The organism is Methylomonas sp. DH-1 (genome assembly GCF_046097555.1).
Taxonomy (GTDB): Bacteria; Pseudomonadota; Gammaproteobacteria; order Methylococcales; family Methylomonadaceae; genus Methylomonas; species Methylomonas koyamae.
Window position 1 is genome coordinate 115,344 of record NZ_CP143090.1, and the last position, 115,343, is coordinate 230,686.

General features: G+C 50.7%; 91 protein-coding genes and 4 pseudogenes (2 of these 95 cut by a window edge). 41 read left to right on the forward strand and 54 right to left on the reverse strand.

Annotation, left to right across the window (positions count from 1 at the left end; genetic code table 11):
* On the forward strand, positions 1-85 hold the 3' portion of the coding sequence (locus tag VXJ35_RS23115) for an SEC-C metal-binding domain-containing protein (protein ID WP_064023722.1). Its footprint begins 1,286 nt before the window's first position; the window shows 85 of its 1,371 coding nt (coding positions 1,287-1,371); the start codon falls outside the window, past its left edge; the stop codon is at positions 83-85.
* Between the two features lie 35 nt (positions 86-120).
* Here the strand turns inward: VXJ35_RS23115 and VXJ35_RS23120 are convergent, their stop codons facing one another.
* From VXJ35_RS23120 to VXJ35_RS23140, 5 genes are all read right to left on the reverse strand, one after another.
* Positions 121-432 carry an integration host factor subunit beta gene (locus VXJ35_RS23120; protein ID WP_064023723.1) on the reverse strand — a complete coding sequence of 104 codons (312 nt, stop codon included), beginning with the start codon at positions 430-432 and terminating at the stop codon, positions 121-123.
* Between the two features lie 99 nt (positions 433-531).
* Positions 532-807, reverse strand: coding sequence for an HU family DNA-binding protein (locus tag VXJ35_RS23125; RefSeq protein ID WP_064023724.1), 276 nt, complete (start codon positions 805-807; stop codon positions 532-534).
* Between the two features lie 326 nt (positions 808-1,133).
* Positions 1,134-1,607: a hypothetical protein gene (locus VXJ35_RS23130; protein WP_082881130.1), complete on the reverse strand. Its 474-nt coding sequence runs from the start codon at positions 1,605-1,607 to the stop codon at positions 1,134-1,136.
* 130 nt (positions 1,608-1,737) lie between these two features.
* The gene (locus VXJ35_RS23135) at positions 1,738-2,493 is read right to left on the reverse strand and encodes a DUF3944 domain-containing protein (RefSeq protein ID WP_064023725.1); all 756 of its coding nucleotides are present in this window, start codon (positions 2,491-2,493) and stop codon (positions 1,738-1,740) included.
* Between the two features lie 100 nt (positions 2,494-2,593).
* Entirely contained in the window at positions 2,594-3,418 is an 825-nt protein-coding gene (locus VXJ35_RS23140; RefSeq protein WP_064023726.1) for a hypothetical protein, read from the reverse strand.
* A 327-nt stretch (positions 3,419-3,745) separates the two neighbouring features.
* Between VXJ35_RS23140 and VXJ35_RS23145 the strand changes: the two genes are divergently transcribed.
* The 7 genes and pseudogenes from VXJ35_RS23145 (at position 3,746) to VXJ35_RS23175 (ending at position 13,156) form a co-directional block, all read left to right on the forward strand.
* Complete coding sequence (locus tag VXJ35_RS23145; RefSeq protein WP_064023727.1) at positions 3,746-4,306, forward strand: recombinase family protein; 561 nt, start codon at positions 3,746-3,748, stop codon at positions 4,304-4,306.
* Between the two features lie 2 nt (positions 4,307-4,308).
* On the forward strand, positions 4,309-7,275 hold the full coding sequence (locus tag VXJ35_RS23150; RefSeq protein WP_064023728.1) for a Tn3 family transposase: 2,967 nt from the start codon (positions 4,309-4,311) through the stop codon (positions 7,273-7,275).
* 129 nt (positions 7,276-7,404) lie between these two features.
* Positions 7,405-7,679 (forward strand): annotated as a pseudogene (locus VXJ35_RS23155) (transposase); the annotation flags it as partial.
* Positions 7,674-7,847: a hypothetical protein gene (locus VXJ35_RS23160; protein WP_157199368.1), complete on the forward strand. Its 174-nt coding sequence runs from the start codon at positions 7,674-7,676 to the stop codon at positions 7,845-7,847. The pseudogene VXJ35_RS23155 and the gene VXJ35_RS23160, both read left to right, overlap by 6 nt.
* A gap of 203 nt (positions 7,848-8,050) precedes the next feature.
* Entirely contained in the window at positions 8,051-10,276 is a 2,226-nt protein-coding gene (locus VXJ35_RS23165) for a type I secretion system permease/ATPase (protein ID WP_064023729.1), read from the forward strand.
* A complete protein-coding gene (locus VXJ35_RS23170; protein WP_064023664.1) occupies positions 10,273-11,616 on the forward strand; it encodes an HlyD family type I secretion periplasmic adaptor subunit in 1,344 nt (447 codons plus the stop codon). Before VXJ35_RS23165 ends, VXJ35_RS23170 begins: the two co-directional genes overlap by 4 nt.
* A complete protein-coding gene (locus VXJ35_RS23175) occupies positions 11,606-13,156 on the forward strand; it encodes a TolC family protein (RefSeq protein ID WP_231914932.1) in 1,551 nt (516 codons plus the stop codon). Before VXJ35_RS23170 ends, VXJ35_RS23175 begins: the two co-directional genes overlap by 11 nt.
* 153 nt (positions 13,157-13,309) lie before the next feature.
* Here the strand turns inward: VXJ35_RS23175 and VXJ35_RS23180 are convergent, their stop codons facing one another.
* The 6 genes from VXJ35_RS23180 to VXJ35_RS23205 form a co-directional block, all read right to left on the reverse strand.
* Complete coding sequence (locus tag VXJ35_RS23180; RefSeq protein ID WP_197496110.1) at positions 13,310-21,301, reverse strand: calcium-binding protein; 7,992 nt, start codon at positions 21,299-21,301, stop codon at positions 13,310-13,312.
* Positions 21,302-21,975: 674 nt separating this feature from the next.
* Positions 21,976-22,479 carry a hypothetical protein gene (locus VXJ35_RS23185; RefSeq protein ID WP_064024116.1) on the reverse strand — a complete coding sequence of 168 codons (504 nt, stop codon included), beginning with the start codon at positions 22,477-22,479 and terminating at the stop codon, positions 21,976-21,978.
* A 171-nt stretch (positions 22,480-22,650) separates the two neighbouring features.
* Complete coding sequence (locus VXJ35_RS23190) at positions 22,651-23,262, reverse strand: hypothetical protein (protein ID WP_157198344.1); 612 nt, start codon at positions 23,260-23,262, stop codon at positions 22,651-22,653.
* A gap of 178 nt (positions 23,263-23,440) precedes the next feature.
* On the reverse strand, positions 23,441-24,004 hold the full coding sequence (locus tag VXJ35_RS23195) for a hypothetical protein (protein WP_064023733.1): 564 nt from the start codon (positions 24,002-24,004) through the stop codon (positions 23,441-23,443).
* A 22-nt stretch (positions 24,005-24,026) separates the two neighbouring features.
* Positions 24,027-24,626: a hypothetical protein gene (locus tag VXJ35_RS23200; protein WP_064023734.1), complete on the reverse strand. Its 600-nt coding sequence runs from the start codon at positions 24,624-24,626 to the stop codon at positions 24,027-24,029.
* A gap of 30 nt (positions 24,627-24,656) precedes the next feature.
* Positions 24,657-25,241, reverse strand: coding sequence for a helix-turn-helix domain-containing protein (locus VXJ35_RS23205; protein ID WP_197484824.1), 585 nt, complete (start codon positions 25,239-25,241; stop codon positions 24,657-24,659).
* Between the two features lie 109 nt (positions 25,242-25,350).
* On the opposite strand from VXJ35_RS23205, the gene VXJ35_RS23210 reads away from it, so the two are divergent.
* From VXJ35_RS23210 to istB, 3 genes are all read left to right on the forward strand, one after another.
* The gene (locus tag VXJ35_RS23210; RefSeq protein WP_082881131.1) at positions 25,351-25,677 is read left to right on the forward strand and encodes a helix-turn-helix domain-containing protein; all 327 of its coding nucleotides are present in this window, start codon (positions 25,351-25,353) and stop codon (positions 25,675-25,677) included.
* Positions 25,678-25,949: 272 nt separating this feature from the next.
* Entirely contained in the window at positions 25,950-27,467 is a 1,518-nt protein-coding gene (gene istA, locus VXJ35_RS23215; protein ID WP_064023737.1) for an IS21 family transposase, read from the forward strand.
* Positions 27,468-27,479: 12 nt separating this feature from the next.
* Complete coding sequence (gene istB / locus VXJ35_RS23220) at positions 27,480-28,235, forward strand: IS21-like element helper ATPase IstB (RefSeq protein WP_064023738.1); 756 nt, start codon at positions 27,480-27,482, stop codon at positions 28,233-28,235.
* A gap of 18 nt (positions 28,236-28,253) precedes the next feature.
* Here the strand turns inward: istB and ltrA are convergent, their stop codons facing one another.
* Positions 28,254-29,555 (reverse strand): group II intron reverse transcriptase/maturase, encoded by a 1,302-nt coding sequence (ltrA, locus tag VXJ35_RS23225; protein WP_231879339.1) that lies wholly within the window; start codon positions 29,553-29,555, stop codon positions 28,254-28,256.
* A 584-nt stretch (positions 29,556-30,139) separates the two neighbouring features.
* A complete protein-coding gene (gene mobI, locus VXJ35_RS23230; protein ID WP_064023739.1) occupies positions 30,140-31,111 on the reverse strand; it encodes a conjugative transfer protein MobI(A/C) in 972 nt (323 codons plus the stop codon).
* Positions 31,112-31,296: 185 nt separating this feature from the next.
* On the opposite strand from mobI, the gene VXJ35_RS23235 reads away from it, so the two are divergent.
* The 4 genes from VXJ35_RS23235 to VXJ35_RS23250 all read left to right on the forward strand — a co-directional run bounded on the left by VXJ35_RS23235 (position 31,297) and on the right by VXJ35_RS23250 (position 33,902).
* Complete coding sequence (locus VXJ35_RS23235; protein WP_064023740.1) at positions 31,297-32,265, forward strand: ParM/StbA family protein; 969 nt, start codon at positions 31,297-31,299, stop codon at positions 32,263-32,265.
* A 294-nt stretch (positions 32,266-32,559) separates the two neighbouring features.
* Complete coding sequence (locus tag VXJ35_RS23240) at positions 32,560-33,111, forward strand: transglycosylase SLT domain-containing protein (RefSeq protein ID WP_082881132.1); 552 nt, start codon at positions 32,560-32,562, stop codon at positions 33,109-33,111.
* 2 nt (positions 33,112-33,113) lie between these two features.
* Positions 33,114-33,392: a flagellar transcriptional regulator FlhD gene (locus tag VXJ35_RS23245; RefSeq protein WP_064023741.1), complete on the forward strand. Its 279-nt coding sequence runs from the start codon at positions 33,114-33,116 to the stop codon at positions 33,390-33,392.
* A 6-nt stretch (positions 33,393-33,398) separates the two neighbouring features.
* Positions 33,399-33,902, forward strand: a complete 504-nt coding sequence (locus VXJ35_RS23250) for a FlhC family transcriptional regulator (protein ID WP_082881133.1) — start codon at positions 33,399-33,401, stop codon at positions 33,900-33,902.
* 271 nt (positions 33,903-34,173) lie between these two features.
* Here the strand turns inward: VXJ35_RS23250 and VXJ35_RS23255 are convergent, their stop codons facing one another.
* From VXJ35_RS23255 to traF, 3 genes are read right to left on the reverse strand one after another with little or no spacing between them, the layout of a single operon-like run.
* Entirely contained in the window at positions 34,174-37,848 is a 3,675-nt protein-coding gene (locus VXJ35_RS23255; protein ID WP_064023742.1) for a conjugal transfer protein TraG N-terminal domain-containing protein, read from the reverse strand.
* Positions 37,845-39,293, reverse strand: a complete 1,449-nt coding sequence (locus tag VXJ35_RS23260; RefSeq protein WP_064023743.1) for a conjugal transfer protein TraH — start codon at positions 39,291-39,293, stop codon at positions 37,845-37,847. The genes VXJ35_RS23255 and VXJ35_RS23260 overlap by 4 nt, the downstream gene beginning before the upstream one ends.
* A gap of 33 nt (positions 39,294-39,326) precedes the next feature.
* Positions 39,327-40,274 carry a conjugal transfer protein TraF gene (gene traF / locus VXJ35_RS23265; RefSeq protein WP_064023744.1) on the reverse strand — a complete coding sequence of 316 codons (948 nt, stop codon included), beginning with the start codon at positions 40,272-40,274 and terminating at the stop codon, positions 39,327-39,329.
* Positions 40,275-40,382: 108 nt separating this feature from the next.
* On the opposite strand from traF, the gene VXJ35_RS23270 reads away from it, so the two are divergent.
* Positions 40,383-40,910, forward strand: a complete 528-nt coding sequence (locus tag VXJ35_RS23270) for a hypothetical protein (protein WP_064023745.1) — start codon at positions 40,383-40,385, stop codon at positions 40,908-40,910.
* A 133-nt stretch (positions 40,911-41,043) separates the two neighbouring features.
* Here the strand turns inward: VXJ35_RS23270 and VXJ35_RS23275 are convergent, their stop codons facing one another.
* The 16 genes from VXJ35_RS23275 to traL form a co-directional block, all read right to left on the reverse strand.
* Positions 41,044-41,994, reverse strand: coding sequence for a S49 family peptidase (locus VXJ35_RS23275; RefSeq protein WP_064023746.1), 951 nt, complete (start codon positions 41,992-41,994; stop codon positions 41,044-41,046).
* A 5-nt stretch (positions 41,995-41,999) separates the two neighbouring features.
* Positions 42,000-43,019: a hypothetical protein gene (locus VXJ35_RS23280; RefSeq protein ID WP_157198345.1), complete on the reverse strand. Its 1,020-nt coding sequence runs from the start codon at positions 43,017-43,019 to the stop codon at positions 42,000-42,002.
* Positions 43,020-43,030: 11 nt separating this feature from the next.
* Positions 43,031-45,829 (reverse strand): conjugal transfer mating pair stabilization protein TraN, encoded by a 2,799-nt coding sequence (gene traN / locus VXJ35_RS23285; RefSeq protein WP_064023748.1) that lies wholly within the window; start codon positions 45,827-45,829, stop codon positions 43,031-43,033.
* Position 45,830: 1 nt separating this feature from the next.
* A complete protein-coding gene (locus tag VXJ35_RS23290; protein WP_064023749.1) occupies positions 45,831-46,895 on the reverse strand; it encodes a TraU family protein in 1,065 nt (354 codons plus the stop codon).
* Complete coding sequence (locus VXJ35_RS23295) at positions 46,888-48,054, reverse strand: TrbC family F-type conjugative pilus assembly protein (protein WP_064023750.1); 1,167 nt, start codon at positions 48,052-48,054, stop codon at positions 46,888-46,890. The genes VXJ35_RS23290 and VXJ35_RS23295 overlap by 8 nt, the downstream gene beginning before the upstream one ends.
* Positions 48,038-48,565, reverse strand: coding sequence for a S26 family signal peptidase (locus VXJ35_RS23300; protein WP_082881134.1), 528 nt, complete (start codon positions 48,563-48,565; stop codon positions 48,038-48,040). Before VXJ35_RS23300 ends, VXJ35_RS23295 begins: the two co-directional genes overlap by 17 nt.
* Positions 48,552-48,857, reverse strand: coding sequence for a hypothetical protein (locus VXJ35_RS23305; RefSeq protein ID WP_064023752.1), 306 nt, complete (start codon positions 48,855-48,857; stop codon positions 48,552-48,554). Before VXJ35_RS23305 ends, VXJ35_RS23300 begins: the two co-directional genes overlap by 14 nt.
* Positions 48,847-51,246, reverse strand: a complete 2,400-nt coding sequence (traC, locus tag VXJ35_RS23310; RefSeq protein WP_064023753.1) for a type IV secretion system protein TraC — start codon at positions 51,244-51,246, stop codon at positions 48,847-48,849. Before traC ends, VXJ35_RS23305 begins: the two co-directional genes overlap by 11 nt.
* Complete coding sequence (locus tag VXJ35_RS23315) at positions 51,239-51,427, reverse strand: RRXRR domain-containing protein (protein WP_064023754.1); 189 nt, start codon at positions 51,425-51,427, stop codon at positions 51,239-51,241. The genes traC and VXJ35_RS23315 overlap by 8 nt, the downstream gene beginning before the upstream one ends.
* Positions 51,428-51,553: 126 nt before the next feature.
* The gene (traA, locus tag VXJ35_RS23320) at positions 51,554-51,865 is read right to left on the reverse strand and encodes a TraA family conjugative transfer protein (RefSeq protein WP_231879341.1); all 312 of its coding nucleotides are present in this window, start codon (positions 51,863-51,865) and stop codon (positions 51,554-51,556) included.
* A gap of 113 nt (positions 51,866-51,978) precedes the next feature.
* On the reverse strand, positions 51,979-52,533 hold the full coding sequence (locus VXJ35_RS23325) for a TraV family lipoprotein (protein ID WP_082881147.1): 555 nt from the start codon (positions 52,531-52,533) through the stop codon (positions 51,979-51,981).
* Between the two features lie 10 nt (positions 52,534-52,543).
* The gene (locus tag VXJ35_RS23330) at positions 52,544-53,323 is read right to left on the reverse strand and encodes a DsbC family protein (protein WP_082409676.1); all 780 of its coding nucleotides are present in this window, start codon (positions 53,321-53,323) and stop codon (positions 52,544-52,546) included.
* 3 nt (positions 53,324-53,326) lie between these two features.
* Positions 53,327-54,655 (reverse strand): TraB/VirB10 family protein, encoded by a 1,329-nt coding sequence (locus tag VXJ35_RS23335; protein ID WP_064023757.1) that lies wholly within the window; start codon positions 54,653-54,655, stop codon positions 53,327-53,329.
* Positions 54,656-54,664: 9 nt separating this feature from the next.
* The gene (locus tag VXJ35_RS23340; RefSeq protein WP_082881135.1) at positions 54,665-55,543 is read right to left on the reverse strand and encodes a type-F conjugative transfer system secretin TraK; all 879 of its coding nucleotides are present in this window, start codon (positions 55,541-55,543) and stop codon (positions 54,665-54,667) included.
* Positions 55,530-56,147: a TraE/TraK family type IV conjugative transfer system protein gene (locus VXJ35_RS23345; protein ID WP_054759565.1), complete on the reverse strand. Its 618-nt coding sequence runs from the start codon at positions 56,145-56,147 to the stop codon at positions 55,530-55,532. Before VXJ35_RS23345 ends, VXJ35_RS23340 begins: the two co-directional genes overlap by 14 nt.
* On the reverse strand, positions 56,144-56,425 hold the full coding sequence (traL, locus tag VXJ35_RS23350; RefSeq protein ID WP_054759564.1) for a type IV conjugative transfer system protein TraL: 282 nt from the start codon (positions 56,423-56,425) through the stop codon (positions 56,144-56,146). The genes VXJ35_RS23345 and traL overlap by 4 nt, the downstream gene beginning before the upstream one ends.
* Before the next feature lie 256 nt (positions 56,426-56,681).
* Between traL and VXJ35_RS23355 the strand changes: the two genes are divergently transcribed.
* A complete protein-coding gene (locus tag VXJ35_RS23355) occupies positions 56,682-57,305 on the forward strand; it encodes a hypothetical protein (protein ID WP_064023758.1) in 624 nt (207 codons plus the stop codon).
* Between the two features lie 221 nt (positions 57,306-57,526).
* Here VXJ35_RS23355 and VXJ35_RS23360 read toward each other — a convergent pair whose 3' ends face one another.
* The 6 genes from VXJ35_RS23360 to VXJ35_RS23385 all read right to left on the reverse strand — a co-directional run bounded on the left by VXJ35_RS23360 (position 57,527) and on the right by VXJ35_RS23385 (position 67,054).
* Positions 57,527-58,138, reverse strand: coding sequence for a hypothetical protein (locus tag VXJ35_RS23360; protein WP_064023759.1), 612 nt, complete (start codon positions 58,136-58,138; stop codon positions 57,527-57,529).
* Positions 58,125-58,631: an exosortase family protein XrtM gene (gene xrtM / locus VXJ35_RS23365; protein WP_064023760.1), complete on the reverse strand. Its 507-nt coding sequence runs from the start codon at positions 58,629-58,631 to the stop codon at positions 58,125-58,127. The genes VXJ35_RS23360 and xrtM overlap by 14 nt, the downstream gene beginning before the upstream one ends.
* A gap of 44 nt (positions 58,632-58,675) precedes the next feature.
* The gene (locus VXJ35_RS23370) at positions 58,676-60,232 is read right to left on the reverse strand and encodes an RHS repeat protein (protein ID WP_064023761.1); all 1,557 of its coding nucleotides are present in this window, start codon (positions 60,230-60,232) and stop codon (positions 58,676-58,678) included.
* 149 nt (positions 60,233-60,381) lie between these two features.
* Positions 60,382-60,864, reverse strand: coding sequence for a hypothetical protein (locus VXJ35_RS23375; protein ID WP_157198346.1), 483 nt, complete (start codon positions 60,862-60,864; stop codon positions 60,382-60,384).
* 9 nt (positions 60,865-60,873) lie between these two features.
* Complete coding sequence (locus tag VXJ35_RS23380) at positions 60,874-66,594, reverse strand: RHS repeat-associated core domain-containing protein (protein WP_082881136.1); 5,721 nt, start codon at positions 66,592-66,594, stop codon at positions 60,874-60,876.
* Between the two features lie 4 nt (positions 66,595-66,598).
* Positions 66,599-67,054 (reverse strand): hypothetical protein, encoded by a 456-nt coding sequence (locus VXJ35_RS23385; RefSeq protein WP_197484822.1) that lies wholly within the window; start codon positions 67,052-67,054, stop codon positions 66,599-66,601.
* Between the two features lie 677 nt (positions 67,055-67,731).
* On the opposite strand from VXJ35_RS23385, the pseudogene VXJ35_RS23390 reads away from it, so the two are divergent.
* A pseudogene (locus VXJ35_RS23390) lies at positions 67,732-68,321 on the forward strand (tyrosine-type recombinase/integrase).
* A 251-nt stretch (positions 68,322-68,572) separates the two neighbouring features.
* On the opposite strand, the gene VXJ35_RS23395 reads toward VXJ35_RS23390, so the two are convergent.
* The gene (locus VXJ35_RS23395; protein ID WP_064023765.1) at positions 68,573-69,082 is read right to left on the reverse strand and encodes a DUF1993 family protein; all 510 of its coding nucleotides are present in this window, start codon (positions 69,080-69,082) and stop codon (positions 68,573-68,575) included.
* A gap of 136 nt (positions 69,083-69,218) precedes the next feature.
* Between VXJ35_RS23395 and VXJ35_RS23400 the strand changes: the two genes are divergently transcribed.
* Positions 69,219-69,845: a plasmid pRiA4b ORF-3 family protein gene (locus VXJ35_RS23400; protein ID WP_064023766.1), complete on the forward strand. Its 627-nt coding sequence runs from the start codon at positions 69,219-69,221 to the stop codon at positions 69,843-69,845.
* A complete protein-coding gene (locus VXJ35_RS23405) occupies positions 69,845-70,369 on the forward strand; it encodes a DUF6933 domain-containing protein (protein WP_064023767.1) in 525 nt (174 codons plus the stop codon). The genes VXJ35_RS23400 and VXJ35_RS23405 overlap by 1 nt, the downstream gene beginning before the upstream one ends.
* Positions 70,370-70,489: 120 nt before the next feature.
* Here VXJ35_RS23405 and VXJ35_RS23410 read toward each other — a convergent pair whose 3' ends face one another.
* From VXJ35_RS23410 to VXJ35_RS23425, 4 genes are all read right to left on the reverse strand, one after another.
* On the reverse strand, positions 70,490-71,524 hold the full coding sequence (locus tag VXJ35_RS23410; RefSeq protein ID WP_331709687.1) for a Y-family DNA polymerase: 1,035 nt from the start codon (positions 71,522-71,524) through the stop codon (positions 70,490-70,492).
* 373 nt (positions 71,525-71,897) lie between these two features.
* A complete protein-coding gene (locus tag VXJ35_RS23415; protein WP_064023769.1) occupies positions 71,898-72,647 on the reverse strand; it encodes an IS5 family transposase in 750 nt (249 codons plus the stop codon).
* Positions 72,648-72,767: 120 nt separating this feature from the next.
* On the reverse strand, positions 72,768-74,624 hold the full coding sequence (locus tag VXJ35_RS23420; protein WP_157198348.1) for a diguanylate cyclase: 1,857 nt from the start codon (positions 74,622-74,624) through the stop codon (positions 72,768-72,770).
* Positions 74,625-74,626: 2 nt separating this feature from the next.
* A complete protein-coding gene (locus VXJ35_RS23425; RefSeq protein WP_064023771.1) occupies positions 74,627-78,145 on the reverse strand; it encodes a response regulator in 3,519 nt (1,172 codons plus the stop codon).
* Positions 78,146-78,319: 174 nt separating this feature from the next.
* On the opposite strand from VXJ35_RS23425, the gene VXJ35_RS23430 reads away from it, so the two are divergent.
* Positions 78,320-79,417, forward strand: coding sequence for a PP2C family protein-serine/threonine phosphatase (locus VXJ35_RS23430; protein WP_269454936.1), 1,098 nt, complete (start codon positions 78,320-78,322; stop codon positions 79,415-79,417).
* Between the two features lie 137 nt (positions 79,418-79,554).
* Here VXJ35_RS23430 and VXJ35_RS23435 read toward each other — a convergent pair whose 3' ends face one another.
* On the reverse strand, positions 79,555-80,865 hold the full coding sequence (locus tag VXJ35_RS23435) for a Y-family DNA polymerase (protein ID WP_064023773.1): 1,311 nt from the start codon (positions 80,863-80,865) through the stop codon (positions 79,555-79,557).
* A 61-nt stretch (positions 80,866-80,926) separates the two neighbouring features.
* Positions 80,927-82,495: a tyrosine-type recombinase/integrase gene (locus VXJ35_RS23440; RefSeq protein ID WP_331711095.1), complete on the reverse strand. Its 1,569-nt coding sequence runs from the start codon at positions 82,493-82,495 to the stop codon at positions 80,927-80,929.
* Between the two features lies 1 nt (position 82,496).
* Between VXJ35_RS23440 and VXJ35_RS23445 the strand changes: the two genes are divergently transcribed.
* Positions 82,497-83,744: an IS256 family transposase gene (locus VXJ35_RS23445; protein WP_064023669.1), complete on the forward strand. Its 1,248-nt coding sequence runs from the start codon at positions 82,497-82,499 to the stop codon at positions 83,742-83,744.
* Between the two features lies 1 nt (position 83,745).
* On the opposite strand, the gene VXJ35_RS23450 is transcribed toward VXJ35_RS23445, so the two are convergent.
* The 4 genes and pseudogenes from VXJ35_RS23450 to VXJ35_RS23465 all read right to left on the reverse strand — a co-directional run bounded on the left by VXJ35_RS23450 (position 83,746) and on the right by VXJ35_RS23465 (position 86,279).
* Positions 83,746-84,498, reverse strand: a complete 753-nt coding sequence (locus VXJ35_RS23450; protein ID WP_157198351.1) for a hypothetical protein — start codon at positions 84,496-84,498, stop codon at positions 83,746-83,748.
* 6 nt (positions 84,499-84,504) lie between these two features.
* Positions 84,505-85,533 (reverse strand): site-specific integrase, encoded by a 1,029-nt coding sequence (locus VXJ35_RS23455; protein ID WP_064023776.1) that lies wholly within the window; start codon positions 85,531-85,533, stop codon positions 84,505-84,507.
* Between the two features lie 78 nt (positions 85,534-85,611).
* Positions 85,612-85,839: pseudogene (locus VXJ35_RS23460) on the reverse strand (DNA polymerase V subunit UmuC); the annotation flags it as partial.
* Between the two features lie 26 nt (positions 85,840-85,865).
* Positions 85,866-86,279, reverse strand: coding sequence for a LexA family transcriptional regulator (locus VXJ35_RS23465; RefSeq protein ID WP_064023845.1), 414 nt, complete (start codon positions 86,277-86,279; stop codon positions 85,866-85,868).
* Positions 86,280-86,438: 159 nt separating this feature from the next.
* Between VXJ35_RS23465 and VXJ35_RS23470 the strand changes: the two genes are divergently transcribed.
* The 4 genes and pseudogenes from VXJ35_RS23470 to VXJ35_RS23485 all read left to right on the forward strand — a co-directional run bounded on the left by VXJ35_RS23470 (position 86,439) and on the right by VXJ35_RS23485 (position 88,132).
* Complete coding sequence (locus VXJ35_RS23470; protein ID WP_064023778.1) at positions 86,439-87,095, forward strand: SOS response-associated peptidase; 657 nt, start codon at positions 86,439-86,441, stop codon at positions 87,093-87,095.
* 75 nt (positions 87,096-87,170) lie between these two features.
* The gene (locus tag VXJ35_RS23475; RefSeq protein ID WP_064023779.1) at positions 87,171-87,494 is read left to right on the forward strand and encodes a hypothetical protein; all 324 of its coding nucleotides are present in this window, start codon (positions 87,171-87,173) and stop codon (positions 87,492-87,494) included.
* 113 nt (positions 87,495-87,607) lie between these two features.
* Positions 87,608-87,762 (forward strand): annotated as a pseudogene (locus VXJ35_RS23480) (IS5/IS1182 family transposase); the annotation flags it as partial.
* A gap of 220 nt (positions 87,763-87,982) precedes the next feature.
* The gene (locus tag VXJ35_RS23485; protein WP_157198352.1) at positions 87,983-88,132 is read left to right on the forward strand and encodes a hypothetical protein; all 150 of its coding nucleotides are present in this window, start codon (positions 87,983-87,985) and stop codon (positions 88,130-88,132) included.
* Positions 88,133-91,351: 3,219 nt separating this feature from the next.
* Here the strand turns inward: VXJ35_RS23485 and VXJ35_RS23490 are convergent.
* Entirely contained in the window at positions 91,352-92,446 is a 1,095-nt protein-coding gene (locus tag VXJ35_RS23490) for a hypothetical protein (RefSeq protein WP_140911891.1), read from the reverse strand.
* A gap of 183 nt (positions 92,447-92,629) precedes the next feature.
* Here VXJ35_RS23490 and VXJ35_RS23495 point away from each other — a divergent pair, with 183 nt between their 5' ends.
* The 9 genes from VXJ35_RS23495 to VXJ35_RS23535 all read left to right on the forward strand — a co-directional run bounded on the left by VXJ35_RS23495 (position 92,630) and on the right by VXJ35_RS23535 (position 108,307).
* Positions 92,630-93,538, forward strand: coding sequence for a ParA family protein (locus tag VXJ35_RS23495; RefSeq protein ID WP_064023781.1), 909 nt, complete (start codon positions 92,630-92,632; stop codon positions 93,536-93,538).
* Entirely contained in the window at positions 93,535-94,590 is a 1,056-nt protein-coding gene (locus tag VXJ35_RS23500) for a ParB N-terminal domain-containing protein (RefSeq protein ID WP_064023782.1), read from the forward strand. The genes VXJ35_RS23495 and VXJ35_RS23500 overlap by 4 nt, the downstream gene beginning before the upstream one ends.
* Complete coding sequence (locus VXJ35_RS23505) at positions 94,583-94,966, forward strand: hypothetical protein (RefSeq protein WP_064023783.1); 384 nt, start codon at positions 94,583-94,585, stop codon at positions 94,964-94,966. Before VXJ35_RS23500 ends, VXJ35_RS23505 begins: the two co-directional genes overlap by 8 nt.
* Positions 94,967-95,464: 498 nt before the next feature.
* Entirely contained in the window at positions 95,465-96,037 is a 573-nt protein-coding gene (locus VXJ35_RS23510) for a transposase (RefSeq protein ID WP_082881137.1), read from the forward strand.
* 1,502 nt (positions 96,038-97,539) lie between these two features.
* Entirely contained in the window at positions 97,540-97,737 is a 198-nt protein-coding gene (locus tag VXJ35_RS23515) for a CopG family transcriptional regulator (RefSeq protein WP_064023784.1), read from the forward strand.
* A gap of 17 nt (positions 97,738-97,754) precedes the next feature.
* Complete coding sequence (locus VXJ35_RS23520; protein ID WP_064023785.1) at positions 97,755-101,276, forward strand: helicase-related protein; 3,522 nt, start codon at positions 97,755-97,757, stop codon at positions 101,274-101,276.
* Between the two features lie 15 nt (positions 101,277-101,291).
* Complete coding sequence (locus tag VXJ35_RS23525; protein WP_064023786.1) at positions 101,292-104,153, forward strand: DUF1156 domain-containing protein; 2,862 nt, start codon at positions 101,292-101,294, stop codon at positions 104,151-104,153.
* A gap of 18 nt (positions 104,154-104,171) precedes the next feature.
* Positions 104,172-106,982 (forward strand): ATP-binding protein, encoded by a 2,811-nt coding sequence (locus tag VXJ35_RS23530; protein WP_064023787.1) that lies wholly within the window; start codon positions 104,172-104,174, stop codon positions 106,980-106,982.
* A 374-nt stretch (positions 106,983-107,356) separates the two neighbouring features.
* Positions 107,357-108,307, forward strand: a complete 951-nt coding sequence (locus tag VXJ35_RS23535) for a hypothetical protein (protein ID WP_082881138.1) — start codon at positions 107,357-107,359, stop codon at positions 108,305-108,307.
* Positions 108,308-108,554: 247 nt separating this feature from the next.
* Here VXJ35_RS23535 and VXJ35_RS23540 read toward each other — a convergent pair whose 3' ends face one another.
* Positions 108,555-109,523 carry a tyrosine-type recombinase/integrase gene (locus tag VXJ35_RS23540; protein ID WP_064023788.1) on the reverse strand — a complete coding sequence of 323 codons (969 nt, stop codon included), beginning with the start codon at positions 109,521-109,523 and terminating at the stop codon, positions 108,555-108,557.
* Between the two features lie 337 nt (positions 109,524-109,860).
* On the opposite strand from VXJ35_RS23540, the gene VXJ35_RS23545 reads away from it, so the two are divergent.
* Genes VXJ35_RS23545 through VXJ35_RS23555 form a run of 3 tightly spaced genes read left to right on the forward strand, consistent with a single transcriptional unit; the run spans position 109,861 to position 110,856 of the window.
* A complete protein-coding gene (locus VXJ35_RS23545; RefSeq protein ID WP_064023847.1) occupies positions 109,861-110,112 on the forward strand; it encodes a DUF1778 domain-containing protein in 252 nt (83 codons plus the stop codon).
* A gap of 4 nt (positions 110,113-110,116) precedes the next feature.
* On the forward strand, positions 110,117-110,425 hold the full coding sequence (locus VXJ35_RS23550; RefSeq protein WP_064023789.1) for a type II toxin-antitoxin system RelE/ParE family toxin: 309 nt from the start codon (positions 110,117-110,119) through the stop codon (positions 110,423-110,425).
* A 17-nt stretch (positions 110,426-110,442) separates the two neighbouring features.
* Positions 110,443-110,856: a hypothetical protein gene (locus VXJ35_RS23555; protein WP_082881139.1), complete on the forward strand. Its 414-nt coding sequence runs from the start codon at positions 110,443-110,445 to the stop codon at positions 110,854-110,856.
* 53 nt (positions 110,857-110,909) lie between these two features.
* On the opposite strand, the gene VXJ35_RS23560 is transcribed toward VXJ35_RS23555, so the two are convergent.
* Both VXJ35_RS23560 and VXJ35_RS23565 read right to left on the reverse strand, forming a co-directional pair.
* A complete protein-coding gene (locus VXJ35_RS23560; protein WP_064023791.1) occupies positions 110,910-111,413 on the reverse strand; it encodes a hypothetical protein in 504 nt (167 codons plus the stop codon).
* A gap of 89 nt (positions 111,414-111,502) precedes the next feature.
* Positions 111,503-112,750, reverse strand: a complete 1,248-nt coding sequence (locus VXJ35_RS23565; protein WP_064023792.1) for an XRE family transcriptional regulator — start codon at positions 112,748-112,750, stop codon at positions 111,503-111,505.
* Positions 112,751-112,960: 210 nt separating this feature from the next.
* On the opposite strand from VXJ35_RS23565, the gene VXJ35_RS23570 reads away from it, so the two are divergent.
* The 3 genes from VXJ35_RS23570 to VXJ35_RS23580 all read left to right on the forward strand — a co-directional run bounded on the left by VXJ35_RS23570 (position 112,961) and on the right by VXJ35_RS23580 (position 114,818).
* Positions 112,961-113,131: a DUF1508 domain-containing protein gene (locus tag VXJ35_RS23570; protein ID WP_064490064.1), complete on the forward strand. Its 171-nt coding sequence runs from the start codon at positions 112,961-112,963 to the stop codon at positions 113,129-113,131.
* A gap of 252 nt (positions 113,132-113,383) precedes the next feature.
* A complete protein-coding gene (locus VXJ35_RS23575; protein ID WP_157198353.1) occupies positions 113,384-113,653 on the forward strand; it encodes a multiubiquitin domain-containing protein in 270 nt (89 codons plus the stop codon).
* Positions 113,628-114,818 (forward strand): ThiF family adenylyltransferase, encoded by a 1,191-nt coding sequence (locus VXJ35_RS23580; protein ID WP_064023794.1) that lies wholly within the window; start codon positions 113,628-113,630, stop codon positions 114,816-114,818. The genes VXJ35_RS23575 and VXJ35_RS23580 overlap by 26 nt, the downstream gene beginning before the upstream one ends.
* A gap of 176 nt (positions 114,819-114,994) precedes the next feature.
* On the opposite strand, the gene VXJ35_RS23585 is transcribed toward VXJ35_RS23580, so the two are convergent.
* Positions 114,995-115,343, reverse strand: the 3' portion of a protein-coding gene (locus VXJ35_RS23585) for an IS256 family transposase (RefSeq protein ID WP_064023669.1). The gene runs 899 nt beyond the window's last position; the window shows 349 of its 1,248 coding nt (coding positions 900-1,248); the start codon falls outside the window, past its right edge; the stop codon is at positions 114,995-114,997.

Genomic DNA, 115,343 nt, shown 5'->3' on the forward strand with positions numbered 1-115,343 from the left:
TGGCGAAGCCCAGCAAGCCAAAGCGCAACACCGCCCTCCGGTTTCCTATGAATTTCTTTGGCAGTCAGTAGGGATCGCGTCGTAAGTACCGGGGATAGTTAATCTGATCCCAGGACAGGGTTAAAGGTCTTTAATGGTGGGGAACGCCAGTTTCGAAGCATTGACCCGGTTGCGCAAATCAAGACCCGGTTTAAAATGAACGGTGTGCCGACTCGGTAGACTGACAGACTCCCCGGTCTTGGGATTCCTACCCATACGGGCTTTGCGGGGAATCGTTGAAAAACCACCAAATCCACGAATTTCAATTCGTTCGCCAGTGGCGACAGCGGTAGTCAAAACATCAATGATAGTGTTGACAGCGAGCTCTACGTCTTTTTGCAGCAGGTGCGCTTGCTTGGCGGCCAGCGCACCCATCAGTTCCGATTTTGTCATCTGAAATGTCGAAGGTTCGACGGTGAGTTAATCGTCGAATCATAGCGCAGTTTCAAGAGGACTTCGAGCCACTCAACGCCCTCTATTTCTCAAGAGAATTTAACCGTTAACGGCGTCTTTTAAAGCCTTTCCGGCTTTAAAGCCTGGTAGTTTTGCCGCAGCAATGGTCAGTCCAGCGCCGGTTTGCGGATTGCGGCCTTGACGCTCGGCACGTTCCTTGACTTCGAAAGTGCCAAACCCCACTAACGATACCGAATCGCCGTTTTTCAAGGTATTTTGAATGGCACTGAGGATGCCATCCAAGCCCCGCCCGGCATCGGCTTTACTGAGATTCGCATGGCTGGCAATGGCGTCAATGAGTTCGGATTTATGCATGGTTTCCTCAAAAGGTGGGATGTAAAAACTAGGCGTTGATGATCGCAGTTTCAACATGTTCCTTCAAGCAAATCAGTCTGGAAGGCGTGTAAACCGGAACCGCAAAATTTATGTACCAGTAGCGAATGTCGGCTTATAAAATTCGCAAATTGTCGCAACCGACCCGTTGCTGTCTATCACTTAATCTGATTCAATGGGGGGTAACCACAGAATTCGGAAAAAATCGTACGCTAAGCCACCATTCCTCTTTCTTTAGCTTTGTAAGCTTCAGCGGCGTGTCTACATGGATAGAAGCCTTTTAGGAAAGGCTTCTGACAACTGGTGAATTAACTTTTACTAGTAGAAGCGGCAATGCCTCCAGAGACAACGGCGCCAGTAGTAGCGCCCGTAGCAGCTACTACCATTGTTCCACCTGCCATACCTGCTCCTCCGGCAGCCAATGAACCACCACCCAAGGCTGCCAATGAAGCATTTGTAAGGGCGGCCCCAGACAAGGTACTGATTGCTGTTCCGGTACTAGCTGAACCAAGAAGTCCCGCGCCACCTGCGGTAGCGGCAAGGGGGCCAGCGTATGCAAGTGCCGCTCCTCCGGTAGCTACAGTTGCCGCGACAACAGCTACCGTTTTGCCAGGGTTCTCTGAAACAATATCTATTACTTTATCAAGTCCTCCGCCTATCCCTTCAATTACTACGGTAGTGACCACAGAATCAATGCAACGTCCAGTTCCCTCTACTGCATCAACAATAATGTTTCCCACGGGTTCAAAAACATATTCACATAAGGCATCAAAAATACTCATAACAGACTCCTAAAATTGGAAAAACTTTTACAATAATTTTTTGTATCACCGATGAATATAACGAATTCTTTATAAGAATTTTGTTAGCTTTTTAACAAAATTTTGCTATAAAAAATAGTTATAGATTTGTTCAACCAAACGATATTTCTCCTACCTGTTTCGAATACAAATGCTTTTGCCTAAGTGCTGCAATCTGTATCACGGCAGGAATTGTTACCCTATATGCAGGACTGGCTATGTCTATAGCCGTCCATACGCCAGTAATTGCCCAACCTATGGGACCGGTTAAAATGGCCATTGTTCGTGTTAATGCGGCATTTCCGGCAAAAGAAAGCCCACGTCCAATCAATGCTTTCAAAACGGCATTCACGATTATTAATGTTAGCTGATAGGACTTGAATCCCCCAGCACGAAATACAGCCTGAAATAGAGCAACAAACGCTTCAGCATTCATTGCGCTTACATTTTCAATGCCAACAGCCTCGGCGAGTTTCTTCAGTTCTTCAGGGCTCATACTCTCCAATGCATCAGTTAATATTTTCAATAAAAGATTATTTTCAATTTTTTCCGTGGTTGATTCTTTGTTGTAATTGACTTTCATTTTGTCGCAAACATCCATAAGAACTTCTCTATATACAACTCCTTTTCCACCTCGAAAAATAGTAGCTAGTGTATTTGCACCGAAGCACTGAATTTCTGCCGCGATTAACTCCCAGTATTTTTGATGATCTGGGCAGTGCTTTTTATATAGATCGTACCCAGTAAGTTCCTCTGTAATTCTTGAGCTGCCATCCTTGTTGTGAGTAAGGCAATATACCAAGTCATTCAAATCCTCTGAGCTGATAGTGGAAAGAAATTCAAGATCGTTGTCATATCTATATGCCATTGTTAATCCTAATGTGATGTGGGAAGGTTGTGGTAAATTGAAAAATCATAAGAAGGAAAGTAATTTTTACCTAATTTATATATTTGATTTAATTAAATAATCATTCCTTTGTTAGGAATGTTGGTCCGTTTGGATTTGTTAAGGCGTCATCTACCCACGCAGTGGCTGTTCCTCGGCTGTATAATTCTAGCCAGTTAATAAAATCATCGAATACTTCAGTAAGTATTGACTCAATTGGTAATTCATCCTTCATGGTTTTAAATAAATATACCAATTTGGTTATTTCATGATCATGCATTTTTGGACAAAATTCATAAATAAGTGCCGCTACCTCGGTTTGAACTGGCCAAAGATGCGATTGATCCATCCTTTTTATAGGTTGCCCATTCTCTGACAATGTAGGTAATTTGTTCTTTCCAGCAGTAAATTGATAAGGCGACGGCTTTAATAGACGTGTTGATCTAAAAAGAGCATTCTTAATATTACGGACACACCATGAATTCAATGAAGTATTCTCCACGCTAGCAACATATCCGATATTTCTCTTTAGATCGTCATCCATTCGCAGCGTTAATGTTTCGCTTGAATTCTCTATTCCGGACGTACCTTTTAATGCATCAATTTTTCCAAAATCATTCGTATGCCTCTCCAGCCAACGAATGGCTTGATTAATTTCAACCGGTGCTATGGTGTCACGGTAATTTGTCTCGCCCGTTGCGAGATTTTGGTACTTCTCATTACGAAACACGAAGAAGAGTTTCCCAAGTCGATTTCGATAGAGTTGCTGAACAAAAGGATAGTGAGCAGCTAAGGGATTAATTGGCTCAAGATCACTTTCGGTGATGTATTCATGAATCAACGTCGATGTTTCCGTGTTGTAGGCTTTGCCTTGAATGACTCGTTTTAACGGTTTGAATTTGTACATGTGTATTCATAAGAAAATAACTTGAACACAAGTGTACCTAAGAAAAATTTATAATCAAGTTAATTTTACTTGAACACAAATAAGTTTGTTAAAGGGGGCACCTCATGAAACGGAAATGATCGTACGTTAAATCAATGTAATGACGCCAAGAGCCGTATTGCTCTTGGGTTATGTCACCAGGTGTCCAGTTGGCGTATACCCTAACCTGATGTCAGGTTGTGCACTGTTTTGACGTCAGTATAGAGTATGTTTTTGCAAATATTGACACATGCTGCTAAAGACTATAGATTTTATCCTGACACTTTTGGTTTTTTGAGGGCTGTTCATTTGCAAGGGCATCGGATTGGTTACATTAGAGTCAGCTCGTTCGACCAAAATCCAGAACGGCAACTGGAACAGGTCGAGGTCAGTAAAGTTTTTACCGATAAGGCGTCTGGCAAAGATACCGAACGCCCCGCCTTGGACGAGCTACTTGCGTTTGTTCGAGAAGGCGATACGGTCGTCGTGCATAGCATGGACCGCTTGGCGAGAAATCTGGATGACTTACGGCGCTTGGTTCAGCAATTAACCAAACGCGGCGTGCGCATCGAGTTCGTCAAGGAATGCTTGACTTTCACTGGCGAAGATTCGCCGATGGCCAATTTATTGCTTTCTGTCATGGGAGCGTTTGCCGAGTTCGAACGGGCGCTGATCCGCGAACGGCAGCGCGAAGGCATCGCGCTGGCCAAACAGCGCGGCGCTTACCGGGGGCGCAAGAAAGCACTATCGACTGAGCAGGTAGCAGAGTTACAAAGCCGGGCCAGTGCCGGCGAGCAGAAAGCCAAGTTGGCCCGCGAGTATGGCATTAGCCGCGAAACTCTATACCAATATTTGAAGACCACTGAGTAATAATGTCCAGGCGCTTGGTTTTGTCCGCTACGGAACGGGGCGGTTTGCTGGCCTTGCCTGATACTCAAGACGACCTGATTCGCCATTACACTTTCAATGAATCCGACTGGGCTCTGATTCGACAGCGCCGGGGCGATGCCAATCGCCTTGGTTTCGCGGTGCAGCTTTGTCTATTGCGCTACCCTGGTTACGCTTTAGCTGCGAATGCAACTGTAGCGGAATCGGTAATCCACTGGATCGCCGGCCAAATCAAGACCGATCCCGGCGCTTGGCGAAAATACGGCGAGCGCGATGAAACGCGGCGCGAACATTTCCAGGAACTGCGCGGCTATCTTGGAGTATCGGCCTTCGGATTATCCGATTTCCGGTTTCTGGTGAAAACACTGGCCGATCTCGCCATGCAAACCGATAAAGGTGTAGTGTTAGCGGCTCATGCTTTGGAAGCACTGCGCCAACGCAAAGTGATTCTACCGACGCTTACCGTGATTGAGCGAGCCTGTGCCGAAGCTATCACCCGTGCGAATCGCAGCATCTACCGGGCGTTGGCCCAGCCGCTCACGGCGTTGCATCGACAACGGCTCGACGATCTGCTGAAAATCAAGCCTGATTCCAACACGACTTGGCTGGTTTGGCTACGCCAGTCACCTTTGAAGCCTAATTCCCGCTACATGCTGGAGCATATTGAGCGGCTGAAAACCTTTCAGGCAATTGCTTTGCCGGACGGAATTGGTCGGCATATTCATCAGAACAGACTATTAAAAATCGCACGCGAAGGCGGGCAAATGACGCCGCAGGACCTCGGCAAGTTTGAAAGCGAACGCCGATATGCCACGCTCGTGGCTGTAACCTTGGAAAGCACGGCTACCATTATCGACGAAATTATCGATCTACATGACCGCATCCTGCTGAAATTATTCAGCGCAGCCAAGCACAAGCATCAACATCAGTTCCAACAACAGGGCAAGGCGATAAACGACAAGGTACGATTATTCTCAAAAATCGGCCACGCATTATTGGATGCCAAGCATTCGGATAGCGATCCTTACGCCGCAATCGAATCTGTTATTTCCTGGGACGACTTCCAGCAAAGCATCATCGAAGCGGATCAACTGGCCAAACCCGCAGCATTCGATCACTTACACTTGATTGCCGAGCAGTTCAGCACTCTCCGCCGCTATACGCCGGATTTTCTGGACGTGCTGACGTTACGAGCGGCACCGGCGGCGCAGAACCTGCTGGATGCCATTAAGGTGATTCGCACGATGAACGGTGCCGGCAATCGCAAAGTGCCGACTGATGCGCCGACAGCTTTTATCAAGCCGCGTTGGAAGTCGCTGGTACATACCGACCAAGGGCTTGACCGTCGCTTCTATGAAATCTGTGCACTCACCGAACTGAAAAACGCGCTCCGTTCCGGCGACATCTGGGTACAGGGTTCCCGGCAATTTCGCGACTTCGACGAATACCTGTTGCCTTCCGGGAAATTCCAAGAACTCAAACAGGCAAAAGCATTGCCGGTCGCCGTCAATCCGGATTGCGAACAATATCTGCATGATCGGTTGCAGTTGCTCGAACAGCAACTGAGCACGGCCAATCGTCTGGCAGTGGCTAATGAACTTCCCGATGCCATCATCACCGATTCCGGGCTGAAAATCACTCCTTTGGAGGCCGTCGTTCCCGAAGCCGCGCAACAATTGATCAACCAGGCGGGCATGTTACTGCCCCGCATCAAGATCACCGAATTATTGATGGATGTGGATGACTGGACCGGCTTCAGCCGATATTTTGTGCATTTAAAGGATGGAGAACCGGCTAAGGACCGCACTTTATTGCTATCGGCAATCTTGGCCGACGCCATTAATCTGGGACTCACCAAAATGGCCGAGTCTTGCCCCGGCACAACTTACGCCAAACTGTCATGGCTTCAAGCTTGGCATATCCGGGACGAAACCTATTCCGCCGGATTAGCCGAGTTAGTGAATGCCCAGTTCAATCATGCGTTTGCCGAAAACTGGGGCGATGGCTCGACGTCGTCTTCCGACGGCCAGCGTTTTCGGGCTGGCGGCAAGGGCGAAAGTTCGGGTCATGTCAATCCGAAGTATGGCAGCGAACCGGGCCGATTGTTCTATACCCACATTTCCGACCAGTACGCCCCATATCACATCAAAGTCGTGAATGTCGGTATCCGCGATTCGACCTATGTGCTCGATGGTTTGCTGTATCACGAATCGGATTTGCGTATCGAAGAGCATTACACCGATACCGCTGGCTTTACCGATCATGTCTTCGCGCTCATGCATTTACTGGGCTTTCGCTTTGCACCTCGCATTCGCGATTTGAAGGATACCAAGCTGTATATACCAAAAAGCGGCCAAGATTACCCAGCGTTGCAGAGTATGATCGGCGGCAACTTGAATATCAAAAGCATCCAAACGCATTGGGACGAGATACTACGGCTTGCGACATCGATCAAACAAGGCACTGTCACCGCGTCGTTGATGTTGCGAAAACTGGGTAGTTACCCACGGCAGAATGGACTGGCTGTGGCCTTGCGCGAACTGGGCCGTATCGAGCGAACCTTGTTCATTCTGGATTGGTTGCAAAACGTAGAACTGCGCCGACGTGTCCATGCGGGACTGAATAAGGGCGAGGCCCGCAATGCCTTAGCCAGAGCGGTGTTTTTTAATCGCTTGGGTGAAATTCGCGACCGCAGCTTCGAGCAACAGCGCTATCGGGCCAGCGGCCTCAATTTGGTCACGGCAGCTATCGTCTTATGGAATACGGTCTATCTGGAAAGGGCCATCGAAAAACTACGGGAATTGGACAAGCCTGTTGACGATGCGTTACTACAATACCTATCGCCGTTGGGTTGGGAGCACATCAATCTGACTGGTGATTACATTTGGCGGCAGAGCCGAAAGATTGAAGAAGGGCAATTCAGGCCGCTACGAACCACTGAAAAGTCTTAGCGTACTATTTTTTCCGAATTCTGTGGCTACCCCTTTTATGCCCAACAAATAATCATGGGCAGTATCGGTGTGCACCCAGTAATATGAGCGAAAGCCATACCTTCGTGTTTTTTCGAGCGACTATAGCCGTTCGCATACAAGAACCACGTCAACGTTGATAATGCCCACAAGCTGGTGCGCAAATACGCCGCCACCGATGCCAGCGTCCACGACTCCCAAGCCCTGAACGGCTTGCTCGATAGCGGCAACACCAGCCGCGACGTCTGGGCCGACAGCGCCTATCGATCCGAAGCGACCGAAGCCGGATTCACCGCAAAGGGGTTCGCGACAAACCGCTGACCGACCGGGAAAAACAAGGCAACAGCACCCGATCCAAAACCAGTTGTCGGGTCGAGCACGTGTTTGCCTGGATGGTGCATATTCCGATCAAACCCGCCACCGATTCCGACTTCAAAGCCGCCACGCATTCCGATACCAAAACAGCCGTTGGCGCCGATGGTCTATTTCACGGCGCAAATGTTGACGATGTTTCAATCTTAGCGTTCGCGCGCATTGCCGACCGGTTCCCCTAGACAAATGCGGCATCGCAAGCTAGATTTGCCCGGTCTTTTCGCCGATCGGGTTTGCCGTTAGCGGCGAGGTTTGAAGTTATTTAACGCTATTCCATTCGTCTTTTGCCAAGGATGCCAGTGCTCGATTCGCGACTACTCCGCTTGATCAGTGAGTTCAGGTGGGGTTCACTCACAGACCTTTCAGCCTCGACCAGCCGTTGTAAATGAACTCTACCACCCCAATCCCCGCCGACCTGGATACCGGTCTGGCCGCGTTGTTGATGATGGCCGCCTTCCACGGCGTCGCCGCCGACGAAGCCGCCTTGCGCCACGAGTTCGGGCCGGCGTTGGTGCCGGATCGCGAAGGGCGCTGTCGCTTCGATAACCGAGCACTGCAACTGGCCGCGCAACGCTTGGGCTTGACCGCCAAGCCGCGCCGGCAGGATCCGAAACGTTTGGCGCTAGCGCCGTTGCCGGCGATCGCGTTGGGCAAGGACGGCCGTTATTTCATCCTAGCCAAATACGATGCCGGGCCGCCCGCGCCTGCCGGCCCTGACCAAGGCGGGCCTGCGCCCACCCATGGCGGCTCACCCAACGCCGGCGGCAAAGCCTTGATCCAGCGCCCCGGCGAGCCGCCGGCGGTGATGACCCTGGCCGAATTGCTGGCGAGTTGGACCGGCGAGCTGTTGTTTTTTACCTCCAAGGCCAGCTATGCCGGCGAGGCGGCCCAGTTCGATTTCACCTGGTTCATTCCGGCCTTGATCAAGTACCGCAAACTGTTCGGCGAAGTGTTGTTGATTTCGCTGGTGTTGCAGCTGATCGGCCTGGTCACGCCGTTGTTTTTCCAGGTGGTGATGGACAAGGTGCTGGTCAACCACGCGATGAAAACCTTGAACGTGATCGCGATCGGCCTGATCGGAGCGATGCTGTTCGAAGCCGCCTTGTCCGGTATCCGCACTTGGGTGTTCGCTCATACCAGCAGCAAGATCGATGTGGAGTTGGGCGCCCGCTTGTTCAAGCATTTGTTGGCCTTGCCCACCGCCTATTTTCAAGCCCGCCGGGTCGGCGATTCGGTCGCCCGAGTCCGCGAGTTGGAGAATATCCGTTCGTTTCTGACCGGTAATGCCATCACCTTGTTGCTGGATTTGCTGTTCTCGGTGATCTTCATCGGCGTGATGCTGTATTACAGCGCCTGGCTGACCCTGATCGTCGTAGTATCGATACCGCTGTATATCCTGTTGTCGGTCGTGTTCACCCCGGTGATTCGGGCTCGATTGGACGAGAAATTTAACCGTAGCGCCGAAAGCCAGGCTTTTTTGGTGGAGACCATCAGCGGCATCGACACGGTCAAGGCCATGGCGGTCGAACCGCGTTGGACCCAACACTGGGAGAAGCAACTGGCCGCTTACGTTAGCGCCGGCCTGTCGGTCACCCAAGCCGCCACCTTGGCCGGCGGCGGCGTCAATCTGATCAGCAAACTGGTGACCGCCGCGATCATGTGGCTGGGCGCCACGCTGGTAGTCGACGGTCAGTTGACCGTCGGCGAGCTGGTGGCCTTCAACATGTTGTCCGGCCAAGTCTCGGCCCCGATTTTGCGGCTGGCGCAGCTGTGGAACGACTTTCAGCAAGTCGGCATCTCGATGCGCCGCTTGGGCGACATTCTCAATACCCGCAGCGAAGTCATGGGCCAAAAGACCCGGCTACCGCGGATTGCCGGCGCGATCGAGTTCGACCAGGTGTCGTTCCGTTACCGGCCGGATGCGCCGGACGTGATTCGCGGGGTCGACTTACGCATCGCGCCGGGCGAAGTGATCGGCATCGTCGGTCGCTCCGGCTCCGGCAAAAGCACCTTGACCAAGCTGGTGCAGCGCTTGTTCGTACCGGACCGCGGCCGGGTGTTGATCGACGGCCACGACATCGGCATCATCGACACCGCTTCGCTACGCCAACAAATCGGCGTGGTGTTGCAGGAAAATACTCTGTTCAACCGTTCGATTCGCGACAATATCGCCTTGGTCAACCCGGCCTTGCCGTTCGAAGCCGTGATCGAAGCCGCCAAACTGGCCGGCGCCCACGAGTTCATCTGCGAATTGCCGGAAGGTTACGACACGCTGGTCGGCGAACACGGCACCGGTTTATCCGGCGGCCAGCGCCAACGCATCGCCATCGCCCGGGCGTTGATCAGCAACCCGCGCATCCTGATCTTCGACGAAGCCACTAGCGCCTTGGACTACGAGTCTGAAAAAGTCATTCAGGACAATATGCGCCGCATCTGCCAAGGCCGCACCGTATTGATCATCGCCCACCGCTTGTCGGCGGTGCGCGATGCCAACCGTATCGTGGTCATGGAGCGCGGCCAGATTGCCGAGGCCGGCCGGCATCAGGAATTATTGCAAGTGCCGAACGGCATCTACGCCCACCTTTACCAATTGCAGCAGGCCGGCGCATGAGTCTGCGCTACCGCTGGCAAGCCTACGCCGAACTGTGGGGCCGTTACCGCGACACCTTCCGTTACTTTTGGCGGCAACGGCGGGAACTGGATAGTCCGCCACGTTCGAACGACGAAGCCGAATTTCTGCCGGCCGCCCTGGCCTTGCAGGCCCAACCGGTTTCGCCACTGGGCCGCGGCGTGGCCTGGTTGTTGATGGCACTGGTCGCCGCGACGCTGGCCTGGGCCTGGTTCGGCGAAGTGGACATCATCGTCAACGCCGCCGGCAAGATCATCCCCAGCGCCCGCACCAAAACCATCGCCTCGGTCGATACCGCCAGCGTCGCGGCGATTTACGTCCGCGAAGGCCAATTCGTCCGCCAAAGCGAGCCGCTATTGGATCTGGACAGCAGCGCCTTCGATGCCGAACGCGACAAGGCCAGAGCCAATGTCGTCGAAGCCCGCTTGCAACAGGCCAGGGCCCAAGCGCTGATCGACGCCATCGACCGCGGCAGGCCGCCGGTTTTGATTCGGCCCGAACAAGTAGCCGAGGCCAAATACCAAGCCGCGTTGGCGCATCTGGAGGGCCAGTACCGCGACTTCACCGCCAAGCGGCAACGCCTGGACGGCGATATCGCCCGCTACGCGTCGGCGCTGCCGCTGGTCGCGCAACAAGCCCGCGACTTCCAGGCCCTGGCCGAGGCCCACGACGTCGCCCCGCACGCCTATCTGGAAAAAGAACAGGCCCGCATCGAACTGCAAGGCCAACTCGACAGCGCCAAAAACCAACGCGCGGCGCTGATCGCCGAAACCCGCAAACTGGCCTTCGACGAACACACCCAAGCCGGCAAACTGGCCAGCGACGCCGAACAGGACGCCGCCCGCGCCGACGCCCATGGCCGTTTGCTCAAACTGAGCGCGCCGGTGTCCGGCACCGTACTGCAACTCGCGGCCCACACCGTTGGCGGCGTGGTCGCGGCGGCTCAACCCTTGTTGCAGATCGTGCCGCAAGACAGCACGGTCGAAGTGGACGCCAGCCTGGAAAACAAGGACATCGGCTTCGTCCAGGAAGGCCAGAGCGCCGAAGTAAAGATCGACGCCTTCCCCTATACCAAATACGGCACCGTCACCGGCCGGGTGGCCCATGTCTCGCGCGATGCGATTCAAGACGAGAAAAAAGGCTTGATCTACAGCGTGCGCATTGCCCTCGACCAGGTGACGCTGGCGGTCGACGGCCACGATGCGGCGCTGTCGCCCGGCTTGTCGATCCAGGCCGACATCAAAACCGGCCGGCGCAGGGTCATCGAATACGTACTGACGCCACTGTTGCAGCACGGCCGGGAAAGCTTGCGTGAGCGTTAAGTCCGGAACGGCGCGAACCGCGTGCCACCCCCGCCGTTCGAGCAAAGTCATCACGCTGGGTTTGGCGCTGAGTCTGCTACCGGTGCCGGCGCTGAGTTTTGATTGGGCCGCCGTACCTAATATCCCCGATGTGCTCGACGATCCGCTCGATACCCGGCCGCCGGTGCTGGAACAGGGCGCGGTGTTGCCGGGCGACCGGCACGGCATCGTCTGTCCGGTCGAAAAGGACTTTGCCGCGCCGTTGCTGCTGGACGAGGCGGTGGATCTGGCCTTGTGCCACCATCCGCAAGCCCAAGCCGCCTGGGCCGAGCTCAAGATCCAGGCCGCCAATCTCGGTGTGGCCAAGGCCGGCTATTGGCCGACCGTGAACGCGGCGGTCAACCATCTGAACAGCTATTACCAATATCCGGACTCGCCCCTCCCTTCGAGCGAAACCGACGGCTTTACCTTGTACGGCAATCTGAGTTGGCGCTTGTTCGACTTCGGCGGCCGTGCCGCCAATCTGGCCGCCGCCAACTGGCTGTTGACCCAGGCCTTGGCCAACCAGGACGCGGTGTTTCAACGCCTGCTGGACGGCGTGATTCAAGCCTATTTCGACGCCCAAACCGCCCATGCCCAACGGCAGGCCAAGACCGAAAGCGAAGCGTTGGCCGGCCAAACCCTGGCCAGCGCCCGCCGCCGCGAGGCCAGCGGGGCCAGCAGCCGTAGCGATACTCTGCAAGCCGAAACCGCCCTGGCCAAGACGGCATTGGGGCGCAGCCGGGCCGACGGTGATTACCGCAAAGCCTTGGCGGTACTGCGCCAGGCCATGGGGATCGCCCCGGAAACGGTATTGACCCTGCCGGAGAATGCCGAGCCTGAGCAAACGGGGGAAACGCTGGCCCAAGACGGCCGCGACCTGCAAATCTGGCTGGCCGAGGCCAAACGTCGCCATCCAGCCATCGTCGCGGCCGAGGCCCAATGGGAAGCCGCCAAGCAGCGCATCGTGCAAGCCCGGTCCGAAGGCCTGCCGACGCTGGACTTCAGCCTGAACGCCTACCAAAACGGCTACCCCAATCAAGCCCTGTCGCAAAACCAAACCCGGGTGGAAACCATCGGCATCAACCTGACCATCCCGCTGTTCGAAGGCTTTGCCCGTACCTACAAAATCCGCGGCGCTCAAGCCCAAGCCGAACAACGCGCGGCCGAACTGGCCGACACCGAGCGGCAGACCCTGCTGAACGTGGTCAAGGCCCACGCCGAAGCCGAAGCGGCACTGCGGAATCTGAGCTATTCGGCGACTTGGCTGGATAGCGCGCAAACTGCCGTCGCCAGCTCGCAGCGGCGTTACGACAAAGGCGCCGCCGACATTCTGGAACTACTGAATACCCAGACCGCACTAGCCGACGCCCGCCAGGAGCGCCTGCGCACCCTGGCCGACTGGCGAGCGGCCCGCTTGCGCTTGTTCACCAGCACCGGCCTGCTGGGCCGGGACATGATCGAACAGGCCGAAGGGCGAGCCAGAAACGGGAAGCCGGTCATCACCACCCCAGAAAGATGAACTCAAAGGATCGGCGTTCGCGTATTCGACGGCTAAAGCTTGTCGAATAAGCCAAACAAAGACGAAATCTGATAATTGGCAACAATATCGATACCCGAAACCTAATCGTCCCCAAGGCAAAACGCCTCGGGGACAGGCTCGCGATACCGTCTATTAGCGCCAATTGGCCGCAATCACCGGCGCTAGCGCGGCTTGGTAATCGGTCGGCAGGGTGATCTGGCCCGCAGCCGGCGGTGCGAACGCCGCCATCGCCGACACCAGATTCTCGACTTGACTGTCCAGCAACGTCAAATTGCCGTCCATGGTTTTGAACTGCTCGACGTGGTTGGCGCTGCCGTTGTACCAGTCTTGAACGACTAACTTATCCGAGGTGCCAATAATGCTGACTTCCAGATTGTTGCCTGCATGGACAAACCACAACTGGTCTGCTGTGATCCCAGACAGGAATTGCGCGATGTCAGTGTTGCCCGCCGTGGCATCGTTCTCGACGACGGTATCCGTAGCGTAGCCGCGGCCCAGGACATAGGTGTCGTTGCCGGAACCGCCGGTCAGCGTATCGGCACCGCCTAGACCCTCAAGGGTATCGTTGCCGGCCAAGCCGGAGAGGCTGTTGGCGGCACCGTTGCCGGTGAGTCGATTGTCCAAGGCATTGCCTGTCCCAATGGTAGCGGTAGAGCCGATCAACGTTAGGTTCTCTACGTTGGCAACATTATTTAAGTTGTAATCAACGCTACTAATGACTGTATCTGTCCCGGCCCCTACACCTTCGGTAACAATATCTCCAGCATTGTCGACCACATAGGTATCGTTACCCAGACCTCCTATCAAAGTATCTATGCCAAGCCCACCATCCAAATAGTCATCACCGCCCCCGGCATTAACGGTGTCGTTGCCCAGCCCGGCATTGATCCGGTCGATCTCGGCACCGCTCAAAATGTTGTCGTTGCCGTCGGTGCCGGCCATGTCGACGCCTTTGGTGTTCAACAGCGCCGTCGCGCTCATCACCGAGCCGTCGGCAAATTGAAAGCTCTCGACCTGGTACGGTAATACACCAGTGCCGTAGTTAACCCAGACATACCAGTTTTTGAAAGTCAGCCGGTCGCCGGCACCCAAGTCCATCACCAAGTCGTTGCCGACTTGAGTAAAACTCATATCCGCCGCAGTGATGCCGGCACCGAACACCAGTTTGTCGTTATTGCCTCCATAGAGGTAACTGTCCGCAGGATCGCCGCTTTCGATAATGGTATCCGCACCGTCGCCGCGGTTGAAGTAGTAGGTGTCGGCATGGTTGCCGCCGTACAAGGTGTCGTTGCCCAAACCGCCGGTCAGGCTGTCGTAGCCGTTGCCGCCACTCAAGACGTCGTCGCCGACCCCGCCCAACAGGGTGTCTTCGTAGTCGCCGCCATTTAAAGTATCGTTGCCGTCACCGCCTTCCAATCGATCGTTGCCGACATCGCCGTTCAGCACATCGGCACCTTGACCGCCCAACAGCAGGTCGTTACCGTTGCCGCCGCTGAGCGTGTCGTCGCCGGTACCGCCGTCCACGCTGTCGTTGCCGTCCTGGCCGTTCAACACGTCGTTGCCGTCGCCGCCATTGACGATGTCATCACCGCCCCCGGCATTAACGGTGTCGTTGCCCAGCCCGGCATTGATCCGGTCGATCTCGGCACCGCTCAAAATGTTGTCGTTGCCGTCGGTGCCGGCCATGTCGACGCCTTTGGTGTTCAACAGCGCCGTCGCGCTCATCACCGAGCCGTCGGCAAATTGAAAGCTCTCGACCTGGTACGGTAATACACCAGTGCCGTAGTTAACCCAGACATACCAGTTTTTGAAAGTCAGCCGGTCGCCGGCACCCAAGTCCATCACCAAGTCGTTGCCGACTTGAGTAAAACTCATATCCGCCGCAGTGATGCCGGCACCGAACACCAGTTTGTCGTTATTGCCTCCATAGAGGTAACTGTCCGCAGGATCGCCGCTTTCGATAATGGTATCCGCACCGTCGCCGCGGTTGAAGTAGTAGGTGTCGGCATGGTTGCCGCCGTACAAGGTGTCGTTGCCCAAACCGCCGGTCAGGCTGTCGTAGCCGTTGCCGCCACTCAAGACGTCGTCGCCGACCCCGCCCAACAGGGTGTCTTCGTAGTCGCCGCCATTTAAAGTATCGTTGCCGTCACCGCCTTCCAATCGATCGTTGCCGACATCGCCGTTCAGCACATCGGCACCTTGACCGCCCAACAGCAGGTCGTTACCGTTGCCGCCGCTGAGCGTGTCGTCGCCGGTACCGCCGTCCACGCTGTCGTTGCCGTCCTGGCCGTTCAACACGTCGTTGCCGTCGCCGCCATTGACGATGTCATCACCGCCCCCGGCATTAACGGTGTCGTTGCCCAGCCCGGCATTGATCCGGTCGATCTCGGCACCGCTCAAAATGTTGTCGTTGCCGTCGGTGCCGGCCATGTCGACGCCTTTGGTGTTCAACAGCGCCGTCGCGCTCATCACCGAGCCGTCGGCAAATTGAAAGCTCTCGACCTGGTACGGTAATACACCAGTGCCGTAGTTAACCCAGACATACCAGTTTTTGAAAGTCAGCCGATCGCCCGCCCCCAAATCCATCACCAAGTCGTTGCCAACCTGGGTGAAACTCAGGTCGGCCGCCGTGATGCCGGCACCGAACACCAGTTTGTCGTTATTGCCTCCATAGAGGTAACTGTCCGCAGGATCGCCGCTTTCGATAATGGTATCCGCACCGTCGCCGCGGTTGAAGTAGTAGGTGTCGGCATGGTTGCCGCCGTACAAGGTGTCGTTGCCCAAACCGCCGGTCAGGCTGTCGTAGCCGTTGCCGCCACTCAAGACGTCGTCGCCGACCCCGCCCAACAGGGTGTCTTCGTAGTCGCCGCCATTTAAAGTATCGTTGCCGTCACCGCCTTCCAATCGATCGTTGCCGACATCGCCGTTCAGCACATCGGCACCTTGACCGCCCAACAGCAGGTCGTTACCGTTGCCGCCGCTGAGCGTGTCGTCGCCGGTACCGCCGTCCACGCTGTCGTTGCCGTCCTGGCCGTTCAACACGTCGTTGCCGTCGCCGCCATTGACGATGTCATCACCGCCCCCGGCATTAACGGTGTCGTTGCCCAGCCCGGCATTGATCCGGTCGATCTCGGCACCGCTCAAAATGTTGTCGTTGCCGTCGGTGCCGGCCATGTCGACGCCTTTGGTGTTCAACAGCGCCGTCGCGCTCATCACCGAGCCGTCGGCAAATTGAAAGCTCTCGACCTGGTACGGTAATACACCAGTGCCGTAGTTAACCCAGACATACCAGTTTTTGAAAGTCAGCCGGTCGCCGGCACCCAAGTCCATCACCAAGTCGTTGCCGACTTGAGTAAAACTCATATCCGCCGCAGTGATGCCGGCACCGAACACCAGTTTGTCGTTATTGCCTCCATAGAGGTAACTGTCCGCAGGATCGCCGCTTTCGATAATGGTATCCGCACCGTCGCCGCGGTTGAAGTAGTAGGTGTCGGCGTTGTTACCGCCGTACAAGGTGTCGTTGCCCAAACCGCCGGTCAGGCTGTCGTAGCCGTTGCCGCCACTCAAGACGTCGTCGCCGACCCCGCCCAACAGGGTGTCTTCGTAGTCGCCGCCATTTAAAGTATCGTTGCCGTCACCGCCTTCCAATCGATCGTTGCCGACATCGCCGTTCAGCACATCGGCACCTTGACCGCCCAACAGCAGGTCGTTACCGTTGCCGCCGCTGAGCGTGTCGTCGCCGGTACCGCCGTCCACGCTGTCGTTGCCGTCCTGGCCGTTCAACACGTCGTTGCCGTCGCCGCCATTGACGATGTCATCACCGCCCCCGGCATTAACGGTGTCGTTGCCCAGCCCGGCATTGATCCGGTCGATCTCGGCACCGCTCAAAATGTTGTCGTTGCCGTCGGTGCCGGCCATGTCGACGCCTTTGGTGTTCAACAGCGCCGTCGCGCTCATCACCGAGCCGTCGGCAAATTGAAAGCTCTCGACCTGGTACGGTAATACACCAGTGCCGTAGTTAACCCAGACATACCAGTTTTTGAAAGTCAGCCGGTCGCCGGCACCCAAGTCCATCACCAAGTCGTTGCCGACTTGAGTAAAACTCATATCCGCCGCAGTGATGCCGGCACCGAACACCAGTTTGTCGTTATTGCCTCCATAGAGGTAACTGTCCGCAGGATCGCCGCTTTCGATAATGGTATCCGCACCGTCGCCGCGGTTGAAGTAGTAGGTGTCGGCATGGTTGCCGCCGTACAAGGTGTCGTTGCCCAAACCGCCGGTCAGGCTGTCGTAGCCGTTGCCGCCACTCAAGACGTCGTCGCCGACCCCGCCCAACAGGGTGTCTTCGTAGTCGCCGCCATTTAAAGTATCGTTGCCGTCACCGCCTTCCAATCGATCGTTGCCGACATCGCCGTTCAGCACATCGGCACCTTGACCGCCCAACAGCAGGTCGTTACCGTTGCCGCCGCTGAGCGTGTCGTCGCCGGTACCGCCGTCCACGCTGTCGTTGCCGTCCTGGCCGTTCAACACGTCGTTGCCGTCGTCTCCGCTCAGATAATCGTTACCACCTCCCGCGTTGATAATGTCGTCGCCTAGCCCACCGTAAAGAAAGTTTGTTTCAGCTCCTCCATTTATCATGTCGTTGCCGTCGGTACCCCCCATATTGACACCTTTGGTGTTCAACAGCGCCGTCGCGCTCATCACCGAGCCGTCGGCAAATTGAAAGCTCTCGACCTGGTACGGTAATACACCAGTGCCGTAGTTAACCCAGACATACCAGTTTTTGAAAGTCAGCCGGTCGCCGGCACCCAAGTCCATCACCAAGTCGTTGCCGACTTGAGTAAAACTCATATCCGCCGCAGTGATGCCGGCACCGAACACCAGTTTGTCGTTATTGCCTCCATAGAGGTAACTGTCCGCAGGATCGCCGCTTTCGATAATGGTATCCGCACCGTCGCCGCGGTTGAAGTAGTAGGTGTCGGCATGGTTGCCGCCGTACAAGGTGTCGTTGCCCAAACCGCCGGTCAGGCTGTCGTAGCCGTTGCCGCCACTCAAGACGTCGTCGCCGACCCCGCCCAACAGGGTGTCTTCGTAGTCGCCGCCATTTAAAGTATCGTTGCCGTCACCGCCTTCCAATCGATCGTTGCCGACATCGCCGTTCAGCACATCGGCACCTTGACCGCCCAACAGCAGGTCGTTACCGTTGCCGCCGCTGAGCGTGTCGTCGCCGGTACCGCCGTCCACGCTGTCGTTGCCGTCCTGGCCGTTCAACACGTCGTTGCCGTCGCCGCCATTGACGATGTCATCACCGCCCCCGGCATTAACGGTGTCGTTGCCCAGCCCGGCATTGATCCGGTCGATCTCGGCACCGCTCAAAATGTTGTCGTTGCCGTCGGTGCCGGCCATGTCGACGCCTTTGGTGTTCAACAGCGCCGTCGCGCTCATCACCGAGCCGTCGGCAAATTGAAAGCTCTCGACCTGGTACGGTAATACACCAGTGCCGTAGTTAACCCAGACATACCAGTTTTTGAAAGTCAGCCGGTCGCCGGCACCCAAGTCCATCACCAAGTCGTTGCCGACTTGAGTAAAACTCATATCCGCCGCAGTGATGCCGGCACCGAACACCAGTTTGTCGTTATTGCCTCCATAGAGGTAACTGTCCGCAGGATCGCCGCTTTCGATAATGGTATCCGCACCGTCGCCGCGGTTGAAGTAGTAGGTGTCGGCGTTGTTACCGCCGTACAAGGTGTCGTTGCCCAAACCGCCGGTCAGGCTGTCGTAGCCGTTGCCGCCACTCAAGACGTCGTCGCCGACCCCGCCCAACAGGGTGTCTTCGTAGTCGCCGCCATTTAAAGTATCGTTGCCGTCACCGCCTTCCAATCGATCGTTGCCGACATCGCCGTTCAGCACATCGGCACCTTGACCGCCCAACAGCAGGTCGTTACCGTTGCCGCCGCTGAGCGTGTCGTCGCCGGTACCGCCGTCCACGCTGTCGTTGCCGTCCTGGCCGTTCAACACGTCGTTGCCGTCGCCGCCATTGACGATGTCATCACCGCCCCCGGCATTAACGGTGTCGTTGCCCAGCCCGGCATTGATCCGGTCGATCTCGGCACCGCTCAAAATGTTGTCGTTGCCGTCGGTGCCGGCCATGTCGACGCCTTTGGTGTTCAACAGCGCCGTCGCGCTCATCACCGAGCCGTCGGCAAATTGAAAGCTCTCGACCTGGTACGGTAATACACCAGTGCCGTAGTTAACCCAGACATACCAGTTTTTGAAAGTCAGCCGGTCGCCGGCACCCAAGTCCATCACCAAGTCGTTGCCGACTTGAGTAAAACTCATATCCGCCGCAGTGATGCCGGCACCGAACACCAGTTTGTCGTTATTGCCTCCATAGAGGTAACTGTCCGCAGGATCGCCGCTTTCGATAATGGTATCCGCACCGTCGCCGCGGTTGAAGTAGTAGGTGTCGGCATGGTTGCCGCCGTACAAGGTGTCGTTGCCCAAACCGCCGGTCAGGCTGTCGTAGCCGTTGCCGCCACTCAAGACGTCGTCGCCGGCCCCGCCCAACAGCACGTCTTCGCTGTCGCCGCCGCTAAGATTGTCATCCCCATTCGCCCCATAAATCGTATCGTTACCGGCCCCGCCTGAAATGTTGTTGTTCCCGGCATCGCCTACGACAGTATCGTTTCCGACTGTGCCGTCAAATTTGACCCCGGCCAAAACTAACTCGCTACGCATTTCCGGGGTCATCGGGTAGGTGTTCACGTATTCGACCAGTTTTTCCCAACCTCGCCAGCCGGTGTCTTTGAGTTTATCCTGGGTCAGAATCGTAAATTCGGCCAGGTCGGCAGCACCATTGGCCGGGTCGGCGACGGTGCGACGATCCAATTCCGCGCTCAGTGCTGTAAAGTCCAGGCTAACGCCGTCACTGTCAACTTTCAGCGTAATCAAATCCAGCAAGGGTTGGACTCGGGTTTGTAACACCAAACTTTGATAAACCGAGGTCTTCAACGAGTCGTAACTGCTTTGCAGCAAATCCTGGGTGACGCTCCATAGGTTGATAGTCGCTGCCGTCGTGCCGGCGGGTACGGTATTGAACGTCCGGCCGTTGAAGTGTTCCAGGATGGTCAGTTTGTCGGCCCAGGCGTTGTAGGCGGCGCTGCCGGCGGCGACGTTTTGGATATTGACTGTCAGGCTGTGGCCGCTGTAGGCACCGCCAAAAGTGGAGGCCATGGTGCTAGTGTCGCTCCAGGCTTTCAAGATGGTGTCCAGCAAGGCTTGCTGTTCGGTACGGTCGGCGGCGGCGAAATCGGCCAGCAATTGCGCCAGTGCAGGCGACAGGGTGGCGGCTTCGCGCAGGTTTCTGACTTGGCCGGCGCCATGCATGTCGGGTAGCGCTTCGAAGCCGGTGGTATCCAGGTGATCGGTAAACTGGCTGTGGAAGGTATCCTGGATCAGGTTGATGTCGCCCAGGTTGCCGGTGACTTCGCCCAGAGCTCCGCTGCTGCCGTCGGTTTTGACGTAGCTGCCGATGTCGGCCAACTGGTTACCGTTGGCGAGGATTTGGCTGTGCTCGGTGCTGCCGACGTTGATCGCGGCGATGTTTTGGCTGCCCAGCGTGAACAGTTCGTTGGCTTGGCTGATGCCGTCCTGATTCAGGTCGCGCCACAGGCGCAGGTTGGCGAATTCGGCGTCATTGGCATCGACTTTGCCGTCCAGGTTGGCATCCAGATCGCGCAGCGCGTCGAAGCCGTCGGCGGCCAGTTGACCGTTGCTTTTGAGCATCGCGTCGCCGAACAGCTCGCGACCGCTGTCTATCGTGCCGTTGGCGTTTTTGTCCAGCACCAGGAAGGCGTCGTCGGACTTAACCCAGCCGGTCGCGGTTTTGACGCCGTCGGCGTCGTGGTCGAAGTAGATCGGATTGGCGGTGTTGACACCGGCGGTTTCCAGGCCGTCGCCGTCCAGGTCGAAGACTAAGGGATCGCGGCGGACGGGTGGGGTGGCGACGGTCGCGGAGGTGAATTGGGTGGCGGTAAGAGGATTAATGTCATAGGGATTATTCCATGTGCCACTCGCCCCACCTCCACCAAAAGCCCCGCCACCACCACTAAATGCTGCTCGCATATCTTGTTTCATTGCCTCAATTATTGATTCAATTGAGTTACCCACATTATTAGTAATTGCGTTGGCTAAATCGGAAAGATTTTTGGTCATTCCAAGCATTAACGCTTGAGTATCTGCATCAAGTTTGTTTATATAGGAGTTTATTGCGAAGTCCAGAGCAACAACCCCATCAAGGACAGCATGAGGAAGCGCTAATACAGTAGCCCCATCTAATGTTGTCGTGCGTGCCATTGCTGTCAATGATAGCAATGAAGCTCCTGCGGCAAGAACTGCACAACCAATTGCAAGCTCAGGAGCTGCTGCAACCAGTGCGACAGTACCAATAAGAGCTGTCACATCACTTACAACATTAAGTGTAGTATCAACACCAACCTGACCATCATTAGTAGTGGACATCTGAATTTCCAGCTTGGTAAGTCCAGCGGTTAAACTGGTAATCGTTGCCGCCGCTCCGACTACAGGTGCGACTTCTTTCCCAAGAGATTCTATTGTCATAACCCCGATTTTGGTAAATCCCGTAAAGACACCGATCAAATCTAAATAAGGTATTACAGTTGTTTGTGATGCATTTATATATGAATGATAATTTGCGGCGGTAGTTGCATAATCAATGGGAGAAAGATGTAAGTTGACAAGAGTTTGAATGCTCTTGATCGTTGTGTCATATGTACCCATTATTTTCCCATATAAATTAATTTTTCTAACTTCCAAAAAATGAATTGTGTTACTGATAAAACAATAAAAATAAATATCGAAATATATAACACTACCCTATTACCTTCATGCCATCTAACAACATCATCGTAATTGCACACCAACTGCCCACCAACTTCAATTTGGTAAAGATTACCGGTCTTATCCACCCACCCAATAGCATCTTGCCCTTGGAGATTTTCATGCATGTATCCACATAACAGCGGTTTCAAATACCCTTTTGTCAATAGCCTGCCATATGTAGGACTTGTATAATTACGAAAGGAAACATATTTACCTGTAACCTGCTTAAGTTCAGTTAACGCAGGAGCTTTATAATTACCTTTATAAGTGCCGCATAAATCATAACTAGCCAATATAAATACGAATGAAAGGGAAAGAAAAAATCCATTCACATATTTCACCATCCTGAAGCATTTTCGCTTGTTGATGATTGCAGCCGTATCTTTAATGGAATTATTCATACGAAAATTAACTGAAGGCCGTAAGGCACAATAACCAACGGGCATTGCGCCTTATTACTTTTGAATTATTCAAGCTCACATAAATATCCATAAAATTTAGAATGACTTTAAGAGTAATATCCACGCCCGATCTATCGAAATAAAACGGACCGAAAACATATTCTTTGTTTCTCATGCCGCCATTCTCCAAGTGTCATCATTCTCCGTCACCCCAGCTGGTACAGCATTGAAGGTGCGACCGTTGAAATGTTCCAGGATGGTCAGTTTGTCGGCCCAGGCGTTGTAGGCGGCGCTGCCGGCGGCGATGTTTTGGATGTTGACAGTCAGGCTGTGACCGCTGTAGGCGCCGCCAAAGGTGGTGGCCAGGGTGCTGGTGTCGCTCCAGACGTCGAGGATTTGATCCAATAAGGTTTGCTGGTCGGCGCGACCGACGCTGGCGAATTGACTGAGCAGCTCCGCCAAGGTGGTGCTGATGCTGGCCGCTTCGCGCAAGCTGCGGACTTGTCTCGCGCCCCTTCGACTCCGCTCAGGACAGGCCTGCATGTACGGCAGGGTGGCGACGGTGCTGGTGTCCAGGTGATCGGTAAACTGGCTGTGGAAGGTATCCTGGATCAGATTGATGTCGTCCAGGTTGCCGCCGACCTTTCTCGAAGTTAAGCCGATAACGATTGGATTCAGGTTTTGCCAGTGAGGCAGGCTGGCGAATCCGGATCGATGCCGAGCGTGGTGGTCACGTGGGCAGGCATAAGTTTCCCTGTCGTTTGTCGATTCCCTTCGTGCCATCTGTTAGTCTCTAAAATTGGTTGCCGGTGGGTGGGTGGTTTTAGCCGCGCATCTGACTGATGATAATCGGCGTTAGCCAATTATCGCAAATCGCTTCTTCGAACAGACCTGTCCTTAAGTCCAATCGGCAACGCGATAGAGCTATTTGCTTTGTCGCCGATCGCCCGCTTGCTAGGCGTCAAATTGACTGGGCTTCCATAACGCCCGCCCGTTTCAACACATACCACGGCTCCAGATAGAGCTTGCCTAGCGGCCAGGCCATCATCATCCAATACCCGCAAATGAATAAGTATCCCGCCATTTGTTTCCAGGCGGGAACGATGGCGGTGGGGTAAGTGATTTGAAACAACATGGAGGAGCAAACCAGGCTCACGACGATCAATTGCAGCCATCCTGCCATGAATATCAGTCGACTGGGTGCTAGCTTGGCTTCCTGGGCGGTGATTTTTAACAAGCCTGAGTAGCGGAGCCAGCGGATTTGCTGATCGGTGAAGTCGTGCTGTCGGCGAATGGCGACGACCTGCTCACGGATGATAGTCGGCGGCGCAAACCCGAAACGGCACTTGAATAGCTTAGGGTTATCCAGTGATCTCCGGTCAAGTTCCGCCGTTGGTGTCCACGCTAACAGCAATTTGAGGGAGCTTGGCACTAAATACTCGTAGTAGTCGCGACCGGCATTGCGTTGAATACCGCCGAAATTGAGTTGGGTACTGTTGTGGTTTTGACCTGCTTGTTTGTTCATTGCTTCGTCGTCTCCTGGGGTATTAGGAATTTATTCTTTGTACCGGTCTTGGTCTGTAGCGTTCAGAGTGCGCCGACGGAACCCCGGCTTGTTTGGCGATGTACCAGGACGCGATATAGAGCTTGTTGAGCATCCAGGCCATGATCAGCCAGAATCCGCCGAGCAGCACCAGGGCTTGCAGCTGTTTCGGCGTGGGCGGAAGCGAATATCCCACGAGGTATAACATTGCCAGACAGTAGAGGCTGAGTATCCAGACCTGCGCCCAGCCGACGGCCAACGCCAACCGACTGGGTGCCAATTTGGCTTCTTCGGGAGTGATTTTTAACGTGCCCGATACACGGAATCCGCGCATTTGTTTGTCGGTAAAGTCGTAGCGATTCTGGATCGCCAGAATCTGCCGCCGAATCGTTCGAGAGGTTTCGAAACCAAACCGGTATTCGAACATTCTCGAGTTATCCAACGCGATCCGATCAAGCTGGGCTTTTGGGGCGCACAGAAGCAGGGTTTTGATCGAACCCAGGGTAATGTTTTCGTAGTAATCGCGACGGGCATTGCGCTGAATGCCGTCGATGTTGAGGTGGATGCTGGCGTGGTTGGCGTTTGGGTCTTGTTTCTGGTTCATCGCTTGGTCATCTCCGGTGGCTTCGAGCGCTTATTTTTCGTGATAGTCGCGGCCGGCGTTACGTTGCGAACCGCCAAAATTGATCTGGACTGTAGAATTGGCCGTATCGGCAAAGGCGGCTCGTTTGTCGTGCGGTTTTTGCGCTTCGAAGTGGGCTTGGGCCGCAGCGAGCAGATTGCGCCGACGGAATGTAGGATCGTGGTACCAAAGATGGCTGTTGTAGAGTTCCGCCGCCAGATTGAGGTCGCTGTGGGGAGCGATGCGTTCCAGAAAATCATTTAAAGCAGGATCGGCCAGGGCTTCTTGCAAGTGGCCGGCTTGACAAAGCAGTAGCAGCGCTTTGGCGGTTGGGTCGCCATCCACAACGGCTGAACGGGCGACGGCGATATAGAGTTCGATGTTTCTCAGTAAATCCAGATCGATATCGTTACGGCCAAACATCGTGCCCTCGCCGGTGAGCAGCCAATCGATCGATGCGCCGAATACGGTGCGGATGGCGTAGAGAAAATCGGTGCCCGGTTTTTTTCGGCCTTTGAGCACGTCGCTTAGAAAGCCCGGCGATATGCTAATTTGCCGGGCAAACTCGGCTTGGCTCAATGCAGTTTGTGCGATCAATTGAGTCAGTCGCGCAGGAAAGCCTTCAAGGCCGAGGCGGGTTGGTTGGGGGGAAGCGGGCTCAGTCATTCTCTTTGGTATTGCGATCCGTCTCTGTTGTATTAGTATAATGCTGTTCTATATCAAGATAGATTACTCGCAGCCCGATACGATGTCACCTGTAGCCACGATGGACGCCATTGAAATCATTTACCGTCTGCAACGCCTGGGCAAAAGCCAAGCGCAAATTGCCCGCGAACTAGGCGTGTCAGGTGGTGTGGTGAATAACGTGATTCATGACCGGATTACGGCCTACGAGATTGCCCGCTATATCGCCGGTCTGTTGGGATGCCGGATCGAGGAGATTTGGCCTGAACGTTACAGTTTCAAACCGAGAGGTCCGTCATCGCATCGCACCAAAATCAAAGCCGAATCGGCAACAGGAGAAAAAACATGACTTAAAACTTGCTGACCGTAAACAAGGCCAGGAATAACAAAGCCCTTAGAGCGCCAACTCTAGGGGCTTTGCGGAACTGCATTTGAAGTGTGCCTTCGATGTCAATTCTGCGATTCCCTTGCCCGTCTGTCAAGTACGGGCGGCCAGCCTATATGTCTTTTATCGCCGCCACTTGCGCTGCGAGGCTGCAACGCGCCGGTATCTACCCCAAACTGGAGAAAAACGTTGGTTGATGCCAACGAGGTCGAATGATGGCCAACAGGAGAATTGCCATGAGAAAAATCCGCCAGGTGTTACGCCTGCATTATGAATCGAAACTCAGCCGCCGGCAGATTGCTGGAAGTCTTGGGTTGTCCCGAGACGCTGTCGCCGATTATTTGACCCGCGCCGCAGCGGCCCGCATCGGCTGGCCGATTGCCGAGGGCGTTGACGACGCTGAATTGGAGCAACGCTTATTTCCAGCCGCGACTGCCACCAAAACCGGACGCAAGCCGGAACCCGACTGGGCGGAGATTCATCAACAATTGAAACGCAAAGACGCCACCTTGATGGTATTGCATGTGGAATATCTGACCGAATACCCCGGCGGTCTGGGATACAGCATGTTTTGCCTGCGCCATCAGGAATTCATGGCGTCATTGAAACGTTCCATGCGGCAAATCCATATCGCCGGCGAGAAGGTATTCGTGGATTACGCGGGCCCGACATTGCCGCTGACAGACCGGGTTAGCGGTTTTATTCGCCACGTGCAAATTTTTGTCGGTGTGCTGGGCGCCTCCTGTTATACCTATGCCGAAGGGCATTTGTCGCAGAGTTTGCCGAATTGGATTGCCGCCCATGTGCGGATGTTCGCGTTTTTCGGTTCGGTACCGGCCGCGGTGGTGTGCGATAACCTCAAGTCGGCGGTCAATAAGGCCAGCCGGCGGGAACCGGTTGTCAATGCCACCTACCAAAATCTGGCCGATCATTATGGCACCGTGATTTCGCCGGCACGTCCCTACAAGCCCAAGGATAAAGCTAAAGCCGAAAACGGTGTACTGATCGTGGAACGCTGGATTCTGTTTCGGCTGCGCAAACGAGTGTTTCATAGTCTGGCCGAGATAAATCAGGCCATTGCCGAATTGTTGGTGGATTTGAATAACCGACCCTTTCAAAAACTGCCCGGTTGCCGGCGGGAAGCGTTCGAAAATCTCGATCGACCAGCTATGAATTCGTTACCGGCCTCGCCTTATCAATACGCGGAATTTCACAAAGCCCGAGTCGGCCTTGATTACCATGTCGAATTCGACGGTTGTTATTACAGCGTACCGTATCAATACAAAAAACAGGAAATCGAGTTGCGGATTACCGCGTCGACTCTGGAGGTGCTATCGCGGGGACGACGAGTGGCCAGCCATGCTAGACAGTTTGGCGTTGCCAAAGTCACCGTTCCGGAGCATATGGAAGCCGCGCACCGGCATTACGGATTGTGGCAACCCGACCAGGCACTGGCCTGGGCCGAGCAAATGGGCCACCACGTCCGCCAGTTTATGGCACAACTTCTGATAGACACAAAAACCCACGAACAGGGCTATCGCATGCACAACACCTTGAAGGGGCTGGCCAAAGACTATGGCGAGGACAGGCTTAACCCTGCTTGCCAGCGAGCGATTGAAATCGGCGCCACATCGGTCAATAACGTGCGATCCATTCTACGCAATCAATTGGATCGGGTGCTATCGACTGAAGAAGAACGCCAGGAAGCTAATTTCGAGCATGACAATGTTCGCGGCCCACGTCACTATCATTAGAGGACCAGGAAAATGTTAAGTCAGGAAACATTACGCAAATTGCAGGAAATGAAATTATCCGGCCTCGCCAAGGGTTTTGAGGATCAATTGGCTAATCCGTCTGCCCATCACTTATCCTTTGAAGAACGTTTCGGCCTGTTGGTCGACCAGGAAATGACCTTCAGGGAAAATCGTCGTCTGCAACGCTTATTAAAAGCGGCCAAATTTCGGGAAAGCGGCAGCCTCGAAGACATTGATTATCTGCCGGAACGCGGATTGGAGCGTAGTGCAATGGCCTCGCTCGCGCAATGCCAGTGGATCCGCCAGGGCGCTAACCTGCTGATGACTGGACCAACCGGAACCGGCAAAACCTGGTTGGGTTGCGCATTAGGGAATCGGGCTTGTCGGTTGGGCCTGACGGTAACGTTCCATCGCTTGCCATTGCTATTGGAAGACCTGGCTATCGCCCACGGTGACGGCAGTTTTCGCAAACGGCTGAATCAACTGGCCAAGGCGGATTTGCTGATTCTGGATGACTTTGGCATTGCTGCGATGAACGCCATCGGCCGCAGTGATTTATTGGAAGTCATCGAGCAGCGGACCGGCAACCGGTCGACACTAGTTACCAGCCAACTGCCGGTGGATCGGTGGCATGACTACCTGAGTGGTGGAAATTCGACTCTGGCGGATGCCTTACTGGATCGCTTAGTCAGTGGCGCTCACCGCATCGAACTCAAGGGTGGCTCGATGCGAAATCGGCGGGGGCAAAACACGGAGCTGAGAGAATAATCTTGCCGGATTCAGGCTTCAAATAGAACCCGCCCAATGGCGGGTTTTTTGTCGGAACAAGTGGCGGTTTTGCGATCGGAATGGCTGGCCGACAATCAATCGGAACTGGTGGCTGTTTTCAATCGGAATGGGTGGCGGGTTTGGGGTGGAATATGCACGCAGCTCACTTTTGATCGCGTGCAACGTTGCCCGCATGCGCTTCTTGATGGTTTGTCGCCCGATCACAAAGGCGCCGTTTTTCTTGGACTGCGTACAGAAGTGCGTGAAGCCCAGAAAGTCGAATGTCTCCGGCTTTCCCTCGCCCAGCCGCTTCCTGTCGCTTATCGCATGCCGTCCGAAGCGGATCAGCTGTGTTTTGTCCGGGTGTAACGTCAAACCAAACGCTTGCAAACGTTCTCGCATGTCCTGCAAGAAGCGTTTCGCCTCCAGCTCGTATTCAAAACCGAGCACGGTATCATCCGCATAACGGATAATCATCATGTCACCCTGGGCCTTTTGTCGCCGCCATTGATGACTCCATAGATCGAAAACATAGTGCAGGTAAATATTGGCCAAGATCGGCGAAACTACTGCCCCTTGCGGAGCACCCTGAACACTAGCTTCCCTATGGGAGCCTTTCATGACGCCGATGGTTAACCATTTGGCGATGAGTCGCAGCAAACGTTTATCCCCGATTCGGTGTTGAAGAAATCGCAGCAGCCAGTCATGGTTCATGGCATCAAAGAACTTCTGGATATCCGCGTCCAACACCCAGTTCACCTGCTTTCTATAAATCCCGGCACTCAAGGCATCCAACGCATCATGTTGGCCGCGCCCCGGTCGAAATCCATAGGAAAAACCCATAAAACTCTCTTCATAGATGGCTTCCAACACATAAACTACGGCCTGTTGGACAATTTTGTCTTCCAGACACAAGATACTCAATGGCCGTTCCGTACCGTCCGCTTTCGGGATCATCGTCCGTCGTGCAGGGCTGGCTCGATAGCTGCCTTGGTGTATCCGGGCATGTAATGCCGTTAGCCTCTCAATGAGATTGTCACCATAGGTGAGCCACGTCACGCCATCAAGCCCGGGTGCCGAGTTTCGCTTTAACGCAAAATAACTCTGCTTCAGTAGCTCAATCGTAATGTGATGTAGTAACGCGGTGAACTGTACATCCTGCTTTTGTCGCGCCGCTTGGCGCACACCTGCCAATCCATTCGACGCAGTTCCCCGGCTCTGAGTCCGGACTGCGGTTGCCTGACCGGTGTTCCTCTTGGGCAAAGCCCTTCCCTCCACAGCCTCCGCCAAGGGATAACCCTCTTTGTTCGGTTGCTTCATCGGTACTATGGCTTTGTCCGACTTCTCATCTGCGTGCATATTTATTGTTCAGTTTCTACCTTAATAAACCGGCTCGATTTGCCTATCGAACACAGATGAGACCTCCCAGGTTCCGTACAAAGGACTTCTCCACATGCTTGGGGTCTACGACTGCGCGAGGTCCGGAATCATGCTGGCCAAAACGCATGAGCCAATATTGCCTTCTCTTCAAGAGAACGAGATCGGCACCTCGAAGTTCGACCCATTTCGCAGCTCAATACCCAGCCTGTGGCCTCCCCTGTGAACGCTTCACGTTTACCCTCACGAGTAACCGTGCATCACTCGGGGCCGAGACGGTGGGCTAGCAGGTTGGTGAAAAACCATATTTCAGACACTAATTTTGCTCAATCGAACCAGCATTTAGTGGGAAAATAGCTTCATCGCCACTAAATATAGAGTCATTCAATGCCAAAAAAGAGTTTTTCACCAACCTGCTAGACCTTATCTCGTGGAGGACTTTCACCTCCTATCCTTTGCCAGCTTGTCCTGGCGCACTCAACTAGGGGTCGACAGGCGACCGCCCACCAATACGCATCAACTATCGCTTACGAGAAGTCAATATTTTGGTAATTCAATAATGTTTCTTTTATGCTGGATAGAATACAAATCATTTTCCTGATTCGAACCAGTTCTTCTTCTGTGTCCCGAACAAGCTGTGAAAACCATTCCGGCTCAGACATAATTATTTTTTCTAAAATTGTATAAGTGTTAATGTTTCGCGGCTTTTTGAAACGTTTTTTTTCAAATACCTTTTTCCCAACAAATTGGGCCTCAAACCACTCTATGCTGATTGAGTTGCTGCGATTGATTTTTATCCTGAGTCCAAGCGAAATTGACGGATATTCTAAGGCGACACTCTTTCGATTGTTGCTCCAATAATAAGTCACGTAATATTCTGCCTCTTTATGAAGAATTGCTCTCTGATTGATAATCCATTGATTAACTTGATTACATGATTGCCTGTCACTTTGACTCAATGGATCGCTTATATTTTCATAACCCTGCCCCCTCTCTTTTAAGGTCGAATGGGTTATATCATTATTACCGTAATAAGAAGTTGACTCATAGCTAACAAAATGAGCAATGATTTTTAGCAAATAATGCTGCAACTTCCTGATGCGCTCGATTTTGTTTTCAGTTTCAAACGCCAATATTTTCAATTCCATGGGGGCTTCGACTAAATAATCATCTATATAATAGATACGAAATCTATTTCTTTGTAGATTGAATTTTTTCGTTTGAACAAATTTGTATTCCTCCCATTTACCTATGCCCCAAGTAATAGCGAATCTATCGTTTGTCATTGGCCCTAGCTTAATACCCAATGGATAACGATCGACGCCAACAATTGTTCTAATCAATCCAGAATAGCTTTCCGTATATTGTTCAATGACTAAACTAGCCTGTTCACGCAGCTGATCAAGCTGCTTGAATATCCATGCGCATACTTCTGGAGGAGCTTGATAGCGATGGTCTCCATCTGTATGTGTCAAATTACAGTCTCCCGGCGTAGCCATGGCATTCACCTTCCTAACATGATTTGAAAAGCCACCATGCTAGCGGATCTAACGCTATAAACCCGCTGGCAAAGTGCATTTCAGATGCATTTAGCCAGCGGGTTCTCGCAACAGAAATTGGTAAGATCGACACGCGTCTATCATCAGTCGCCAAACCTTTCCATTACGTAATCAGGACTATTTTCATGTTTGTACTCGGTTTAGATATTGGTTATTCGAACGTTAAGCTCGCTTTCGGTGATCATCTTGCGCCACCAACCACAAAATTATTTCCCGCCGGGGCTGCACCTATTGAACACTTGCCCCAAGCAATCGATCGGGCGAGCGATACTTTACGTGTCACCCTCGACGGCGTCGCGTGGGGCGCTGGCATAAGTGTCAGCAAACTGAGCAATTGGAACCGCGCTCTACATCAGGACTATACAAACACCTCCTCTTACAGAGCGCTGCTTTATGCCGCATTACTAGCATCCGAACGTTCTGTTATCGACGTCTTGGTTACAGGTCTCCCGGTATCACAATGGCAAGAAAGGTCAGCTCGGCAAGCATTGACCAATCAGCTCAAAGGTGTTCACCAAATTACCCCGAAACGGCAAGTCGCTGTAGAACAGGTCCACGTCGTTCCGCAGCCAACCGGCGCCTTCGTCGAACAACTATTTACCACGCAAGACAGACGTTTAAGCAATGGCCGGGTATTAGTGATCGACCCAGGTTATTTTTCGGTGGATTGGGTGCTATTGAACGAAGGTGAAATTGTTTCTGCGTCGTCCGGAACCAGCTTGGAAGCTATGTCAGTGTTGCTAGACAAGACAAGTGAATTGATTTGCGACGACCATGGCGGCAAATTGACCCCTGAAAAAATTGAGGATGCTTTAAGATCCGGAAGCAGCAATGTGCTCTTGCTAGGCCAAGAGATCATTCTCCAGGATTATTTGGCCGCTGCTGCACAATCGATCTCGATGATCGCATTAGAAGCCATGAAACAATCTCTCCGCCGAGAGAAGGGTTCTGTTGACATCGTCTTACTGGCCGGTGGTGGCGCATCCCTTTATCAGAACGCAACTAAAGAATTTTTCCCCTTGAACCCCATCTTTACGCCATCGCAGCCAACACTTGCCAACGCGTTAGGCTTTTTCTATTTCGGGAGGGGGTGACGGTGAAAGTATTGGTGACAATCAATCCGAATGCCAACCCAGAGCTTTACGCCGATATCGAAAGAATAAACTCCCGAGATCGGGCGGAACGAGTACGGACGCTAGCAACCATGGCTGTTGTCATCTCACAACTCGGATTACAAAACTCGTCCGCCGTTGCTTATATATCAGCTAGTGATTTAGCGTCCGAGTCAACCTTAACAAAACTCAAATCGAGCTTAGCCACCGAAGATTGAAAACTTTTGCTATTGCATTTTTATATTTTTGTGATTTCTTAATAAGTAAGCCAAACATATGCGGAAATTGTTACTTATCTTGTACCTAGTTTCTTTGTCAGCTAATGCTTACTCGAATGCACTGATAAACTCGAATTGGGGAAGAATTGCCGCAGAAAAAGGGCTAGACCCCTTTGAATTGTATGCCGTATCATTAATGGAGTCATCGAAATACAGTTCAAATAACACCATAACACCATGGCCATTGGCCATCAACGCAGCGGGAACGGCTATTTTTCCGCGAAACCGTGGGGATGCTTTAAATGCCTTAGCACGTGAACTCGAAAAAGGAATTACATCGATTGATGTCGGATTGATGCAGATAAATATTAAATGGAACGGCTATCGTGTCAGCGATATAAAAAGTCTATTCGATCCAGAAGTAAACCTTCGGGTCGGCGCCGACATACTTGCCGAAGCCATTCGCTCAGAACCGCATGATAAAACTCTCGGATTAGGTCGTTATCATGCAGGTTATGGCAACGAGCCCGATCGACTGGCACGCGCATACACCTATGGAAGAAGAATATCGCTAATTGCCAATAGGCTTAGAAAATATTTCGGAGACTAACAATGACGGAGGCAATCGAAGCGTTCAATCTAAAGCTTTTATTGTTCATTCGAGAGTCCATGCTTGATGATCAATCCAGCAAATTGAAAATTTTACTTGGATTAGACAAGGAAACAGCACAGCTAATAAGCAGCATCAGTATTGACGAAGTAATTACTTTATCTAAATCAGGATTTTTGTTGTTCTCTCCTCGAATTAAATGTGATGAATTTAGAAAAATATTAGACTCAAAAGAACCGGACCCAAAAACACTTATAGAAATTCTAAATAGAAATGGATAGTTATTTATGAGCCACAACGACAAGGCGATTACGGTTTTCAATAGACATGAATTAGCTCTCACAATGATTAGAGCGGGTTTTCGGACGTCTATCGTGTTTATTCATACACAATTATCAAAACTGTTGCTGCGAAGACTTTACAAAGAATTGCATTTGAAATCACCAAGCTCTGGGTTGCTATCGTCATCTGCCTATGTCCTGTCCAATCGCAAGAATCAACTCTACGCAACCTTATTTATGAATATATACGCACAATTGCATGGAAAACAACAAAATTCTGTGGACGTACGGCTTGTGATCGAATCCTGGGATATTTTTAAAATGTTGGTACCAAAATATATGGAACTCGATATACATCCTCAAACGATCAATGAGGCGTGGACATTGACAAGGGACTTTCGGTGTGCGACAAATTATTTTGAAACCTGTCCTAAATGCGACAAACAATATTTGGCTTGTGATTACAGCCGCTTAGCAAAACGATGCCCTTACTGTAACGCTTCGCACTAATGCTAAAACTCAACAATCAAAAAATTCGCTATCTGCCGATCCGCCCCAACCATATCGATGATGGCCGCATTGCTTGCCCGCATTGCCGGCGCAGAATTGTGCCGTACGTGTATTTTGAGTACGGCGTTGCCATGCACTCAAGCTGCAGGTTATGTGGTGGGACCGTTCAGGTTTTTAGACGTCCTGCGAAGAAATTGACTTTAGTAGGACTAGTAGTGCGCATTGGTCTGGGTTGGTTGGGCTTTGCTATTCTTTACGTAATAACATTTAGTTAGCCTAACACATCACGAACATACTTTTCCGTTTCTCTAAAGGGCGGAATGCCCTTGTATTTGTCGACATTACCCTCGCCTGAATTATAAGCCGCCACCGCCAATGTTAAATTACCGTGGTAGCGATCAATCAAAAACCGCATATACTGCCCCGCCCCATCAATCGCTTGCTCCGGATCTTCTGGCTTTGTAACACCAAATCTATCGGCTGTGTCTGGCATCAATTGCATAACGCCTCTCGCTCCTTTTTCCGATTCGGCGTGTGAGTTGAACGTCGATTCCACTGCGCCCATACGGGCCAATATGCCCGATGGAAGACCGTATTGACTTTCCACTCGATCGAAAATTGGTTTCAAATGGCTAGGCAAAGTGTGATCGACTTTCGGTTGATGCGCAGTCTGTGAATCTACTGATCCGGCATCACTGTTTTTTTTTAAAGCGTCATTGTAGTTTCCGATTGATCGAATCAAGTCCGGTCTATTTTGGGTCGCCGCTCGATTAAGCAATTCAGCGATATCGCCACCAATAGCCGGGCCGTGTTCTGAATCCAATTTCTCTCGCGCGGCAGCCGTTCCTGCCCCGTCCCAAAGACCATATTCGGCTGGCCTTATTCCCACAACTGTTTCAGTAAGAGCTGCTTTATAGTATTCGAGCTGACTTGGTGTCAGTTGGTGAGCCACTTCGTTTCCTTTCATATCCCGCCACACGTCGATGGCTTGCGCACCCGCTTCACTAGATACGTTGTTGAAGGCTTTTTCAGCTGCCGTCAAATAATTGTCGCCATTGTTCACATTGTTCGACATGTTTTCGAAAAATGAATTGGCGCCTGAATAAGCCGAATTTCCAAGCATTTCTACATAATTTCTCGCACTGTAAAGAGTTCCTGCAACTGCGTCATAATTCATTTCGGCAACTGATTTACCCCCTCTTGCCAGATGATTAATCTCTTGAGCAAAGTACTTCGCCTTGGCTCCGGCCATTGCCGAAAATTCTTCATGCTTGCCCGCATTAAGTTCGTTAGTCTCTTTCGCATGAAACTCGCGTACGCTTGCGTCGCCGTTGTGCACGTCATTCCCGATTTCGGCCATCCGTCCATCGACCTGCTGCGGCAAATTGCCGGCGGCCCCACGCGGACTGACCACGCCGGCTCGATCGAATACCGAGTGCGCAGTGCCGTAAGCCGGCGCATCTGCTCGAAGACCGGCATTTCTGTTCGGGTCGGCATGCTGCCCGGTTTCAGCTGCGAACGAGTCGCGAAGTAATTCAAACCCTGCAGTTTTTGCCTGCTGGGATTCGCTTGGATTCATAGCTCTGAATCTCGCCGGCGAATGTCCGGTGAGTAATGACATGCCGGCCGCCGCGTACGCTTGATCTTTATCCGTAATTAAGCCTGACGCTCGCCAGTCACTGGCGAGTGTCTGTGCGTCGCCGCTTAACCCAAACCGCGTTAACTCATTATTCAGGCGGCTCATTAAACCGGGTTTTGTACTGATCGCCTGTCCGGATTCCAATGCGCCGAATTGTGCATTCGTGCCGAGGCGGCTTTGCATCGACGCCGTGGCGCTATAGGCTTCCGAAGCGGACAACACATCATTGGCAGACGATTGCAAACTTTGTAGTGTTTGGTTGTTAAGACCCAGCGACACAACTTCGCGGGTACCGGACTGCGCATCGGTTGCCACGCTGCGCGCTAAGTCAGTTTGAAATCCCGCATCTTCGGTCAAGCGCGTGGCCATATCGTTGGCGATTTCGTTTGAACGTTGGCTGTTTAAGCCGAATTGGCTTTGCAACCTATCGCTGATATTGGCTTGAAGCATGTCTTTTTTGGAGCCACCTTTAGAATTACCTTCGGCTCCATCGCCACCTTTTCGTTCCAGTCCACTGCCACCCAGCGCCATGGCGCCTGATAACACCGAGGCAAATTGATCCGAGGTCATATCGGTATCGCTATACCGTTGTGCGTACCCTGACCCTTCGCTGCGCATCAGCTTATCAGTTTCCGACGAACTGCTGTTGAGCCGGCGAGAAAATGAGTGCCCTGTCGATGCGTCTCGATTCGAGGCAAAACTGTTGCCGGCCGAATTCGCCAGTGAACTCATAAATTGAGCACCGGCCTGGCGCATATAGTTCGATGACGACGAAACGGCTTCGGAAGCCTCGCGGGACACATTGAAGGTCGGCAGCACATTTTCCGCGCCGGTTCGGTGCGTGCCTTTAAGGGGAGAGTGTTGATAGGCCGACTGATTGGCAAACACCGGGGCCGTCGCCAACACGGCAGGCGATCCTGCGCGCTCGTCGATATAATCTCCGCTCTGCATGCGGCCCATGAAATGAGTGGCGGTGACCGAGCCGCCGTAGACCAGCATTAAGGCGATCGCCGGCGTCGAAGACGCCAGCATGCCACCGATTGCTACCCAATCTTGTAACACCATATCCATTTGGTAAATCCCTTCGATGGAGGGAATATTGAAGCCTTGCGCATCCAAGGCGTCCATTTTGCCGAGAGCCGACATGGTGATGTACAAATTGATGACCGCCATGATCGGCATCCACAGTTGGATCCATAACAGCATTTTGAAATACTGGCCAACCATCGAAATCCCGGCAGACCCCAACATGACGGCGAAGACCATGAGCGGGGTAATGGCGTAACTGAGACCCTCTATCCAGGTCATCATCGGCCGGACGATCCGGGTAAACAGCGTCTGTTCTGCGGCCCATTGCATGTTGCGTTGCTGGATGGATTGATGGACCATGGCCGCTTTGTTCCACTTCAAGCCATCTTCGTAGCGCCCGACGATACCTTTTTCGAACATTGGCACGATCAGGCTCGCCAGCATGTAATCGTTCGCACTGATCGTGCTATTGGATAAGGCCGTTAACGCATCGCTGATCCGCGTGGACACGTCCTCCGACCTTTCGAGATTCAAGGTTTGTTGCAGTAAATCTTCTAAACCAGTAATGCCATACTTGGTAATGTAATCATCCAGCGCTGCATAGGCATCGGTACAGGTCAATACCGTCGGACCTGCGCCCAAATAGACTTCTGTGGTGTAGATTTTGGAATTGAAACGTATCGCCGTCATCACGCTCGCCGTACGCATGATCGCGTCTAACGTGGTCTGATTTAAATCGACCCCGGTTAACGTACATTCTTTTACGTAATTGACGAACGAAGCTTCCAGATCGACCTTGGCACTCGGTGAATTGGCTTTTCCCAGAGTTATCCGCGATAACAGGTTTTTTCGGACAGTAATTAAGGTATTGAGCGGATCCGCGAACCCGTGTTCGGTCATACTCGGTACCGAAAATCCTTGCTCAAACAAACGCGTCAAGCGGTAACCCATATTGGACAGGATGGAACCCGCTACCGCCGGCCCAAACGGCACATTGTTGACCACAACCACGTTACCCGAGTAGGCATCTTCAACCTTAACCGTCACACCTGGCGCAAAGAGGGCGGTGTAGATCAGCATCGACGCAAACACATCCTGATAGCGGATGCCACTAGCATTGAATTGGGTCAAACCACGCAGCATCACCATCGTCACCCCAAGCGATGCGCCGACGGCTGCTGCCCCTTTGTAATCCTCCGTTAACGAAATCATGGCGATCGCATTCAGTATCGCCGCGAGGAATTGGGAGTCTCCAATCGAAAATATTTCGTAAATCACTTGGTTTCCTCCTGAGTGGGATAATTGGCGGCGCTAGCGCCGGTTTGATCGAATGCCGCGTAGTTACGGGTTGGGGTGGCTTTCATGATGTTCGAGTAAAAGTCGACCACCGCTTTAATATTGCCGTATCGCATCGCCAATTCAGTGGAATCGTCTTCGATTTGTTGCCTAGCCACGCTTAAGGTATCGGCCAATTTCGCGGCGTACGCGCTATCTTCAAGTGAGGAAGCATAACGGGCGGCATCGTATAAGTTCTGGACCATCGCTTGTGCTAACTCCAGCGCGATTGCCGGCGCCGCATCTTCCGCAAACAATCTGGCCATACCGTAATCCTGTCTGGCCATGTTCCGGATCATCGCGGCGACGGCCCCCGGTACCAACTCCATAAATGCCATTTCATCGGGCGTTAATTCGCCGGTATTGGTGCCGAACTTGTAAACCAAACCCGGTTTGACGCTATTACCAATCAACAAGTCGGACACTCGTTTACGCAGCCCGACTAAGGTCACGTCTTTAATGACCGGATTCAAACAACCGTCGATTTCAGTCGTATCGCAATCGTAGATTTTGACTTTGTTATAACTGCCGCTACCCGAACCGTTTAATAGCTCTTTCATCCCGATAATGCCGTTTAAAACAACGACAGGATTGGTATCTCCCTGGCCGTCGCTCGCAGCGGACGGCTCATTAACAATCACGGTTCCACTAATGCTCATCATCGCTTCGAGCAAATCCACGCCGCCAAATTGGAACCAGCTTCTTGCATTTTTCTCATTCAAGGCTCGCCACACGAGGTTTCCCTGAATAATCTTCTTCATTTCGGTAGGCGCGTTGTTGGAGACCTGTTTAGTCGGGTCGCCTTGTGTCGAAGTGTTGGTCAGCGCCCCGAAGACATCGGTAACCCCCTTAGAAAATGAGATTTTCGATTTTTTCATATTCTCGGTGACCGATGCCGGTAACAAGCTGGTGGCATCGTTCACAATGCCTTGAGCCAACTGACACGAATTCGAGAACATTTGATTAAGGTCCTGGATCCGTTTTTGCAGGCCGGACATAAGAACTCCGCACTGATTACACATCGCATCGATAGCCAATTGAAAGGCATAACCCGTTGCGTTGGCGGCGACCGAGCGCATCAAGGTGATGAACTGGTCCTTATTGATGAAAGAAAAGCTACCGCCAAATAAATCGATACCGCCACAACCGGCGCTAAACGAAGGGGGTTGAAAGGAAACCAAGTTGGTTTCCACAATTTTATTACGGGAGACTACGGATCCACCCGTAATGACCCCTCGCCTCTGGCCTAGGTGTGCGGTTGGCGTCGTGACATTGGTCATCGTGCCGAACATCGCATCCAATTCCTGTTGCAAGTCGGCGAACCCACTGGCCGGCAGCACTAGCATCCACGCCAGAAGGATGATTCGAGTAATACGCAAGTGCCCCATAACAGCTCCCAGTAGGCTAATGAATAATAACGGTTAAGGCAGCACAGGTTGCGCGCGCAATGCCTCGACCAATCGGCCAGGATCGTTCATTACCGATTCGGTTAAGGCTCCCGCCTCCGGAATCAAAAAAGTTGAATCTGTCACCCCGCGCGCCGTGCTAAATAGCCGATCCGATATCCACCCGGCGCTTTTGGCCGACAGCAATACCCGAGAGGTCAAATCATCCAGCGACACGACACCTTGGGCAATCGGCAAGATTTCGTTTGGCGGCTTCATTAAGAACAAAGCCGGAGTGGACATCACGCCTAACGCCTTCGCCTGTCCGGTATCCGATCTGAATTGCTTATAGAATCCGGACGGCATCGGCTTGCCGTCCAAAGACACCGGATAAATTTTGAAACCGAAACGCTGCTCCAACACCGTTAACAAGGGCGCTTGCGCTTCGCAAAAATGGCAATCCGAACGGAAAAAAAACAAAAGGCCCGCTTGTTTGGATATCGTCGACATGGCCTGTTCATTCGCCTGTGTCGCCATTTGATTGGCAGCATTGGATGCAAACGTGGCCAGCGGCCGGCGGTTATTCTCGTCCAGCCGCGGATCGGTCATAACCACCCTTTGTGCTACAGTGGCAAACTTCTGAGCTTTATCCATCATTACCCGTTGCAAATAGTAGTAAGCCGCCACGTTCTTTTCAGTGGGGTAATCGATGGCGGCGTCCTTGTAGTGTTCGAGATTTTTTCTAAACCATTCAGCAGAGAGGTATTCGGGCGGCCGAGGGGGTTCAGAGGGAGGATTAGGATTTGATGAAATCTTTTCCTCTGTCTGAGGCGGACTGGGAGTTTGCTCTATACTAGTGTCAGGAGTTGTTTCACGCCAAAACCATCCCCGCTGTTTGTCCAGAAAAAAAGACGGCTCACCCTCATCGGATCGAGCCGTCAACGGGAGCAGCAGGGACAGCAATAGGAGCAGACATGGATTCATGGTTTCATTATCTCGTTTTTAAAAATTCAAACCCGCTGGCTAAATGCCTCTGAAATTCACCTACTCAGGCCCCCTGGCCGTTTCAATCCCTTTTCAACGAGTACCCTGATGATCGATGACATGGAAATTTCTATTTCGAAAGATGAATACAGGTTATTACTGGAGTTTTTGTTCTTGGCTGACAGGTGCGTGCTCAGTGCAGAACGGAAGAACCTCAAGTCCACCGAGCCTTATCGCGCGCTGATCGAAAAACTTTTGAGCTACGCCGAACGGTTCCAATGTGCCGATTTGGTCGTCGATATCCCCGGACTCCCTCACCGAATGGTGTCCGACTCCTTAGAATCAAAACTCATTTACAAAATCTTCAGCGAGTCGTTAAATGAGGATCAATTCTGGTTGAAACTCGCCCATGCTCTGGCAGTAAGAGACGTCGACGCCGAATTAGGCGCGATTCCTTCTCAGCCCCAAAGCTCACCCGGACAAACCGAATTGGATGAAATGCGCCTGTTCAAGCTGGCCGAAAAACTCCTCGAATGGCGTAACGAATTGCTCCGGAACGGCCTCAGCCGCTTAGAGTTACGCGCTCCGACGGCATTCGACGTGGTGAGCCCAAAAGGCCGATCCGACATCAATTAAGCGCGGCAATCACCGACTTATCCACAAAATCTGTGGACAAGCTTGTGACAAATCAGTCAATCATCGGCAAACGCCCCCACAATTCAACCAGTTAGAAAACTGTGTAATATTTGGGCAATCTCTCTGTCATCCCCTAGGTCATCGGCATAGCTGCAAGCATTGACACCAGACCCATCACGGTGGATATCGCCGAACTCGCGGTGGCCTGAATCTGGCTCAATTTACTGAACACATCGGCCGGCTGAGTGTAATCGACGATTTTCTGGAACTTCAGGATTTGTTCCGCCACGCTGCGGCGATCGCCCATACCATCGACCAAGCCAAGTCCTAACGCGTCTTCTCCGCTCCAGACCATTCCCGTAAAGAGATTCGGATCGTCTTTCAACCGATTCCCGCGGTGCGTTTTCACCACCTCGATGAATTGGTGGTGTACGTGAGACAACATGGTTTGCAGCTGTTCGACGGCTTCGGGTTCCGGGTCGGAGAACATATCGCCGACGCCCTTGAATTTTCCAGCCGTATACAATCGGCGCTCAACGCCCAGTTTTTGCATGATGCCGGTAAATCCGAACGAGTCCATTCGCACGCCGATCGATCCGACCATGCTGGCCCGATTGGCATAGATTTCATCACCGGCCACTGCTACGTAGTATCCGCCGGAGGCGCCAAGGTCGCTGATCACGGACACTACTTTCTTATCCGGAAATTTTGTTTTTAGGCGTAGCACTTCATCGAAGATCATGCCGGCTTGTACCGGCGTCCCGCCGGGACTATTAATTTCCAGCATCACAGCTTTCGCCTGATTCTGCTCGAAGGCGGTGCGCAAGCTGGCAATCACGCTATCGGCATTGGTTTGGCCGTCCGGGGCGATTTCGCCGCTAATACGCACCATCGCGACATGGGGTTGATTCCGGTTAGTCAGAGACGACCAATTGGAGTAGACGGACAGTCCTAAAAAACTCAATACCGCCAATAGCGATAGCGTTCTAAATGCGGTATTGATGCGCTGGGTTTGGCGCATGACATCCGCGTTGCTTTTGACGATTTCTAGCAAGGCGTTTACGGTAGTCGAGTTTTCGGTCATTGTTTTCACTCCAGAATTTCATAGTCAATGGAATTTCGGATATCCACCCAATAGCTCGGCTGCGATATCGCGAATAATCGCCCTTTCCAGGCTGCGAGGTGTTGTCCTTCACTGAGACACCAAGCGAATAACCAATGGCCGTCGGCCGTCATGCCGCGCAAGACTTGACGAGCTTTCGGGTTATCCCACGCGGTTTGTCCCGCATCCTGAAACTGATTCGCGGGATCGAAGATGGCCGGTACCGGTGGCGCCCGGCGGATTACCAGGCTGTGGGCCGTGGCCACGCTATCGTCTTTATCCGTGGCACTTTGCAAAATTACCGGGTAACCTAAGATTTCGTCGCGCGCGGGATCGCGGGGCGCCGGCTCCATATCGGCGAGACGCAATACTGCCCACAACGGTTCGCCGCCACCCGTCAGGCTATACACCCGCCAGCGTACGTTTTTGTCATCACCGCAGTTATCCTGGCACGTCGCCGTCAATCCGGCTTGCCGCACAGCGGTTTCGAAGCGGCGAATCATATCCAAGCGAGCAGTGACCGGGATGCTGAGTGAATTGGCATAGCTCTCGTCCATATACAAGCGGCCATACACTTTATACAAGTCGGCCGGCTTTGCAGAGGGTGTTAACAGGCTCAGTGCCAATCCCGCCATTCCGATGCCAGTGCTGACGTCCATTCCGGCCGGGGACAACGGTGCGCCAGTGGCCACCGCCCCGACGAAACTGGCGTCTTCGGCCATATTCCGTATCGGATCGGACCCACCGGCTGGTATCGCAGCCATTGCCTCTTTGCGGGTCTTAAACTGCTTGGCCTGGAATTGTTGATACATTAAATCCTGAACATCTTGCCTTTTACTCCGGCTACCGAGTACATCGCGAATTAAAAACGAAATTTGATGCGCTTCGTCGGTCGACAGCACTTTACGGTGTGACTCCGAAATCGCAATGGGCCGGGAGGCCGGAGCGCACGCCGTCAAGGAAAACACGATGGCGGCGGCTAGCGAGCGAACGATGGTTGATGTCATGGCAGTTTTCCTTAAGGTTTAGATGGAGCGAGACCTGGACCCATAGACCAGCCTTGCTCCTCCGCGTCTTGCCGGGTCTGGTTCATGTCGATGCCTTGCAACCGCAGAATATTACGGTCCGCCGTATTGCGACGGTCGCCCTTATAATTCAAATCGGAACTGGCGCCGGTCAACACGTCCAAATTGAGTTTTTCCGGGGTTTGCGCCGTCGGTAATCGCCCGGTACTGGTGAGAATACCAATCCATTCGTCCAGATGAACCTTGCTCCAGTCGACTTTTTGCAGTTCGCTGATTGCAATGCCTTCGCACTGGGGCGACTTAGGCGGTCCGAAGTCCTTGCCTAATTGCGGCCGGATTTGTTCCTGCAGTATTCTGGCCAACGGCGAGTTGAAACAACAATAGGCGTAGTTCTGTTGAACGCACATGCCCAGTATCTTGGAGCCGCAGTACTGTCCGACAAAACTACAGGCTTTCACGGCGTTTTTGGCCATCAATTCGTATTCTTTCTGCTCGCACTTGTAGATCATTTGCACGACCATGTTCAGAATTTGATAGATGGCATAGGCGATCATGATGACGTTGAGCATCGTCCCGATATAAGCCGCCCCTCCTCCTAACTGGAGGTTCGCACCAGTCCCTTGCAAATTACCGGCCGCATCCACAGCTGAGGACGCCCCTTGACTACCTGCAACACTGAATAGCGCATTCGCTGCTTGTGGACCAAAAATATCAGCAGTCCAGGAAACCATTTTTTCCATAGCCATATTCCGCAATGAACTGACCACATTAAAATACGCTGATTTAGAAAAGGTGGCCGTGCACTCGGAGCCAATGTTATCGACGACAGAATCGAGCTCAAGCAACACATTATCCCAGGCTGTTTTAATGGGGGTATAAACCGCCTCACCGGCATCGATCAAAGGGTCGCTTAAGGTTTGCCATGCCCCGCGAATCGGGTTGGTTTTATCCAAGCGCATGACAATGTTGTGGGTTTTACTGACCTTGTACATCAGATCGATGTACTCGCCGATGCCGATGGAGGTTGGCGATTTACAGCAATCGATTTCACTGGTCAGATTGACTACTTTGCATGACCCTCCCTTGCCCTCGAAGACCTTGCAGGTGGTCACATCTTTCGGATCGCTACAGGTTTTATCCATCGCCGCTTGTTGTGCCGAATTCAACGCGGCCAAGGCATTGGTAAAATCCTGGCTTTGTGTGCGGGTAATATCAACACAATCTTCGCCCATACAGCGCACCGTTTCGCCGCAGTCCGGTTTCACGGACGCCGTCGCCTTTATCACGCCGAATTCCTTTCCGCAATCATAGGTATCCTGATACAGCCAGCACTTTCCGCTAGCGCCAATCGTCCCGTCGACGCACTCGGATCGGACGAAGGCACAGCCGCGCGCTTCCAGGGTTGCGCAGGTCTCCGGCACCTGAGCTTCAATATCGCTGACGCACTGTTTAGTTCCGTCCGGCTTTGTCCAACACGGAATATCGTTGGAATTGCACGTCGCGGTCATGGTCGCTTTGGTGCAGGTTTCCGGAATATTTTTGAAAGGTGCGTCTTTGAAATTCGGTTCGCACACCCACATTTGCCCCACCGAAGTGGTGATGGCCATGCAATATTTGTCGCCGATCTTGATCCCGGCGTTGATATCACATGTGGTTTTCACGTTTTTGCAAATTCCGTCGTCCGCCGCCTTAATTAGGTTCTGGCAGGACTTGTCGTTCATGGTCCATTCGTCCCGAATAATAATTTTCAGCGGATCGTATTTCAGTCGGATTTGCGCAAAGGCTTCGCCGCATCCTGAGACCAACGCCTCCGCATTGAATTTCAGGATGGAATTCTTCCGGGCGTTGACAAAAGGTTCTGTCACATTGATGTTGGGATAGGCCTGCCAACTGGTCGACATTTCGCACTTGGGCGACGGTGCCCAGCCGTTGTAACCCGTCCAGACCAGCTGGTCATTGATATGAACCCGCATATAGTCATCCCATTGGGCATAGAGGATGGTCGCGGAAATGATTGCTTCCGGATGCTTCACAATGTATTGGCTGGACACAGTGGGATGGGCGCAGCCGCCGTCGCACCAGTAGTTGTCACCCACAATGCCCACCCAAAGATCCACGCATCCGTCCCCACAGGATGCAATTTTGGTTTCCCCTTGGGCCGGTAGAATGACCGGCTCTAGCAGTACATCGTGACTGGCGACGCAGGTATTGGTAATGGGAGGGTTACGCCGACAGGTTTTGTAATCCGGTTGCGTGCCTTTACCGGGGGTGAGTGTCGCCTTGACCTCCTTATTACAGTCGGTGAAATATTGCGAGAACAGATCGTGGTTCTGCATGACATAATCCGTCGTTCCCCAGATGGGATCATCGAATAGATTGGGATGCGCCCGATTCGCCGACTTGATTAGAGTCCGGTACGCTTCGCCGGTATGGCTAGTTTGGCTTTCCATGCTCGTTTGCATGTCGTTGCCGGCTTTGATGGTCGCTGCGTTTTTGCCGTATAACTGGGTGAAGGTCGTGGCGTTACCCGTTTCTGAATCCGGATACAATTCGCTGATCGGGACCGATACGTCCTTACCGGTATTGGGAAAAAGGACCAAGCTTTTTTGATCGGCGCTGAGTGTCGGCATTACAAACCCGCTGACGGCGCTTTCACCGGTCTGTTGTCCAATTTTGGCTGATTCGATCATAGTGTCAGCGACCACCGCATGGGTCGGCACCCAAATCAACAACACCATCAAGAAATGGCAAATGGCTCGGGTAGATGTGCGCTCGGAAAATTCGATAGCCATCTTAAAATCCTATGCAACAGTCAGTCCATCGCCACAATATGTAGACGTGGTATTCGCCGGAACCGGGATAAGAATGGCCTGCTCCCCATAGCAAATCACTTTCGCCAATCGCATGTTTGCTCTGGGTATCGGCCACTGGGTAAAACATGGTGGTAGCGTATTGGGATTTCGGAATAAACGGGGAAATCGTCCCGCCGCAGACGTGATCATCGCCAACGGTTCTATGGGCCAGGCCGCGCCGATGCAGTGCGGCCGTAGCTCGTGTCATCAACAAACTGCTTTGACGCGGCGCAATGCCTTCACCGGGATGGGCGTGACCGGACAACGGATAGATGCCACCCCAGGCCCCGGCGCACCAGAACATTTCGTCAATCGGCCGGCCGGCGGACGCCGCAATAGCATCGAACGAACACGCCGCCAATGCCACTGGATTGGCAAATAATACGACCTCAGGATTGGTGAAGAATGCCAATTCATCATTGTTCCAGGTCGGATCCAGTTCCGAGACATACAGCAAATCGAAATCTTTGTATCCGTCGGCAAAGCACCGATCTTCCCAGAATAGATCGAGCATGACGTATATCGGGAATGCGTAATAGTGATAATTGAGGAAGACTATTTCATCAGTGTCGTATACAACAGGCGACGAACCACCCCACAATCGCACATTCGACTGATTGATTTTTGTGCCGCCGAGCGTCGGCGCGCACCAAGGATTCGGCACCAACTCCACGACCCTGGCCGGACCCCAATAGCCCATGGTCATACCCACTTCCGGGATAAGCTCTTTGCCGTCGCAAACGCAGTAGACATTACTGGCGGCGGACGACGGAACCAAATCGTCGCCCACGGATGAATCGCCGCTACCTTTTGATTGCGGCGCGCGAAAATCCAGCACACCGCCGGCCAGCCGAATCGGAAACAAACATCCCCAGCAGATATCGGTAATCAATTTCCCTGACCAGAGTTCCGCGTCCGGACATAGGGCGTCCGCAGCACGTGACTGGCCAGAACACAAACACGCACACAGCAATACCAGTTGCAACCACGTCGCTGGTTTAGTCATGGCCTGCCACCGCGATTTCTCTAACTTTGATGTGCATGCCGTCTTGTTCGACAACGCTGGGAACCGCTTCGAGATTAAAACGTTGCCGCACGTCGGCGGTGAGTAAGAACACCGATTGTCCCAACCGTTGTTCGAGCGCATTGAACGCCTGCCATCCTTGGTCCCGTTCCAACCCGGTAATCAAATACGTCACCGGACGGCCTGTCACCGCCTTTCCCTCGCGCTCAGCTGCCGCGACTTGATCAGGTTGCGTGGCATCGAAGACCACCAGACGCTGGGTAAAAGGCAGTTGACTCAGCGGATTGATACGATGCCCTTGTCGGACGATGATCTGTCCTGCCGGGGTGACGACGTCTCTTGGCGCCGTCACGGTGATATCAATCAACCGCTCGCGATCTTGTCGTGCCGTCACGAGCGATAATAGTTCGGCTTTTTGCCAGAAATGGGCCTGTGCTTCGCGTTTCTTAGCTGCCCAATCGATGCCGGCCATTCGCGTCTTCATCACCTCGATCAAATCCAGCTCGGCGATAGCCTGCGTATCGCCGTGTACGCCCAGATCCACGACTCGATCATCCGGCGCCTGACGCGATTTTAACTGTGCCTCCAACCAGGCGATATCGGTAACCCCTTCCACCTTAGCCAGAACACGGTCGCCCTCCTCCACCGTCAAACTCGGCACCACCTGAATATGGGCATTCTGAAAACGGGTCGGATCCAGTTCGATAGACGGAACCCTCTGAGCATCCAGCGTTTGCGCCAAACCATGAATTTCGCGAATAAATTCCTGAACCCGCTGACCGTCGCGAATACCCCTGAAAACCACTAACACATCGTCTCGGCCGGCGGCCGCTTCGAATAGATTGAGCAGGCCGGTCCGACCCAAGGACGTCGAAGCGTACAGGACATAATGCCGGCGTTGATCACGCTTCGGCTTGGCGAAGGGTTGCGGTGAAGGCGCATGCTTTAAGGTTTCCAAGGCCAGCGCCTTGGCATTCGCGGCGTGCGGATTGGTGTCCAACCAGGCCGGACGCGGTCCTTGTTGAGCGTGCTGCATCAACGCCTTCGAACGCTCCAACCAATCGGTATCGGCGCCGGCCATTGGTACCGACCCACCGATCAGTACCGCCGCCACCGCTATGGGCTTAAAATGGCAACGCATAGACTTTGCCGATAATCTGATCGGGATGCACCACGCCCCAATAGCGGGAGTCGAAGCTATTCTCGGTTGTGCCTGTCACCCACAATTCGCCGTCTGTGACAATCTCGGTCCGAATAAACGCGGCGGCCGGTTGCTTTAATTTACCCGCCAACGCCAACCCTTCGGAGACCACGCTACCGTTCACTCGCGCGGTTTTAGTATCGACCGTTACGGTGTCGCCACCCACACCGGTCGCGATCTTGATCACGATGTGGGTAAACGAAAACCAGGGCGCCATGGCCATGCGTTGATCCGCGCCAAACGCCACCAGATCGTCTCGGCGAATGTCTTTGGCGTAGGTGTCGACCACGAACCAGCGGTGATTGCCGGGCAAACACCGATCTTTCTGATCGTCGATACCAATGCGAAACCGATTTTCGAGATAAGCACCGCCAATCACAATCGCGATCAGCGTCGGGAGGGCTTTTTTAAACCAAAATACTTTTTGATCGAGGGGGTTACTCACCGACATAGACATCCTCCGGCGCACCGACCACCATGTTCGCATCGACCACCACGAAACCGGAATCCACCAAATGCGAGATTTTGGCCTGCCATTCATTCATGGCCTGCTTGATGGCATCTTGACTGGCGTCTTTCGACAGATTTCGGGTCCACCCGGTCCGGTCTATCACGAACACCGGCGTCAATAAGTTCAGTTTTTCCAACTCGGTCGATAGCGAATGCCTTACCAGCCAATAGCTGGACGACACACTGACGGCAATGGTGGCCAAAACAACGGCAATCAATGATTTAAGCGACATGGCGTGTTTCCTGTTGTAGCAATAAATGGCGGATGGCGGCATCGGTCGAATAGCCTTGCCGTTTCAGATTTTTGATCGCGTTGACGTGTTCGGCCTTGGTCGAATACAGCAAGCGTTTGTAGGGATCGACCACCAGCCGGGCGATGCCTTGACCATATTCGGTGATAAAGAAAATTTCCGAGTAGACGCCGGGGATAGTGTGAACCGATTTGAGCAATTGGATTCCGCCATCGGAGAGCGGCAGACGATTCTCGTTTTTAATGGTGTCGATCGCTTCCGGTTTTTGGCCTAACAGATACATATTGGCCGAGTTCTCGACGATGGCTCGGCCGGTCGGCGAGCGATACAAATCGTTGACCGACTGGGTAATCGTCACCGCGGCACCGCCGTATTTTCGGAACCGTCGATAACCATGTTCAATGAAGGTCGCTGCGTCCCCCATACTCAATAAATCCCAGGATTCGTCGATGATCACGATCTTGCGCCGATCGCGCTCTCCGAGATACATTTCCTGTTGGATCTGATAGATCAATTGCAGCAACACGACTTGTTGTAAGTGTTTGCGCCCCTTCAATTCCTCCAACTCCAACACGGTAAAACTATTCTGAAACCGAACATTGTTGACGCCGTTGAAGAACCGGCCATATTCGCCGGTCGACGTGAAGGGAAAAAGCTGTTCGCCGACATCCTTCAGTCTTTGGTCGGATTCCGCCCGCAACCGCTGAGCGATATCGTCGACGGTCATCTTTTGCGCCATTTCATCCCACAGTCCTTTTAAGATCCGCTTTAATCCGGCGGTCTGAAAGTCGCTGAGTTTTTCGGTGGGCGCCGCCATCGCGGTAACCAATCCGGCCACCACATCGGCTTCGTCTTCCCAGTTTTGCACCAACTCGAAGGGATTCAGGCAAATCTGTTTGTCAGCCGTAAATTCCATGAATTCGCCGTCCAGCGTATCGGCCAGATTCTGATAGGAACGGCCGACGTCAATTACCCAGATCTGCGCCCCTTCGGTGAGATAATTGACGATAATTTCATTGGTCAAAAAAGATTTACCGGACCCCGATTGCGCGGCGATGCAACAATTGAAATTCGATCCGGAATCAAATAACGAGACATTGACCAGTTGTCCTGAGCGCGAAATAAAGTTGAGTACCGGCGAGCCAGTCCCCGACCAATCGGCAAACATCGGCAACAGCGGAATCGCGTGACGGGTTGCCATCGTGATATAGCGGTTACTCACTTGCACTTGGCTGAGTTCCGCGCCCAATGGCAGGCAATTCAGAAAATATGGCAAACTAAAATACCGGTCTTCGAGCAGCTGAAAACCCAGCTCCCGGTAATAGGTGCGCGCATTGGACACTGCTTGGGATTCTTCATAAGGATCGCAGAACAACACCATGCCGAAATAAGTGCGGATGGGGCGATCACCATCGTTCAGCGCGTCGAAGAGTAAGTCGAAATTGTGTTTTCGGATCGCTAGCTGCGGGACGATATTTAATAGCGGTCCCACCGCCTGATTGGCGGTGAATTGACGTTTGGTCTCCAATTTCATCCGTGTGGCTTCAGAATCCGGGTAATGCAGTGTGACGGAGATCAACACATTGTCCCGAATACCACGGGCTCCGCTCAGTAGATCCCCCAAATAGCTCAGGGCCGAGCCAAAATACACTTGATCCGGCAGCCGTTTGACCGATAAGGTTTTCACCCGTTTGCTGCCAAGAGTCACGCCGGTCTGATCGACCGCCAGTTCGTTATCGAAATCGAATAATTGTTCGCGGATCAATTTACGCGGATCGCACTCGGGCACCACTAGATCGTGCCAGCTGGCTTCGGGATGCCAATTCAACATCGTGTTCAACAGACGCACATACACGTCGGCCGTCAATGTCTTTGGCCTTAATCCACTCGTCACTAACGCTTGAAACGCAGCCAAGCGCAATTCCGACGCATGTCTCAATTCTTTCTGAGTGGGTTTTGCCCCCGACAACGGTATCTTCGCAGTCACCAGCACATGAAACCGCCTAACTCGTGTCGGCAAGGCTTTATCGATCGGATGCTGAGTGGCTCCACGCAGATAGTCCACATTGGACGCCACCAAGGCTTGATACAACGGATTTTGTTGCTCCATTCGGCGCGTCTTCAAAGTGGCCATCACTGTGTCGATATCGGGAGACGCCCATAGGCCAACCTGAAGCAAGGTGTCGATCGGCCATTCCTGGTTCAACAAAACGTTGATGCGATCGGCGATCGACGGATCGTTTCCGAAAAGCGGCTCGCACAAAAAACCGAATCCCAAGCTGGCGTCTTCTCCCAAGAACAGATTGTTATCGGGATCGAACGCCAACACGGAGAATAAATTGTCGATTCTGTGGTAACTCTGTTTAGGCATCGGGGTTTACGCTTCTGTTTAACTCTATCGAGTAAGGGTTAACGGTACGAACCTTCGCTTTCTTGTTTTTGACAAGCCTTCTGGCTCTTGCCGCATTACACGGCACCAGCTCGGTGCCATCGCTGCTAAAAACCTGGACCTTTAACCGGCCATTCTGGTTATTCCGAGGACTCACTTTCATGACCCATCCTGAAAGTCAGATGGCGGTTTCCCGCCGGACCTCGTTATCCAAGGTGTGATCACAATCACTTAAAGGATTGCAATTCCAAACCCAGATCACGGTCTATCGATTACGGAATCGATAGGATTACCACGTCGCGGTAACGACGGCGTTGATGATGCCAGGGGCGGTAAACAAACCCAGACCGGCGGCGACACCGACCGCAAAACCCATCAGGGAATTGCGCAATACGCCGGCAATCAGCCCGACGACGATAAACGCCGCCGCAATCAATTTGCCCAACGATCCTTGCATCCAGTTGGTCAACAAGGTGTACACGGCGTTGAATTCGGTACTACCGGTACCGGCAAACGATTCGGAGGAAAACAGAAACATTCCCGCCACGGCGACAAGGGCGACCAACAATTTGATCTTTACCAGATTTTTCATTTGTTTCATGGTTATACCTTTCAGAAAAGTGAGTAAATAGGCGTTAAACCCAAATCTCGGGCGCGGCAACGCCCGGTTGGCGACCTAACGCCTAACTCACCGCCTGGTGGTTTATTCGATTGCTAAAACGGCGATTTTGCTTTTAACAGCGACTCGAATCCTTCCGGCATTTTGCCACCACCTCCCCCCATTTTTTTACCGTCCACCAGTCCATCGAGATCGAATTTATCCTTTTTGGGCGGTTCACGTTGTTCCACTTGCAGGGCGCGCAATTGCGGATTTTGCGTTACGGATTTCTTGCCGATCATCCAACGTCTCGGCTCTATCTCGGTAAACACATAACCGGATACGTTCAAGTCGCCGTCTTTGTCCTCCCAGGGCGCGATCCAGATTCTCATGACTTCGGATGGCGTGCGTATCGGGGTGGGATCCTCGATATGCGGCATTGGCGATTGTTCCCGGCCACTGCCGGTCAGGGTCACTGGTTGCGGCTTGGTCGCTTCGCTGGGTGCAGTTCCCTCACCGGCAGGCAACGCATTATCGGTCACTTGATAGGCGCGTTCGGCGGAAATACAAATCGGATCATCCGGCATCCCTTTACAACCATACGAATCCGGAATCAGCGTACAAGCACCGAGTAGCGGTACCAACACGATCAACAAAACTGATCTGAACATGCGTTTCACCTTATTGTTTTGCAGTTGAGACGCTTTGAGTGCTATTCAGCCAACCGGCTAAATCGTCCGGGGCGCCTTTGTGGGTACGACCGTCCTGGGCAATAACAAACGGCACCGCGGTCAATCCCAAGATGGCGGAAGTAATCACCGCTTTCTGCATGGGCTCCTTGTCGCAGTTGCCTGGAAGCTGTTCCGGCAACCCAGCGTAGTCCTGATTGAGTAGTGCGGTCGTCGCCTTTTCCTTGTCCTTGGTTTGGAGCAGGCATTCGATTTTGTTGACCAGAATCGTCGACTCCTGTCCCAATACCGCGATCGGGATAATCTTGAAGGTGTAACGATCGGCGAGTGCCGGTAGCTGCTGCTGCAACTTTTTGCAGTAGCGGCATTGCGGATCGACGAATACCACAACAGAGGTTTTGCCCTTGCCCACCAGCACCGGGCCGAGTTCGTCGATGTTGAGTTTCATGTCGGCTAGCGGAATCCGATTCATCACGGAATCGACTTGTTCGATCCGGGTAATCGGTGTTTTCGACCAGGTATCCATTAATTGGCCCTTGAAGGCAAATCGGCCGTTGCGGGATATGAAGTAGGTCTCGCCGCCCGCCTCTACCATATTGAAGCCATCGATCGGCAAGGCCTTCATCGCGTTAATGGCCCCTTTCGCAAACAATGCGGCCTCGGTCGGTGTCGAGACTTCAGGACTTGCCACGGGTGGCTGACCGGCGACAGCCAGACTGGACACCACTAAGAGGAAAATTGCAGGGAGTAATTTCATGGGGTCTCCATTCATTGATTAACTTTTTTCAAGCAACCGCAACTTGGTGCCGCGTTGCACGACTAAATTGATCTTGCGGGTCACATCGATCTCGATCACCGGGAACAGGTTCTCCGCATAATCGATGTAATAATTTGCCAAGCGCTCCATGGCGTACCCGGTTCCCCGTAAGGCCCCTCCCTCTATCGAATCCTGGCTAAAGGAGCGTTGAAACGGGGTTGTGGCCACGCCAGCGGGTCCGGCCAACGCCAGCACCTGGGTTTGCGTTCGACCAAACATATCCGAGAATCCGCGCAGAAAGCCGGCCAACAGTGCATTGCGCAGTAAAGCGCCTTGTTTGCTGACGAAGCGTCCGCGAATACCAACCTTGCCGTCTTCGCCCACCGCATACGCATCCAAGGGCACTTCGATAACACCGCCATCCTGGCGTACACAGGAAATGGATTCCGCCCGAATGTAGGCGCGTTCCGAACTCAAGTCGCCGAATCCGGAGCTGACCACAAAACATTCTTTGACGTCAGCCGTATACCGATTCGGCAGGATGGCGTCGGCTTTTAAGCGCACTAACACCGGAAATGGGTTTTTCTGTGCACTACTCCCGGTTGGAGCGTCCATACCGTTCAACAGGTTGCCCGATAAAATACTGCCTGCCGGGATGAGGACGCTTTCTTGTTCGGCTTTTTTGGTCTCCGCGACTTCGACCTTTTTCTTGGTTTCAGGATCGGTGCTGGCAGCTTGCTTGATCACTCGGATTTGCAGAGCATTTCGCTCCGAGTCCCGCGCCGGGTTCGATGCAATCGGATCAACAGGCATCGCCGCCGGGTCTTGATAGGCCCGCGGATTAAACAAATTGTCGGCGTTGGTGACTCGCTCCTTGGCTTGGTGAGACTTTGCGCCGGCATCGGGAGGCAACACTGTCTGAGCCCCCGAAGGTTCCGCTTTGTTTTCGGTTTTCAAGCGATCGATTTCCGCTTTCAGCGCTTCGATTTGTGTTTGAGCGGTTTGACCAGTTTGATCGGCCAATTGTTTGATCCGTTGCTGATCTGACGCTTGATATTGATTATTTTGGGCGACTACGCCGTCTAGCAGCGAGCGTATTGCATGTTGATCCTCCTGGAGTTTGCGAATTTGTGCCCCAAGACCGTCGATTCCTAAAGACCTGGGATCTGCATCGGTGAAAATATGCCGAGCAACGTCCTTTTTCGAGGCATTTTGTACCGGCGGCGGGGCGTCGCCCAACATCAAACTGATTGCCACCATCAGCGTTGCAACAATCGTAGTGACGACAATTACTCGTTGATAAGAAGGATTGAGCGCGTCCCATTTTTCAAGTAGCGTGTTCTTCATAATCCGCCCTTATCGCAAGACCGACGGTCTGATCTGTTCTTCGGCTAGGCCTCGTTGCTTCACTATCACAAACAACTCGGTCGATTGTCCGGGTTCCAGCCACACATCCGGCCAGGCCGCCACCGCCACAATGTCGCTAAGCCCGGTTCCCTGACCAATACAAGAACGCTCGTCGAGTTCGATGCGCTGAGGGGTGGTATTGACCGTTTTTGCAATTAAGATCGTCGTATTGCGTCCATCAAAGGCTTGGCCGACGGTAGTTTGAATGCCCTGCTGGTCGCAATAAACGGTTTCGTTCGCCGATACCGGGCGGCCACTGAATCCATTGGGACTTTGCATTAACGCCAGTTCTCTCAGGGTGGCTTTCAGTTGCGCGACATGCTCTTGTTGAACCGTATCGTCGACGTTACCGCTTTTTTTGGCTGCCGGTTGCGTCTGAGTCAGGCGAGAATATTCGACGCCGGCGAGTTCAAGCCGAATCTCACGGGGCGGAATCAGTTTCGGCGCCAGCGTCAGCGATATGGCAAGCGATTCGTTCTCGCCCGGCGTTATGTATAGAGTGACCGGATCTTCGCTATTGCTGGCGACATAGACCACATTGCCCTCCACTTGCGTTTCGGCGCGACTGACCGTTCTGACGCGAGGACTGGGAAACGGCGTCACAATTCGATTCAGATGGTTTTGCGCCACCGTGATAATCTCATTGATCCCGGCCGAGACTTTGATGGTTTGCGGGGCGATGCCGCCGGCGGGCGCCGTTTCCGCGGATTGAACGGTTTTCAATACATCGGCTGGAACCGCTAACAAGTCTAACGACTGAGGTTCGGCGACGGCACAGCAAGCTACCCCAAACAGGCCAATCATTAACGCGCATTTACGGATTTGCATGTGTGGACGCCTCCATTTGCTTTTGCATTTCTAAAAACTCTTTGGTTTTCGGTTCCCCTTGATAGACGTTGAGGTCGCTCACCACCGGGTTGTAGTTAACAATCGCGATTTGAAACTCGTAGGTGCGAAAGGATGATTCGGGTTTATCGTTTGGACCTTTGGTTATGAGCTGGCCAGTCACGAACACTTTGTTGGTTTCTTGTTCGAAATACACTTGATTCGGCGTAAAAGAAGTCGATATTTTGTCAATCTTCAAAGCACTGATCTGATCGTTCATTGCATTGATTATTTCGCGATGGATCTCCGATGACAGTAATGGGGATATTGCGTTGCCTACGAAATCCAGTGTGTTGGGGGTTACGTTGCCAAGTAATTGCGCTAGAAATAGACCCCACGCTTCCTTGGTTTGGGCAGACGCCTCCTGCCGGGAAATCTCGACCTTCTCAGTAAGATTGGGTGGGATCATGATCACTGTCCGTTCCGTTCGTAACGCGGCGAACGCCGTGATGACGTTGGTTGCGAGCAAACCGATCAACAAAATCCTGTGTAGGCGGTTTTCCGCTTGGACAAAACCCCACGACTGTAAAAATACACTCAGCTTCATTGGTAGTACTTCCTGATATAGGGGTTAGGGACCGATATCGCGTTGGTTGGGAGTAAACCGACCCAATAAGCTGCGTGTACCAAAAAGCCGTTCGGCCGGTTATCGGTGAATCGGCGGATGAACTTGATCACGAAGTACGATGCGATCAAGCAATACAACAGATGATCGATGAAGATGCCAAGCAACATCATGGCCACCACAATGACCAAGTCGTGGGCGGTCCAAATCAACAGAATAGGTGGATCATCGATAAAGCGGGGGATCTTGGTAGGTTCCATGCTAGCCTCCTGTGTTGGTGGCTATTGTGCACAAAACGCAAATTAAAACCCGCTGGCTAAATGCTTTTAAAATGCACTTTGCCAGCGGGTTTGAGGATCAGGCTTGTGATAAACAGGTTTTTTGTTTGAAGAGGTCGCCCATGATTTTAAGCACTCCCTCCACCTGTAAGGTCATACCATCTTTATTTTGCCAAAGTCAACGGCACCAGAGACAATAATGCTAGAGTAGCGGAAATTTGGACGGGGAAAATTGGCAATGGCGGAATGGGGTCGAAAAGATGCCGAGATGGCAATTGCTTTGAAACGCGCCGAGTTAAATCGCGCGTTGAGCTATAAAGTCAATTATGACGCCGAGGGACATAACATCTGCCTAGCGCTAATACGTTTCAAAGACAATACCATAGATGTGCTTACAGCATATTCTAATGACAGCGCAATGCCAGAATCGATCAGGCTCGGATTGAACTTGATACCGAATTTGTATGCTTTCATGCCGAAAACAGAGTTTTTTGGCTGCGATGGAATGGCGCAGTTCCATACCGAACCGAAGCTGCTCAATTATCTCTTTGCAACTCCCGGCATCCGCCAGAATGCATTTAGCGGTAATCTCCCTATAAACACTTTCTATAAATCGGTTCTCGAAAGTCAGCGCGAACGAGCTATTTGGCATTCGCAACACGTAAAGCGCCCTGACGACCTCGCTTCTGTCACCTTAGTAACGGAGATCAATTGTTGTTCGACTTGCACGGAATACTCAATCAACCGATTTCGGAATCGATTTCCCAACATTCCACTTCTTGTTATTGAACTTGGTAAGGAAGTGGGTAAAAAGCTACCGGTCCAATTCGAGAAAATATCGATCTCAATCACGCCAAAATGATTCGGAGTGTTAATTCCGATATCTTTGGAAAAAATGGCTTTTTGCATTCTAGGCTAGGAATTTCGCTAAAGGGAACCTCCGGGTAATGGAATTCAATGACGGCTTTCGACCGATCAATCTGAATAGCTGGCAGTCACAAGGCGACCCAAACCGGTCAGTCGGATTTTTTTACGAATGGATTTACTCAAACCCAAGCAGTTAAAAGCGGACGTTCCGAGCGATCATTTTCGAAGAAATATTCGCTGTAACTGAACACACAACCAAGCGGCAACAATCGCTAACAGCCAACGCCCACCCACTTCGCAAAACACCATCCAATCAAGAAACAAGGGTACAGGCCGAGGATTTTGACCTGCAACGGCAATATCTTGAAAGGAGATTTCCAATTTGCCTAACAATTGCGCCGGCAACGTCGCCATGACGACCAGAACCGCCGTCAACAAACCCAAACCGATCAATAGCAATCGCTGCTGCCAGCACTGCACCGGCCAAGCCAACAGAATAACCCCTTCAATAACCAATGGGACAAAGCTATGAATCAAATGAGCCGATGACTTCAATTCGGTCTGCGGTGGAATGAAATGATTGGAGTTCAAATAAATAGGCTGCAGCACCCAGGCAGATAATTCAATCGAATAATCCAGTTGGGATTGCAGCGATTTCACCAATTTTAAGCTGGGTGACAAATCAGGCGCCATCGAGATCATGACAGCCTTAATCAAAGGAAACAGTCCTTTTGCCAGCCACTCCCCAAGATAAAAAACCAAGCATGACAACGCGAGCCAAGCCAGCAAACTTTTCAAGGTTAGAAAAATTAAATCACGCCGGCTCATGAAGTTGACTTGTCGATACGAATGCCCACCAGGCGAAATAGAGGCAACCAACAATCACCATCAGTGTCGGTGCTACATAGATGTGAAGCAGTTGCAGCCAATCAGGATGATAGGCGATAACAAAATACAGAACGCAGATACGTAATAAATTGATGCTGTAAATCAAACTGATGCCAAGTCCCAAGCCGATCAGCTTCCTGCCGAATTTCGCAGGGAAAACCACAATGGCCGAAACTATCAAAAACAACACCCCGGCACCATCGCACCCGCGCACGATTTCCAGGTCCGCTTTGGCGGAAATGAGATGATTCTGCGTTGCCGCAACCTGTTCCAATGGAGCCACCAGATTGACTAAATCGGCGCAAATACTCACAACCCCATGATAATAGAGCACTTGGCTGAACAGGTTGAATGGGATATTAAAATAAGCCGCGTTGAGCAGCAGGTAACAGCCGATAAATAGAATACACTGTAGCCAGCCATACTTTTTCATAACAAAACCGTGTTGTTACACATTTTCCTAGAGAACCTTGTTATTCACGCGAACGATGCGCCTAGCGGCTGCATCCTATCAGCGCACGTTATCGCGTTGATGGTGGTCAGACTGCCGTTGTCGTCGTAGCCGTAGCTTTCATACACGGTACCGGTGGTGCTGCCGGTACGGATGTCTTTCAGGCGGTTGCCGGCATCGACATTGTAATATTTGGTGGCGCCGGCTTTGGTGTAGGTTTTGCGGTTGCCGACTTTGTCGTAGCTGAAAGCCTCGTCGTTGGCGGTGCCGGGGTAGTCGGCGGTCAATAGCCGATATTCCGGGTCGTAGCTATAGCCGGTGATACCCGTCGGCTGGCCGGTGCCGCCGGCTTCGGTTTGGGTCAGGACGTTGCCGATGCGGTCCCTTGTGTAGCCGGTGTTGTTGACCAACTGGCCGGTAATCGTGGTGTTTTTTAATTGCGTCAGCCGGCCGGCTGCGTCCCAACCGTAATTAGTGATGGCACCATTGCTGAGGATGCGATCGATGAGCCGGCCCGCGCCGTCGTAATGGTAGCTGACTTGCAGGTAGTTGGGGTTGGTCTCGGCCACCAAGCGGTTGGCGTTGTCGTACTGGTAATCGGTGACGTCGCCCTGGTAATCGGTCTTGGTGTCGATATTGCCGGCCGGGTCGTAGGCCCAGCTCAGGGTTTTGCCGGCACGGCTGTCGGTTTTGCTTTTCAACCGATGTTTGGCGTCGTAGGCGTAGGTATACGTGACGTCGCCGTTTTGGGTCTGGATCAGGTCGCCGAAGCCGTCGTAGCTGAACGTGTCCTGGCTGGTGTCGGCTAGGTGGTCGGTTTGGGTGAGGCGGTTCAGGCGGTCGTAAGCCGTTTTGGCGATCTGGCCCAGGGCGTTTTCCACCGCGACCGTGCGGCCGGCGGTGTCGTAGTAATACGTCGTGCGCTGGCCGGCAGGGTCTTGTTCGGCGCTGGATAGGCCGGTGTAGTGCAACTGATACAGCCCGGTCGTGTTGTTGTCGCGCGGTGCGGTTTGCTGGGTCACCCGGTTGCGGTCGTCGTAGGCGTTGCTGACGATGACGGCGTTCACCGGATCGGTGACCGTGAGGATTTGGTGGCTGGCGTCGTAGCCGTATTGCCAGAGTTTGTTCTCCGGGTCGCGGAATTGGGTTAGGTCGTTGCCGGTGTAGCTGTAGGTCACGGCCCGGCCCTGGTTGTCGGCCACCTGAGTGAGTTTGCCGGCGGTGTAGCTCAGGGTCAGGGTGCGGTTGTAGGCATCCTTGACCTGGGTCAGCAGGTCGCCGGTGTAGGTAAAGCTTAAGGCATTGCCGTCGATGTCGGTCAGGCTTTGGATGCGGCGGTTGGCGTCGAAGGCCAACACGGTGCCGAAACGTTCGCTGAGTTTATAGGTGCCGTTGGCGTTTTTGATCAGCTGGGTCGTCACGCCGGGCGGGGCCACGAAGCTGCCGTCGGGCAGTTGCCGGTAGCTCAAGACCCGGTCGCCCAGTTGGATGGCGATGGACTTGTCCTGCAACTGGTCGGTGGCCCATTGTGCCACCAGCGCGCCCACCACCCAGTCTTTCAGGGCCGGTTGGGTCGGCGACATCAGGAGCGTTATCGAATTGTTAAAGAGCTGGGGATAAAGCCATCTACTTCAAAGCATGCGGTTCATACCTCACTGCACGCTACGGGTTGTTGTAGCGAAAAGCCAGCCTATGGACAATTTTCATTCATACAATAAATTTCTATTGCCTTTCATGACCACGGCTCATACTTTTGGATATTTGATAGTTCTTGATCATCATCAAAGATTAAGAATACATCCAAATACGGGAAATCATTTTCCACAAGAAATTTGTATGTGGTTTTTTTTATGAAAAGTTTTGGCTTAAACAAATATTTTAGTTTTAGCGCTGGATTTTTATAAAAAACATTTCCATCTGATATTATTTTTAAAATTGCCAAAATAGCTCTGGTACTTAAAACCTTGGCCTGAAACCCTAAGGCGTTTTTAATGTACAAACCGACATAGGAATCTTTCGATATAAATATGTTTACTGAAGCTGCTAAAGCATTATCCGCGTCAAAATCAAAATCATATTTGATATGGTAATCATCATTTGGATCAAGTGGATCGACACCAGAAACCTCCCTTATGCGCATTTTTACATGCTGAAATTTCTGGTCTTGGAACCAACTTTCCATGGCACACCGTTTTTCATCAACTGCATTTAACATGCGAATTTATTATTTAGCACTAGAACTAAAGGTTACGCCGACCGCCGAGACACCAGAAATTACTCCATCCCTAACTGGATTTGCACCAGCTGTTGCAGTTATTCCAGGCACGTCGAAATGAGCTTTACCAATTCGAAGACTCAACACATCCGCATCTACCGCGCGGTTATACGTCCAACCAAAACGAGTGGCTCCTGTATTTAGTAAACCTGCTGTTTCTGAGTATCCATATTGCACAGCTTTTTGTCCGCCACGTCCTAGTAATGCTCCAGTTGGCGCCAGTGTCGAGAGTCCGGCTCCAACGAGAGCCGAAACACCGACACTTCCCCAATTGACTTCGGAAAATTGACCGCCGTTACTGTACAGTTGAACCCCAAGATCAATGCCCCCACTAACAACTGCACCGACACCAGCAGCAATACACCAAGGGCATAACCCATCTGGATCGACCGCCATAATGGGATTCCCCCCGACATAGGCATACAGGTTGAGCCCGCCGTTATGCCCAATCGGGTCTTCCGAGATAAACCGTCCAAGATTCGCATCGTAATACCGCGCCCGCATGTAGTAAAGGTTGTTCCCCTCGGCCAGGATACCCACCTGTCCGGCGTATTGGAACGGCTGGGCGATGGCTTCGGTTTTGGCCATCAGCTTGCCATACGGATCGTAGGCATAGGTATTTTGGGTTTGCTGGCTGGCGTTGCTAATGGCGACCGTATGCCCGGTGCCGTCGAAGTGGTAGACGTAAAGTTGGCCGGTGGCGGCGTCGACCATCGCGGTCAGGCCTTTACCGTAGATGTAGTATTTGCTGATGACGTTGCTGTTGTTGGCTTCGGCCAGCAGGTTGCCGGCGGCGTCGTAAATGTACTTAGTGACTTGTCCGTTTCTGGTGGCTTTGATGCGATTGCCGATGCCGTCGTAGACGTAGCTTTGGTTGCCCTGGCTGATCAGGCGGTGGGCGTAGTCGTAGGCGTAGTTGGTGGTGCCCTGGGTCTTGAGCTGGCCTTCTTGATCGTAAGTCAGCGCGGTGCTGTTTTGCTGGGTCAGTCGGTTTTTGGTGGTGTTGTACGTGTAACTTTGGCTGTTGTTGATCAGTTGTTCGGGTAACTTGGCTTCGTTGACCACGGCTTGGGTGCGGTTGCCGTTGGCGTCCAGGGTGTAGGCATAACTGGCTAGGGTGGCGTTGCCGCTGGTCTTGTGGCTCAGACTGGTCAGCCTATCGGCGTTGTCGTAGCCGTATTGGGTTTGGCTGGCGTTGAAGCGACTGGCCTGGGTCAGCCGGCCGGCTGCATCATAGGTATAGCTTTCGGTTTTGTTCAGCCAGTTGATCGTGACGCTTTTTAGTCGGTTTAAGGCGTCGTAGCCATATCCGACGGTCTTGTTTCCGGGATAGGTCAGTTGGGTCAGGTTACCGGCGGCGTCGTATTGGTAGCTGACTTGGAAGCCGTTCGGGTCGGTGGTACCGGTCAGCCGGCCTGCGGCATCGTAACTGTTGCTGGTGGTGCCGGTCGAGTCGGTCATCGTGGTTAAACGATCCAGGTTGTCGTAGTCGAAGTTGACGGTCTGGTTGCCGGGGTAGGTAATCTGGTTGAGCTTGCCGCTGGCGGTGTAGCTGCTGCTGACGGTATGGCCGTTGCGGTCGGTGTGGCTGACGGGGCGGCCGGCGTTGTCGTAGGTCGAGCTGTTGATCTTGCCGAGGGGATCGGTGCGGGTCAGCAGCAGGCCGCGCTTGTCGTATTGGAACTGGGTCACGGCGCCGGCCTGGTCGGTGAGGCTGGTCAGGCGGCCGATGCCGTCGTATTGGGTCGTGACCGCTGGATGGGCGGCGGTCTTGGCGGTGGCCGGGTGGCCGTTGGCGTCGTAGGTGTATTGGGTGGTGGTGTTACGCGCGTCGGTTTGGCTTTGGACCAGACCGGCGACGGTGTAGGCCGTGGCGGTTTGCTGGTTCAGGGCATTGCGGGCGGCCACCGGGTGGTGTTCGGCGTCGTAGTCGATCTGGCGGGCGTGGTTCAGCGCGTCGTTGACTTGGGTTAGCCGCAAGTTACCGTCGTAGCCGAACGTGGTGGCCTGATTCAGGGCGTTGAGGCTTTGCGTGGGGTTGTGGTTGGCGTCGTAGCTGATTTGGGTCGCGTGGCCCAAAGCATCGGTGGTTTGGATAACATGGCCCTGGCCGTCGTATTGGGTTTGGCTTTTTTGGCCCAGGGCATTTTCCACCGCCACGGTGCGACCGGTAGTGTCGTAATAATAGGTGGTGCGGTGGCCGGCCGGGTCTTCATCGGATGACGACAGGCCGGTGTAATGCAGTTTGTACAAGGCGCTGCCGGTTTCGCGGGGCGCGGTTTGCTGGGTCACCCGGTTGTGATCGTCGTAGGCGTTGCTGACGATGACGGCGTTCACCGGATCGGTGACCGTGAGGATTTGGTGGCTGGCGTCGTAGCCGTATTGCCAGAGTTTGTTCTCCGGGTCGCGGAATTGGGTTAGGTCGTTGCCGGTGTAGCTGTAGGTCACGGCCCGGCCCTGGTTGTCGGCCACCTGAGTGAGTTTGCCGGCGGTGTAGCTCAGGGTCAGGGTGCGGTTGTAGGCATCCTTGACCTGGGTCAGCAGGTCGCCGGTGTAGGTAAAGCTTAAGGCATTGCCGTCGATGTCGGTCAGGCTTTGGATGCGGCGGTTGGCGTCGAAGGCCAACACCGTGCCGAAGCGTTCGCTCAGTTTGTAGGTGCCGTTGGCGTTTTTGATCAGTTGGGTGGTAACACCTGGCGGGGCGACGAAGCTGCCGTCGGGCAATTGCCGGTAGCTCAAGGCCCGGTCACCCAGTTGGACGCTGACGGCTTTGTCCTGCAACTGGTCGGTGGCCCATTGCGCCACCAGCGCGCCGACGGTCCATTCCTTCAGGGAAGGCTGGGTCGGAGACATCAGGTCGCGGCTGACATATGCCGCCACGATCAACGCGGCGGCGTCCTGCGGGCTGCGTAGGCCGAGGGCGGTTTTGACGTCGCTGTGCTGGTTCAAGCGAATGTGGTAGCCGTGATTCCAACCCTTACCCAGCCCGGCCGAATCCTGATTGACCTGCTGGCTGTTGTAGCTGCGAGCGAAGCTCAAGCCGCGCGGGCCGTTGCCGCCCAGGCTGAGATCGACGGCCTGATTTAGGTAGGCGCCGCTGCCTAGATCGACCGGGTCGGCGCCCTTGGGGGTGGCGACGTTGCCGGCGGGCAGTTGTAGCGGCGTGTAATAGCTTTGCGCCGCCGGCGTATTCACCGAGCCCAGGAAAGAGCCATAGCCACCGTTCAGGCCACCGCCAATCATCATACCCTGGCTGCGTTGGTTGCCGTTGACCCGGTAATCGATGTAACCGTTGCCGTGCCAGCTGTTGAGGGTGACTTGGCCGTTTTGCGGCAGAATCAGCGTGGCGCCGGCGTTGATCCGAGCCAGTAATTGCGTGTAGTCGTCATTACCTGGATTGTTGGACGAGTAACCGCTTAACTGCCCCCAGACACTGGCAAAATTGCCGCTGTTAGCCAAAAAGAACTTTTGACCGCTTTGATTGTTGAGGTGGAAAATTTTGACGGTGGACATTGCCGGCTGGCTGGCGCCTTGCAATTGCTCCAGAACCGCGTGTTCCATGGCGCTGGCGATCAAGCCCGAACTCTGGAAGGTGCCTTCGCCGGCAGTCGCGCTCTGCGGTAGCGTGGACACGAACTGGGCTCTGACATCGACGAAATAACCGTCTTCCTGACCGACGATACCGAAGCGGTGATGGCGGATGGCGCGGTTATCGCTCAAGGTGTTCAGCAGATCGTCGGCCAGTTGAGTTTGTTGCATCCAGCTTTGGCCGAAGATGTTCAAGGTTTCGCTGACCACTTCGCGGGAGGTGTTGGCCGCGCCTTGCCCGGTCAGTTGGTCCAGATAGCGTTGGCGTTCGCTCAATAGGCTGCTGTCATGGTCGCCGCCAAAGGCCGAGGCCAGTACGTAAGACCCGGTACGCTTGAGTGTGAAGACAGCACATTGGTCGCCGTATTTGGCGCCGGTAAAGCAGGGATTGCTGACCGAGGCGCTGTAGGGATGGTCTATGCTCAAGGTGAGGCTTGTCAAATTACCGGAGGGAGTGCCTTCCGATAGCAACAGGGTATCGTCCAGATAGAGTTGGGCCACCGGCGTGCTTTGCACCGCGCCGGTCAAGGCCACGGTTTGGGTGCCGATGGTGCTGCCCTGGTAGCTGAACGTGAGGGTCAAGGTAGCGTTTTTACGCCCGGCCGTCTGGCCGATGCCGGTGAATTTGACTTTTACCGGAACGCTGCCGTTATTAGCGGGGATGTTCTGGGTGCCGCTGCCGGACACGAATTGAAACGCGCTGGCATTCGTGCCGCTGATCGTGCTGGTGACCTGGATCACGACACTGTTGGGGTTGCCGGGATTCCAGGTAAAGGTCGGGCCATCCTGGCCGGGACTAACGGTGCCGAAATCCACAGCTCCAGCCGGCGGCGGATCGATAGGCGTACTGTCTCCGACATAACTGATGCTGAGTTTTTTGCCGGCAATTTGTGGAATATTCAACGTAGTGTCGATCGCGCCGTGTTGCAGACGCACGGTATGAATGTAACCGGCGGGAATTTCGGCCCAGGCGGTTTGCGTCGGTGTACCGGCGAACGGCAAGCCAGCCGGCAAACTGCTGCTTTGGTCAGGGACGATGTTCAAGCCGCCGATGATGTCGCGCACATAGGCGTTGGGATAATTTTGCTTGAGTTGACTAACCAACTGTGTGGTCAAATCGTTCAGTTCGGCATTCAGATTGCCGCTATTCAGGTTTTGGATCGAATCAGTACCCAGCAAGCCGCCGGCCGCACTTAACAAAGCAGTTTTGTCGTAACCCATTGCGGTAGCCAGATTGATGCCGCCCTGTTTGTCGCTGGATTTAAAGGCCGGGTCCAGTGCTATGTTGGCGCTGTTGATGTTAGCTACCACCCAGACCCGATCCATCGCGACATAGGCGTTGCTGCCGGTGTAGACGGTGGCGGGAATGCCGCCCGAGCCGATGATATTGCCGATACGACTGGCATCGGCATCGGTACCCAGCCAGTGCGCCATGTCATTATTATTGGCTGCTGAAAGGGGAATGCTCATGCTTCCGTATTGGTAATTCGCGGTGTAACCTGCTGCCCGCAGCAATTCCACCAGCACGGCGGCCTGGTCGAAGTCGTTGCCGCTGCGTTCTTTCAAGGTCAGATAAGGGCCTTTCAAGGCGCCGTAATACGGGACGTAAGTAAAATGGTTGCGGACGAACTGGTAAATGCGGCGCGGATCGTTTTCCAACGCGGCCGCTAGTTGGCTAAACTCGGTGGCGGCAGGCACCAGCGCGGCTGCGGCCACGGTTTCCGTAGCGGCCAAAATTGCCGAGGCTTTGGCTGCGGCAGTAGTCGCTGGCCGGCTTTGCTTCGCTGCTTGCTGGTCGCGCTGCTGTGTCAGCGCCTGTTCGCGTTGCTCGATGATGGCCTGCGCCGCTTCCGGGGATACCGGTTCCGCAGTCTGGTTGACCCAGCCGGCAGGGGATGTTGGGGCTGGTGCCGGTACGTGTGGCTCGACGACGGCCTGCGCCACGGCAGGCAATACCCATTTCGCTGGGCCAGTGTCGGTAGGGGCCGCCATGGCCGAAACCCCAAAGCCCATCAGGCAGATCAGCAACAGACGTGTCACAACCAGGCGCACGGAAGCACCCGAATTCCTTGGCATGTTCATCACGTTACACTCCTTGTTTTTTAGTTTGTCGAGCCAGTATTAGCCCTAATGCCAAAGCCATGATGACCAAACCCCATTCCGGTACGGCTGGTACCGCTACACTGGTATTGGGAGGCTGTAGCGGATTGGAATTGGCCTGATATTCCGCCAAGTTGGTGATGCCGTCGCCGTCGGCATCCAGTCCGGCATCGCCCGGACTCAGTGGATTGAGCCCGTATTGAATTTCCCAGGCATCCGGCATACCGTCGTTATCGTCGTCCGGGTCGGCAAAATTGGCCAGTAGGTCGCCGTCGGTATCTGGGCTGTTAGTGACGCCTTGCGTGTTGAAATTCCCAGCCACATCGTATTGGTAGGCAACCACCGGTCCGTCGTTGCGGGTAACCGTCTGTAACCGGTTCAGGTCATCGTAGCTGTAGTCGATGGTGACGGCGGCTGTTGCAGGCGTGGCAAATCCGGACATCAGTCCCAAGCAGAACAACAATCCAGGATTTAGTAGGCGAATATTGCTTTTTGGGCTGCCGCCCAAAACCGACTGGGTCGATAAGGGAGTAACTGAAAGCCTGGGTGGCTGTGTTCGTCGAGCGAATGTGTCGAGAAACTTCATGAGTTATCCTGTTACTTTTGCGCCAGTCTGGTTTGAAAGCTGCTGTCTGAGTGTTTGTTGCAGGGCAGTGAGATTGGCCTGTCCGAAAATACTGCTCCGCATGTATAAGCATTAAATAGGCCACGGTTCGAGCAAGTCTCTAATTTGCGCCGTAGGTCGCGGCGCAATAGCGAGTGCGGTGCGTGAGCACCACGACTCAGGCCTAATTAGGAAAGAACCTGTGTTGCCGCACAGGCAGCTCAACAGCATTGATTGTTGCCGTATCATCAGTGAAAGTTCGCCAACGGTTGGCCTATCTCGAATATTTTCAATGCAGGACGCCAATAACTGTTTAACATGCCGACTCACGAGATTTCGAAAAAAAATCTACATCATCATTGTGACAAGTGTATTAATGCCCCAACAACGTTATCGGTCGACGCAAGTTGTTAAAGCTATTGATGGGGAATTGTTGGCGAAAAAATGTAATCGGTAGACACTTGCTTAAAAGCCAAAATGAGAACTCCTTTCATCTAAATGTTTTGGAGTTTGTCATGAATAATTCAATTACCAGCAATAAACACGGTATTCCTTGGAACAAAGGGAAAATTGTCGGCCAGAAATATCCGCTGAAATTTAAGGAAATATGGGCAATAAGGATTCGCTTGCAACTGGCTCATCAAGTCAAGGAGCTAGTACAGATTTGGTCCGGTTGAAAGTAAGCGATATTTCGCAGGCAAGCCGGGTACTGACGCGAGCTATTGTCATGCAGCAAAAGACACACCGACCGGTTCAGTTTGAGATAACCGAACAGACGAGAGATTCGTTGGCAGATTGGATTGCACAAGCTCAATTACGGCCAGATCAATATTTGTTCCCCAGTCGTATCCATCGTTCTCTCCATATTTCGACTCGGCAATATGCGCGCATAGTCGAGCGTTGGGTGACATCAATAGGCCTTGACCCATCCGGCTATGGAACCCATACCATGCGTCGAACCAAAGCAACCCTCATTTATAGACGAACCAAAAACCTGCGAGCGGTGCAGTTATTACTCGGCCATACGAAATTAGAAAGCACGGTTCGATATCTAGGTATTGAGGTAGATGACGCCCTGGAGCTTTCAGAGCAAACTGAAGTTTAGGCCTCAAATCATTTGGGCGAGCGACTGCTTTCGAGCAGTTTGCTCGCCCAAACCTAAAACTATAATTTATTCTCTCTGACCGCTTTTGGCCGGTTGGTTGAGGTCGCCAGCGGCTGCTTTGCAGTCCGCCAGTTTCCAAAATCTGGATTTCCCAGACTGGCCGCAATGTAGAATATCAACCGGCAGAAATGGGGTCGAAATGTCACCGTCAGCCAAACAAAATGGATGTCAGCTTTCTAATTAATTCACAATCAACCGAACTCACCCAGGTAATCCTTCTTGCCGATTTCCAACCCATTGTGCCGCAGAATGGCGTAAGTAGTAGTCACGTGAAAATATACATTGGGTAGCACGAAGTGTGTCACGTAGGTTAAACCGGTAAAGGTCAATGTACGGTCATGCAAGGGCAGCAAAATCGTCGTGGCTTCCGATCCATCGATTTGTTCAGCGGTAAACGAGTTGATATGCGCCAATGTTTTATCAACTCGCTCGATCAACTCGGCAAACGAGTTTTCAACATCGTCGAACTTCGGAGGCTCCTGTCCGGCTAAACGGGAAACAGCACCCTTGGAAACGTCACTAGCAATTTGCACCTGACGCTTCAACGGGTACATGTCGGGATATAGGCGTGCGTTGACCAATACCGACGGATCAAACCTTTTGGTCTCTGCGAAATCAGTCGCTTTTTCCAGAATGGATCGTAATTGCGTCAGACTGCGGACGAGGGGCGGAACCGAAATGGCAAACATGGATAAAGACATCTGATAACTCCTGCACGGGTGAATCAGTCGTGTGGGTAGTGTAAGCCGCTTTATCAAAACGCGCGATCAATATTGTCGATTCGAATTCGGTTGCCGTAGGGTTAAACTACAGCGCATTAATATATCGAGATTCGACATGGTCGAGCAAAAGCCCGTTCGTAAGAAACACACCAACAGTACCAGTCAACCATGCTTGTACACGCTGCATATCGAGCTTAGGCCTAATGAAATTCGCCCACCGATCTGGCGAAGGTTGGAAGTCGATGGCCGTATCAGTTTGGCGAAGTTACACCACTTTATTCAGGCCGCCTTTGGCTGGAGCGACTATCACCTGCATCAGTTTAAAATTCGAGACAAGATTTATGCCCTGCCGGACCCAGGCGATGAGCTCGATATGCTGGACGAGCGCAAAGCCTATTTGAATCGCTTGCTGGCTACCGGTGACACTATGCTCTATCGCTACGATTTGGGTGATAACTGGGAACACCTGGTGACCGTCGAGGAGATTCGCAACGACTTAGACAACGATCCCAAAGGCGGCGCCTGGGTATTGGATGGCGCACGCTCTGGTCCTCCGGAAGATGTCGGCGGCCCGGAGGGTTATGCCGATTTTCTGGAAGTCCTGCAGGAGGAACCGAATTCTGAAGAAGCCGCCCATTTGCTCGAATGGGCAGACGGCGATTTCGACCCTGAGAGATTTGACCGGCGATTGGCCAACGCAGCGATCATGCGTATCTTGTTTAACCGTTGGGGCGGCAAATAATGCTGGTTTTACGCTGTACCAAAAAGCTGCAAACTGCACTCAAGCTGAAAAAAACCGACCTGGTCGATGCGAGTGTCGAAACCTCTAATTTCTGCTCGTGGCACCTCAATCTAATCGAGATCGACGGTCGCCCCTGTCTGTTGGTAGCCAACGACCAAACGCTTTTCAATTTCTTGATTGCCGATGTACCCCAGCTTGACGCTACCCAACTAATCCAACTGTTTAAATCCTATCTGCATTGCGTATTGGCCGCGGAAGGTTTCGAGCAGACCTTTATTCAAAATCTGATGACCGACTTTGCCGAAGTCAGGTTTGCCAACACCAACAGCAGACGAGTGCTGGGCTCGTTAAACGAGCTGGCTTTTTTCTACCTGTGCCACCTGGAAGATGAAGGCATTCACAGCCCCCGTTTGCCGGAAATTATCAAAAAAATGAATCGCGTCGTTATGGGCATGATTTCCTCCAGCGCCATCAACGAAGTTCATGATTTGTTCGGCCTAGAGCGTCCGCAACATCAGTGGTGAATCAGTCCGAGCCGCGACCTCTTAGCCGCTTTGAACGTCGCGCGGGTATACAGTTCGATCAAACACCTTATAGCGGGGAGTTGGCAATACAGTATCACCCATTCAGGTTAAATTGATTTGCTAGCGGCAATTCACCGTAGCTAAATCCCGCCAATTCGTCGTATAGCGCTGTGAAATCCTCTCCGCCTTAGGCTTCCAGGTCTGGTCGATTTTGGTACTGGCAATAGCAATGCCTTTGGGAAACCGGCGATTGATTTGATCTACGGCTTGCATCAGCTGAGGGCTTTCCTGGGTTTGGTTGTTGCCGAATAAATCAAATTGTTCCGGCGCGGTTTGCGGTTGAATCTGGCTGAGCTGTACCCCGCATTTTTGATAGCTATAGCCGGGGCGATAAATTTCCTTGAGCAGTTGTTGGACGATACCGGTAATGATGCGGCTGTCCTGGCTGGGGAATTGGAGTTTTTGACTGGCGGCACGCTGGTATTGCGGTTCGTGTTCGGCGAAAGGATTGGTGCGAATAAAGGCAGTGACATAGCCGGTCACCGAGTGTTGCTGGCGGAGTTTTTCGGTGGCACGGCAAGCAAATTCGGCCATCGCCGGGCTGAGTTCTTGCAGCGTGGTCAGTTTACGGCTGAAACTGCGCGAGCAAACGATTTGCTGCTTGTCGGGGGCAATTTCTTCCAGGTCCAGACAGGCAATCCCATTCAGCTCCATAATGGTTCGGGCCATGACCACGCTGAATCGTTGTTGCATTTCCCGCGGTGATTGCCGGGCTAAATCCCAAACCGTGCTTATGCCCAGCTGATTGAGTTGTTTGGATAACTGGCGACCAATGCCCCAGACTTCATCGATCGGCACGATCTTCATCAGTTTTTCCCGTCTGAGCAGATCGGACAGATTCAGCACGCCGCCGGTTTGTGGCCATTTTTTGGCGGCAAAGTTGGCGAGTTTGGCCAAAGTCTTAGTCGGTCCCATGCCAACACAGACCGGAATCCCGACCTGACGCCGCACGGCTTGTTTAATCTGTTTGGCGTAAGCGATCGGGTCTCGGCGACAAGGATACAGATCGGTGAAATCGAGAAAGGCTTCGTCGATGGAATAGACTTCCACTGTCGGCGCGAAGCTTTCCAGAATAGACATCACCCGTGCCGACATATCGGCATTTATGTGGAATTAAAATGCAAGCTATTTTTGATGATTTATCTGGTACCACAATCAATGAAATATTTCACGGCTGTGGCCGTAGTAAAAATCCCATATTTTGAATGCCAAGGTACGGCCAACTGCTGCCTTTGATACCTTAACACTGAATGTCTGAAATGAAATGTATGCCGGATTTTCTAACACGTCCGAGCGGACAATAAACAACGTGAATGACAGGAGAGATAGGCTAATAATGAAAATAGCTACCATGGGTAAGATGCAACGAAAGCTGTTACGCCAATAAATCTGGAAGTTACTATTCATCAATTAAACGGCTAAAAAACTTAGCCTCGTTGGTCAGTTTATAATAGGGGCTGTTGCCGTTTTACATGGGCAACCATATAAAAGCGCAAGCCAGAGCGATGACGCTTTCAAAATTGCGTTTCAGTTTGTCATACCGCGTCGCGATGGCTCTGAAATGTTTCAGTCTCGCAAACACATTTTCAACCAGGTGGCGATATTTGTAGAGGCACCAATCCACAGCATCGTTGCCAATGGTTGAATTCTGCTTTCTTGGAATGATTGGCTCAGCACCTTTCTCTCGAATTTGAATCCGTAAGGGTTCGCTGTCATAGCCTTTGTCAGCAATCATATAGTTAGCCAAGGGAAGCTTCGCCACTAATTCCGGTGCTTCTTTACAATCGTGGACTTCGCCGCCCGTGACCGAGAAATGAATGGGCAGCCCGCAGGCATCCACGGCCATATGGATTTTGGTGGTGTTACCCGCTACCGATTTTCCGATCGCCGTTTCCCGTTCATGGGCTGCGCCGCTACTATGTTGATGCGCTTTCACAATACTGCCATCAATGAATGTCCACTCCAAATCCGGATCCACAACCAGCTCCTGAAAGATGCCCATCAGTTTTTCTTGAAGCGACCAGGCATTGAATCGCTTATACACGGCATTCCACTTGCCAAACGTTGCCGGCAGATCTCGCCAAGGACAGCCGATTCGCATGCGATAAAAAATACCTTCTACCGTTTGCCGAAGCGTCGGCTTGTCGTAAATCCTCACGCTCAACAGGATGGCTTTGAATTTATTCCAGTATTCATCCGTAAACATTTGTCGCGGCATAGTTTGCTTGTCTTTTGATTGAAAAGCTCAATCAATGAGGCAGAGTAGCTCAATTTCAAGGTTATCGATCCAAAATGGCAACAGCCCCTAGTCATTAATGCCTCAATTATTTTAACGGTATTAATACGAAGCCAGCGAGGAGGCGTTACGCGTGCCAGCTTTGACTTCATAAAGGGCCGCGTCCGCCAATTTGATCAATTCCTGCCATCCGGGCCGATTGCCAACAGAGCCTGCGACACCAATGCTCACGGTAAGCGGCCTGGGCAGATCGATGTCTTTGGGCTGTTGCGACTGAATGACCTGACGGATACGCTCGGCCAACGACAGCGCTGTTTGGCCGTCAGTGTTAGTGGCGATTACCAAAAACTCTTCCCCGCCAAAGCGGCAAGCGATATCTGTGGCTCTGACCGCTGTTTTCATTATATTTGCGACATGGGTCAACACGACATCACCGGCATCGTGACCCAGAGTATCGTTTACCATTTTGAAATGGTCCAGGTCCAGCATCATCACGCTGATCGATTTTTGATGACGCAGAACCGCTTCCCACTCCTGCTGCAAACGTGATAGCGCGTAGCGTCTGTTCGGCAACCCAGTCAGCATATCGGTATTGGCAATAACGCTGAGACGCCGGTTGGCAACCGCCAACTCGGCATTGTAATGCTCAATTTCCTGCTTTTCCTTTTCCAGCTCCTGCTGCAAGGTAATGATGCGTTGACCGGCTCGGATACGCGCCAATAAGATTCTGAGGTTGACTGGTTTGGTTACGTAATCGTCGATGCCAGCATCGAACGCTTCCACCAGCTCGTCTTCTGTAGTTGCTGCGGTTAACATAATGACGTACAGCATTTTGCCTATTTCCAAGTCGCGTAAGATTTTTGTGAGCGCGAGACCATCCATTGGCGACATGCGCCAGTCGGTAATGAGCAGTTGCGGTTTGCGTTCCAACACAATTTGCAAGGCGGATTTGCCATCCCGACAGACTTCTACCTGGTGGCCGGCTGCTGTCAGTTGTTTGCAGAGTCGCGTCAATAGTAAAGCGTCGTCGTCTACTAGTAATATACGCAAACCGGGTAAGGTGTTGCTCGTATCGGATTCGGTTTCTGGAAAGGTGAGCCTGGTTTCGGTCTGGACGTCAATCAGCTTACCCCATTCGTGCCATTGGCACACGACATCTTCGGCAAACGTACTAAATGCTTCTTTCTCAATGTTATGCAATGCCGCATCCCGCTGTAGATCGGGCAGGGACACTTTTCGGTAAGGGTCGTCCGCGATACAGTAATGCGCAATTTGCCTGGCAAATGCCAGTTGGCTGGCAAAGCGAACCATACGGTTAACTTCAGCCTGCGGCGGGCCGAAACTCATTTTCAATGCGTTGACAAATACTTCCGGTATGCCCCAATCCTGTATCAGTATCAACGTCAGCCGGCGATGATTGATGGCAAAATATTGTTCTTCCAGTTTCAGTAGTTCAGCGCCGCTGGCTTGGGCGAGACACTTGGAGTAAATATCTGGCCATGCCGTCGCCAGTGCCAATTTGCCGATGTCGGCCAGTATTCCCACAGTAAAAGCCTCTTCGGGAGCTACAGTGCGTTCACGGGCAGTAAGCACTGCGATGGCGACAGCCGTAGCTAGCGACTTCATCCAATAAGTGCCGTAATCGAACTGTGTGCACGCTCCTTGCCGGTTATTGCCGACCAACGACAGACTCACGGCAAAATTGCGCACTGCGTGCAGCCCCATCATCTGTACTGCGTCGAATACATTGGCTATAGGCCGGCGCGCACCGAACGCAGCTGAATTGGCAAAACTTAGGATACGCGCGGTCAAGGCCGGATCGGCCTTTATTACTTCAGCCAGTTTTTGTACGCTCGTATCTGTTTTTTGCACCAGTTGCATGACAGTCAAAGCAGTACCCGCCGGCGATGGCAAGTGCTTGGAAGCCTTGAATTCGTGAAAATTGAAATCTTCTCCCACTGTTAAGTTCCTACTTCCCGCCCCAGGGCCGCGATTAATTCGTTGACGGCATTCCTGACTGCCTTAACCATTTCTGCAAAATCGGCGGTATCGGAGTGTCTGGCACTATGCTCCAAATCAGCAGCCAACGCCGTCAAACGACCGGCGCAAAAATGCCCTGCCATACCTTTAATGGCGTGCGCAGCGTTGGCCAAGGCTGGCAGATCGCCAATGGCCAGCGCATTTTCTACATCGGAAAGTCTGGCTGGACTATCTTCGATAAATAGATCGACCATGTCCTGCAGCAATTCCGTATCATTGTCCAAATGCTTTAACGATGTGGCAAAATCCCATACTATGTCGTCTGTTCCGGTGTTGCTATGCCTTGCAATCGGCGTGTCGCCACTCGATTCACCCAGTTCCCGTTTACCCAGCCAGTGTGTTAGCGTTTTTATTAACAGTGTTTTAGAAACCGGTTTGGTGAGGAAATCATCCATTCCTGCAGACAGGCACTTATCGCGTTCCTCATTGGAGGCATGAGCTGTTAGGGCGACAACGGGCGTGCGCTCAAACTGTCCACTCAATTCACGTCCGCGCAGAGTGCGGACGGCCTCATAGCCGTCCATCACTGGCATTTGGCAATCCATCAACACCAGATCGTATCTACCATGCGTCAGCTTTTCCAACGCCTCCATTCCATTTTCCACCAGATCAACGTAACAGTGGAAGCGGGTTAACCTACCAACAATCACTTTTTGGTTAACTTTATTGTCTTCGGCGACCAAAATACGCTTACAACTAAAATCCGGCAGCTCAAGGTTATTTGTAACTTTACCAGCCGGTTTTTCGACAGGCGTCTGGAGGGCGTTAATGATGGCATCGAAGAGCATTACTTGCCTCACAGGCTTTAACAAGACTTGCGCAAAACCAAATTTCGCCCGTTCGCTTTCGCTACCGAAGCCGCCAGACGACAATAGCAGTCGCGGTATCCGAGCGATTGCAGGATCTTTGTCGATGGCATCGGCCAAAGCGTAACCATCCATCTCCGGCATTTGTAAGTCCGACAGCAGGATATCGAAGGGCTGGCTGTCACGCACCGCTGACGCAAGTATCTCCAGCGCCTCAGCGGCATTATTAGTTGCGGAAACATTCATTCCCCAATGTTCGAGGTAGTGAAACAAGATCTTGCGGTTGGTCGCATTGTCATCAACGATCAAAGCGCGCTTTTCGGTCAAATCAGAAGCAGGAGCCGACAAAACTGTTTCGCCGGCCTGCAGCGACAATGTGAACCAGAAACAGGCTCCCTCTCCTGAAGCACTTTCTACCCCAATGTTTCCCCCCATAATCTTAACCAGATTTTTACTGATAGACAGCCCCAAGCCAGTACCGCCAAATCGGCGTGCGGTCGAACTGTCAGCCTGTGCAAACGGCTGAAACAATCTGGCTTGGTCTTCCGGACTTAAACCAATGCCGGTATCTTTTACTTCAAAACGTAACATAGCTGTATCGCCGTTTTGTTCTTGCTGCATTACCTTGATAAAGACCTCACCGTGATCGGTAAACTTGATCGCGTTGCCGACCAAATTAGTCAGTACTTGCCGTATCCGATTGGGGTCGCTCCGCCAGCGTTTTTGTAAATCCGGGGGCAAAAAGCAATTGAGCTCTAAACCTTTGTCATGGGCGCGTCCGGACATCAATGTACAGACTTCCTCTATTATCACCTGTAAATTAAACTCGATGCATTCCAACTCGACCTTACCGGCCTCCAGCTTAGAAAAATCCAAAATATCGTTGATGATAATCAACAGGGACTCCGCCGAATTACAGGCCGTATCAATTAAGTCGCGCTGCTCAGCGTTGAGATCAGTATCTTTAACAATATCCAACATGCCCAACACACCGTTCATGGGTGTTCGGATTTCATGACTCATGTTAGCTAGAAATTCTGATTTAATCCTGGTAGCTTGTTCCGCAGCATTCCGTGCCGCTTCCAGCGATTTCTTTACCTGTTCCTGCAAAATCGCTAGCGCCAGCATATCACTGACCTGCTGTAACATGGTCAGACGAGACTCAAGACGGACCGGGTAGGGATCCGTATATAAAAATAAAATACCCAAGGTTTTGCCTGCCGACACTATCGGCAGGATGTAGTGGCCGTGTGCCTGCATGCCATCGAAAACATGATCGTGGCGTGGATCGCAAAAACAATCGTCCGACACGATTAGCTCCTGCGAGATGGCTGCACGTCCGCACAGGCAGGCGCCGTAGGGAATGCGTTGTTCACGACGAATGAATTCCTCACTGAATCTACCATGCAACACGAACATATCCAGAAAATCTTGCTCAGGGTCTTTTAGAAACAGGCCACCCTTTCGCTGCAGATCGAACGCTTTCAGTTCGAACAAAATGTCGAGCACCTGAGTAATGCGCTCCTGTAGAGGAAGCGTTTTTTGCAATGTTTCCGAAATAGCCAGTCTAGCGGTGGTATCGGCATTTTCCATCAATAGCGCCTGTTCACTGTTAACTTGATCCGTTATATCACGCTGGATTTGAACATAACCGATCAGCGCTTTTTCGTTATCTCGAATGGCCGTGATATTGATATCCGCCCAGTAATCCCTTTCGTCGGGCGGCGTGGTTTGGCCGGCAATCTGAAACGGCTCGGCTCCGCGACGGCGGTTGAGTAATCGTCCTCTCCAGGCGCCGTCTTCCAGTAGGTCGTGTTGCATGCGCGCCAACATTTCCTTGCTGGCATTGGAACTGTCTAGTATATCCGGCGTATTTCCTAGCAAATCAGATTCTGACCAGCCAGTAAAATTGCATACGGTCGGGTTAGCATATTGAATATTGCCGGACGCGTCAGTGACTAGAATCATTTCGTTGCTGGCATCCAGCGCCCGCTTCAAGGTCAAAAGACAATTTTCATTTTCTTTCAACTGAGTAATGTCACGGCGGATTGACATATACTGAACCGGTTTGCCATTGTCCCCCAGAATTGGCATGATGGTGGTATCCACCCAATAAAGTTCACCGTGTTTATTTCGGTTGCATATTTCGCCTTGCCAAGGCTCGCCCTGCGCAATGCTACGCCACATATCACGCATGAACGTTTTGTCGTGATAACCGGAATTTACGATGCGGTGATCTTGCCCTAACAATTCGTCCTCGCCGTAACCGGACACTTGGCAAAAGTGTCTGTTGGCCAGGGTAATTCGGCCTTGCGCGTCAGTGACACTGACCAGCGCATGGATATCTAATGCCTTAAATAGATGCTGTTGATATTTGGTATGACTGTCGTTAATGGCTTGTCCCTCTGCGATCCTGGATACTAAGGGCCGTATGGCGTATAGCCATATTACCGCAGCAGCCAGAACGCTCGGTACGATCGTGTCGATCAAAATGTTCTGTAGTGGAGTCAGCACAATTTCCCATAGCGACAATGCGTTCAGCAGCAATAACTTTAGAGTTTCGGCCGCTATCATCGCCATGCTGATAACAACAAGAAGGAAAACAAATGAGACTTTGATAACCGGTTTCGTCATAGACAATGTTTGAAGGTATGTGTTCCGGAAAAGTTTAGTCTAAACTTTGTGCAAAAGATGTCCGAAGGATACCTTGTCCGAAAGCACTCAATCGATAAACTCTAACCATTCCAAACTTTTATAACGATCGCTTTGATATCGCTCGAGACTACTCAGCCCGCCTTAAAAATCCTGTTGGTCGACGATGACCGCATGACCCGCCTACACCTGAAAAACTTAGTGTGCAAAGCGGGGCATCGTGTGGTCGAAGCGGCGAATGGCCTCGAAGGTGTTTCGGCATTTGAAAACGAAGCGCCTGATTTGATATTGATGGATGTAAGCATGCCAGTGATGACTGGTTACGAAGCCGCTACCCTGATTAAACAGCAAGCGTCAGAGCGTTTTGTACCAATCATTTTTCTCACCGCGCATAGCGACGATGAATCTTTGGCTCAATGTGTGGTCAGCGGCGGCGACGACTTTTTGGCAAAACCGGTCAATAAGGTCTTATTAAACGCCAAAATTACCGCGATGTTGCGTATTAGCCGCATGAATCGCGAGTTGGAAGTCTATAAAAGACGCACAGAGGAGGAAATCGAATTGAGCCATCATGTGTTCGACTCGCTGACCCGACGGATGAGTGATAACATCATCTCGGAAATAACTAACTGGCAGCGTTCGGCTGGTCATTTTAACGGCGATTTGATGATTTATGACAAGTCGCCCTCCGGCAAATTGTATCTGCTGTTGGGCGATTTCACCGGGCACGGCCTATCCGCAGCAATTGGAGCCCTGCCAACTTCGGACGTGTTTTTTGCTATGACGCGGCGCGATTTCGACGCCGCTTCTATTCTGGCCGAGATCAACCGGAAATTGCGCGAGATCATGCCTATCAGCCACTTTTGCGCCAGTGGCTTTATATGCTACGACGCAGAAACGGATTTGATTGAAATATTCAATGGAGGCCTGCCTCCTATAATCGTCTTGGATGCTAACCGCAAAATCGTTAGCCACATTAATTCGCGTAACTTGCCCTTGGGCATTCTATCTGCAGGCAGTTTTCAACCAGAAATTACGACTCTAACAAAAAAAATCGGATATACGCTGATACTCTATTCTGACGGTGTGACTGAAGCGCGAAATAGCGACGGCCAAATGTTTGGCGAGGATAGATTAAATGCAGCTTTACAAAGCGCTGACGCACCTTATTCCGCCATAAAGACGGCATTGGAACACTATATTGGTAGCCAACCCTTGGAGGACGATGTATCTTTAGTAACAATAAGTCTGTAAGACGGTGTTCAGTTTATATGCATAAACCGACATTCAACAGATGTAATTGACCGGCAGCATAGGGTCGTTGCTTGCCTTTCACTACCCATCCTGTAAGCACATCAGGTATCTTTTTGCTCACTCTGAGTAATGATTAGCTAGCTGCATTTTACAATCGCCAACTCATCCCACTGGGTTGTATAGCGTTTTGACATGCGTTCGGGCTGGAACTGCCAGCTTTTGTTTAATCCTGTGGCGGCTATAGATATGGACTTAGGAAACCGATGGTTGATTTTATCGAAGCAGGCCATTAACTCTCGCTCCTTTGAAGATTTTGGGTTGGCAAACAAATCCGTCTGACCAGGCATGGTATTGGGGTAAAGGCCACTTAATTGGATTCCGCATTTCTGGTAACGGTAACCCTCCTTGTAAATACCCTGCAACAACTGCTTGGCAACATTGATCAACCTGCGTGTATCTTGCGTGCCTATTGCCAATTTCAAAGTTGCTGAACGTTGATATTGAGGTTCTTGTGGATTAAACGGGTTAGTCCTGATAAACACGGTTAAACGATCTGCTGTCGAATCCTGTGCTCTGAGCTTTTCCGCTGCCCGGCTGCAGAACTCGGCTAAAGCTTCCGATAATTCCTTCAAATTATCTAAAGGCCGCTTAAAACTTCTGGAACACATGATTTCTTGTTTGTCCGGCGCTATTTCTGCAAGCTCCAGGCAGGAAATGCCATTTAGTTCCATGATCGTTCGAGCCAAAACAACACTGAACTGCGACTGCATTCGTTGAACGGGCTGCTGCGCCAAAGTCCAGACGGTGTGAATGCCGAGTTGCGAGAGCTGCTGGCTTAGGCTTGAACCTATACCCCAGACTTCATTGACCGGTAACAGGCGCATTAACCGCTCCCGCCGTTGAGGGCAGGACAAATCCACAACACCGTTGGTTTTAGGCCATTTTTTAGCGGCAAAATTTGCCAGTTTTGCCAACGTTTTAGTCGGCCCCATTCCGACGCAAACTGGGATGCCGGTATTTTTCTGGATCGATTGTTTAATAGTGAGACCATAACCGATAGGGTCTTGCTGACAAATCCCGGTCAAATCCAAGAATGCTTCGTCAATCGAATAAATTTCGGTACTCGGTGAAAATGTCTCTAATAATGACATCACTCTGAAAGACATGTCGCCATATAACGCAAAATTTGATGAAAACAAATGGACATCATGTTTTTTAACCAAGTCGGCCACTTGAAAGAGCGGCACCCCCATTTTGACACCGAGGGATTTTAAAGCCTTGTTCCTAGCGATAAAGCATCCATCGTTATTGCTGAGTACGCCTACCGGTTTATCCCATAAATCCGGACGGAATACGCACTCGCAACTGACATAAAATGAGTTACAGTCTACTAAGGCAATCAGGGGTCGCGGCGGCAGTGCAGAAAGGGAATTGCGTGGGTCGGGCATAGGAATAAGCTTTTTAAGTGGCGCCAAAGTATACTTTTTGTTCTAATTTTGTTCTATTTTATTAGGTAACTTCATTCCCATGAATTTGCTGCGGCGTTCTGCCATCCAGGGTTGGAACATTTTTTAGCTTGTCCAGCATGACTTCCAGCTTCTGCAGGTCGCCCTTGACGATCTGTTGTTCCTCGGGCGTTAATGGCACCTCCTCAAGATAACGGTGCAAAAACGCTTTGGCCGCCAGTGCTTCACCCTTGACCGAATCCTTGGGTATATTGAAGTCGCAGCCAGCGCAGGCCATACGGTGTGGGCAGGTACTCCAGAAGGGGTTCGAGCAATAAGAGGAGCCTAAATCATAATATCGGTAAGGCTCACCCTTGGCTGCGGCTCCACTGACCACGGCTGTATGGTCGATAAGTACTTCGATTAGGTGTGACATCTGATCAGCTTTCGCAAAAGCGCCCGCTAACTGCGTTGGTTTTGTCCGAATGTAGTACAAAGTAGATTTTGGACTGCGATGACCTGACCATCGCATCAAATCAAATAGGGACATCCCTTGAGGTACGCTAGCTAAGGCAGTGACAGCCGAGGCCCGTCCCCTGTGGCTGCTGATTTTGCCTCTGCTGTCCTCTACAGGCAATCCGGCTTTGGCGCATAACATCGGGATGATCGTATCATTGATTGCCGAGTGTCCAATCGTCTTGCCACGGTACTGAAACAAAAACCGTACGCGTTCACCTGTCTTGGGATCGATTAAGAAACCTTGTTCAGGCCGAATTGCTTCCCATTCAGTGATAAACTGCCGGGCGATTGCACTCACCGGTTTTGTGAAGGCGGTGAAGGTTTTGCCGGCCGGCACATCTAAATAGCATAATGTGCCGGCGGCAATTGTTGTGCCGGTCGTTTCATCAATAATGGGATCATTTTGGGCTCGCGCACAGCCGACGCGAAGGCGGATGATTTCGTTCTGGCGCAGTCCGGCATGAGTCCATACGACGCTGATCGCCCGCAACATTTCTAAGGGATACCAAATCTCACTCAGTTTATCGTTCGCTTCAAGATTGAGGCTGGCCCATACCAATTTGAGCCAAAAATTGTCGTCTATGGCTCGCGGATTAGGGCCGCATAATCTCAAGATTGAATTCGGTGTGGCCAAATGATAATACGGATTAAACTTCAGCCGGACCCAGCCCCAATGTTGAATGTCACGGAAGAAACGCCGCATGGCATACAGTACGGAGCGTTTGGAATTAGCGCCAAGCGGCGTTCCTAGATTAACTCGCCCAGTATAGTCGAACGAATGAAGCTGCCATTCGCCAACCTTGAGCCGATTTAGGGCTGCGAGAAAATCAGCACAGGTTTCGACCGTCCAATCCGCCGGACTGGTGATTTCTGGATGAATTTGGGCTAGCCACAGGCCAGCACGCAGAATATAGCTGTAGTTAGACTCCCGTGTTTTAGGTTGCAAGGTCGATGTTTCCCGCCATCGCCGGCAATAATCGACCCATTGCGGCGCAATACCACCACCGCTTTTTTCCGAGCTATAACTAAATCTGGTGTTTGGAGTTGAAGAGAAGCGGCGTATCTGGTTGATTATTTGTGACCAAACAAAACGATCAACCGAGGAATACGCCACGATGAAGAAGAGTAATGTAATCGACCTGTCGAGTCGAGAAGAGAACGCCGATCCTTTGACCGACCTGATTCGGCAAGGGGCGCGCAAGCTGATTGAGCAAGCGATCGAAGCCGAATTGGCGATCTATCTGGAAGCCTTCAGCGAGCGGAAGCTGAACAATGGCCGGGCAGCGGTGGTCCGCAACGGTTATCAGCCGGAACGTGAGATTCAGACCGGCATCGGCCCCGTATCCGTTAAAGTGCCGAAGGTTCGGGCGAAAGACGGCCAAAGCGCTACCTTTCGTTCGGCTCTGGTACCGCCGTATGTCCGTAAGACACGTTCTCTGTCTGCCGCGTTGCCCTGGCTATACCTGAAAGGCATTTCCACGGGTGAAATGGAAGCGGCGCTGGAAGTGTTGGTGGGGTCGGAAGCCAAGGGGCTATCGGCCAGTACCGTGGCGCGTTTAAAACGCGATTGGGCAGCCGAATATACCGATTGGCGAGCGACTCGCCTGGATCGTGACCAATGGGTTTATGTGTGGGCCGACGGCATCTATAGCGGTTTACGAGCGGAAGACGCCAAACTGTGTGCCTTAGTCATCATCGGCGTCAATGAGCGCGGCGAGAAGCGCTTTCTGGCGATTGAAGACGGCGTGCGCGAATCGACGCAGAGTTGGCGGGAAGTGCTGCAGGGTCTGAAGGCGCGCGGCATGAATGCCCCTAAGCTGGCCATAGGTGACGGCGCGATGGGCTTCTGGTCGGCGCTGGACGAAGTCTACAGCGACACCCGGCAGCAACGCTGCTGGGTACACAAGATGAACAATGTGCTGAACCGTGTGCCGCAATCGGTACAGCCGAAGATGAAGCAATCGCTCTACGACATCTGGCAGGCTGACACCCAACAGCATGCTGAGCGGGCATTTGATCAGTTTGCCACGCTGTTTGAGGCCAAATATCCCAAGGCGGTTGAGTGTTTGTACAAGGATCGAAATGAACTATTGGCGTTCTATGACTTTCCGGCACAGCACTGGCAAAGCATCCGAACGACCAACCCCATTGAATCGACCTTCGCCACCATCCGGCACCGGACTACCCGAGCCAAGGGCTGTCTCTCGCGGGATGGCATGCTGCACATGCTGTTTAAACTGGGTCAATCAGCCGAGAAAACCTGGCGTCGCCAGCGAGGATTTGATTATCTTGCCAAAGTGATTACCGGCATCCCATTCAAGGATGGCATTGAAGTCGATACCACTGACCGGATCGCCGCTTGATTTAGCCCTGAACACCAGATTTGACAATAGCTCTTTTTTCCTTCCATGAGACATAATTGCGCATCCGGAGTGGCTCGGGCAGGATTCCCAGTGCGGCCAACCCGTGGGAGAGCTTGCCGATACCGTGAGCTTGGGCGCTGTACTTTTCACGGGTGCGTTCCAAGAGTTCGGCATCGAAACTTTCCAGGTAAGGGTTGCGGTTTTCCAGCATTACCGCTGCCAGGATGGATGGAAAATTCTGCTGTAGATTAACTTTGCCATACCCAATTTTCTGTAAAGCCTGATGTAAACGCCCACATTCGTGTTCGAAAAGTTCTTCTCCGAAAATCAATCGCCCAAGACCGGATAAATAAAATATAGGGCCAATGCAATGGACGAGGCGGAAATCGCAGAGAAGATAAGCATTCGCGGTGATGAAAAGTCGTGCGCTTGAGTGGATTAATGGGTGGCAGACTAAATCAATCCAAGCCTGCTGACTCCAAACCCAGTAGGGCTGCTGCGTTCGCTGAATCTCTTGCAGGATGGCGGTCTGAGCTTTGGCGTGCCTTTTTAGCAGGCTTTGCTTCGAACTCAAAGCCGCCACATCCCGTAGCGGCAAATAAAGCCTTGGCACAGCAGCTCTAACCCTCATGGTATTACTCCAACTGACCAATGCACATTCTTCAGTTTCCGATAGATATGGACTTCGATCATACTGAGCCAAATCAAGAGGCCATTGCCAATTCTTCGCACTTACAGAATCTAATTGAGCCATAGAGCATTACTCCATCTTCGCAAATAAAGCCGCGTCGATTTTGGCATCGGCATAACGGATGGCCTCAGTCATCCGGTTTAGTAGGTCTGCGCCGGAAAAATGAAGGTACATCAATGTCGTTTGCGGGTTGCGGTGTCCCGCATAGGCACTCAGCTCATGCAGTTTCCAGCCAGCTTGTGCGAGGTGAGTCAAACGCAGATGGCGCAAGCTATGTGTACTAAAGCCCTCGACACCGGCCTGTTTTGCCAAGCCTTCGACAATCTTGCTCCAGGTCCATTTCGAAATTGGCTGACCAGCGTTGCGGCGTGATTCGGAGAAAAATACTAATCCGGCTTGCTGATTGATCCGATGACGATAAACCAAATATTCGCTCAATGCATTTCCAGCAGTAGCGGCATAACAGACTGTTCGAGGTGTACTGCTCTTTGTGGTTTCGGGTCGAATACGAATGAGGCGATGAGCAAAATCGAAGTCGGTGACACGCAAATTCACCAATTCCTCACGCCGCAAGGCGCCATAATAAGCCAGAGCGAACATCAATCTATTTCGAAGAGATTCCTGAGTAACCGCTTCGATGAGTTTTTTCCAATCCTCTTCCGAGGGAATGGCAGGTAGTAGTTTAAGTCGCCGAATCAAGCCGTGCGCAAATCCAGGATGGTAGTCGCTATTTCGATTCAGATAAGTGCCACGAGGGACTGGATTAAAGTCCCGAATATCTTGGTAAACCAAATGGTCATACCACAGGCGAACTGCCGTAAGATATTGCTGCATCGTAGCATTCGAGTGGCAGTATGACTTTTTTCCATCCTGAGCATCGCCACCCAAATACCGAACATAGAGGGAGACGTGCTCCAGCGTGGCTTTTTCGGCTTCCACTCCCAAGCCTTGGCAAAATCTAAAGTAATTGCTGAGTGCGCGCGCATAGGCGTCGAGCGTTGCGTCGGCACGTCCCAAGTTACCCAGCAGAACCAGCCATGATCTACCGTACGGGTTTTCAGAAAGAAAGGGGTAACGTTCCCAAACGAGATTAGCCATGAACGTGTAACTCCACTCGGAACTAAATCTGTTCACCAGATTATGGCACCAATAATTTTGATTCCAAATAACTTACTACAGCGAGTAGTTGGACGAGAATAGCTGGATCTGATGCTGATCCACCAACTGCCGCACCTGAAACAACGGCACGCCCATTTTGATGCCCAGCGCTTTGACTTCATTGCTGCGGGCGACGATGCAGCCGTCGTTGTTGCTGAGTACGGCCACCGGTTTGCCGATCAGGTCGGGTCGAAACACCCGTTCGCAGCTAACGTAAAAATTGTTGCAATCGACCAGACCGATCAGCTTGGCTGCTGGAGTAACGATGGCCGTCACACGGCATGAATGACGTTGGTCACCACACCCCAAACCACCAGCTCCAGCTCGTCGTGGAGTGGAAAATCAGGATAGACCGGATTCTCAGCGCGCAGTTTCCATTGCTCGTCTTCCAATACCAAGCGTTTGACCGTCAGCTCGCCATTCAACGCGCAGATCACGATTTTGCCTGAAACCGGCTCTATCGAGCGATCCACCACCAGAATGTCGTTGGGATGGATGCCGGCCCCCAGCATCGAATCGCCTTGAGCACGGACAAAAAAAGTGGCTGCCGGTTTTTGCACCAGCAGTTCGTTCAGATCAAGGGTTTTGTCGACATAATCCGCTGCCGGCGACGGAAAGCCCGCCGAGACTTTGCTGGCGAATAACGGCAAGCGGCATGCAGACAGTGGCCGCTTGGGCGTCAAGATGGCAGGTTGGTCCAGATGCAACCCAGCAAACGCGCGACGCTTCAACTTGAACTGTAACGGCAGATTCGACATCATCACTCCATGGCAACTTCTAGGGCTGCATAGTCTACCGTCGAAAATGCATTTGTTCTATATTTGTTCTTTTTTCGAGTGCCAGCCATGTGCGGTCGCTACAGCCTGACCACTGACGCGGCAACACTGGCCGAGCATTTTCAGGTGTTGAGGCCGATTCGATTTCAGCCCAGTTACAACATTGCCCCGAGTCGGAAGATTTTGAATATCGTCGAACTCGATGATGGCTCGCGCAAGGCGGTGAATCTGTTCTGGGGATTGGTATCCTCCTGGGCCAAAGACAGTAAAAACAGCTCACACCTGATCAACGCACGCATGGAAACGATTCAGGAAAAGCCCTCGTTTCGCAGTGCGTTTAAACATCGACGCTGCTTGATACCCGCAGACGGCTTTTACGAATGGGAACGCCGTAACGGCAAACAAGCTTTCCACATCCACCGCGATGATCGTCAGCCCTTCGCCTTTGCCGGATTATGGGAGCAGTGGCAGCACGAAGCCGAAACCCTGTATTCCTGCACCATTATCACCACCGCTGCCAACGCATTGATGCAACCGATTCATGAGCGAATGCCGGTGATCATTTCACCGGAGCATTATCACGACTGGCTCAACAAAGCTGTGGATGCGGCCCATGCCTATCGGTTGCTCGATAACCCCGCCTACACCCACACGGTTGCGACACCGGTTGGCGATTGGGTCAATAATCCTCGGCATGATGATGAGCGTTGCATAGCCCCGATTTAGACTAACGCGCAATGTTGGCGTCAATCACAGTTGGCGCTACACTTTCATCAAAGAAGTCGAAAACAGGTAATAGACGTGGAAAGAATAATATTGGCGCTGTGGATATTCTCAAGCGGAGCCTTTGCAGCGGGTGATGAAAAGCTTTGGCCTGAAGACAAACCAAAAAACTTTTGCCTAGATCCATCCTTGGAGACCAAAAGCGAAAATTTAGCTAAAGAGCATCCTGAGGATGAGCGATTGGTGAAGCTTGTAGCCTTGCGTTCTGGTTTATGTAATCTGGTATTAAAAAACATCGTTCCGCTAAATACTGCCATCGATATATTTGATGCCGAAAAGGAAAGCGAGATGCAAAAACGCTTACAAGAGGGACAAACCAATAAAGGGGATATCGTTCTGTAAACGACTCGAGAATGAGCAATACTTTTTCCAGAGTTTGTGTCGCTATCGACCCAGGCTGTGTAGAATCGCGAGATTTATTAAAAAATCTCGCGGCCAATTAGCCGGGAGTGTAGATGAAGCGCTTCATTCAGAGTACAGACCGAACTCAGGTAACCCTATTTCCTGAGCAATTGGACTTTTCGCCGCGGACAATCCTATTCGGGTCGTTGATGTCTTTGTTGAACAACTCGACCTGGACAAATTAGGATTCAAAAGGGTTACGCGTGCCTAGAAAATCGACAACCTACTAGTTAGAGTTTGTTAAGCTGCATCTTGCTCAGATCATTACCCAAAAATATTTCACATCAAGTTTGTTAGCCAACCCATTGAAGTGTGCCAAATCGCCTCAGTCACGCAACAGATTGTTGCCCCATATCGACTTGATATATCAATAAAAACTGAAACAATGCTCCCCCACAGCCAACACGACTGGTTTGATGGAGGACCTGATGAAAATATTATTAGTTACTATGACCGTGCTGTTTTCTGCGGCGATTCTGCTGATCGCAGGGTTTCAGCTAATTCGCTTATGCGTTACCGAATTGGTGGAATTTGTCTTAGAAGCCTGGCGAAGTCCCGAACTGCAGTCGACTAATTAATGTAATCGTAATCTAACAAGATGCCTTTGGGAAAACTGCCGATCATCATCGTACATAGGGAACCGTTGGTTTGAAAAATCCACAGAACGGCTCGATAAGAAAATGAAAATAACAATGAAGTAGGCAAAGCATTTGTTCTTGAACTCTGAGCACCACAAGCCCTTATTGTCAGATCAGCAATCTATCTAACGAATTATTGTGATATTGATTCAGTTCCAATACAAATTCCTCATGGAGCGGAGAAATGCGCAACAGTTATCAACAGCCACTCATAGTTATCCACAACATTCCGTGTTCAAACTGCGTTAATTTCGTTGTTTGCGAACACTATTCCCGTTTTTTTTAACCATCAAGACCGTAGTAGCGCTCCGTTTATTCCGTTTTAAAGTAACATGAAATAAACGAATTCAAACGGTAACTCACTGAAATAAATAAAGAAAACCAGTTGGACTAAGATTATAGTCTTTTTATAGTATTAATTAAGTCTTTCTAAGTACCGCCGCAGTCATCGGCGGGTAAAACCAAAATAATTTCGTTAAATCCAATTTGAGTTGACTTTGATACCCATTTCGGAGAACACAAAGATGACATGAAATATATTGCGGAGCAGTATGAATTAATCGCTCTACAGCTAATTTCTTACTCCGTAGTCTAACGACATGAAGTTAAACGCCGCATTCGACATTTAAGGTGATCCCATCCCAAAAGCATAAGGAAACCACTAATTTCTAGTTTCCGCATGGATTCTTTAATGATTAGGGACCAGAATCATCCGTAGTGTCGCGACATCAAACCTACCTTAATTACGATCCATGTTCATACAAGGGAAACCTCGAAAAACCTATTTCCCTTAATTACACCAGAATAAAATCAATAGGTTATATTGCTGTTTCTGCTAAAATCAGAGGTTGTTAGAAAGTCCCTAAGACTAAAACCGTTGACTGCAATTGTCTTACAACATTAGGATGTCTGCCCTGCCCTGCCCAACGCAACAATTGTCTACAAAACCCACTGCTTTCTCCGTAGTATAACGACATGAAGGATCGTTTGTATCCTTGCGTTTTTTACAGTGGTTTAGCCAATTATTTACCGTAGTCATGCTACATGAAGATCAATACCCTACTTATCTAATATTTCTTTTGGTGCCATGTCCGGTACCGGACACCAATCCGTAATAACGACTGTGTACCCTGGTATGCCTCCATAAGCGTTATGTCGAACTCGTAAATAACGCACAGCAACCTCTACTTTTCTTACTACCGTAGTAGCACTACATAAAGAAATGTCCAATTTCAACTCACCGGTACCCTGCTAAATTTTAGGAACTTCAACCTTCAAGAGACAATTTGCCGCAAAATTAGGCGATATCAGCTGCTTACTCCGTAGTAGTACGACATAAAAGTAGTGTTGGGGCGAGAACGAATTCGTTGCGAATTAGTTCTGTTTGATCCTCTTAACCGCGCAATTTTTTGTTGGTACGATTTAATTGATAAGGATACCTTCTGTCCGGCACCGGACATTTTAACTAAAGATCACATCAAATCTCCGTAGTATTGCTACACATAAGAATTATTGAATCTTCTAAATTCAAGCTCAGATAACCTCTGATGAATGCTGTATTCGTGAGGATTTAACCTTTAACCCATTGATTTAACTAGTGCTGGAATTTGAGATATCGAATTTTCGTAGGACCCAAGTTCTACTTTCTCTCCGTAGTGTCGCTACATTAAGGTACTTTCTAACCCATTCAATTGAGCTCAATTTGCTGGTATGTGAATTAAAATCAGCTAGTTACGTACTCAATAGAGCTCGAGGAAGTATAAAATTTCAATTTCTTTCTCCGTAGTAGGGCTACATGAGGGATATGCTTAATTAGCACGCCGTTGAAGAACTGGTTGATAGACGTTTGCGCAGTGCAAAATTGACTAAATATTGCTGACTGATGCAAAGAGTGCCACTAGAGATAGACTCCCTAAAGTGCCAAAGATATAAATTCAACAGCCACCAAACCCAAACTTAACGAGCCTTTAGTTCACCGTAGTTTCAGTACATGAAGAAAGCAACTGAGCAAAATCGGCAAACGACCTCTTCTAGTTGATAAGATTTTCACCCATACAAGGATCGAAAATCAGGACTCCATATTGATTGCCCTCGGTACCACTAGCAGGTTGGTGAAAAATTCTTTTTTACAAACAATCGAGTCTATATTTAGTGCCACCAGTTTGGCGTTGACACTAAATAAAGGCCTCTTCCAGCTGAATTAGTAGCCAGAATATGGTTTTTCACCAACCTGCTAGCCATCAGCGTCAATTTAGCTTTGACCCCGCAGGTGGATTAAAGCAGAAGTGAAAATTGAGGCCAATTAGAGTGCTTCCGCTGTCTTTATAGGTACTGCTTTAAGCGACAGCTAATATGCCGTGATAGTGTGTATGGAAGGGCTGCAGATCCATAAACTGTCCAAGGAACTGGGAAAGTGCGTTAGGGCCAGACACGGCCATCCGAGATCAATGCTGGTATGAGTTCCAGCAACAATTGAGCAAACTGGCTTGGTATAGCGGACAGTTCAGTGTTTCACCACCCAAAAAACAGTAGGAATTTTTCATGATGGGCCTGTGTCGCCAAAGAGAATGGGCGAACTCAAGCGCAATTAAGGTATGTGAAATGAGTTTGAGAGAAATCGCGTATCTGGTCGGCGCAATCAATGCACTACGGGTACAGACATGGCGGATTAGCTTGTGCGGAGATTTCACGTGCGATTAGGGTCTTAAGCCAAGAACCCACAGTAGTGCTCAGGCTGTCGCAGCCGGAGTGCCAAGAGATGCTCTTTGCTTCAGGCAGGTGACGAGGTCAAATTTGGGTAGAAATTTAAGAAATTCTTAAGTCAAAATTTTGTCCGGTACCGGACACTTCTAGAGTTGATAACGTTCTTACTCAGTATTACGAATAAATGGAGTATCTGCTATGTGCATTCAAAATTCTCCGAGAGTACCGAATGGATGGTCGCGGGAGCTTTGAAACATATAACGTATGCTCTGCTCTGTTCTGTTTGAAGTTAACGAGGGATTTAACGTTTGGCAGATTCAGAAATTTTATGACTAGAGCAGTCCTTAAAGAGTGAATACCACCATCCAACCTATTCTTATATAGATGGGCAAAGCCTAAGCCATATCCATCACAAAGAGATCCTCTTCAGGTCGGAAAAACTAAATATTCATTCATTTAATTCTTCCGCCGCCTTGAAAATTCAAGGACAAAAGGTTCACTTCTTCCTGTGCCGTGTATGACAAAATCGCACCAATCAAACTGGTCACGAAGTTGCTTTAATACTGCTTCCATACGCGGCCGTAAACGGGAACGATCACCATGCCAATGGATCACATCCGCTATGTATTCAAGTTCTTTTTTATAATAGTTACCTTGGGTGCAAAGAAAACGATAAAGTGCCCTACCGTTTGCTGAAGATATCTGCCGGCGCATTTTCCAGTTATGAAAGGTCGCCTGTTCCCTAAGCCACTTAACCATAAGCGGTGAGAATTGAGCAAATATCAACCCGTCTTCTTCATAAGCACGCCATTGAATATCGACTAGTCTGATCGTTTGGCCATCCCAACTTTCTCCAAGGTATAAATCCTTTTTTCGTGTTTCCAGTTCGATGCTGACGTGGGCAAGCCTTCTTATTGATTCAATAGTTGCTTTGTAATTCAGACCCGAATCATTGATACCAAGTTCTTTATTGATCTGTCCTACTGTTGCGATCATAACCTGGACAGTTAGGTTTCCCCGCTCATCGTTTAGCCATGATGAATCGTTAAGAGGAACTGGTAATTTTGATCCCTGCCCAATTAAGCGCCTACCCGATAACTGAAGCATTGCGAATAAAACATCTTCGTCCTCGATAGTCACTGGTGGTCCAAAACGTCTGCCCCGACCAAATGGCGTTTCAAACGCGAATGCCAAATCTTTATCAAGCATGTTGCGCTGACAACGTGCTGGAATGGGAACAAAAATTGGTAAACGCGCTAAAAGAGTTGGGATGGCATTCGTATCTGAAACAGATAATGAAGTGAATAAACCTAATTGCTCTGCTTCTAGTAAACGTGCATCAGCAGCCTTCACTAACTTTCTACCGATCCCCTTTATTTTTTTTCGATTTTCAACAGGCAGCATAGGTGTAGCTTCTTTGACTATTGTGTTCATCGTCACTAAATCAATTGCCTGTTCTTTTTCAGCGTCGAATAAATCCTTTTGCCGTTGTTTCGACTCCGCATTTCGCTTAGCAAGGAATTTGTCCATTTTTGATTGCGAAGCTGCCATTCATAACTCCAATATAGGTCTCAAACGGTATATCTAGTAACAAGTATGATCGTAAAATACTAATTGGTCAATGTACAATACACTAAGCAGTGTGGTACTATCAAGCGTATAGTACAGTTAGGAATAGAACTGTCCGGTACCGGACACTTAGGAATCGACTCTAAAAAATAGGGTGAAAGCAAAATGGCAGCAGAACAGATCACAACTATACCGGATTACGCAAAACTGAAAGTACTCACAATCGGTAATCATAAAGGTGGAGTAGCAAAGACAACTTTGTCAAAGTTGTTGACAGAGTACAGCGTCCGTAAAGGGAAACGAGTGCTGGGCATTGACATTGATCCACAATGCAATTTCTCCGCAAGGTTTGTACAGATGACAGAAGACGGCGGTACGCCACCTTTTCATCCAAATTTTGATCCTAAGGATCCGACATGGGACGAATTACCATATGCACCACCAGGATATTGGTCCATCGCGGAATTTTTCCGATTAGGATACGCAGAACCTTATCCCACAGATCACCCTACTCTAAGTTTTATCCCATCACACAAAAGAGAATTGACATCCTTTCTCGAGCAAGTTGAGAGGAATAGTATTCAAGAAGCCGTTGTGGAGCATATGAGGGCTATGTTGTCAATGGAGTATTACCAAGACGAGTTCGATCTCGTCATTATCGATACCCCACCCCAAACCTCCGCATTAACAGCATCAGCAGCTCGTGCAGCCACCCACTTATTAATACCGACAGAAATGCAAGAAGATTCCGTTGCAGGCATGGCTGATATGGCACAACTATGGCAAGCAGAGAATCAGGTGCGAGATACCAATAAATTACAATTGATTGGTATCCTGGCAACAAAATACGATCCACAGTCAGCTGCCCAAAGAAAAACAATGGAACAGCTAATTCAGAATGAAGTATTAGGGGACAAGTTAATTAACCCACCTATGCGTTATTTACAGACATATGCTAATAGTTCTTCAACCTTTGCGAACCCGCGATCACTCTTTGAGATGCACGAAAATACACCTGCTCGAAATGAGGCAGAACAATTTTGCAAAGTAATTTTTGAGAGGATCTTCCAATGACCGAAGAAGGACTACCCAGAAAGCCAGGGCTTTTAAAGAGAAATGCAGTAGGCGTACAACCTGGTACGATCTCAAAAGTCGCCGCGCAAATTGCGGCAGCTGAAAATGCAAAACAGCAAGAATACGAATTACGGCAAGTACCGCTGGCAGATATTCAGCTATGGGAAGATCAGCCAAGGACATTTCATTTAACGCTCAGTGACATATATCGTGGATATATCCAAGAGGATGATCCGTATCGAATGAACAAAACCGAGGAATTAGAAGGGATTATCACTTTGGCAATGAGCTTAAAGGAATTTGGTTTGCTTAATCCACCAATTGCATTTGCATTGCCTGGAAAACACGTTCAGTTAATGGGTGGGCAACGTCGAACGATGGCTGCTATTTTTGGTCTATTTCACCTGGAAACCATCATAGATGAGCAGGAGAATAGGGTCCATGAGTTGACAATCAATCCGGAACCGGATTTAACCCTCTTGCATGTTGAACGAATTACCGTAAAAGTATTTTTACGTAAACCACAAGCACAAACGGTAGAACGCCTGGGTATCATCGATAATGTTCAACGCGATGATTTATCAATTGGTGACAAATTACGATGGCTAATAAAGTTCTCAGCGCATCAAGAAGAGAAAGGAAGGGCGGTCCGGTGGCGTGATTTGGTTGATACCTTAGGACTTTCGAGATCACAAGCTTATGAGTGGATGAACGTAGTCCAAACGCGAAATGATGAATACGTTAGACAGGTCATCCAATTCGTTATTGAGGGAAACGCATCGTTTGCCAAGTTACTGGAATTAGCTAAAGCGGACTCTCACCAACGAGCTCATCAATTTCGCCAATGGTTTGGTGAAAGAGGAGGGCGTGGCAATACGGCAAAGGTTTCCCTGGGGCACACGACAAATCTAAATGCTCTGAAATCGTTGGTTCTAGCTAACGTCGACGACGATCATTTGGAAGAGTTCAAGGCTCTAAACTGGGATGATCCTAAAAGTGTAAAGAAAGCCTTTGCTACATTTTTAGACTATTGGATAGAAAAAAATGGCTGATGTTCGTCCCCAGGGTATCAAGGCAAATGCATCAATTAGGAAAGTCACTGTAAAGCTACCAGCGACTCTTAAATTGTCGTTACCAGCCAAGATATTGGCAGATGGTTATAACATGCGCCAGAAAAGTAAATGGGTTGTCGAAGCAATACAATCCTTATTAGCAAAGAATGGATGGGAAGGGGCTTTGCTTTCCGAATTGGTTGTCAAACCAAATACACAAGATGTATTCAGTATTCCAGACGAATTAGTTGCAAAAATCAATATGGAAGCTCATCGAGTAGCATTGCAGAATCCCAGTCTTAATGCCAATCAATCTACAATTATTCGGGCGGCCATTAACAGGCGGTTAATAGGCTTTTTCCAAAAGCCTGAATGACTATGGATTGAGTTTCTTCCGAAACATTCGTTTACCAGAAGATCGGCGATAAGTGTAGGTGATGAAGTGCATTGCTTTATTCTAGATCAAGTCAGTTGAGCTACTTGGAAGAGGGGATGTATTAAGGTTATTAGAAATAACTATAGAACCCTATTATCTTCGCAAAGGAGTAGGGCGTGGCCATCGTTGCAAACCACCCGCGAATATCGACCTTAGTCGGTATTCCAAAATAAATTCAAGCATTCGTATGCAGGCCGCGTTGGCGTGGTCGCGTTCGGTCACATCGAGCCAAATGTTTTCCAGGCTTTGGCCGAGGTCTTGGTGCCGCGATTCCGCCATCTCCACGAATGCTTAAGGAGGCTGCCATGCTTGTGCGAGCACGTAGGGCTGTAATGAAAAGTAGTGATTAGTTGACTGGTAGGCGATCTATAGACAGCGTCTATATCACTTGCTCGAAAGAAGCGAGGATAGTGTCCACTTATAATCAGGTGGGCACTTATGAAGGAGCAGACTACTCGCTTATCGCGCCCATTGATTGCAGGACACGGGCGAGATGGCCGATGTCTTTATGATCCGGAAGCGAAACGGGAACTGGTCCGAATCTATTTGCAACCGGGACTATCGGTTGCCAAGATCGCGCTAGAACACGGCATCAATGCCAATCTGCTGCGTAAATGGATAGGCTTATACCAAGAAGCAGGCGCCTCTGTCCGGCACGGCACATTAGCGTTGCCGACCTTTCCGCCAACATCCGCGCAACTGGCAGGATTGAGTACACGAACTTCGAGCGCTCAGCCTAATAAATGGAAAAAGCAGGGAATGATTTTTGCGATAAACCATGGCGGCGTCGATTATTTTCCGGATTACAGGCTGGACAGTGCGGGAGGCTTGCCGCCAATAAAAGTCATGGCCAAGATCATTGGAATCTTTAAAGGCCACAGGAACAGCATACTGGATTCACACGGACAACAGCTTTTTGAGGGCAATCGACCTCAGAATTTGTTGGCGTCGGCGCCGGAGCGGGTGGCCGAGGCTGCCATGGACGAGGTTCAGGAACTGGCGCATAGTTAAAGGATGAGGTTTTCCACAGGCTCCATCTAAGCGCCAATCCGATCCGAGCATACATGGGAATGTGCGTTTTAGTCCTATTCAAGATAAATTGTGTAAACCTTTCCCGCGCTGTAAGGTGGGACGGCGATGAAATGTGCTTGCATAGAGAGAGTGTTTCACGATGTCCCTTACACAGCAGGTTTTAAGAACTTCGAAAATGGCAAGTTAGTTGACCAGGTTCATTCAACTGTTATGGTCAATCAGTAGTTTCAACTCATCGATACCGAGAAGGACCAATATCCGGCCACAGCAAGTGGGCCGAGGTCTTCCATCATCACTGTCCACAAATCCAAGGGCTGTGCCGAATATCCAGGCAAGACGATTCCACACGCGCTGTCGTGGATTTTGGTAACTGCATTCCTATTAAGTCGGAAAGGAATTCACGCAGCTTGTTGGGCGACGCCGAAGCTTACGACACACTTTTCGGATTAGCCGATCGAATAGGTGTCAATATCAAAACCTAATGCAGCACCGCTCTCTGGCCCCGTGCGGCTTGCGGCGACATATTTGACGGACTGTCATGAAATAGGCAGGGGGCCAGATAAGAGGGCTTTCGCATTTATTCGGAGTAACCGGAGCTAGATTGGTCGTTAAAACGGGGGAGGGCCGCAGAATTCTTTTGATATTCACTTGGTTATAAGACTACACAAATATATCAAGGTTTAAGGCGGCTACTGCTGATAAGGATAATAATCAGTAGTTGTTCTTCGTAATAGTTAATTATTTCAGTGAAACACTGAATAAATTATTTAGTATTTATGTCTACAAACGTACGGAAGCCAGAGCAACCGCGGGAATCAGCCAATCACGCGTGCTTGAGCGAAAGACGGGCTTGCTGAGTCAAAATTGGGACGGACGGTACACAACTGCAGTAAACCAAAACCGCCAAAATTAAGGAGATAGGCCACGGCGTATGTGTAGCGGCTTGCAATCGACAACCCGCAAACCTGAAATTAGCGCATTTTTTGACCGGAATTAGCTGCAACTGATGGAGTCGGAAGATTTGGTTTATATAAATTCAATATCAGGACCCTTAGGTAATTTATTGGGGAATGGCGTTGTCCAAGGACAGCAACTCTCCTTTTCCTATCAATCACAAATGCCTTCAAGGGGGGCTGTGTTGTCGCAGTCGCCGTCAGCGCGGATCACTTCGAAGGAAGTTGTTCGGATTCCGTGATCGGGAAATATGCCGTGAAAGCAACTAAATTCGTGAGTCAGTAAAATTCAGATCTGACTGAGTACGGACGCGATGATTGAACGGCTTCCACCATGGGGGTAACGACGTCCACCAAGCCGTTCACTTTGTGGTTTGAAATCAAAGGTAGGATTAGGAATCCCCCCAACACGTTTGAAGGTTATGCCAAAACAATCTTCACCTATCACTAAAACATATTTCAAAGTGATGCATGTTTGCATTATAGTTGCCGTCTCATTTGTGTCGCCTGCTTAGTAGCAATGCCTTTATGACCAAGCACAATAAAGACCAGCCCTTGAAACGCATTACCGTCAACCTTGACCAAGCGGACTATTTGCAAATGGAGCAAATCGCCAAAAATGGCCGAGTATCGACGGCCTGGTTAATCCGAAAAGCCATTAACGAATTCCTGGAGCGGCAACAGGACAGCAAAAATATCCATATCACGATTAAAAGCGTGGATTAGTAAAGGACTTACCGACTGTGTTGAAACTGGAAGACATTAAAAAGGACGCGGCGATTAGCGGCATCGTGCCCGGCGAAGTGGTGCGCGTGGTAACGATTGAGCCGGTGGGCGATCATGCGCTGACGGTGTATTACCGCACGGCGAGCGGTCAATTAGCTGAACGCATGTTGTTCCGTTCCGACGAGATAAATTTAGCGATTGCCGAAGCAGGACGGCCGTGGGCCTTTGATGCGCCCGGCGCTGAGTTCAAACTGGGCCTGGAGGCCTATCGCATCCGCTTGGCTCATCTGTTCGATCCGATGATGGCTGTGCACACTTCGAATGTGGAGCCCTTACCGCACCAGATTTCCGCCGTTTATGAATCCATGCTGCCCCGGCAACCGTTGCGTTACGTGTTGGCGGACGATCCTGGGGCCGGCAAAACCATCATGGCCGGTCTGTTTATCCGCGAATTGCTGATGCGGGCCGATGCCAAACGCATTCTGATTGTTGCCCCCGGCAGTTTAGTTGAACAGTGGCAGGATGAGCTCTATGAAAAATTCGGCGTGGAATTCAAAATTTTCAGTAAGGAACTGGATCAGACCGCACATTCCGGAAACGCCTTTGATGAACATCACCTGCTCATAGCGAGACTGGATCAACTATCCCGCAGTGAAGATTTTCAAGCCAAACTGCAATCCACCGATTGGGACCTCATCGTCGTCGATGAGGCTCACAAAATGTCTGCCAATTACTTTGGCAGCAAGATCAATGAAACCAAACGCTTCAAGCTTGGCAAACTGTTGGGTTCCATTTGCCGCCATTTTCTGCTGATGACGGCAACACCGCATAACGGCAAAGAAGAAGATTTTCAATTATTCATGTCGCTACTGGATGGTGACCGGTTCTATGGCAAATTCAGGGAAGGGGCGCATAAGGTCGATGTGTCCGACCTGATGCGGCGTATGGTCAAAGAAGAACTGCTCAAATTCGACGGCACTCCCTTGTTTCCGGAACGAAGGGCTTCTACTGCCAATTACGATTTGTCCGATCTGGAATCGGCGCTGTACGCCGCCGTGACCGATTACGTCAAAGAAGAGATGAACCGGGCCGACAACCTGGACGGCAAACGCAAAGGCACGGTTGGCTTCGCCTTGACTCAATTGCAACGGCGCTTGGCCTCCAGTCCGGAAGCCATTTACCAATCCTTGAAACGCCGGCGCAAACGACTGGAAGACCGCCTGCGCGACGAACAACTGGTGCAACGGGGTCACCAAGTGGCCGAAACATTGGCTGAATACAACATTGATAACGATGTACCGGATGACCTTGATGAAGCGGCCGATGAAATGGCCGGTAAGGACTATGAAGAATGGACGGAAAAGGTCGTCGACCAAGCGACGGCAGCGAGAACTATTGAGGAATTACGGGCTGAAATCTTCATCCTGCAAAATCTGGAAGAACAAGCTAAACAGGTCGTGCATTCCGGTCAGGATCGTAAATGGGAAGAACTCTCAACCTTACTGCAAGACAAGCCGGAGATGTACACCACCGGCGGCGCTCGCCGTAAATTGATCATCTTTACCGAACACAAGGACACGCTGAATTACTTACGGCAACGCATCGGCGGACTTATCGGTAAACCCGAAGCCGTCGTGGTGATTCACGGTGGCGTCAATCGCGACGACCGCCGAAAGGTCCAAGAATTGTTCCGGAACGATCCCGATGTCCTGGTACTGTTGGCCACCGATGCGGCCGGCGAAGGCGTCAACCTGCAAAACGCCAATCTGATGGTCAATTACGATCTGCCTTGGAATCCTAATCGCCTGGAACAACGCTTTGGGCGGATTCACCGGATCGGACAAACCGAAGTTTGCCACCTGTGGAACATGGTGGCCAATGAAACGCGAGAAGGCGAAGTTTTTCAACGTTTGTTCGAAAAACTGGAAGTCGAGCGTGCCGCGCTCGGCGGTCGCGTTTTCGATATTCTGGGCGAAGCTTTCGAAAACCATTCGTTGAAGGATTTATTGATCGAAGCCATCCGCTATGGCGAACGGCCCGATATCAAAGCCAAGCTGACCCAAGTCATCGAAGGCGCTTTAAATACCCAGCACTTGAAAGACATCATGGCCCGCAACGCCCTGTGTGAAGAGCACATGGGCCTAGAGCAGCTCTACGCGATCAAGGAAGAAATGGAGAAGGCCGAAGCGCGTAAACTCCAGCCTTATTTCATTCGGGCCTTTTTCTCTGAAAGTTTTCGCTTGCTCGGCGGCGAATTACGGCCGCGCGAAAGCGGTCGCTTCGAAATCCGCTACGTGCCGGCCACCATCCGTGAACGCGACCGGGTCATCGGCGAAACACGAACACCCGTGCTAGCTAAATACGAACGGATTTGCTTTGAAAAGCAACATCTCCGCGTCGATGGTAAACCCATGGCCAGCCTGATTCATCCTGGTCATCCGTTGATGCATGCCGTCATCGACCTCACGCTGGAAGCTCATCGTAATAAACTGAAGCAGGGGGCTATTCTGGTCGACCCAAACGATGACAGCACCGAAGCCAAGGTGCTGTTCATGCTCGATCATCGTATTCGCGAGAGTGTGACCGAACAACCCCGCGATGTTTCCCGGCGCTTACAGTTTGTCGAAATTCAGCAAAATGGCAACAGTATTCACGCGGGTTGGGCACCGCATTTGGATTTACAGCCCATTGCTGATGACGATTTGGCTTTGGTCAACGATGTCATTAATGCCCAGTGGCTGAATCAAAACCTTGAAACCGTTGCCTTGGCCCAAGCCTCGACCAAACTGGCTCCAGAACATTTCCAGGAAGTACAACGACGGCGGGAGCGGCAAGTCGATAAAACCCTGGCGGCCGTCAATGAAAGACTGGTCAAGGAAATCAACTATTGGTCAGACCGCTATATCAAATTGAGTGAAGAGGTGGCCGCCGGCAAGCAGCCGCGCTTGCAGCCCGACAACGCCAAACGCCGAGTCGAAGAACTGACCGCCCGGCTGGAACAACGCAAGAAAGAACTGGAATCCATGCGCCATGTAATCTCCAGCACGCCAGTGGTATTGGGTGGGGCATTGATTATTCCGCAAGGTTTGTTGGCCCAACGCAAAGGCGAAACCACGTTTTGCGCGGATGCATTGGCCCGTTCCCGTATCGAACAAATCGCCATGCAAGCCGTCACTGAAGCCGAACGCCGATTAGGTCATGAGGTGATCGATGTTTCTGCTGAAAAATGCGGCTGGGACATTACCGCAAGACCGCCTAAGCAAAACGGCAAACTGCTAGAAGACCGACATATCGAAGTCAAGGGCAGGGCGAAAGGCCAAACGACCATTACCGTCAGCCGTAACGAAATCGTTTACGGCCTCAATCAAAAAGACAAATTTTTACTGGCCATTGTCCTGGTAGATGATACCGGCGATGTCGATGGTCCGCATTATCTGCGCAATCCATTCCAGCAAGAACCGGATTTTGGCGTGGCCAGTATCAATTACGATTTAACCGATCTGCTTTCCAAGGCGCTGGCCCCGGAACAAACACTGTAAGGAAAACCAATACGCATGAGTTCGAACATCAAAGCGCCGAAAAAACTGATCGAAGTGGCATTGCCTCTGGACGATATTAATAAGGCCAGTGCTCACGAAAAGTCTGTAAAGCAAGGCCATCCTTCTTCACTACATTTATATTGGGCCCGGCGTCCATTAGCAGCTGCTAGGGCAGTTATATTTGCTCAAATGGTCAATGATCCAGGGGGCGAAAGAGGATATTTTTCTGGTAAAACAAGAAAACAAGCCGATCAGGAGAGGGAAAGGTTATTCGACATCATTCGTGATTTAGTAAAGTGGGACAATATAAATAACGAAGCAGTATTAAAAAGAGCATATGACGCGATTTGTCATAGCTGGCATGAAACTTGTGAACTTAACAAAGGTAAGCCTGGATTTGACTCTAACACACTGCCAATACTGCATGATCCATTTGCTGGAGGAGGGGCCATCCCTTCTGAAGCTCAACGTCTTGGTTTGCAATCTGTATCAACGGATTTAAATCCTCTTGCATTGATAATAAATCATGCAATGACTGATTTCCCTTCTCAATTTATTGGCGTACAGCCGATTGGACCAGAGAGTAAAGCAAAAAAACAAAAAACACTAGAGTTTGATAACAATGGTCTTCACGGGCTTTGTGAGGATATTTTCAGATATTCAAATATTGTTAAAGAAATTTCATATCAAAAAATAGGATATTTATTTGATGATTTAAAAGAAATAAGGCATGGCAACATAATCGCTTGGATATGGGCGAGAACTGTAGAAAGCCCTAACCCTGCCGCTCGAGGGAGGCATGTGCCTTTAGTGAAGTCGTTTGTTTTGTCCAAGAAAAAAAACAATTACGTCTGGATTGACTATGAAATTGATGAATCAATGGAGTATTCCTTTGTAATTAAAAGTGGCACTGAATTGCCAACTGGAGTAGATGGAACAATTAATAGGTCAGGCGCTCAATGTATATTAACTAACACAAATATCCCACTTTCATACATTAGAGAGCATGGAAAGCAAAATAAATTAAAATATCGGCTTATGGCTATAGTTGCCGAAGGGAAAAAAGGTCGCGACTATTTTGCTCCTTCTGAAATGTCTGAAGAGCTTGCGTTATCTGCTAATCCTTCAAATTATCCATCATCTGAAATTGAACATTGGGCAGGATGTACGAATTGTGTAGTTTATGGATATAGGAATTTTGAGGATTTATTTACTAAACGCCAATTATTGGCTTTGACAACTTTTTCTGATGCAATAAAGGAAACTAGAGAAATTATCATCCATGATGCATTAAAAGCAGGGATGCCGTGTGACGTAACACCAGCCATAGAAGGAGGACATGGGGCGACGGCATATGCAGATGTGATTACAACTTACTTGGCTTTTTCATTAGATAAAATGGCAGACTTAGGCAACTCCTTCTGCGCATGGGAGCCAATTGCACAATGTCCGAGACATTTATTTGGAAAACAGGCGATTCCTATGGTTTGGGATTTTGCGGAAGCAAATCCTTTTTCAAATAGTTCAGGGTCATGGTCTACTTTTATATCAGGAATAGTAAAGGGCATCTCAAAACTATCAGTAACCTATGCTCCTAATTCTACTCGAGGAATTGTTTATCAGGCAGACGCAAAGGAAAATAATGTTATAAAGGAGTTTTCAGTTATATCTACTGATCCTCCATATTATGATAATGTACCATATTCAAATTTATCAGATTTTTTTTATATCTGGCTAAGAAGAACGTTACGAGATATTCATCCTACACTTTTTAGCACAATCAATGTTCCGAAGATGCCAGAATTGGTTGCAAATCAGTTTCGGCACGGTGGAAAGGATTTGGCTGAAAAGTTTTTTTTAGAAGGTATGACTGATGCCATTACGAATATGGCGAACAATTGTCATCCAGCATTTCCTGTCACTATATATTATGCGTTTAAAGCATCAGATACTCGCGGCACCAGTACATCTTCTTCTGGTTGGGAAACTTTTCTCGAATCTGTCTTATCTGCTGGATTTACAATAACTGGTACATGGCCTCTTAATACAGAAAATGCAACAAGGATGAGAGGACAAGGTTCTAATGCTTTAGCTTCGTCAATACTCCTTGTATGTAGAAAAAAAGATTCGACTATTGGGAGTATCTCGCGCCGCCAATTCCAAAAAGAATTGCGCGAAAAAATGCCAGAAGCACTGGAAACAATGATTGGCGGGGTCGAAGGATCAACACCTATAGCGCCGGTAGATTTGGCTCAAGCAGCGATTGGCCCTGGCATGGGGATATTCTCTCAATACCAAGCCGTACTGAACCAAGATGGCTCGCCGATGAGTGTGCATGATGCGCTTATCTTGATTAACCGTGAAATCACCGATTACCTAAATCCAGATTCCGGTAACTTTGATAACGATACCTTGTTTTGTTCATCGTGGTTCGACCAATACGGCTGGAGTGAAGGTCCATTCGGTGAAGCCGATACCCTGTCTCGGGCGAAAGGTACCACGGTAGACGGTGTCAAGAAATCAGGGGTTATCGAATCAGGCGGCGGCAAAGTACGGTTGATGAAATGGGAGAAGTATCCCGGTGACTGGGACCCAAAAACTGATCATCGCATGCCGGTTTGGGAAGCCTGCCATCATTTGATTCGCGCATTGAATAAGCAAGGCGAAACCGAAGCCGGACAATTGTTGGCCCGTATGCCGGAAAAAGGTGAGGCAATAAGGCAATTGGCTTATCACCTTTATACGCTGTGCGAACGCAAAAAGTGGGCGGAAGAAGCCCGCGCTTATAACGAACTGATTACTTCCTGGCATGGCATTGTTTCCGCTTCACATGAAATTGGTCATAGCGGTACGCAAACGAGCTGGATAGAAGAATAACTGTAAGGAAAGACTGTAATGACAATAAAACCTTGGCGTGAAATTGCCGTTCCTCATCAGGATGTTTTGAAAGGCACGTTTCAGGAATCCGAATTTGCCGCCGATATTTCTCAGGTGCATCAAGGCAAGGCAACGCCTGAATATCAGGATGCTGCCCAATTCTTTGCCAGAACCTATATTACCGAAGGCATGGCTTTATTGCTGGATAGCGTAGTTAAGCGCCTAGCAGGGCAGGGCGGCGATCCGGTCATTCAACTACAAACCGCATTTGGCGGCGGCAAGACCCACACCATGCTGGCTGTTTATCACTTAGCTAAGGGCGAAAGGCCGGTCGGCGAGTTGGCGGGAGTATCGACAATCATCGATGCGGCGGGCATAACTGAGTTACCGAAAGCCAAAATCGCGGTCATCGACGGCATCAATTTCAGTGTTTCAGAACCTAAATCACATGGCGCAATTGCTTGCCGTACTTTATGGGGCGAACTGGCATGGCAGTTGGTCGGCGAAGAGGGCTATGAGTTAGTCCGTGCAGCCGATGAGAGCGGTACGTCTCCGGATAAAGATACGATCATTACCTTGCTATCTCAGTCGGCCCCTTGCGTAATCCTGATGGATGAATTGGTGGCTTACTACCGGCAGTTCCAGGAAGGCCGGAATTACCTGGCTGGCACGTTTGAAACCAACATGACCTTTATCCAGGCTTTGACCGAAGGTATTAAATCAGTGCCAAAAGCGATTATGTTGGCATCTTTACCGGATTCTCATAATGCGGGCGAGGGTAGGGGACAAGTGGTTTTGGCTGAACTGGAAAACTACTTTCGCCGTTTGCATAAGATTTGGAAACCAGTTTCCAAGGATGAAGCGTTCAGTATCGTTCGCCGCCGCTTGTTCGACCGCATCGACGATCCGTTGTCGATGGAAGACGTGTGTCGTTCGTTTGCGGATTTTTATGTGGCCAACAAAATGGAATTGCCGAATGAGACCCAGGAAGGCCGCTATCTGGACCGCATGAAGCAAGCCTATCCGATTCATCCTGAAATCTTTGACCGGTTATATGAAGACTGGTCGACGTTGACTGGCTTCCAACGGACAAGGGGCGTGTTGCAACTCATGGCGCAAATTGTTCATCGGCTGTGGAAAGATAACAATGCCGATTTGATGATCATGCCCGGCAATTTGCCGTTGTATGACTCCACCGTACGCAACAAATGCCTGGATTTTCTGCCGCAAGGTTGGGACCCGGTTATCGATCAAGATATCGATGGCGAACATTCGCGACCGGCAGAGCTGGAACGGCAACCCCTGTTCGGCAAAATCCAGGCCGGCCGCCGATTAACCCGCACATTGTTTTTAGGCAGTGCGCCTGGCTCTGCCGGCAAGATGATCAAAGGCCTCGATCTGACCCACATCCTATTAGGCGTTGCGCAGCCTGACCAAATCATTGGCCATTACAAGGATGGTTTGAAGCACCTGCTGGATAAGTTGAATTACATCAATCACGAGAATAGTCGGTTCTGGTTCGATATTACGCCTAACTTGCGGCGGGAGATGGAAACACGCAAGCAGCGCTTCAACGAGCAGGACGATGTATTACCGCTGCTGAAGGATCAAATCAATCGAACCATGGCCAAGAGCCATTTGTTTGCCGGTATCCATATTTTTACCTCATCGAATGATGTGCCGGACGATTTCGGTACCGGACCAAGGTTGGTGGTATTGCCTCTGAATGCAGCGTTCAGCAAAGGCGCTTCAAACACCTCTTTTACCGCAGCCGATGCCATTTTACGCAATCGTGGCGATCAACCCAGGCAAAAGCAAAATCGCTTGATATTCTTGGCTCCGGATTATGATGTGGTCAGTCGGTTACGCGAACATGCTAAAACCTTTTTGGCGTGGAAATCGATTGTTTCGGACATCGATTCCGAGAAATTGGTGTTGGATACGATACAGGTCAAACAAGCCAAAAAGCACAAAGATGATGCCGATGCTACTTTGTTACGCATGGTGCGCGATACCTACAAATGGCTGATTTGTCCGTCGGAAGAATTCGTAAAAGGTAAGCCCAGTGTGCATTGGGAAGCTGTTTCGGTATCCACGGCCGCACAGAATCTGGTTCAGGAAATCGAGAATAAACTACGTGAAGAAGAATGGTTGATTACCGAATGGTCGCCAGTGCATTTGAAGCGCGTGCTGGATCAATTTTATTTCAAAGATGAGGCCAAGGAGATCGGCGCATTGAAAGTTTGGCAGGATTTCAATTGCTATCTGTTCTTGCCTAGACTAGTGAACAGCCATGTATTTGAAATGGCCATCACGCAAGGCGTCGAAACAGAAGATTTCTTCGGTTATGCTGCCGGTAAGGACGATAACAAGTATTTAGGCTTTGCGTTCGGCCGCAATGCCTTGGTGAATATCGATCCAGATGCGTTGCTGATCGAAAAAGAAGCCGCGCATCAGTACAAAGAGCTGACCAAGCCTAAACCGCTACCAGAGCCAGAACAAAAAGGTGGTGAATCTGGAGCGACCGGTGGCGACGGAAAAATCACACCGCCGGTAGTACCACCAACAGTGACGCCACCGATACCACCCGCTCAGTCGGCAAAACACCAGTTCTACGGCACGATTGATCTCGATCCCATCAAAGCCAAAATGGACTTTGCCACCATCGTCGATGAAGTAGTGCAGCAGTTCACCGCTCGCATGGGCGTGGATGTGGAAATTTCCGTAGAAATTCGGGCTAGATCAAAAGACGGCTTCGACGAGTCTGTTCAAAGGACGATTCGCGAAAACTGCCATGTACTGAAGTTTGGGAATGCGGAGTTTGATTAGTAACACAATTTCTGATGCTGAACACTTCAGGCCCGTAAATAGGACTAGCGGGAGTATTTGAACAGAAACTTACGGTTTCAACAAAATCCAACTATGCAAAGTTTCTCTAAAGCGGCCGGTGTAAATTATTCATTTTAAACATTCTGACCATCAGGTTACACCCGTTGTATTCTAATGATCAAAGTGATTCAATGGCAACGATTGAGCCAATACGTGCCATTATGGCTATCACCGAATGATATAAGAAAGGAAAATCCCATGGTAACCAATCAGTTAACGCACAAATGACTATTAGCTTGGACATATACTGAAACTACTTAATTACTAGGCATCAAAGACGAAATTTTCTCTTAGGCTCGCAACATTTAAGCATTATGAGCATTTTAAAAAATGCAATTGATTCAATTGCACTTGGATTGGAAGACTACGAAACGTCAAAGGAAGATGAACGAAGAATTGTTTCATGCACAAGGAATATTTATGCAGGCATACTTTTGCTCTTTAAGCATAAGCTTTCGTCTCTAAGCGCTGAAAATACAGATGAAGCATTAATAAAAGAACGGGTTAGCCCAAAAATTATTGACAATAAAATATTGTGGGTTGGAAAAGGAAAAAAGACAGTCGATTATCAAAGCATCAAGGATAGATTTGATTCTTTAGGTATAGCAGTTGATTGGGGCCGAATAGATAAAATTAATGATTATAGAAATAATGTTGAACATTACTTCAGTAATTTAGAACACCGAGCAATTCAAGGATTGATTTCAAACTCATTTATCATAATTAGGGATTTTGTTTCCGAACAACTAAACAAAGACCCAAAAGAATTGCTAGGCAACGACTCATGGTTAACATTGGTTGATGTCCATGAAGTATATGAAAAAGAAAAACAAGACTGCACTGATTTAATAGAATCAGTAAATTTCTTTAGCGACACCATAAAAGAAGCTTTTGTTTCTTATTCATGCAAAGAATGTGGTTCAGATTTAATTTATCCAAAAGAAAAAAATACAGATGCATCAGAAAATGGCTTTATATGCAAGTCATGCGACGCTGAATTTTCTTATGAAGAAATTGTTAGTCCTGCTGTTATAAATCACTTTGAAGCTGATGCATATATTGCGATGACAGACGGTGGAGACTCGCCAATCGTCGACTGTCCGTTTTGTGGAGGTGCTTATATTTATGAAGAAAAAATATGTGCGGAGTGCGGAGAAAGCGCATCACATGAATGTGATATGTGCGGTAGTGAAATCCCGCCAGAAGAATTAAGCGACGATGTCTTATGTGGCTATTGTGCTCATCAAATGTCAAAAGACGATTAATGGGGTAACCACAGAATTCGGAAAAAATAGTACGCTAAGACTTTTCAGTGGTCCGTTTAATCAAAACCGCAGCTATTTCCTGGCATACCCGAGGCTTATGGTGTGGCCTGAATGGGGCTGCTCACGAACCGGAAAAATCCTACGCGAAGCATGAAGTATTAGTTGTGCGTTTGGATATCCAAGTGACTAGATGACAATAGCGTCAGCGTTAAATGCAAACAAGGCCTTTTTCTAATACGAGTCGTTACTAGTATTCGACCTTAAAACTCGGGCTATCTTCCGGTCGGCTATGCCGCTTGTCGTACAGCCGGGTGGTGGATACGTTGGCATGACCCAGCCATTCCTGGACCTTGGCGATATCGGCCTTGTGATCGAGCGCATTGGTGGCAGCAGTTGCCCGCAACGAGTGTACGCAAAATCCATGGGTGTCGAGCGTGATGCCGATTTTTTTGGCATAGAACATGACCACGTCGCGATAGACCGAACGCGGATTGAGGGGTTTGTCGAGGATGCCGGTGGCGTTATTTTTCACCGGGCGGAACAGGGCGCACTCCAGTTCGCCGCCGTGGCCCGCAATGTCCAGATATTCGGCAATTAAACGCTGGGTTTTGGCTTCCACCGGCACGAAGCGTTCCTTTTTGCGTTTACCGTGGACATGGAACATCATCACGCCGCTGCGGCGTTGGTAGTCTTTGACCCGCAGATTGCACAGTTCCTGCCGGCGCAGGCCATGGTAGAGCAGGGTGGCCAGAACCGCCCGGTCCCGGCGGCCTTTCAGCGTATCTTCCGGCGGCTTTTCCAGCAATTGCCGGGCCTGATCGTTACTCAAGGCCGGGGTTTTACCTTCATTGTTATTGGCGGCCGGCCGTTTGACGCCTTTGACCGGGTTGTGGGTCACGGCGTTGTGTTCGCACAGATACTCAAACAACGACGATAGCGCCGACAGCTTGCGTCGGATCGAGGCGTCGGAGAAAGCGTTCGCTTCGAGCGCTTTACGCCAGGCAATCACATGGGATCGGGTCACGATCCGGAATTCGGCCGGATGTTGGATGCCGACGAATTGGCTGAACGCGCGGATGTCGTTTTGGTAGGCTTTGCGGGTTTTTTCGGAGCTAATGTTGGCGAACCATTCGAGTTCCGGTGGCACCTCGGCCAGCTGCTGGAATTGTTTGGCCGTCAGTGCGCGTTCGGGTTGTTTGATCAGCAAGTCGGCCATGGCGGTTTATACCTTATATATAGGAGCGTTTTTTGGCATGATTTTAGCGCGTTTTTTAGGTCCTATAAAATAGATTATAGGACCTAAGATAGGAATGGCAAAACAGCATGATTAAATCTCCGAAAACTCATCGAACTCTTGAAGTATTCGGAGAGTGGTATCAAAAGACAGTCTTGAAAATCGAGAACGCGGGATTGATGGCCAGATTGGTGAATTGTGTCGATCTCTCAAAAACGACCGTTTTTAGGAGAAAGAAAAACAACAAATGTACATTTGCGTAAATGTTGTATATGGTGCTAGGATAGTAGGAGTAACAATTGATTTCGAGGGTACGATCATGCGCTTATCTATCGAAGTGACGCCGGAACAACATCAACGCCTTAAAGCCATTGCCGCATTGTCTGGTCAAAGCATCAAGGACTACGTTCTTAATCGTGTCTTACCTGACACCGAAACAGACGATGCTGATGAAGCATTGCGTCAACTAGAAGCGTTTTTGAAGCCTCGCCTCGTCGAGGCGGAGAACGGGGTTTTCTCTGACAAATCCGTGGATCAGATTTACGAAGAAGTCTTGCAGGGAATGCGGTGAAGGAATGCCTCTTTATGAGCTAACATCGCAGGCGGAATCCGACATCCGTGGCATTATTCGTTATACTTTGGAGCGGTATGGCGAAAAGCAAGCTTTTCGTTATAAGAACGCGTTGCAAGAGCGGTTTTTCGCAATCGCGGAAAGCGCTGTCCATGCCCGTCCCCTTTCAGAGCGCTATTCACAGGTCTTGGTGACTAGATGCGAGCATCACTATATCTTTTATATCCATCCAGAAGGAAAAACGCCCCGCATTATCGCAATCTTACATGAGCGCATGGATATGCTCACGCGACTTAAAGACCGCCTTGGCTAGAATCCGATCTTGCAATCATGACCATTCAAAAAATCCCTATCAATCCATCATTACGACCTGAGTTCAATGTCTCGGCATATGAGGAACGCCCACCTGAAGAAATTGCGCAATGGTGGAATGTGCCGTACATCGTCACCGATACATTCGAGGATCAAGGCGATAAGACTTTTGATGAGTACGTGGCCAGAATGAGATCGTATGGCGATGATCCCGGTCGTAGCCGCGAGGAATGGGAGGCCGATAAAGCCAAACATCGTGAAAATTGGTTTATTTGGTTCCCGTCCGGTGTTCGGTATGAAGTGCGATGCCTGGATGGCGGGGCATGGGATAGGCCGACATGCTGGGGTGTGTTTAGCACACTCTCCGATGCCACTAAATGCGCACAGAGTAGGACCGTTTATTTTGGCAATAGCCAATCTGAAAATATGTAATTTAAGCCGTCCGACTTGGTCGGCAAAGATCGAGCCGATACAATTAGGATGGATCACTTTGTAAAATGTGAAAAACTCTGAAATGGCATCTTGAAACGGTGCACGGTTTCCAGTTCTTGCTTTAAACTGTCCGCTTCCAGAATATCGATTAGACTTTCTTGGATCATCGACTGGAATAAGTCTTGTGTTCGGAATATTTTCATGTCTTTCGAAATCTTTTTAGCAATTTTAATGGCCTTACCATCATCCATAGCAAGTGCATAATCACGATGCAGAGCGAAAGCAATCGCGGAGGATTCACCCGCCCCAAGGTCAGTACAAAGCTTCCCGAACAAAGCCACATCCTGTTCATCTGCTACAGGATGCTCTTGCAATATTCCAGATTCAAAAGCATCCATAAGCCTAACACGTTGACTGATGTAGTGCCTGGTCACTTCGTCACTAACATGGTTTGTAACCAAAAATTTGGAAGAGTGGCGGGCTATCAAGTCCATCCGATCAAGTTTTAGAAAATTAATCAAGACTGACGTATCCGCCACAACAATCGATAGCTCCATTATCACCACAATATATTGATATAAAAAACAATATATATACTATATATTGTGTTTTGGTCAAGTTGAAGCTGTTAGCAAACAATAAATGATCAACCGGCTTTCGCACAGTTAGCTAGACCAAGCAAAATCTCTTTTTCATCTTCGTTAAGCTCAAGGTCATCGCCCAACTCTAACAACTGCCCTCTTGAAAGCGATTCCCGGCGATAAGCTTCAATCGCTAGGTTGATAATTTGGCTTCTCAACTCCCGTTTCTGATTGTTTGGATCGTCTTTTCCTTCCAAGTCTTTATCCATACCGAGCAAATGCAAATAACTTCTGCCGAAATCCTCATGTTCTAAAAGCTCGGAACATTCTTTCTGAGAAAGAAAACTTAAGCTGCGCAACCGATAAACTGCCGCTTGATAACTGGCACCAAAATAATGAGCAAGACTAGCCGCATCCTTATAGGTGATAGTCTGCGATCCAGGAGAGGAACGCCATTGCGTATCGATTCGGCTTTCAGTTGCCACGTCGAATATGCTTTGCTCCCATTTGCTGGGTTGTCCCTTGTTCATCGCTTGCAAAAAATCCGAAACGCCGGCTTTTGGCATCAAGAAGGCGGCAGCAAAAGCGTTCGCCCGCTTTTCGATGATTTCTGAAGCATTGTCGGCACTACTGACGTTTAAAGGATCTAAGCGCTCCCTGTCCATTAGCGCATGTCCGTACTCATGGGCATAGGAAAAGCGTCGCCTAGCGCGGACATGATCAGCGTTAACCAAAATCGCCAGCCCAATAGAAGGATGATGCCAAAATAGCCCGGAAATTTTGCTGGGTAAATCGGTGCCAGCAACCCAAATTCCTTGAGTTACCAACAATTCACCCATATCCTGGATTGGCATAGTTTCGATACCCAATCGCCGCCGTTCTTGCTCTGCCACTTGTTCAGCTTGAGCAACCGCTTCACCAGTATTACGTGGCGATGACAGCCGATAGAACGGTGGTAAATGTTCTGATTCCCCCATCACCTGTTTTTCGATTTCCCGACCCTTTCGGCAGAGCGCTAAACAGCGTTCTATTTTTTGCTTGCTACCAGGATCATTGTCGAAGCCGTGTTCAGATCGATGCAAAATAACCGAAATGTCCTCGATTTTATCTTCTGCGAAAAAGAAATGAGTTACGTTTACCCGATAAAGCTTTGCTAGATAGGTTAGTTCTAAAGTCGATACAGCGCGATTTCCTGCTTCTATTTGAGTAATAGCTGTTCTTGGGGCGTCAATTGCCTCTGCAGCTTCTTGTTGGCTCCTACCACACAACTCCCTTGCCTCGCGCAGTCGACGTCCCAGTTCTGCTTGGTTCATAAAATTCACCTTATTTTTTAGTTATGTTTAGGCGCAAAAAGCACCGCTTCTAGCATATCGCAAAATGTTCGAATATCAAACTTTTTTGTAAAAAACTTGTTGATAATGTTCTCGTTGTGGTTATACTATTTTTAGCAATCCATCAGCACTCTCAGTCGATGGCTGCTAAGACGAATCGAAGCTCAATTAACTATTGAAAGGAAAGTTCCGATGAAATACGTGATTTACAAAGATCGAATTCACCAATGGCGGTGGACTCTGTTTGCCGCGAACAACCGGCGCATCGCCGATTCCGGTGAGAGTTATCACAACAAGAACGACTGTTTACACGCAATCAATCTTGTTAAAGGTACTTCGCAAGCGCCTGTTTACGAGCAGTAATGAGCGCAACGCCTACAAGGCATTATGAATCAAATAACAGCGATTATTTAATGGGGGGCAATCAATGAAGATTCTAGTTTAAAAAAGGCAAGTCCGAAGACTTGCCTTTGGGTGAACTTAGTAAACTAAATTCGGTGTGAGAGCTAGAATTATTGTTTGCTGAGTCGCCTAAGTCAAGTTGGATCACAAATTTTGCTGTGGGTCTTTTGGCCTAACAGTTGGTTGTTTCAAATTTTTCTTAGGATTATTGACATGCAAACCGAAGTAAAAGACAAACACGATGGCAAGCCATCGACTTACCACATCATTGTAAACGGCAGACCTCGTGAGGTTACTGGCGAGCATATTACCTACCAACAGGTAGTTGCTCTTGCTTTTCCGCATGATACGGCCCATGACCAAGTGCTCTATTCGGTGCATTACACTGGTCCGCATATGGCCGATGGCACGTTGGCAGAAGGCCAATCCGTTAAATTACACAATGGGGTAAAGTTCGATGTCACTAAAACCAATCGCTCATAACGCGGCTGTACAGCGCTTAATTGACGAAGGGTTTGAGGTTGAAATCCGACACCAGCATTTGCTGGTGTCTTCAATCCCCTACGTCACTCCGTCACGACAAATTGACTTGGGCGTTTTGGTCTGTCGATATTTAGATACCGATAATCTAAATCCAAAGCCGGATGACCACACGGTTTGGTTCCAAGGTGATAGGCCATGTAACAGCTTTGGGCAACCCCTCAGCACGCTTATTAATCATTCCAACCCAAGCACGTTGTTCGACCAGTTTCAGGTGCAGCATTTTTGCTCAAACAAGCCAGATGGAATTCCAGATTTTCCGGCTGACTATTTTGTAAAAATGACGCACTACATTGAGTTACTGGTTGCTCAGGCAAGAGTCATCGATCCAAATGCCGATGCACGGACTGGCCGCGTAATCGAGTCACGGGAAGAGGATGCAATCTTCTGCTATCCAGATTCGGCATCAGTAAGGGCCGGTATTGTGGCGGCTAGTCAAAAACTGGAAATGCCACGTATCGGTATTGTCGGTGCTGGTGGAACCGGTGGCTATATTCTCGATCAAGTGGCAAAAACGCCGGTAAGGGAAATTCATCTCTTCGATGGAGATGAGCTAAAGCCGCACAATGCGTTTAGGATGCCAAGCGCAGTTTCCATCGAAACATTGCGTAACCGGCCCAAGAAGGTGGACTACTTCCACGCACACTACAGTCAGTTGCGCCGTGGGATAGTCCCCCATCCGTACTATATCGATGGAAGTAACATTCAGACACTAAACGGCTTCGATTTTGTGTTCGTTTCAGTCGATGACGGCCCTTCGCGTAAATTGATTTGCGAATACCTGAGCAGTAATGGCATTCCATTCGTTGATGTAGGAATGGGGCTCGAAAAGGATGACGCATCCAATAGCATTTTTGGTCTATGCCGGGTAACGATGGGGACACCAAAGAAAAGCGACCACTTACCGGCAAGATTGCCAATAGTTGATGATCAGGCAGATGCGCTTTACCGCAGTAATATCCAGGTTGCGGACATGAACGCGATGAACGCTATATTGGCTGTTTTCAAATGGAAGCAGTATTTTGGCTTCTACTTGGACTACGACTTAGCGCATAACCTGAGCTTTTCAGCTGCAATGTTATCTGTGGTTCGAGAAGATCAAGGATAGAAGGTGTGCTTTTCATGAAACGAACAACGATTACTCCGGTATTCGTCGACTTCATTCCTGAAAAGTTGGATGAGGGCGTTATTTACATCAGTGAATCCTACAAAACCATCGTTCATCGATGTTGTTGCGGGTGTGGCCACGAAGAGCTATTGTCAAATCTGGTGTTCAGGGCTAAATCAAGCGGCGATCCGGTCAGTGGTATCGACTTCAATGCCATCCTTGAATGGGATGCCGGTAATCACTTTGGCAAGATAATCAAATCCTCGCTGGCGACGCCAGGTTTTCTCGGCTGATTGACCCAGTTTAAACAGCATGTGCAGCATGCCATCCCGCGAGAGACAGCCCTTGGCTCGGGTAGTCCGGTGCCGGATGGTGGCGAAGGTCGATTCAATGGGGTTGGTCGTTCGGATGCTTTGCCAGTGCTGTGCCGGAAAGTCATAGAACGCCAATAGTTCATTTCGATCCTTGTACAAACACTCAACCGCCTTGGGATATTTGGCCTCAAACAGCGTGGCAAACTGATCA

What these genes read in the sequence shown, in the direction of transcription:
- VXJ35_RS23120 (WP_064023723.1), bottom strand. Translation starts at nt 432, where the DNA reads ATGACAAAATCGGAACTGATGGGTGCGCTGGCCGCCAAGCAAGCGCAC.
- VXJ35_RS23125 (WP_064023724.1), bottom strand. Translation starts at nt 807, where the DNA reads ATGCATAAATCCGAACTCATTGACGCCATTGCCAGCCATGCGAATCTC.
- VXJ35_RS23130 (WP_082881130.1), bottom strand. Translation starts at nt 1,607, where the DNA reads ATGAGTATTTTTGATGCCTTATGTGAATATGTTTTTGAACCCGTGGGA.
- VXJ35_RS23135 (WP_064023725.1), bottom strand. Translation starts at nt 2,493, where the DNA reads ATGGCATATAGATATGACAACGATCTTGAATTTCTTTCCACTATCAGC.
- VXJ35_RS23140 (WP_064023726.1), bottom strand. Translation starts at nt 3,418, where the DNA reads ATGTACAAATTCAAACCGTTAAAACGAGTCATTCAAGGCAAAGCCTAC.
- VXJ35_RS23150 (WP_064023728.1), top strand. Translation starts at nt 4,309, where the DNA reads ATGTCCAGGCGCTTGGTTTTGTCCGCTACGGAACGGGGCGGTTTGCTG.
- VXJ35_RS23165 (WP_064023729.1), top strand. Translation starts at nt 8,051, where the DNA reads ATGAACTCTACCACCCCAATCCCCGCCGACCTGGATACCGGTCTGGCC.
- VXJ35_RS23170 (WP_064023664.1), top strand. Translation starts at nt 10,273, where the DNA reads ATGAGTCTGCGCTACCGCTGGCAAGCCTACGCCGAACTGTGGGGCCGT.
- VXJ35_RS23180 (WP_197496110.1), bottom strand. Translation starts at nt 21,301, where the DNA reads ATGCGAGCAGCATTTAGTGGTGGTGGCGGGGCTTTTGGTGGAGGTGGG.
- VXJ35_RS23185 (WP_064024116.1), bottom strand. Translation starts at nt 22,479, where the DNA reads ATGAATAATTCCATTAAAGATACGGCTGCAATCATCAACAAGCGAAAA.
- VXJ35_RS23190 (WP_157198344.1), bottom strand. Translation starts at nt 23,262, where the DNA reads ATGGCACGAAGGGAATCGACAAACGACAGGGAAACTTATGCCTGCCCA.
- VXJ35_RS23195 (WP_064023733.1), bottom strand. Translation starts at nt 24,004, where the DNA reads ATGAACAAACAAGCAGGTCAAAACCACAACAGTACCCAACTCAATTTC.
- VXJ35_RS23200 (WP_064023734.1), bottom strand. Translation starts at nt 24,626, where the DNA reads ATGAACCAGAAACAAGACCCAAACGCCAACCACGCCAGCATCCACCTC.
- VXJ35_RS23210 (WP_082881131.1), top strand. Translation starts at nt 25,351, where the DNA reads ATGCTGTTCTATATCAAGATAGATTACTCGCAGCCCGATACGATGTCA.
- istA (WP_064023737.1), top strand. Translation starts at nt 25,950, where the DNA reads ATGAGAAAAATCCGCCAGGTGTTACGCCTGCATTATGAATCGAAACTC.
- istB (WP_064023738.1), top strand. Translation starts at nt 27,480, where the DNA reads ATGTTAAGTCAGGAAACATTACGCAAATTGCAGGAAATGAAATTATCC.
- ltrA (WP_231879339.1), bottom strand. Translation starts at nt 29,555, where the DNA reads ATGAAGCAACCGAACAAAGAGGGTTATCCCTTGGCGGAGGCTGTGGAG.
- mobI (WP_064023739.1), bottom strand. Translation starts at nt 31,111, where the DNA reads ATGGCTACGCCGGGAGACTGTAATTTGACACATACAGATGGAGACCAT.
- VXJ35_RS23235 (WP_064023740.1), top strand. Translation starts at nt 31,297, where the DNA reads ATGTTTGTACTCGGTTTAGATATTGGTTATTCGAACGTTAAGCTCGCT.
- VXJ35_RS23240 (WP_082881132.1), top strand. Translation starts at nt 32,560, where the DNA reads ATGCGGAAATTGTTACTTATCTTGTACCTAGTTTCTTTGTCAGCTAAT.
- VXJ35_RS23245 (WP_064023741.1), top strand. Translation starts at nt 33,114, where the DNA reads ATGACGGAGGCAATCGAAGCGTTCAATCTAAAGCTTTTATTGTTCATT.
- VXJ35_RS23250 (WP_082881133.1), top strand. Translation starts at nt 33,399, where the DNA reads ATGAGCCACAACGACAAGGCGATTACGGTTTTCAATAGACATGAATTA.
- VXJ35_RS23260 (WP_064023743.1), bottom strand. Translation starts at nt 39,293, where the DNA reads ATGGGGCACTTGCGTATTACTCGAATCATCCTTCTGGCGTGGATGCTA.
- traF (WP_064023744.1), bottom strand. Translation starts at nt 40,274, where the DNA reads ATGAATCCATGTCTGCTCCTATTGCTGTCCCTGCTGCTCCCGTTGACG.
- VXJ35_RS23270 (WP_064023745.1), top strand. Translation starts at nt 40,383, where the DNA reads ATGATCGATGACATGGAAATTTCTATTTCGAAAGATGAATACAGGTTA.
- VXJ35_RS23275 (WP_064023746.1), bottom strand. Translation starts at nt 41,994, where the DNA reads ATGACCGAAAACTCGACTACCGTAAACGCCTTGCTAGAAATCGTCAAA.
- VXJ35_RS23280 (WP_157198345.1), bottom strand. Translation starts at nt 43,019, where the DNA reads ATGACATCAACCATCGTTCGCTCGCTAGCCGCCGCCATCGTGTTTTCC.
- traN (WP_064023748.1), bottom strand. Translation starts at nt 45,829, where the DNA reads ATGGCTATCGAATTTTCCGAGCGCACATCTACCCGAGCCATTTGCCAT.
- VXJ35_RS23290 (WP_064023749.1), bottom strand. Translation starts at nt 46,895, where the DNA reads ATGACTAAACCAGCGACGTGGTTGCAACTGGTATTGCTGTGTGCGTGT.
- VXJ35_RS23295 (WP_064023750.1), bottom strand. Translation starts at nt 48,054, where the DNA reads ATGCGTTGCCATTTTAAGCCCATAGCGGTGGCGGCGGTACTGATCGGT.
- VXJ35_RS23300 (WP_082881134.1), bottom strand. Translation starts at nt 48,565, where the DNA reads ATGTCGGTGAGTAACCCCCTCGATCAAAAAGTATTTTGGTTTAAAAAA.
- VXJ35_RS23305 (WP_064023752.1), bottom strand. Translation starts at nt 48,857, where the DNA reads ATGTCGCTTAAATCATTGATTGCCGTTGTTTTGGCCACCATTGCCGTC.
- traC (WP_064023753.1), bottom strand. Translation starts at nt 51,246, where the DNA reads ATGCCTAAACAGAGTTACCACAGAATCGACAATTTATTCTCCGTGTTG.
- VXJ35_RS23315 (WP_064023754.1), bottom strand. Translation starts at nt 51,427, where the DNA reads ATGAAAGTGAGTCCTCGGAATAACCAGAATGGCCGGTTAAAGGTCCAG.
- traA (WP_231879341.1), bottom strand. Translation starts at nt 51,865, where the DNA reads ATGAAACAAATGAAAAATCTGGTAAAGATCAAATTGTTGGTCGCCCTT.
- VXJ35_RS23325 (WP_082881147.1), bottom strand. Translation starts at nt 52,533, where the DNA reads ATGTTCAGATCAGTTTTGTTGATCGTGTTGGTACCGCTACTCGGTGCT.
- VXJ35_RS23330 (WP_082409676.1), bottom strand. Translation starts at nt 53,323, where the DNA reads ATGAATGGAGACCCCATGAAATTACTCCCTGCAATTTTCCTCTTAGTG.
- VXJ35_RS23335 (WP_064023757.1), bottom strand. Translation starts at nt 54,655, where the DNA reads ATGAAGAACACGCTACTTGAAAAATGGGACGCGCTCAATCCTTCTTAT.
- VXJ35_RS23340 (WP_082881135.1), bottom strand. Translation starts at nt 55,543, where the DNA reads ATGCAAATCCGTAAATGCGCGTTAATGATTGGCCTGTTTGGGGTAGCT.
- VXJ35_RS23345 (WP_054759565.1), bottom strand. Translation starts at nt 56,147, where the DNA reads ATGAAGCTGAGTGTATTTTTACAGTCGTGGGGTTTTGTCCAAGCGGAA.
- traL (WP_054759564.1), bottom strand. Translation starts at nt 56,425, where the DNA reads ATGGAACCTACCAAGATCCCCCGCTTTATCGATGATCCACCTATTCTG.
- VXJ35_RS23355 (WP_064023758.1), top strand. Translation starts at nt 56,682, where the DNA reads ATGGCGGAATGGGGTCGAAAAGATGCCGAGATGGCAATTGCTTTGAAA.
- VXJ35_RS23360 (WP_064023759.1), bottom strand. Translation starts at nt 58,138, where the DNA reads ATGAGCCGGCGTGATTTAATTTTTCTAACCTTGAAAAGTTTGCTGGCT.
- xrtM (WP_064023760.1), bottom strand. Translation starts at nt 58,631, where the DNA reads ATGAAAAAGTATGGCTGGCTACAGTGTATTCTATTTATCGGCTGTTAC.
- VXJ35_RS23370 (WP_064023761.1), bottom strand. Translation starts at nt 60,232, where the DNA reads ATGTCGCCGACCCAACCGGCCCTGAAAGACTGGGTGGTGGGCGCGCTG.
- VXJ35_RS23375 (WP_157198346.1), bottom strand. Translation starts at nt 60,864, where the DNA reads ATGTTAAATGCAGTTGATGAAAAACGGTGTGCCATGGAAAGTTGGTTC.
- VXJ35_RS23380 (WP_082881136.1), bottom strand. Translation starts at nt 66,594, where the DNA reads ATGAACATGCCAAGGAATTCGGGTGCTTCCGTGCGCCTGGTTGTGACA.
- VXJ35_RS23385 (WP_197484822.1), bottom strand. Translation starts at nt 67,054, where the DNA reads ATGTCCGGATTTGCCACGCCTGCAACAGCCGCCGTCACCATCGACTAC.
- VXJ35_RS23395 (WP_064023765.1), bottom strand. Translation starts at nt 69,082, where the DNA reads ATGTCTTTATCCATGTTTGCCATTTCGGTTCCGCCCCTCGTCCGCAGT.
- VXJ35_RS23400 (WP_064023766.1), top strand. Translation starts at nt 69,219, where the DNA reads ATGGTCGAGCAAAAGCCCGTTCGTAAGAAACACACCAACAGTACCAGT.
- VXJ35_RS23405 (WP_064023767.1), top strand. Translation starts at nt 69,845, where the DNA reads ATGCTGGTTTTACGCTGTACCAAAAAGCTGCAAACTGCACTCAAGCTG.
- VXJ35_RS23410 (WP_331709687.1), bottom strand. Translation starts at nt 71,524, where the DNA reads ATGTCGGCACGGGTGATGTCTATTCTGGAAAGCTTCGCGCCGACAGTG.
- VXJ35_RS23415 (WP_064023769.1), bottom strand. Translation starts at nt 72,647, where the DNA reads ATGCCGCGACAAATGTTTACGGATGAATACTGGAATAAATTCAAAGCC.
- VXJ35_RS23425 (WP_064023771.1), bottom strand. Translation starts at nt 78,145, where the DNA reads ATGACGAAACCGGTTATCAAAGTCTCATTTGTTTTCCTTCTTGTTGTT.
- VXJ35_RS23435 (WP_064023773.1), bottom strand. Translation starts at nt 80,865, where the DNA reads ATGCCCGACCCACGCAATTCCCTTTCTGCACTGCCGCCGCGACCCCTG.
- VXJ35_RS23445 (WP_064023669.1), top strand. Translation starts at nt 82,497, where the DNA reads ATGAAGAAGAGTAATGTAATCGACCTGTCGAGTCGAGAAGAGAACGCC.
- VXJ35_RS23450 (WP_157198351.1), bottom strand. Translation starts at nt 84,498, where the DNA reads ATGGCTCAATTAGATTCTGTAAGTGCGAAGAATTGGCAATGGCCTCTT.
- VXJ35_RS23455 (WP_064023776.1), bottom strand. Translation starts at nt 85,533, where the DNA reads ATGGCTAATCTCGTTTGGGAACGTTACCCCTTTCTTTCTGAAAACCCG.
- VXJ35_RS23470 (WP_064023778.1), top strand. Translation starts at nt 86,439, where the DNA reads ATGTGCGGTCGCTACAGCCTGACCACTGACGCGGCAACACTGGCCGAG.
- VXJ35_RS23485 (WP_157198352.1), top strand. Translation starts at nt 87,983, where the DNA reads ATGAAAATATTATTAGTTACTATGACCGTGCTGTTTTCTGCGGCGATT.
- VXJ35_RS23490 (WP_140911891.1), bottom strand. Translation starts at nt 92,446, where the DNA reads ATGGCAGCTTCGCAATCAAAAATGGACAAATTCCTTGCTAAGCGAAAT.
- VXJ35_RS23495 (WP_064023781.1), top strand. Translation starts at nt 92,630, where the DNA reads ATGGCAGCAGAACAGATCACAACTATACCGGATTACGCAAAACTGAAA.
- VXJ35_RS23500 (WP_064023782.1), top strand. Translation starts at nt 93,535, where the DNA reads ATGACCGAAGAAGGACTACCCAGAAAGCCAGGGCTTTTAAAGAGAAAT.
- VXJ35_RS23505 (WP_064023783.1), top strand. Translation starts at nt 94,583, where the DNA reads ATGGCTGATGTTCGTCCCCAGGGTATCAAGGCAAATGCATCAATTAGG.
- VXJ35_RS23510 (WP_082881137.1), top strand. Translation starts at nt 95,465, where the DNA reads ATGAAGGAGCAGACTACTCGCTTATCGCGCCCATTGATTGCAGGACAC.
- VXJ35_RS23515 (WP_064023784.1), top strand. Translation starts at nt 97,540, where the DNA reads ATGACCAAGCACAATAAAGACCAGCCCTTGAAACGCATTACCGTCAAC.
- VXJ35_RS23525 (WP_064023786.1), top strand. Translation starts at nt 101,292, where the DNA reads ATGAGTTCGAACATCAAAGCGCCGAAAAAACTGATCGAAGTGGCATTG.
- VXJ35_RS23530 (WP_064023787.1), top strand. Translation starts at nt 104,172, where the DNA reads ATGACAATAAAACCTTGGCGTGAAATTGCCGTTCCTCATCAGGATGTT.
- VXJ35_RS23535 (WP_082881138.1), top strand. Translation starts at nt 107,357, where the DNA reads ATGAGCATTTTAAAAAATGCAATTGATTCAATTGCACTTGGATTGGAA.
- VXJ35_RS23540 (WP_064023788.1), bottom strand. Translation starts at nt 109,523, where the DNA reads ATGGCCGACTTGCTGATCAAACAACCCGAACGCGCACTGACGGCCAAA.
- VXJ35_RS23545 (WP_064023847.1), top strand. Translation starts at nt 109,861, where the DNA reads ATGCGCTTATCTATCGAAGTGACGCCGGAACAACATCAACGCCTTAAA.
- VXJ35_RS23550 (WP_064023789.1), top strand. Translation starts at nt 110,117, where the DNA reads ATGCCTCTTTATGAGCTAACATCGCAGGCGGAATCCGACATCCGTGGC.
- VXJ35_RS23555 (WP_082881139.1), top strand. Translation starts at nt 110,443, where the DNA reads ATGACCATTCAAAAAATCCCTATCAATCCATCATTACGACCTGAGTTC.
- VXJ35_RS23560 (WP_064023791.1), bottom strand. Translation starts at nt 111,413, where the DNA reads ATGGAGCTATCGATTGTTGTGGCGGATACGTCAGTCTTGATTAATTTT.
- VXJ35_RS23565 (WP_064023792.1), bottom strand. Translation starts at nt 112,750, where the DNA reads ATGAACCAAGCAGAACTGGGACGTCGACTGCGCGAGGCAAGGGAGTTG.
- VXJ35_RS23570 (WP_064490064.1), top strand. Translation starts at nt 112,961, where the DNA reads ATGAAATACGTGATTTACAAAGATCGAATTCACCAATGGCGGTGGACT.
- VXJ35_RS23575 (WP_157198353.1), top strand. Translation starts at nt 113,384, where the DNA reads ATGCAAACCGAAGTAAAAGACAAACACGATGGCAAGCCATCGACTTAC.
- VXJ35_RS23580 (WP_064023794.1), top strand. Translation starts at nt 113,628, where the DNA reads ATGTCACTAAAACCAATCGCTCATAACGCGGCTGTACAGCGCTTAATT.